We start from the raw sequence: 98,220 nt of genomic DNA on the forward strand, positions 1-98,220 counted from the left end.
CTATGGATGGCGTTGAGTTCACGGGCCAAACCGCCTATCTCGGGGGCGATACCGCACAAAGGAAGACCCCGTGGCGAACCATCTTTATCAAAACGACCTGCCGGACGGGTTGGACCTTGGCCCTGTCGTGGCCATCGACTGCGAAACCATGGGGCTTAACCCGCATCGCGACCGTCTGTGTGTGATCCAGATGTCGGGCGGCGATGGCAACAGCCATATTGTGCAGGTCGCCAAAGGTCAGACCGAGGCCCCAAACCTGTGCGCGATGCTGGAAAACCCCGACGTACTGAAGCTGTTCCATTTCGGTCGCTTCGATATCGCCGCGATGTATCACGCCTTTGGTGCGCTGGCCGCACCTGTCTATTGCACCAAGATCGCCAGCCGTTTGGTGCGCACCTATACCGACCGCCACGGGCTGAAAAACCTGTGCCAGGAACTGATCGGGGTCGATATCTCGAAACAGCAACAGATGAGCGATTGGGGTGCCGAAACCCTGACAGAGGCGCAGCTGGACTATGCGGCCTCGGACGTTTTGTATCTGCACCGTCTGCGCGAGGCGCTGGACGGTCGGCTGGCCCGCGAAGGCCGGACGGAAATGGCCCAGGCCTGTTTTGACTTCTTGCCGATGCGAGCGAAGCTTGACCTCGCCGGTTGGCCCGAAACGGATATTTTTGCGCACTCATGACCGATACAGACGCCTTCCTGAAAACCGCCCGACAGGTGATCACCGACGAAGCCCGCGCGCTGGACGTGCTGGCCGACAGCCTGAACGAAGACTTTGCCGAGGCCGTGCAGCTGATCCTGCAAGCCACAGGCCGCATTATCATCAGCGGCATCGGCAAATCAGGTCATATCGGCCACAAAATCGCGGCAACTTTGGCCAGCACCGGCACGCCCGCCTATTTCGTTCACCCTGCCGAGGCCAGCCATGGCGATCTGGGCATGGTGTCCAAGGGCGACGTTGTTCTGGCTATTTCGAATTCTGGCGAAGCGCCGGAACTGGCAAACTTGCTGGCCTTTACCCGCCGGTTTGGGATTCCGCTGATCGGCCTGTCCAGCAAGCCTGAAAGCACGCTGATGAAACAGGCGGATGTGCACTTGCTGATACCCTCGATGGGCGAGGCATGTGGATTTGGCATGGTGCCCTCGATCTCGACCACGCTGACATTGGCGATGGGCGACGCGCTGGCGATCGCGCTGATGAAACATCGCGATTTCAAGCCCGAGGATTTCCGTGCTTTCCACCCCGGAGGCAAGCTGGGCGCGCGGCTCAGCACGGTGCGTGACCTGATGCATACGGGCGAGGCCCTGCCCCTGCTGGCATCCGATGTCGCCATGAGTGATGCGCTGATAGAGATCAGCCAGAAAGGGTTCGGCGTCGCGGGCGTGACAGAAAGCGGTGGCCAGCTTTCGGGGATTATCACCGATGGGGATCTGCGCCGTCACATGGATGGTTTGCTGTCCAAAACAGCCGCGCAGGTGATGACCGAGAACCCGACGACAATCGGACCCGATGCATTGGCTGAAGAAGCCGTGGCGATCATGAATGACCGCAAGATCACCTCGTTGTTTGTGGTCGAACCGGATACGGACGGCCCCGCGCTGGGTCTGCTGCACATTCACGATTGCCTGCGCGTCGGACTGGGATAAGAGGGCGGGGCCGTGGACAGCCACTCTCGGATGGTGCAGTTCTTGAAGGTGGTCCTGCCGCTGGCGGCCATTGTGCTGTTGTCCACCGTGTTCCTGCTGTCGCGCAGCATCGAAACCGACGTGACGGTCCCCTTCACCCAACGCGATATCGAGGAACGTCTGGCCGATCAGGTGGTCACCAATCCGAGCTACCGTGGCACCACGCGCAAGGGCGAAGAGGTACTGATCGAAGCCACGCAAGCCACGCAAGGAACCGAGAACTCTGTGCCCACGGCATCCGAGTTTCAGGGCAGGCTGGGGCTTTTGAATGGCGGTATCATCACGCTGGATTCCAATTCGGGCACGATCCGCCCTGACAAGAACACGGCAACCTTCGTGGGAGATGTCGTGATTACCACGACCGACGGTATTCGGGTGACAACCGATCACCTGAACACGGCCTTGGACGAAATTCGGGGTGATACGCCGGGTCAGATTGACGGAACCGGCGCGATCGGCGATTTCTCGGCCGGTCGCATGACATTCGGGGCGGAAAAAAAGGACGGTCCGGTCCATATTCTTTTTACAGATGGCGTGAAGCTGATATACCAGCCGCAACAAGCAGAAAGATAAGCTGTGTTCGATTTTCGTACTGTCCTTCTTACCGTCTCTTTGCTGACCGGTGCCAATCTGGCTGCGGCGCAGGGAACCCAGGTCGCGTTTGGTGCCGTCAAGGCAGACCCCAGCCTGCCGGTCGAGGTGACATCGGAATCGCTGAACGTGAACCAGGAGGACGGCTCGGCCGAGTTCGTAGGCGACGTGATCGTCATCCAGGGAGAAATGCGGCTGACTGCGGGTCGGGTACTAGTGATCTACAATGAGGACCGCTCGGGTATCGAGCGGATGGAGGCCACGGAAGACGTTGTTCTGGTCAGCCCGCCCGATGCGGCGGAAGGGGATTGGGCGGAATATACTATCGACTCGGGCCAGATCGTCATGCGCGGTAACGTTCTGCTGACCCAGGGCCCCAGCACGATCAGCGGCGATCAGATGAATGCAAACCTGACCTCTGGGTCGGCAACGGTGACGGGCAACGTCAAGACGATCCTTCAGCAGGGGGCCAACTGATGGCGCGACCCAGTCTGAGCGTGACCGAGGGCACATCGGGGCTCAGGATCGAAAAGCTGCGTAAATCCTACCGGAAGAAAACGGTTATCCGCGATGTCTCGATGACATTGGGCCGGTCCGAGGTTGTGGCGCTGTTGGGGCCCAACGGGTCGGGCAAGACCACGACCTTTTATTCCGTGGCTGGGCTGGTTTTTCCCGAGGCTGGAACCGTGACCATCGACGGTCAGGTGGTGACGACCCTGCCCATGTACCGCCGCGCACGGCTTGGCATCGGGTATCTGCCGCAGGAGATGTCGATTTTCCGGGGTATGAGCGTTGAAGACAACATATTAGCCGTGCTGGATATCACCGTAAAACACGCGCATCGCCGCAAAGAACGGCTGGAAGAGCTGTTGTCCGATTTCTCGATCGAACATCTGCGTCGCGCGCCTGCGCTGGCCCTGTCTGGTGGCGAACGGCGCCGGGTCGAGATCGCGCGTTGTCTGGCGGCTGACCCCAAGTATTTGCTGCTGGACGAACCTTTTGCCGGTGTGGACCCGATCAGCGTGGGCGATATCCGTCACCTTGTGGCCGATCTGAAAAAGCGCGGGATCGGTGTTCTGATCACCGATCACAACGTGCGCGAGACGCTCGAGATCGTGGATCGCGCCTATATTCTGCATGATGGTCAGGTACTTATGTCCGGAACGCCGGACGAAGTAGTCGAAAACGAAAACGTGCGCCGCGTCTATCTGGGCGAAAACTTCCGTATTTCATAGGTTTGCGTGGTATTGCGCCGGATGCATGGCGGAAATCTCGTATATACACGCCTGTTTTGATTGACTCTTCCTCCGTCTCTTGCCTCAATTGGGGCATGGCATTTCCTCGGTTCCAGTCTGGATCACGATGCCCCTTCTTCGAAGGGATCAAGTTCCGGCTACCGCGGAACATGTCGATACCCCCCACCCGATAAAAAAAAGCGCGTTGTATTTCACAGCGTCTAAATGGGTGTGAATTGTGAAGGAGATCACATGCGTTACCAAATCAGCGGAAAACAGATCGACATCGGCGAAGCACTTCAGACCCATGTGCAGACCGAACTTGGCGAGGTGGTGGGCAAATACGCCCAGCGACCGACCGACGCCAATGTCGTCTTTTCCCGTTCTGCGCATGAATATGTGTGCGAGACCACCGTACATCTTTCCACCGGCCTGACGGCGCAGGCCAAAGCCCACGCAACCGAGATTTACGCAGCATTCGAGGGGTGCTGTGACAAGATGGAAACACAATTGCGCCGATACAAACGCCGTCTCAAGGACCATCACAAGGATCGGTCCGAGCCGGTTGAACTCTTTGGAGCTTCCTCTTATATCCTCGCCTCTGACGAATCTGAGTCGGCGGATGAGCCTGAAACTCTGCAGCCGATGATCGTGGCTGAGATGGAAACCAAGATCCCATCGCTGAGTGTTGGTGAAGCCGTTATGCAGATGGAACTGGCTGGTGCCCCGGTGCTGGTGTTCCGGAATGAGAACAAGGATGGATTGAATGTCGTGTATCGTCGGGAAGACGGAAACATCGGCTGGATTGATCCGTAACAGGCAAGATTAGAAAGACGTGCCCCTGCGCCAGTGGGGGCATCGTCATGGAGCGTTATCATGGAGCTTTCGAGCATTCTGAAGCCCGAAGCAGTGCGTGTGTTATCCGCCGCATCCAGCAAGAAGCGGTTGTTTCAGGAAATCGGCGATGTTGCGGCTGCGACACTGGGTTTGGACGCGCAGGTCGTTGTGGATGCGCTTCTGGAGCGTGAAAGCCTTGGGCCCACAGGCGTGGGCCATGGCGTTGCTCTGCCTCATGCGCGGCTGACCGAGCTACAGGATGTCTCGGGCGTGTTTGTCATGCTGGAAAAGCCGATTGATTTCGGGTCGGTAGACCGGCAGCCTGTTGATATCGCTTTTGCATTGTTCGCCCCCGAAGAGGCGGGAGTGGATCACCTGAAGGCACTGGCGCTGGTATCTCGGACGCTGCGCGATACCTCGGTTTGCGCCAAGCTGCGGGCCAATCCCGATCCAGTCAAGCTCTATGCGATTTTGACCGAAGCGCAATCCATGCAGGCGGCTTAATCGTTTGATTGAAAAAGAAAAGCCCCCGAATATCGGGGGCTTCTTATGTAAGTGGCTGTGGTCAGCCGCCGGTTCCCATTTCCAGAGTCCACCAGATTTTCCCGCCATTCTCCTGATGCCAGGCAAAGCCCATTTGTGTGGCCTTTGGGTCCAGAATAACCGAGCGTGGCCCCGGTTCCTGCATCCAGGCGGCCAGCGTTTCGGTTTCGGTTTCGAATGTCTCGGAAATTGCCTCGCCCAGAAATGTGCCGAAATATCCCACACGCGCCGCCCGGTCGATTGGCGAAGAGCCGTCGGACCCGAAATGCCATGGCCGGTTCTGACGCGCCATGTCCTTGGAGTGGGTCGCGGCAGCGGCGTTCAGCTGCGCATTCAGTTGAACCGGTTGTAGTCCCGACGCCTGACGCAGCGCGTTGACCGAATCAAGCATGCGGAATTGCAGTTTTTCGGGATTGCCTCGAATCTTGTAGACAGTCGGCAAAGGACGCCCGTCGGCACCGTAAGTCGGCGTGCTGCTGGGGGTACATGCTGCCAGAGCAACGAGGCAAGCAAACAATAAAGAAATAATACGCGTCATGGTGGGCCTGATGTTTCTGTTGTCCTAGGGCATAGCGCGCTCGACGGGGTTGGGCAAACCTGCAATAGCCGATTCTCGCGTGATTTTGCCGGTTTGGTTTGCGAAAGACGCATTCTGGCAATAAAATACGTCAGTTTTTCAGATTTGGTATAGAGAGGGACCGCTCGATATGGTCAAGAAACCTATTCCGGCGACAAGTCGCCGCGTATTTCTGACGACCGCCACGGCGGCGCTGGCGTCACCTGCGATTGCGCAATACATCCCCGGTGATCCGCTAAGGCCGGCCCCAGAGCCCGAACCTCAGGTGCGCCGCAATATTTCTGGCTTCCGCGCTTTGGATTGGAAACCCTATTTCGACAACACTCGAAACGGCGCAATTTTGGTCGATACCATCTCACGGGCGCTACATTATTGGTCAGAAGATCAAAGTGTGTACAAACTGTATCCGTCTTCAGTGCCCTTGACCGAGGAATTGACCCGCCGGGGACGCACCAGCGTGATCCGAAAAGTCGAAGGTCCAAGCTGGGCGCCGACGCCGTCGATGAAGAAACGCAACCCGGAATGGCCGGACTATATTCCACCGGGTCCGGATAACCCGTTGGGAACGCACGCTTTATATCTAAGCTGGAAATACTATCGCATTCATGGAACCCACGATACGCGCAAAATCGGGCGTAGATCATCCAATGGCTGCATCGGTCTTTTCAACGAAGATATTGCCGAGTTGTTTTCGATGGCCAATGTTGGCACGCAAGTGTTGCTAATTTGACGACAAAATCGCGCGTGAACCCGCTTGCGACGCAAGTTCCATTTGCATTCCAGTCGGATAGCTGGTTAGAAAAATATACGAGGTAAGTCTTGGGTGTGCGGTTTCGCTAGTTGGAGCCGTACTTATTCTGGAGGTTAATATGAAGAAACTCGTTCTCGCCGCTGCACTGACCGCTGCTGCATCGACCGCTTTTGCTGGCAACCTGGAAGAGCCGGTTGTTGAAGCACCTGTTGTAGTCGAAGAAACTCAGGGTTCGTCGCAGGGCATCATCCTGCCGCTGGTCCTGCTGGTTGTGGTTGCCGCAGCTGTTGCAGCAAGCTAATTCGACGAGCATAATACACAGAAAAGGCGGTGGAGCATTCCACCGCCTTTTTTTATGCGCTCATGCAGGCGCCGGATCAGGTCGGGTTTAGTCGAGCCAGCCCTTCAGATTGTCTTCGATGACCTTGCCAAGAGCTGCGATATGCGCGTCGTCGTCATTGAGGCAGGGGATGTAGGTAAAGCTCTCGCCGCCGGCTTCTTCAAAGCTTTCCTTGATCTCTTCGTTGATTTCTTCCAGCGTCTCGATGCAATCGGCGGAAAAGGCCGGAGCGATCACGGCGATGTTTTTCTTCCCCTGACGTGCCAGGTCCGCCACGTGATCGACCGTATAGGGTTTCAACCATTCCTCGGGCCCGAATCGCGACTGGAAGGTTGATACAAGCTGATCATCCGCCCAGCCCAACCGTTCTTTCAGCAGGCGAGAGGTTTTTGCACATTGGCAGTGATAGGGATCGCCCTGCTGCAAATAGCGGTCCGGCATCCCGTGATATGAGCAGACCAGAATATCAGGCTTGGTTTCCATCGCGGCGTAAGCCTGTTCCACAGATCCGGCCAGCGCGTCGATATAAGCGGGTTCGTCGAAATAGGCAGGCACGGTGCGTGACGCAGGTTGCCAGGCTTCTTCCATCAGGGCGCGGAAGAACTGGTCATTGGCGGTGGCGGTCGTGGCGCCCGCATATTGCGGATAGAGCGGGAAGAACAGGATGCGGTCACAGCCCGCTGCCACCATTTCGCGCACCTTGGATTTGGTCGAGGGATTGCCGTAGCGCATACAGAAATCGACCATCACCCGATCGCCATAGCGCGCTTGCATCGCATCGCGCATCTTGGCGGTTTGATCCTTGGTGATCGTCATCAGCGGGCTTTCGCCTTTTTCGTGATTCCAGATCGATTTGTAGGCCTCGCCCGAACTGAAGGGCCGCTTGCTGAGGATGATCCCCTGCAAGATCGGCTGCCATTTCCATTTCGGATAGTCGATGACGCGCTGGTCCGAAAGAAACTCGTTCAGATATCGGCGCATTGGCCAATAGGTGTAATCGTCCGGAGTGCCCAGATTGGCCAGCAGGATGCCGACGCGGCCCATTTTGACCTTGGGGTGGTCTTCGGGGGCATGAGCGGGTCGAGTGGCGTCAAACATGGGATTGTTTCCTGAATTCGTCGTGTTCCGGGCTGAGATAAACGGAAATGGTCCGCCGTCAATCGGACAGTTTGCCTTCTTTTGTCCCCAATGCATCGGCAAGGCGGGTTTGGGCCGATCCCGGGCGAAGGGGCTTTTGCTGACTGTCATCTGGGGACCAGCCGGTCAGGCAAATCAGTTCATAGGTGGTTTTCAACCGCCCTTGGGGGGTTGCGAAGTGTTCGGCGTATATCTGCTGGGCGCGGTCAAAGACCTGTCGCCGAGTGGGGCGTCTGATGCGGTCGGTTAGGCTGTTGGTCTCGCCCATTACGCGCAGATCCTGCATCAGATGTCGCAGGTCGCGGTATTCGGCCGTCAGTCGCGCCGTGTCGGCCACCGGCAGGGCCAGCCCGGCCCGTTGCAGCAAGCCGCCCATATCACGCAGCTCTCCCATCGGCGCGATGCGTGGGCTGAGCCCGCCCGAGACCTCGATCTCGGCCTGACCCAATGCTGCGCGCAGCTCGTGCAGGGTTTCTCCGCCCAGACAGACCACCAGCAGCAGCCCGTCAGGCTTTAGCGCCCGATGGCATTGGATCAACTGGCCTACGGGGTCGTTGGCCCAGTGCAGCGCCATTGCGTGAATCACCAGATCATGCGCACCGGGGGCCAGGGCCAGCACCTCATCATCGGCCACGATCTGTGCCTCTGGGAACACATCCCGCCAGATATGGGCAAACGGCGTCACCACAGCCGGGGCCGTAAAGGTTTTGTTAACCATGCTGAGTCGATCCTGAACCTCGTCCACGGCGGCGCGGTGCAGGAACAGGGCCTCGTCCCGGGTGCGGGCGCGACGCAGGGTCAGGGCCTCGCGGTCGAACAGAGAGGGTGCGTTGGAAGCAGGCAGTTTCATAAGGCGCAAGTATCGCATCTGGCCGCGGATTCAAACCGCCCTTCAGATGATCTATCCACCGCGTTGCATGGGCTGCGGCGAGTTGACCGAGTCTGACTTTGGCCTTTGCGGCGCGTGCTGGCGTGACACGCCGTTCATCGGCGGGGTCGTCTGCGAAAGCTGCGGGTTGCCTCTGCCGGGCGAGGCGGATGGGTACCGGATCGAATGCGATGACTGCATGAAGACGCCCCGGCCATGGCGGGATGGACGGTCGGCATTGTTGTATGACGGCAAGGCGCGAGGACTGATTTTGGCGTTCAAACACGGGGACCGGCCCGAACTGGCGCGCCCCGCTGCGCGCTGGATGACCGAGGCAGGTCGGGATTTGTTCCGCGAAGACATGCTTGTGGTGCCGGTGCCCTTGCATTGGTCCCGATTGCTGAAGCGACGCTACAATCAATCCGCTCTGTTGGCGCAGCATTTGGGCCAGCAAACCGGGCTGGAGGTCTGCCCCGATCTTCTGACCCGCCGGGTCAAAACGCCGGTTCTGGACGGGAAAACCGCCGCGCAAAGGGCCGAGACGCTGGAAAACGCCATCGCGCCCCATCCCAGGCGCATCAGCCGGATACAGGGTCGGGATGTCCTGCTTGTCGATGACGTGATGACCTCGGGTGCGACGCTGGCGGCCTGTGCGCGTGTCTGCATGGATGCAGGGGCAAATCATATTTTCGTGTTGACCCTAGCGCGCGTTGCCAAGGATGCCTAATTCGCGCAGGATTACGCGAAACCCGAAGGGATGATTTATGAAACCGGTTGAGATCTACACATCGCCTCTGTGCGGCTTCTGCCATGCCGCCAAGCGCCTGCTGAAGCAGAAAGGCGTCGAGTTCAAAGAGGTTGACGTCTTCATGCACCCCAAACGCAAGCCCGAGATGATCAAGCGCGCCGGCGGCAAACGCACCGTGCCGCAAATCTTCATCGGCACCCAGCACGTTGGCGGCTGTGATGAATTGTACGAGTTGGACCGTCAGGGCAAGTTGGATCGCCTGCTGGCGGCATGAAGACTGCGCTGCTGCAGATCACCTCGTCGGATGATCCGTCTGACAATCTGAACATGGTGCGCGCCCTGATGGCTGAGGCGGCCGCGCGGGGCGCGCAATTCATCCTGACACCCGAGGTGACGAACTGCGTCTCGACCTCGACCACGCGGCAACGCGAGGTGTTGCAGCACGAAGAAGATGACCAGACGCTGGCGGGCTTGCGTGAACAGGCTGCTGCGCTGGGCGTGTGGCTGCTGATCGGCTCGCTTGGGATCAAGACGCACGACGCCGATGGGCGCTTTGCCAACCGGTCGTTCATGATCGACCCGCAAGGGCAGATCGTGGCGCGCTATGACAAGATCCATATGTTCGACGTGCAGGTCTCGGAAACCGAAACCTTCCGCGAGTCGAAGAACTATCGCCCCGGCGACCGGGCCGTGATTGCGCAGACCGATTTCGGTAAGGTCGGCATGGCCATTTGCTATGACATCCGTTTTCCGCACCTCTTTGCTGCCTTGGCGCAGGCGGGTGCGCGAATTCTGACCGTTCCGGCGGCGTTTTCTCCGGTCACGGGCAAGGCGCATTGGGAATCGCTGCTGCGCGCGCGGGCGATTGAGACCGGCTGTTGGGTGCTGGCCCCGGCGCAAACGGGTGCGCACCCGAAAACGCGCGGAAAAACACGACATACGCATGGCCACACCATGGCCATTGCCCCGTGGGGAGAGGTCGTCATCGACGCAGGCACCGATCCGGGCATTCACATTTTCGATTTGGATGATAGTTCTGTGTCAGAGGCGCGCCGCCGCGTGCCCTCATTGACGCACCTGCGGCCCTTCGAAGGGCCCTGACCCAAGATCGGACCATGGCAGACGACACCAATGCCCTTGCGGTCACGCTGTTCAGCGAGATCCTGACCGCAGACCAACTATTGCGCAACCGGCTCAGCCGGGTGCTGCCCAAGGGCATGGAGATCTCGCATTTCTCGGTGCTGAACCATCTGGTGTTCGTGGGCGATGAGCGAACGCCCGCGCAACTGGCCAGCACATTCCACGTCACGCGCGGGGCGATGACCAATACCTTGGCTAAGCTGGAATGGGCCGGATACATCCACATCCGCCCCGACTGGGACGATGCCCGCCGCAAGATGGTCGCCATCAGCCCCGCCGGTCGTCGCGCGCGCGATCAGGCGATTTCGTCGATAGCCCCGCTGATCAACCGTGTGGTCGGAGAGCTTGGGCCGGAACGCGTCCGCAGCACGTTGCCGGTGCTGCGGGATTTACGATTGCAGTTGGAGGGGGAGTAGCCTCAGGCAGGCTTCACACTCGCCGTCACATAATTCACGCTCAGATCTCGGTCCGAGATCGACCAGCTCCACAGGATCGGATTAAACACAAATCCCTTGCGGTCCACTGGCTCCAGCCCGGCTTGGCGCAGCAGGTCGAACAGCTCATCGGGTGTGATGAACTTGTTCCACTCATGCGTGCCCCGCGGCAGCCAGCGCATAACAACCTCGGCCCCGAAGATGGCCATAGCGTAGGATTTCGGGTTGCGGTTGATGGTCGAACAAACTTGCAGTCCGCCGGGTTTCAACAATTGCTGAGTGGCGGTGAGATAGCCCAGCGGGTCGGCCACATGCTCGACCACTTCCATGTTCAGCACCACGTCGAACTGTTCGCCCGCGGCGGCCATGTCCTCGGCGGTGGTGTGGCGATAGTCGATGTCCAGCCCCGATTGTTCGGCATGGATGCGGGCGACGGGCAGGTTGCGTTCAGCAGCGTCGGCGCCCACGACCGTCGCGCCCAAACGCGCCATCGGTTCGCTCAGCAGCCCTCCGCCGCAGCCGATATCCAGCAGGCGCAGCCCCTCAAAGGGCTTCGCGGTCGTCAGGTCACGGTCAAATTCACCGGCAATCTGCTGCGTGATATAGTCCAGACGGCACGGATTGAGCATGTGCAGAGGTTTGAATTTCCCATGCGGGTCCCACCATTCTGCGGCCATTGCCTCGAATTTTGCGATCTCGGACGGGTCAACCGTGTTCGGATGCGCTTGCATTCCTGTCTCCGTGTGCTCTTTTACGTTTAAAGACTATATATAGGGCCCTAATGGATAAGTACCCGGACCAAAAGCGCGCAGTTCAATATCTGTACCCGCCGATCGACCCGTTCGATCAGCGCATGGTCGATGTGGGCGATGGGCACCGTATTTATATGGAGCAATGCGGCAATCCCGAAGGCTTGCCGGTCGTGATCCTGCATGGCGGCCCCGGTGGCGGGTGCAGCCCAGCGATGCGGCGCTATTTCGATCCGCGTGTGTTCCGGGTGATTCTGTTTGATCAACGCGGGTGCGGGCGGTCGCGGCCCCATGCGTCGGTGGTGGACAACACGACGTGGGATCTGGTGGAGGACATCGAGCGGTTGCGGACGCTGCTGGATATCGACGACTGGACGGTGTTTGGCGGCAGCTGGGGGGCGACCTTGGCGCTGATCTATGCACAGGCGCATCCAGACCGCGTCAATCGGCTGGTGCTGCGCGGCGTATTTCTGGCCACTCAGGCCGAGCTGGATTGGTTCTATGGCGGCGGCGCGGGCAAGTTCTGGCCCGAGCAATGGGCGAAATTCACCGCTTTGCTGACCGAGGATGAATTGTCGGACACAATCGGCGCTTATCACAAACGCCTGTTCTCGGGCGATCGGGCGACGGAAATCCTGTATGCGCGGGCCTGGTCGGCGTGGGAGAACGCGCTAGCTTCGATCCACTCGCACGGGTCCACGGGGGAAAGCCCCGGAGAATACGCGCGTGCCTTTGCGCGGCTTGAGAATCATTACTTCACCCATGGCGCGTTTCTTGAGAAGGACGGTCAGATTTTGGATCAGGTGGATCGGATCGCCCATATCCCCTGCCATATCGTGCAGGGGCGCTATGACATGATCTGCCCGCCGCAGGCCGCGTGGTCTTTGGCCGAACGTTGGCCCAATGCTGAGCTGAAGATGGTGCGACAAGCAGGCCATGCCCTGTCCGAACCCGGCATCAGCGCCGAGCTGGTGCGCATCATGGACCGCGTGGCGGAGGGCATCGCATGACCCGGATGGACCGTCGTGCCTTATTTGCCTCGGGTGCTGCGGCGGCTTTGCTGGCGGCCACAGGGACCTCGCTGGCGGATACGCCCAAAAAGGGCGGAACGCTGCGGCTGGCCGTGCCACGTGATGACAGTTTGGAGCAGATTGCGCGTGGGGCTGTCTTTGACACTCTGACCGAGATCGCGCCTGATGGCACTCTGCGCGGCGAATTGGCGACCGGGTGGCACACCGATGCGGATGCGCGAGTCTGGAGCTTTGACCTGCGCGGCGATGTGACCTTCCATGACGGCGGGGCGCTGGATGTGGCGGATGTGGTGTCGGTGCTGCAACAGGTCGGACGGGCCGAGGCGCTGACGGCGGCTTCGGTGCGGCTGGAACTGACCGAGGCCAATCCCGGCCTGCCGTTCCTGCTGGCCGATACGCGGTTCGTCATCACGCGCGATGGGCAGGGCGTGACGCCCTTGCACGCCGCCAATGGCACCGGGTGCTACCGGGTTGAACGGGCCCAGGATAATCGGCATTTTCTGGGCCGCCGGGTGGCGGATCACTACAAGGATGGACAGGCCGGTTGGGCCGACGCGCTTGAGGTGATCGTGATCCCTGACGCCCGCGTCCGGGCCGAGGCGTTGCGCGACGGGTACGTGGATGTCGCGGCGCTGCCAGATCGTGATGGGCTGATGGATCAGCGCGGCCTGCGCTATCACCCCAGCCAAGATGACATGGCGCTGGCCGTGGCCGGACAGGTGGGTATGCCACGCCAGATCGGGGGTCGCGCGCTGGACGACGGGCGGATCGCCGAACGGTGGTGGCTGGCCTGACCTGATCACGTTTCACGCCGGGGGTTGCAGACTCGGGAAAGCCTGCGTATATGCAGTTGCAACAGCGGCGCGTTGGACTTCTGGTTCAAGGCTCCACCGGAAAATACGACGGGCCGCGCGCCCGTTTTTTTGTGCCCGATTGAAGGGTAGAGATCTGAATGACAAACGACCTGATTGCCAAAGCTGCCATCGACCGGCGACTGGCCGAGATCATCACCCCTGTGATCGAGGATCTGGGGTATGAGCTTGTGCGCATCCGCCTGATGAGCGGCAAGACCACCACGTTGCAGATCATGGCCGACAAGCCCGATGGCGGCATCGAAGTGGATGATTGCGCGGAAATCTCGAACGCCGTCAGCGCTACGCTGGACGTCGAGGATCCGATTTTGGACGCCTATACGCTAGAGGTGTCCAGCCCCGGTATCGATCGCCCGCTGACCCGTCTCAAGGATTTTGAGAATTTCGAAGGGTATGAAGCGAAGATCGAAACCGCCGAACTGATCGACGGTCGCCGCCGCTTTAAGGGTGAGCTGGCCGGGATCGAAGGGGATGAAGTTCTGATCAACATCCCCGAGGGAGATGAGACGATCACCATCGGTCTGCAATTCGACTGGCTGAGCGACGCCAAGCTGGTTCTGACCGATGATCTGATCAAGGAAATGCTGCGCCAGCGCAAAGACGCTGGATCCTTAAACGAAAACGCTTTCGACGAGATTGAGACCGAAGGGTCCGAAGAGGAGACGAACTGATGGCAATCACCTCAGCCAACCAGCTGGAGCTGCTGCAGACCGCCGAGGCCGTGGCCCGCGAAAAGATGATCGACCCCAGTCTGGTTGTCGAAGCGATGGAAGAATCGCTCGCCCGTGCCGCCAAGAGCCGCTACGGCGCCGAGATGGACATCCGTGTCAGCATCGACCGCAAGACCGGTAAGGCGACCTTTACCCGCGTCCGCACCGTGGTTGAGGATGAGGAGCTGGAAAACTATCAGGCCGAGTTCACCGTCGAACAAGCCAAGCAGTACATGGAAAACCCTGAGGTCGGTGACGTCTTCGTCGAAGAAGTTCCTCCGGTTGAAATGGGCCGTATCGCGGCACAATCCGCTAAGCAGGTGATCCTGCAGAAGGTCCGCGAAGCGGAACGTGACCGTCAGTACGAAGAGTTCAAGGATCGCGCAGGCACCATCATCAACGGTGCGGTCAAGCGCGAGGAATTCGGCAATGTCATCGTCGATCTGGGCGGTGCCGAGGCCGTTCTGCGCCGCAATGACAAGATCGGCCGTGAAAGCTATCGCCCGAATGACCGCGTACGCGCCTATATCAAAGAGGTTCGCCGCGAGGTTCGTGGCCACCAGATCTTCCTGTCGCGCACCGCGCCGGAATTCATGGCCGAGCTGTTCAAAATGGAAGTGCCGGAAATCTATGACGGCATCATCGAGGTCAAGGCCGTGGCTCGTGACCCCGGTTCGCGCGCCAAGATCGCCGTGATCTCGTATGACGGCTCGATCGATCCTGTCGGCGCCTGCGTTGGTATGCGCGGCAGCCGCGTGCAGGCCGTTGTGAACGAGCTGCAGGGCGAAAAGATCGACATCATCCCGTGGAACGAAGATCAGCCGACCTTCCTTGTGAACGCTCTGCAACCCGCCGAAGTGTCCAAGGTGGTTCTGGATGAAGAAGCCGGCAAAATCGAAGTTGTGGTGCCTGAGGAGCAGCTCTCGCTGGCAATCGGTCGCCGCGGTCAGAACGTGCGTCTGGCCAGCCAGCTGACCAACCTGGACATCGACATCATGACCGAAGCCGAAGAATCGGCACGTCGTCAGAAGGAATTCGAAGCCCGCACGCAGCTGTTCATGGAGACGCTGGATCTGGACGAATTCTTCGCGCAATTGCTGGTTTCCGAAGGCTTCACCAACCTTGAAGAGGTCGCTTATGTCGAGATCGACGAGCTGCTGGTGATCGACGGCGTCGATGAAGGCACCGCGCAGGAATTGCAGACCCGCGCGCGTGAATTCCTGGAAGCACAGGCCAAGGCGGCTCTGGATGCAGCCCGCGCGCTTGGAGTCGAGGATAGCCTTATTGAATTCGAAGGCCTCACACCCCAGATGGTAGAGGCGCTGGCCAAGGATGACGTGAAGACTCTGGAAGACTTCGCCACCTGCGCCGACTGGGAACTGGCCGGTGGCTGGACCACGGTCGACGGCGAGCGCATCAAGGATGATGGTGTTCTGGAACCTTTCGGCGTGACGCTGGAAGAGGCACAGGACTTGGTCATGACGGCACGCATCATGCTGGGCTGGGTTGATCCGGCCGAGTTGGAGCAAGCCGACGAAGAAGGCGAGATCGAAGAGGAGGCCGAGGCCTGATCTCAGGGCCTCGGGGTGGCGTGAATGGGTCGCGGTGGCGTCCATAAGGATCGGTCGGACGGACCCGAACGCAAGTGCATCGCCACGGGTGAGGTTCAGCCCAAATACGGGCTGATCCGCTTTGTGATGGGGCCGGATGGTCAGGTCTTTCCCGATGTCGCGGCGAAATTGCCGGGGCGCGGGGTCTATGTGGCGGCGGATCGTACCGCGCTGGACAAGGCCGTTGGCAAAAAGCTGTTCTCGCGCGGGTTCAAGACGCAGGCGACTGCGCAAACGGACCTGGCGGATGAGGTCGAAAAGCAAGTCGCGCGGCGGGTGATCGAGCTGATCAGTCTGGCGCGCAAATCCGGTGACGCGGTTGCCGGGTATGAAAAGGTCAAGACGTGGCTGGACCGGGAAGAGGCCCAGGTACTGATTCAGGCCAGCGATGGATCGGGGCGCGGCAAGTCGAAACTCAGCACGCCGCACTTCGGAAAATACATCGGATGGCTGACTGCGGATGAATTAGGGGCGGCATTTGGGCGCCAAACCGTGATTCATGCGGCGCTGGCCTCTGGCGGACTCGCCAAACGTGTTGTAGAGGAAGCGCAGCGCCTGCGTGGCTTGCGCGAAACGGATGACGGCGGCAAGGGCCGCACGGAAGGGTAAGAAGCTTTATGAGCGATAGTGACGGCAAAAAGACATTGGGTCTTCGTGGCGGGGCACGCCCCGGAAATGTGAAACAGAGTTTCAGCCACGGACGCACCAAGAATGTCGTGGTGGAAACCAAACGCAAACGCGTGGTGGTCCCCAAGCCGGGTGCCGGAAAGCCGAGCGGCGGTGCAACGCCTTCGGGTGATCCGTCGCGCCGTCCTGCCGGGATTTCCGACGCCGAAATGGCCCGCCGGATGAAGGCGCTGCAGGCCGCTAAAGCGCGCGAGGTCGAAGAGGCCGCCGCCCGTGAGGCTGCTGAAAAGGCGCGTGAAGAAGAACGCGCCCGTCGCCGCGCGGAACAGGAAGCCAAGGAACGCGAACAGCGTGAGGCTGAAGAAAAGGCACGTGCCAAGGCCGAGGAAGAAGAGCGAAAGCGTCAGGAGGCAGAAGAAGCCGCCAAACGCGCCGCCGCTGCCCCCGCGCCCGAAGAGCCCAAAGCCGCGCGCAGCCCAGCCAGCAAGCCCGCACCTGCGGCTGCTCCGCGCAAGCAGGATCGCGAGCGTGAACAGCGCGGTCGTGGCAAGGGCCGTGATGACAACCGCCGCTCGGGTAAACTGACTCTGGGTCAGGCCACCGGTGGCGAAGGCAACCGCCAACGCTCGATGGCTGCGATGAAGCGCAAGCAGGAACGTGCGCGCCAGAAAGCCATGGGTGGTTCGGTTGAACGCGAAAAGGTGATCCGCGACGTTCAGCTGCCCGAGGCGATCATGGTTTCGGAACTGGCCAACCGTATGGCCGAGCGTGTCGCTGATGTTGTCAAATCGCTGATGCAGATGGGCATGATGGTCACGCAAAACCAGACCATCGACGCCGATACCGCGGAACTGATCATCGAAGAGTTTGGCCACAAGGTCACTCGTGTCTCCGATTCGGATGTGGAAGACGTCATCAAAGAGGTCGAGGACAAGGACGAGGACCTGCAGCCGCGTCCGCCGGTCATCACCATCATGGGTCACGTTGACCACGGTAAAACCTCGCTGCTGGATGCGATCCGCGACGCGCGCGTTGTGGCCGGTGAAGCCGGAGGCATCACCCAGCATATCGGCGCCTATCAGGTGAAAACCGATGGCGGCACCACGCTGACCTTCCTGGATACTCCGGGCCACGCGGCCTTTACCTCGATGCGCTCGCGCGGGGCTCAGGTCACGGATATCGTGGTTCTGGTGGTTGCCGCCGACGACGCGGTGATGCCGCAGACCATCGAGGCGATCAACCACGCTAAAGCGGCCGAAGTGCCGATGATCGTGGCGATCAACAAGGTCGACAAGCCGGATGCAAATCCGGACAAGGTGCGCACCGATCTGCTTCAGCATGAAGTGATCGTCGAGAAAATGTCAGGTGAGGTTCAGGACGTCGAAGTCTCCGCCATCACCGGTCAGGGTCTGGACGAATTGTTGGAAGCCATCGCGCTGCAGGCTGAGATTCTGGAACTGAAAGCCAACCCCGACCGCGCCGCCCAAGGTGCTGTGATCGAGGCGCAGCTAGATGTGGGTCGTGGCCCCGTGGCCACCGTTCTGGTTCAGAACGGTACGCTGCGTCAGGGCGATATCTTTGTTGTGGGTGAGCAATACGGTAAGGTCCGTGCGCTGATCAACGACAAGGGCGACCGCGTCAAAGAGGCAGGCCCCTCGGTTCCGGTTGAGGTTCTGGGTCTCAACGGCACGCCCGAAGCCGGTGACGTTCTGAACGTGACCGAGACCGAAGCGCAGGCCCGCGAGATTGCTGCCTATCGTGAGCAAGCCGCCAAGGACAAACGCGCCGCCGCCGGTGCCGCGACCACCCTTGAGCAGCTGATGCAGAAGGCCAAGGAAGACGAAAATGTCACCGAGCTGCCGATTCTGATGAAGGCGGACGTACAAGGTTCGGCCGAAGCCATCGTTCAGGCGATGGAGAAGATCGGCAACGAAGAAGTGCGCGTGCGCGTTCTGCATTCGGGTGTCGGTGCAATCACCGAGACGGATGTCGGTCTGGCCGAAGCCTCCGGCGCGCCGATCTTTGGCTTCAACGTCCGTGCGAACGCCTCGGCGCGGAACACTGCGAACCAGAAGGGTGTGGAAATCCGCTATTACTCGGTGATCTATGACCTCGTGGATGACGTGAAAGCAGCTGCTTCGGGCCTGCTGAGTGCCGAGATCCGCGAGAAGTTCATCGGTTACGCCGAGATTCGCGAAGTCTTCAAGGTCACTGGCGTCGGCAAGGTTGCTGGTTGTCTGGTTACAGAAGGTGTCGCACGTCGTTCCGCAGGTGTCCGCTTGCTGCGCGACAACGTGGTGATCCACGAAGGCACGCTGAAAACGCTGAAGCGCTTCAAGGACGAAGTGACCGAGGTTCAGTCGGGTCAGGAATGCGGTATGGCGTTCGAAAATTACGACGACATCCGCGCCGGCGACGTGATCGAGATCTTCGAGCGCGAAGAGGTCACGCGGACGCTGGACTGATCCGATTGCTACAGAAGAAATCGACAAAAGCGGTCCCATTGGGCCGCTTTTTTTGCCTTTGTTAAGCTCCAACGACTGCACTGCGGGACAAAGCGGAAATCGCAATGCGTATCGACTGGCCTTTGCGGCCACTTACTTGGCAAAGCCGCTGCCGCGGCGCGGCCGTAAAAGCAGCCGTTTGCTGTAGATGCCAGAACCTAATTCAACAAAACTCTCGGCCTGCGGGACAGGTGTTACGTCACCATTCTGTTCAAATGGCGCTGAGCGACCGGCAGAAATTTGTTCGCACTACACTCTTCGGGAAAACAAACCCTTGGGAGACTGTTTCAAGTAACCTTGTCACTTCATCCGCAGATTGGTGAAAACCTCGTTTGGTATATGGTCGGAAAAAGCTCTAGCTTTCTGATCACTAAACACAGACCAAAGTCATCGCTTTAAGCCGTTAGGCAGCTTCTCGCTCCACTTTCGCAATTCGTCGAGAAACCCAAGTGCCGTGCGGCCAAGGTCAGTGATAGAATACTGCACGGAAACCGGCGCGGTATCCATCACGTGTCGGCTCACCAGCCCCTGATCCTCTAGTTGGCGCAGCCGCTCGGCAATCATCTTTTTGCTGGCCCCGCCCAGCAACCGAGCAAGATCGTTGAAACGCACCGGACGATCCTTCAGGTGCCATAGGATGGACCCGGTCCATTTGCCCCCGATGATCCGCATGCCCTGCTCAATTGCGCATGGCTCCTGACAGGCCTCTGTCACAATTTTGCGCCCTTTTACATCTTCGTCCACCCGCGCCCGCATCGCTATCCATTTCCTTATGCATAAGGTTACAAAAAGTATACTAGTTGATTTTCTTCACCTCAATACTCAAATGCTCTCAACCCCCTCATTCGTCAAGGGGTTCATACAGTGCACATATAGGATATGGACATGAGCAAAATCCTGATCGTGAACGGCACTCAGCCGTATGAGTTCGCCCCCGGACAATTGAACGCTAGCCTGGTCGAACGCGCAGGCAACACGTTGGCCTCAATGGGCCACGAAGTACGTATGACCACCGTTGCGGATGGCTATGACGCAAATTCAGAGGTTGAGGCGCATGTTTGGGCCGATACGGTCATCATGCAGTTCCCGGTAAACTGGATGGGCGTCCCATGGATCTTCAAGAAATATATGGATGAGGTCTACACAGCCGGGATGGATGGCCGCCTATGCGATGGTGACGGTCGCACCACCAACGCACCAAAGGCCAATTACGGCATGGGTGGGTCACTGCACGGCAAGACATACATGCTTTCGGTGACATTTAATGCGCCGAAGGAAGCATTCGACAACCCCACCGAGCCGTTCTTTGCCGGGGCAAGCGTTGACGATCTGCTGCGCCCCATGCATCTGAACGCCAAGTTCTTTGGTATGCAGGCCCTGCCGACATTCGCTGCCTTCGATGTTATGAAGAACCCCGAAATCGAGGCTGATTTCGCTCGATTTGACGCGCATCTGAAAACCACTTTTTCCGAGGTCGAACATGTCCCAGCCTGATATTCACCTTTATACTGCAGGCACGATGAACGGCTACAAACCGGTCATTTTTTTGGAGGAGGCAGGTGTTCCCTACAGCCTGACTCATATCAATTTTTCCAAACAGGAACAAAAGGCGCCGGACTATCTGGCGCTGAACCCAAATGGAAAGATCCCGACAATCGAGGATCGTTCGGAAGGCCGCGCGATCTTCGAATCCGGTGCGATCCTGTGGCATCTGGCTGAGAAATACGGAAAATTCCTGCCGTCGGACCCGGTCAAGCGGTCCGAGGTTATGCAGTGGATGCTGTTTCAGGTCGGCCACGTGGGACCAATGATGGGACAGGCAATGTATTTCCAGCATATCGCCGCCCCCAATGGCCATGAAGAGCCATTCTCGATCCGTCGCTACGTGGACGAAAGCCGCCGGTTGATGGAGGTGATGAATACACGTCTGGAGGGGCGTGAATGGATCGCAGCGGACGAATACACAATTGCCGACATGATGCTGTACCCGTGGGCGCGTGCCTATGTCTGGGCCCGAGTGGATGTGTCGGACTTTCCGCATTTGAACGCCTGGTTCGACCGGATTGATGCCCGACCCGCTGTGCAGCGAGCGCTGACCATCCCCAAGGCCAACCCACAATTCTGGGATGCTGACGCAGATGCCAGCGCTTTTGCCAAGGAAAACGCAGCGCGTTTTTCCGGCGACGTGAAAGGAACCTAAGCCATGCCAGTTGCGCCCTCTATCCGTGTCGATGTCGTGTCAGACGTTGTTTGTCCATAGTGTGTGATTGGCTACCACCAGCTCGCCAAGGCCGCCCGCGACACAGGCGTCGAACTTGATATCCACTGGCACCCATTCGAGCTGAACCCTCAGATGACAGAAGGCGGAGAGAACCTGCGCGACCATCTGGTACCGAAATACGGGACCACTTTGGAAGGCTCGAACCAGGCGAGAGCCCGCCTGACCGAGATGGGCGCGGCACTGGGATTCACGTTCAATTACGCCGATGACATGCGGATGTATAACACCTTCCGCGCGCATCAATTGATTGACTGTGCAGCCGAGCAAGGCAAAGGCCACGACATGTAGCAGGCCCTCTTTTCGGCGTTCTTTACACGTTGCGAAAACGTCTCTGATGTACAGGTTCTGGCCGAAGTGGCTGCAGGCATCGGGCTGAACCGAGCGGATGCGTTGGACATGTTGCAAAGCCAAGATCGAGCCAATCTCGTGCGCCAGAAAGAGCAATTCTGGATCAGCCAAGGTGTTCGGGGCGTGCCCGCAATGGTGTTCGACCAACGTTACCTTGTGACCGGCGCACAGGGCGAGCAAAACTACGCCCGCATCTTGCGGGATCTACAAGACGACAGGGCTGCGTAAAACCCGTGAATACCAGGCGCTTCCAGCGCAAAAACCCACGATCGGACGGGTGTTGCCCGGCATGCCACCGCTGAGAAACCATAGCGGGGGGTCGCATGACGTAAGTCTCCGCGACAACCTTCCTCTTGTAGAAAAAACCTAGTCGGAGTGGCCGCATGTCGGCCACCATAGCCTTTCAATCTTGAAGAGTTCCCAATTTATGACACAGCATGACCACCCCATGTGGCGAAAGCCCCAACATCACCAGGACCTCGACCACGCACATGATCATGTCCACTGGGCCGAGCTGTTCTACGACCTGATCCATGTCGTGACGATCTTTCTGCTGGGCAACTACTTGTCGCATCATCTTGATCTGCATGGTTTTCTTGTCTTCGCTGGGGTCTTCATCACGCTCTGGTACGCGTGGGGCGAACTCAGCATATTCAACTCGATCTACGTCAGCACCGACTTCTGGCACCGGCTGATTATGGCCGTGATGGTCTGCACGGTGATGTTCATGGCAGCGGCGATCCCGGCTATTGAAGGAAAGGGTTGGGTTTTCTTCGCGCTAGGATTTGCAGCGAACCGGGCCATGATCGCAGCGCTGTACTATCGCGCTCGGCGGGCCAATTCATCAGGCGAGTCAATGTCCTCGGCGCAAATCCGCAATTTCTCGGTCTTTGCGGTGATCTTTGCGATTACAGCCTCTTTGCCCACACCTCTTGCTTACTGGGCGTTTGCCGCCGCAATGGTGGCTACACAGGCAATGTACATGATCCCCGGTGTAACAGTCCTGCGTTTCGAGAGGTTTGTCCCGCGCCTTGGTCATATGGCTGAGCGGTTTGCTCTGTTGACGTTGATCGTATTGGGGGAAGGGTTCTTCAAACTGGTCGTTACCCTGTCCGAAAAAGGAATTTACAAAGTATCGCCGGACGTATTGGTCAACTTCGTCATCGGCGGCGTCTCGATGTTCGTGATGTGTTGGGTCTATTTCGACTTTGTCGGCAATGCCAAACCAAAGGACAAAAAGGTATCGACGTTGGTCATCTGGTGGCTTGCGCACCTGATCTTGATGCTTTGCGGCGTCATGGTCGGCGTGGCTCTTGCTGCCGAGGTGAAAGTCGGATTTTGGGAACCATACCCAACAGAATATGCTGCCATTGGCTGTTTCGGACTTGCCGGTTACATCGCCATGCTGTGGGTGCTGCAAAACGTCATAGAACATCGTTTGGCAACGGATTTCGGGCGATGGGATGTGCGTGTATTCGGGATAGTGCTGGCAATCATCTGTTTCTTTATCGTCCCACATGTCCCCTCCTTGGTTGGCAATCTGATCTGGGGGACAGCTTTGCTATCGCAAATCGCGATCCCCCTCACGCGCGCCTGGACGCAGTTTCGACATGAGTGAGGCAGTCACAAGTTCGGGCTATCTAAGAAGGAAAGTATATTGGTGGCTCGAGCGCCCGGACCGGGCGGCCATCGGTCCCTGGTTGCTTGAGATAGCACTGATTGCCCTAATCACGCTGAATGTGGCCGCCGTTATCCTAGAGACGGTCGATTCCATATACACCCGCTGGGGCCTGGCGCTGAACCTCTTTGAGGGTCTTTCTCTGTTCGTATTCGTGGTCGAATACTCGGCAAGGCTGTGGGTCGCCACCGAAAATCCAAAGTACAAATCGCGCGCTGCTTGGGCCGTTTCCCCGATCGCCATCATCGATTTACTAGCGATTTTACCTGCGCTGCTCTATTTGATCTTCCCGGTTGATCTGCGTCTACTCCGGACCTTCCGCATGCTGCGACTACTCAAACTTACTCGGTACTCGCCTGCACTCGGCATGCTGCTTGCTGTGTTTGAGGAAGAGGCCGGCGCATTCTTTGCAGGTTTCTTCATCCTGATGGTGATGCTGATCTTTGCGGCCAGTGGTGCTTGGCTGGCAGAGCACGAGGCGCAACCGGAGGCATTCGGCTCGATCCCAGCGGCGATGTGGTGGGCGATGGCAACGCTGACGACCGTTGGTTATGGCGACGTGACGCCCGTGACAGTTGCCGGTAAGGTCTTCGGCGCTGCGATCACGGTGATTGGCATTGGTATGGCTGCGTTGCCTGCAGGGATCATTGCCAGCGGCCTAAACGACCAGTTGCACCGCCGACGGGCCAGTCTGGAACGTGAATTTCGAAGGGCCTTGGAAGATGGCGATATCTGCGAAGCCGATGAGAAGGAAATCGACGCAGTTCGCAAGCAATTGGGTCTCTCGCGCCGCGCTGCAGATCATATCCGAAACCGCGTGCATGCCGAAACGATGCCACAGGTTGATCACTGTCCCACCTGCGGTCAGCCAACGAAGCAAAGTGACAAGCCCTGAACGGTCACTTCCGTTCGGCACGCGTCAGCTTGACCGCCCGAACAAGCTGTCAACCGTGTCTGAGATTTGTTTTGAAAACCGAGCCGTCAATTCACTGGCCTGCGTTTTGCCGTACATCCCACCAATCGCATTCATTGAAATGGCAAAATACTGCACTGCTCCGATCAATTGAAATACCCGGGCGCGCAGTTCGGTTTCACTTGCTTCTTGCCCGACCGGGGTATGACTGGCGATCTCAATCAAACTGTCCAGATAGACCTTCATCGGCCAAACTTTGGCATTCGTCTGAACGTCTAGTAACGCTCGAACAGTCAGCCGCGCGTCATCGGGCAGCGATAAGTTGGACGCCAGAAATCGATCAAAATAGGTCTTTAGGTGCATCACTGGATCGGGCTGTTTCGCCGCTTCGATTTCAGCAAATTGCCTGTTGGCGAGACCGGATAGAACCTCGGAATACAGCTTTTGCTTCGTTCCGAAGAAATGCAACAAGGCCTGTTTTGACACACCTGCTTCGCCGGCCAAAGCGGCAAGGCTTGCGCCATGATATCCGTGGGTTGCAAACTGTTTTGAGGCGACCGTCAAATAGCCTGCCCTGGGATCGTTTTGCCTATTCATGGAACGCTCTCCTTTTGTGACGCTACGTATCAGATGAATTTTGGCTTACCAAGCGGTAAGACGCTTACCGATTGGTAAGTGAGGGCGGATTGATGGACAGACAAACAGAAATCGAACTGATAAAAGAGATCATCGGACTGGCCGATCAGAAATCGGCTTTCCTGGATGATTCGATCGCGCATTCCCCGATTTCACGCTACTCCAGCTCGGAACGATTCGAGCGTGAGCGGGCTATGATCTTCACGCGGCGCCCTGTTATCGTCGCGCAAAGCTCGGAGCTTGAAGTGCCTCGTGCTTTTCTGACCAAACGGTTTTTAGACTTGCCTGTTTTGCTGACACGCGACGAAAATGGGAATGTTCGTGCTTTCCTTAACGTTTGCCGTCACCGCGGCGCGAAATTGGAACGCGAGGCAAAGGGCTGCAAGCGAGTCTTTACTTGCCCCTACCACGCCTGGAGCTGGACCAACGAAGGTGAATTGCGTGCAGTGCCGCAAGAAGCGCAGGGTTTTCCTGACCTTCCACGTGCTGAGCGCGGCCTGCGTCGATTGCCCTGCGCCGAGAAAAATGGGTTCATTTGGATCGTTGCAGACCCAGATATCGCTGAGATGCCGGATATTGATGGCTGGCTTGCGGGGATCGGTGCGGAGCTGGATTGGATCGGGCTGGATCAGCACCGTATCGCCGCGATCGAAGAGATTGACATTAAGGCAAACTGGAAGTTGTTGATGGAAGGTGGAATGGAAGCTTATCACTTCCGGGTCGCCCACAAGAACACGATAGGTCCCTATTTCCCCGACAATCTGCTGACCTACCAGATGTTCGGTCCGCATATGCGCGCAATTCTGCCTCGGATTTCAATGCCAGATATGCGCGATACGCCCGAAGACAAGTGGGAAATACGATGGGATGCCAATATGGTGTATACCTTGATGTCAAACTCTCAGCTTTTAGTGCAACAGGACCATGTTATGTGGTTCCATTTCGAACCCATTGCCCATGACTTGACCCATGTCCGAATGGCAACGCTGGTTCCACGTGCCTTGCCAGATACGGAGGAGATGCAAGCACATTGGGACAAGAACCAAAAAATCACAGTGACAGCATTGATGGAGGATTTCGAATTGGGCGAAGAAATCCAATCCGGCTTTGCCTCGCGCGGCAACCCAAGCCATCTATTCGGACGTTTCGAAGGCGCGCTACACCGATTTAACGCGAGCGTCGAAGAAATGCTTGCAGGCTAAAAACCTTTGACCTTCTTGTTAGCGGCCTGGAAACTCACAGCTACACGGGCTTTGTGCAGTCGTTCGCTGCGGAATGGCGCAGTTTTGTCAATTGAAGGTCCGCTAAGGGCTCGAACCGGACGCTCCTGGCGTCGCAGAAAATGCCCTTGCCTATTTCGTCGCCGCCCAAAACGTCCCCGGATGCATGATGATATCGAAATGCTGCAAGCCCTTTTGCAGATCGAAATTGACTGAATGCCCACCCTTGCGCAGCAGTTCAGCATAGTCCCGGCTTTGGCGAATGAATTCGGGTGTGTCTCGTTCGCCGACGGTTACTCGATAGCGCGGGCCGGGTGCTGGGAGGTGCAGGATGGGGGACAGGTCGTGCACTTCGACAGGGGTTAGTTGCAGAGGATCGTTGACAGGCGTCAGGCTGATCGGCTCCAGATCGTACACCCCGCTGATCAGGATCACATCGCGCACGCGCAGTCCGGCGCGGGCCAGCGCGTCAGCTGAGGTGGCCATGACCATCGCTGCCAGATGCGCCCCGGCGCTGTGACCAGACAGAGTGATGCGCGCAGGGTCAAACCCCAGATTACCGGCGTTTGCGGCCAGCCATAGCAGGGCGGTGCGGCATTCTTCGATCATGTCGCCGATCCGCGCATCGGGGGCCAGAGTGTAGTTGAGGGTGGCAAAGGATTGCTCGGCCTCGATCATCGCCGGGGCCACCATGGCGGATTCACGCTGGCTGAGCGCCTGCCAATAGCCGCCGTGGATGAACACATGCAACGGTGCGCCTGTGCCTTTTGCGGGGAAGAAATCCAGCACCTGCGTGGGGCTATCACCGTACGCGAGGTTCTCATGACAGTCCAATTGCGCCCGGTGCTGCGCGCTGAGCGCGGCCCAGCTTTCGACATAGGGCGTTAGGTCGCCGCCAATCATCGAGCGGGGGGAATATTCCTGATCCAGTTCGGCCTGTGTGAAACCTCGGTACAGCATGGGCTACTCCTGATCCGCATACATCAATTCGGTGCGTACATCGTAGAGATCATGAAAGAACCGCAAGTCCAAGGCTTTGCGCAGGAATGAAACGCCGCTGGAACCTCCGGTACCCGGTTGGTTGCCGATTACGCGCTCGACCGCGGTGACGTGGTCAAAGCGCCAGCGCTGGAACAGGGATTCAACGTCCATCAGTTTTTCGGCCAGCGCATAGAGGTCCCAATACTGCGCGGTGTTGCGGAAGACCTGTACCCACAGTTTCACAACGCGCGGATCGCCTGAATAGGGCTGCGCATAGTCTCGGTCCAGCAGGTCCTGGGGCACATCAAATCCCTGCCGGGCCAGCATAAACAGAACCTCATCATAGAGGGATGGTTTGGTCAGCGCGGCGGTCAGCATCTCCATCACTTCGAGGTCATGGGCGTGAACTTTCAGGGTCGCGGCGTCCTTGTTGCCCAGAATGAACTCGATCTGACGGTAGCCATGGCTTTGGAATCCCGATGAGCTGCCAAGGGCCTGCCGGAAGGTCATGTAATCGACTGGGGTCATGGTCAGTAGGGTTTCCCACGCGGCGATCAACTGCCGCTGGATTGCCTTCACCCGGTCCAGATTCTTCATTGCCGGGCCGAATTCGTCCCGTTGCAGAAAGTGGCGCACCTCGACCAGTTGGTGGTGCATCAATTTCAGCCACAGTTCGCTGACCTGATGGATGATGATGAACAGCATCTCATCGGGTTGGGCCGGGTCCTGAAAGGTCTTTTGCAAGTTCAGAAGCGTCTTGAGCTGAAGGAAGTCGCCATAGCTCTTGCGGTGGGTCTGGGTGAAATCGGTTACAAGGGATGGTTCGATCCCACGTTCCAGATATCTGTCGGTCTTGTCGCTCATGACGCCCCCTTGATGCGGTATTTCGCACCTGTCTAAGGCGTCATTTTGCAACTATCCAGTGTGTCAGGTCCAGTCCAGCACCACCTTGCCCGATTGGCCGGACTTCATCGCGGCGAAGCCGTCGGCAAAGTCGTCGACTTTCATCTGGTGCGTGATCACTCGGCTGACATCCAGACCGTTCTGCAGCATGGCGATCATCTTGTACCAGGTTTCAAACATCTCACGGCCATAGACGCCTTTGATGGTGATCGCTTTGAACACGATGCGCGACCAGTCGACGGGCGATTTGCCGGGCGGAATCCCCAGCAGGGCGATCTTGCCGCCCATCACCAGTGCCTCGACCATCTGGTCCAGCGCGGCTTGCGAGCCCGACATTTCCAGCCCCACATCGAACCCCTGCGTCATACCAAGATCCGCGATAACATCTTGCAGGTCTTCATTCGAGACATCGACGCTGCGCACGGTTGGCACCACATGTTCGGCCAGTTTCAGGCGGTCGGGGTTGATATCGGTGATCACCACATGGCGCGCACCGGCATGGCGGGCCACGGCTGCCGCCATTATGCCGATGGGGCCAGCGCCGGTGATCAGAACATCCTCGCCCAGCAAATCAAAGCTGAGCGCGGTGTGAACGGCATTGCCCAACGGATCGAGGATAGCTCCGATCTCATCCGGGATATCATCGGGCAGCGGCACCACGTTAAAGGCGGGCAGTTTCAGGTATTGGGCAAAGGCACCCTGTTCGTTCACGCCAATTCCGCGCGTGCCTGGGTCCAGATGGAACTTGCCCGCGCGGCTTTGGCGACTGTCGTTGGTGATCAGATGCCCCTCGCCCGAGCATCTTTGACCGACTGCCAAACCGGTCACGTTGCGCCCCAATTCCACGATCTCACCGGCGAATTCATGGCCAGTAATCATCGGAACCGGCACCGTGGCCGAGGCCCATTCATCCCAGTTCCAGATATGAATGTCGGTGCCGCAGATGCCAGTCTTGTTGATGCGGATCAGAACTTCATCCGGGCCGATCTCGGGCACCGGGGCCTGCACCATCCACAGGCCCTCTTCAGGTTTGGATTTCTCAAGCGCTTTCATGGTGTTGGGTCGCATCGGATTACTCCCACAAATCGGTCGACAGGTATTTCAACCCGCTGTCACACATCACAATCGCAACGCAGCCGCCCTTTTCCGGGCCGCGCAGCAGTTCGATCGCTCCGGCAAGGTTCGCGCCCGCCGAGTAGCCCGCGAAAATGCCTTCGGTCCGGGCCAGCAACCGCGCCCCATCCCGCGCCGCGTCGCCTGACACGGACAGATGCCCGGCCAATGAGATGCCGTTCAGGTGAACCAGATCATCCATTGCGTATCCGCCGCCTTGGATTGGGTGATCGGGGTTGGTGATGGCTTCGCCAGCGATGGCCTGCGCGCCTTCGGGTTCCACGGCGTAGCAGCGCACGCTATGCGGTGCGAGAAAAGCCGCGGCCCCGGCCAGAGTACCGCCAGAGCCCGCAAAATCGCAAAAGGCCGTGACGGTGCCGCCGGATTGCTCCCAGATTTCGGGTCCAGTGCCGGTTGCGTGGGATTTGGGATTGCCGGAATGGCCGAATTGATCGGCCCGGAAGGCGTTACGCTCGGCCGTGATGCGTTGCGCGGCCTCGTCCACCAGCGCCAAATCCGCGCCCGATACCTCGCCAGGTTTGCTGCCCTCGGCTTGCGGCACGATCACAACTTCTGCCCCAAGGGCGCGCATCATCCGCGCCCGTTCGACCGAGTTTCCGGCGCTCATCACCGCTACAAAAGGATGCCTCAGAATTCCGCAGACAATCGCCAGCCCGGTGCCCATATTGCCCGAGGTCAGCTCGACCACCGTCTGCCCCGGTGACAGGGTGCCATCCGCGCGGGCCAGTTCGATGATCGACCTTGCGGCGCGATCCTTTTTCGAGAACCCCGGCAACAGGTAATCCAGCTTGGCCAGAATGCGGCCCTCCAGACCTAGGTGCTGACAGACGCGCGACAGGTCAACAAGCGGTGTATTCCCAATCGCGTCGATGACAGAGGGCAGGATCACGAAATCACTCCTAGTTCTTTGCCGACCTTGCCAAACGCGGCCAAGGCGCGGTCCAACTCGTCGCGGGTCAGCGCCGCGTTCATTTGTGTTCTGATCCGCGCCTGTCCGCGCGGGACGACCGGGAAGAAAAAGCCCGAGACATATACGCCCTCGTCAAACAGCCTGTTGGCCATGTCCTGCGCCAGCGTCGCCTCGCCCAGCATCACTGGGATGATCGGGTGTTCGCCGGGCAGCAGGTCAAAGCCCAGTTTTTCCAGACCTTCCCGCCAGTATTTGGCGTTGCCGAACAGTTGGGCGCGCAGCATGTCGCCTTGTTCGACCAGACGGATCGCTTCAAGCCCGGCGGCGACGATCGAAGGCGGCAGCGAGTTCGAGAACAGATAGGGCCGCGCCCGCTGCCGCAGCAGGTCGATCACTGGCTGCGGCCCGGCGATATAGCCGCCGATTGCCCCCCCAAGTGCCTTGCCCAAAGTTCCCGTCAGAATGTCCACATCGACGCCGAAATGATCCGGCGTGCCGGCACCGTTCGGCCCCATGAAGCCGGTGGCGTGGCAGTCATCGACCATGACGATTGCGTCATACATATCGGCCAGTTCACGGATTTTTGGCAAGTTGGCCAGATAGCCATCCATGGAAAACACGCCGTCGGTGGCGATCATGATATGCCGCGCCCCATCCGAGCGCGCCTGTTTCAGCCACGCCTCCAGATCGTTCATATCGTTGTTCATGTAGCGATAGCGCTTGGCCTTGCACAGCCGTACCCCGTCGATGATCGAAGCGTGGTTCAGACTATCCGAGATGATGGCGTCCTCAGGACCCAGTAGCGGCTCGAACAGTCCGCCATTCGCATCGAAACAAGCTGCAAACAAGATCGCATCATCCTTGTTCAGGAACTGCGCCAGCTTCTGTTCCAGCTCGCGGTGGATGTCTTGTGTACCGCAGATGAACCGGACCGAGGCCATGCCGAACCCTTTGGGGCCCATCGCACCAACGGCGGCGTCGATCAGCGCAGGGTGATCGGCAAGACCCAGATAGTTATTGGCGCACAAGTTTATGACCTGCTTGTCGCCCACCGTAATCTCACCGCCCTGAGGCGAGGTGATCATGCGTTCGCGTTTATACAGACCCTCGGATTCGATCTGCGAAAGCGTGTCCGTGATGTGTGATAGGAATGCATTTGCCATCTGGGCCTCCATAGCTCCCCGATGTCTATCATAGCGGATGCATTTCCGAAATAGAAGAATTGCAGTATTACGGAAAATTTTCTTACATTGCGGATTGAAGGAAGCTTTAAGTGATAACTTTTTGCTGAACTCAATGTGATCCACTTTTTTCCACGCCGCGTATTCATTTGCATATCAACTGGGAGGGAAACGATATGACTAAGATCTCAACAGTCGCGGCATTGGCTCTGATGTTCGGTGCAACAGCGGCTTTCGCAGGGCCTGGCAAAGGCAATACCGGTGGTGGTAACAGTGGGCTTGCTCAGTCGATGGCCGGGGCTGTTTCAGGTGGCGCGGCCACGCTCGGTCGGGACTTTGGAAGCAAAGGCAAAGGCACTGCTTCGGCGGTGAGCGGCGGCGGAAATGGCGGCTGGGGCAATATTGGAAGCAGCCTCAGCAGCATTACCGGTACAGACGGTCAGGTGTCCAACCGTGGAGGAACCCGCGGCGCAAACGACCTACCCGACGAGTAATAATTTATCAATCCGGACTGGCCGCCTGTTCAGGCGGCCGGTCGATCCTATAGACCGGTTTTCACAATTAGAAAAACGCGTGCCGGTCCATTATGTGCAATGATCGAGTGCGCAACATCCGCTGCATAACGCCCTGTGTCGCCTTGATGCAGAACCTCAGTTGCGGTGCCTGATTCAATCTCGACCGATCCGATCAAAACAGTCAAATGTTCACGAGAGCCTTTTGCATGCGGTTGGCTGATCAGTTTTCCGTCCGGCTCGAACCAGATGTCGTAAACTTCGTGCCCACCTGCATCTTCTGGCGGGGAAAGGATTCCGATCCGACAGCCATACCCCATATTGTCGATACTGGGCACATCGGACTGTTTCAGTACTTCAATTGTGTCGCCCTGAACCCCTTCATCCAGAAGCCCGGCAAAGTCTACGTTCAGCGCGCGTGTTAGGTTCCACAATGTCGCAATGGTGGGACTGCTTTCCCCGCGTTCGATCTGGCTGACCATGGAGCGGGACACGCCACTGAGGTTGGCGACGGCCTCAAGCGACAGGCCTTTGGCGCGGCGCGCTTCTTTCAGGCGGGCAGGCAGGCGTGTCAGGATATCGTCTGTGGTTTCCGTCATTACGGAAACTCATGCGCCTTTGGAGGAGCGATGTCAATTCTGCTTGTGACGGTACGTCGTATAGGACAGCTACGCTGCAGGACGTAATAGTGCCGCCAGACCCAAGAGGAGATGAGATATGAAAGACATCGTTATTCTGGATGGTGCCCGCACCGCGGTTGGTACGTTTGGCGGGGCACTGGCCTCGACCGCGCCGATTGATCTGGCGACCGTTGTGACTGAGGCCGCGATGGAGAAGTCGGGCGTCGAAGGTGGTCAGATCGGCAATGTTGTGTTCGGCCATGTGATCAACACAGAACCGCGTGATATGTATCTGTCTCGGGCCGCTGCCAAACAGGCGGGAATTCCGGTCGAAACGCCTGCGATGAACGTGAACCGACTATGCGGTTCGGGTGCGCAGGCGATTGTGTCGGCAGTGCAGTCGCTGAAGTTGGGTGATGCAGATTTTGCTGTGGCCGGTGGTGCCGAAAGCATGTCGCGCAGCCCCTATATCCTACAGCAGGCGCGCTGGGGTGCAAAGATGGGTGATATCAAATCGCTGGACATGATGCTGGGTGCGCTGAACTGCCCCTTTGGCACCGGCCATATGGGTGTCACGGCTGAGAACGTCGCGGATGAGCACCAGGTCACGCGCGAGCAGATGGATGAGTTCGCCTTGGCCAGCCAGACCCGTGCTGCTGCGGCGATTGAGGCTGGGTACTTCCAGAGCCAGATCACGCCGGTTCAGGTCAAAGTCAAGCGCGACATGGTCGATTTCATGGTCGACGAGCATCCCAAGACGACCTCAATCGAGGCGCTGGCAGGTCTGCGCCCGGCGTTCAAGAAGGATGGTCGGGTGACGGCGGGCAATGCGTCGGGCATCAACGACGGTGCGGCGGCGATGGTTCTGGCCACGGCTGATGCGGCTGAAAAGGCGGGTCTGAAGCCCAAGGCGCGTATTCTAGGCTATGGCCACGCCGGTGTGCGCCCTGAGGTGATGGGTATTGGTCCGGTGCCTGCGGTGCAGAACCTGTTGGCCCGAACGGGTCTGTCGATCGAAGATTTCGATGTGATCGAAAGCAATGAAGCCTTCGCCTCGCAGGCGCTGGCGGTGAACAAGGAACTGGGTCTGGACGCGACCAAGGTGAACCCGAACGGCGGCGCGATTGCGCTGGGCCACCCGGTGGGGGCAACCGGGGCGATCATCACGCTGAAAGCGCTGTATGAGCTGGAACGCATCGGCGGCTCGAAAGGTCTGGTGACCATGTGTATTGGCGGCGGTCAGGGTATCGCCATTGCATTCGAACTGCTCTGATCTCAGACTGTGTCGGGGGGCTGTCTGCCCCCCTTCGCGCCTTTGGGCGCGAATCCCCCCGAGGATATTTTCAGCCAGATGAAGGGCGGATCGGTTTCAGCTGAGCACCGAAAGAATCAGCACGATGGCCGCGCCTGCGGCGGCTCCGATCGTTGCAGGAAGCGCCGCGGACCAGAAGCGAGCAGACTTGGGGTCGTCTTTTTGGGTTTGGGCGATTAGCGCGTTTTCAACCAGCGCAGGCAGACGAGGGCCGAAACGGGCAAGGACCAGTGCAGTTTTGCTGAAATCGCGCAGGGCGGCACGGGGGCCGATGGATTTCTTGATGTAGTCCTCGACCACGGGGCGGGCGACTTCCCAGATGTTGACCTGCGGGTCGAGCGAACGGGCCACGCCTTCGACGACGACCATTGTACGTTGCAGCAGGATAAGTTCGGTGCGGGTTTCCATGCCGAAGCGTTCGGTGACTTCGAACAGGTAATTCAGCAGGCGGCCCATCGAGATATGGGTGGCGTCCATGCCGAAGATGGGCTCTCCGACTGCGCGCAGGGCGCGGGCGAACTCGTCGACATCTTGATTGGCGGGGACATAGCCCGCTTCGAAATGCACCTCGGCAACCCGTTTGTAGTCGCGGCGAATGAAGCCAAAGAGGATTTCGGCGTAAACCCGGCGGGTATATTCGTCGATATGCCCCATGATGCCGTAGTCATAGGCGATGATGTCGCCATTGGCCGCGACCTTGAGGTTGCCTTGATGCATGTCGGCGTGGAAATAGCCATCTCGAAGGGCATGCAACAGGAAAAGCCGCAGGACGCGTTCGCCCAGATCGCGACGGTTATGATTGGCGGCGTCCAAGGCGTCATTGTCGCCCAACGGGATACCGTCCGCCCAGCTAAGGGTCATGACCCGGCGCGCCGAGAGCGACCAAACCACCGGAGGCAGCCAGAACCCGGAATCATCTTTGGTGTTGGCCGCGTATTCCGAGGCTGCGGCGCTTTCCAGACGCAGGTCCAGTTCGCCCCGCACGACACCGTCGAAATGTTCGATCACCTCCATTGGGCGCAAGCGGCGTGCACCGGGGGCGAACAGCTGCACGATGCGGGCGGCGAAATAGAAGGCGTCCACATCCTTGCGGAAGGCGCGTTCGATGCCGGGGCGCAGGACTTTGACGGCGACATTCTCACCGTTACTAGTTAGCTTGGCCTTGTGAACCTGCGCGATGGAAGCCGCGGCGATGGGTTCGCTGAATTCCGAAAACACCTCATCCACGGGTTGGCCCAGTTCTTTGGCGACTTCGGCCATAGCTTCATCGCGGGAAAATGGGGGCAGTTTGTCTTGCAGCACGCGCAATTGGGCGGCCAGTTCATTGCCGACCACGTCGGGGCGGGTCGAAAGCACCTGACCGAATTTGATATAAGCCGGACCCAGCGCCGTCAGGGCGCGGGTGGCGGGCGGCATGTCCGGATCGCCCTTGTAGCCCAGCCATTGAAACGGTTTGCCCAAAGTGTGGGCAAGGATGCGAAGGGGTTTGGGGGCTTCGAACGCGTCCAGAACCACATTCATGGCGCCTGTGCGCTCCAGCGTGGCGCCTGTGCGGATCAGGCGGATGATGTTGTGAGGGCCGCGCATTTAGATCTTCCAACCGGAATGCAGCGCGGCGATACCCATGCTGAGATTGCGGTATTTGGCGTTTTCGAACCCGGCCGCGCGGACCATGCCCAGAAACGTTTCCTGATCGGGGAATTTGCGGATCGACTCGACCAGATATTGATAACTGTCGTAGTCATTGGCGATCAGCTTGCCCATGCGCGGGATGACGTTGAAGCTGTAGAGGTCATAGAGCATTTGCAGCCCGTCATTCGGCAACTGGCTGAACTCCAGTACCATCAGGCGGCCGCCGGGTTTCAGCACACGGTAGGCTTCGTTCAGTGCCTCTTGCGGGCGGGTCACGTTTCTGATGCCGAAGGAAATTGTGTAGACGTCGAAGGTGTTGTCCTCGAAGGGCAGGGACATGGCGTCGCCCACCACCCAGTTCAGGCTGTCGGCCATCTGATCTGCTTCGGCGCGTTGGCGGCCTTCGACCAGCATCGGCTCGGTCAGGTCCAGAACGGTGGCGTGGCCGTGCCCCGCCCGCTTGAGGAAACGAAAGGAAATGTCTCCGGTACCGCCCGCGACATCCAGAAGGCGCTGACCGGGGCGCGGAGCCAGCCAGTCCATCATCGCGTCTTTCCAGACCCGATGGATCCCCATCGACATGACATCGTTCATCACGTCATATTTCGAGGCAACCGAGTTGAACACGCCTTGCACACGCCCGGCCTTTTCAGCCTCGCGTACGGTTTCGAACCCGAAATGAGTGGTCTTGTCGCTGTTGTCGGACATAAGCCTTGCCGTTCGTCGAATTTCGCCTCTGTTATAGGGCCATAAGAGGCGGGCACAATGCGGCCCTTTGGAATAGGAGCCATCTAATGCCCGAATTGCCCGAGGTCGAGACAGTAAGACGCGGTTTGACCCCGGCGATGGAGGGGGTGGTGATCGAACGCGCCGATGTGAACCGTCCCGATCTGCGCTGGCCCTTCCCCGACCGTATGGCCGAGCGGCTGACAGGGCAGCGGATAGATCGGTTGCGGCGGCGGTCAAAATACATTCTGGCCGATCTTTCCAGCGGCGAGACCTTGCTGATTCATCTGGGCATGTCGGGGCGGATGACGGTCTCGGGCGATCCGTTGGGTCAGTTCGTGCATGATCATCCTGCGGCGCAAAAACATGACCATGTGGTCTTTCACATGGCTAATGGTGCGCGCGTCACCTTTAACGACCCGCGCCGGTTCGGGGCGATGGACCTGTTGCCCACCGCGAATGCCGAGGCGCATAAGCTGCTCTCGGTTCTGGGGCCGGAACCCTTGGGCAATGACTTTCACGAGCAGCACCTGATTGATGCGTTCATGGGCAAGAACACCCCTGTCAAATCCGCACTGCTGGATCAGGGAATCGTTGCCGGATTAGGGAATATCTATGTCTGCGAGGCGCTTTATCGCGGCAGAGTGTCGCCACGTCGCAAAGCTGGGAAAATTTCGACGCCGCGTGTTGCAGCACTGGTCCCGATTATCCGGCAGGTCCTGCAAGATGCCATTCAGGCTGGCGGGTCGTCCCTGCGTGATTTCCGCCAAGCCGATGGAGAACTTGGATATTTTCAGCACAGCTTTGATGTCTACGGGCGCGAAGGCGAACCCTGCCGCACCGAAGGCTGCGGCGCGCCGATCAAGAGAATCACCCAGTCCGGTCGCTCATCCTTCTATTGCGCGCAATGCCAAAGATAACTTGATCCAGCTTTTGCGCGTGATAATGAATCGTATCTGAACGGAACAACCGGAAGCTTACACCTCATGGCTTTTGAGACGATCATCGTCGAAATCGAAGACCACGTCGCTCTTATCAAGCTGGACAGACCCGATGCCCTGAACGCGCTGAATTCGCAGCTTATCGGCGAATTGTGCGCGGCATTGGAAGATGCCGATAGCAATGACAAGGTGCGCTGCATCGTCATCACCGGCTCGGACAAGGCATTTGCTGCAGGCGCGGACATCAAGGAAATGTCCATGATGAGCTTTGTCGACGTCTACACTACGAATCTGTTTGCGGATCTGAACGACAGCATGACGGCCATCCGCAAGCCGATCATTGCAGCCGTGGCAGGCTATGCGTTGGGCGGTGGGTGTGAACTGGCGATGCTATGCGATTTCATCATCGCCGCGGACAGCGCCAAGTTCGGCCAGCCCGAGATCAATCTGGGCGTGATCGCAGGTTTGGGCGGCAGCCAGCGACTGACCCGCTTCGTAGGCAAGTCCAAGTCGATGGACATGAACCTGACCGGTCGGTTCATGGACGCGGACGAGGCGGAACGCGCCGGTCTTGTCAGCCGCGTGGTGCCGGCCAAGAAACTTCTGGAAGAGGCGATGGCCGCCGCGCAGAAGATTGCCGAGAAATCTCAGCTGAGTGCAATGGCCGCGAAAGAGGCGGTCAACCGCAGCTACGAACTGACGCTGAGCGAGGGGATGCTGTTCGAACGCCGCGTCTTTCATTCGATGTTTGCGACAGAAGACCAGAAAGAAGGTATGGCTGCGTTCCTCGAAAAACGGGCCGCGCAATTCCGCGACAAGTAAGCTTGCGGCAGATCGAATCAGGCGGGCAGGGCCCGCCTTTTTCATGCCTGATATCCGGGTGCAAGAATCTGCTTGGCAAACCCCGGCAGTTTGGATAGTAACCGCCGCTATACATGCGCGTGCGGCCCGCTTGGCCCGACTCACACTCGTGATTTCTGATCCGGTGCGGATAATTCCGTGGCGCGCAACCCTAGATAACCGTACCGAACAAAGGTCAGAGACACATGGCTAACTCGCCTCAGGCAAAGAAACGCGCTCGTCAGAACGAAAAGCGTTTTGCAATCAACAAAGCGCGCCGTTCGCGCATCCGCACCTACCTGCGTAAAGTCGAAGAAGCGATTGCTTCCGGCGACAAAGACGCAGCAACCGCCGCCCTGCGCGCGGCCCAGCCCGAACTGATGCGCGGCGTCACCAAAGGCGTTTTCCACAAGAACACTGCATCGCGCAAAATGTCGCGTCTGTCGGCCCGCGTCAAAGCGCTGGGCTGAGTCGCACAGTGACCGCTGGTGACCTTAGGTCACGTAAGCAAGACTGATCTATTTAAAGGGCGTCGCGCAGTGCGGCGCCCTTTCTGCTGTTGCCAGAATACCGCGTCCTCACGAAACCGAGAGATTCTTTCGCCCCCAGACCCGAGTCAATATCAGAGTTTCGTTGCCCCGAGCGTCACCCTCTTGCTACCACTGTTTTAGCGATTCACTCGCTTGGGGGGACAGGCTGTTTCACCGACCGGACTGACGGGCATCAGGATGGTCAGGGAACGATTGTCGGCAACCGGTTGCACCGGATTGCCGGTCTGCTGTGGGACTTGGCGCACCAAGAACCTAGGCCCTGTCGAAAATTGAGATTGCGAGCCACGACCCGGTTTTCGGGGCGATCCGGTTATGGAACGTCTGCGAAATTGGTCTGTGCAGGCTTTCTGGGACGAAGGCGCCGAACTTTGCGGGTTCGGCGGGTGGGTATCCTTTTGCGAGTGAGCGTCAGAACCGGGCAACCGGACACATTAATAAGGCCGACAGGCCAATAAAGAATGGGATGCGTGAGGCGCTGAATGACACAAGAGAAATGGGGACTACTGCAAAACAATTTGCTCAAGGCAATCGGCAAGAACAATTACACGACCTGGATTGAACCTCTGCAATTCCAAGAAGTTCAGGATGGCGTTGCGGTGTTCTCGGTGCCGACGAACTTTATGGGCAATTACGTCAGCCAGAATTTTGCCGACCTGATTCTGTATGAGATGAATACATCCGGGGAATCCGTTCAGCGTCTGGCCTTTCGGGTCGCGGCCAACTCGCCTGCGCGCCCTTCGGTCGAAGCTACACCTGCGGTCGAAGTCCCGCAGGATGAGCCTCTGTCGCAGCAGGCCGCCGTCGGAAATGAGGCGCTTGAGTCCCTGCAGGCTGCTCCGCTGGATACCCGATTTACCTTTGATACGTTTGTTGTCGGCAAACCCAACGAATTGGCCCATGCCGCCGCGCGCCGCGTGTCCGAAGGCGGTCCGGTGACCTTCAACCCGCTGGTTCTGTATGGTGGTGTTGGTCTGGGTAAAACCCACCTGATGCACGCCATCGCGTGGGAATTGAAGACCAAGCGCCCCGATCTGAACGTGCTGTACCTGTCCGCAGAACAGTTCATGTATCGTTTCGTTCAGGCCCTGCGCGAGCGCCGTATGATGGATTTCAAACACCTGTTCCGCTCGGTCGACGTGCTGATGGTGGACGACGTGCAGTTCATCGCGGGCAAGGATTCCACGCAGGAAGAGTTCTTTCACACCTTCAACGCGCTGGTGGACCAGAACAAACAGATCATCATCTCGGCCGACCGTGCACCGGGTGAGATCAAGGATCTGGAAGACCGTGTCAAATCGCGCCTGCAATGTGGTCTGGTTGTGGATCTGCATCCCACTGACTATGAGCTGCGTCTGGGCATTTTGCAGAACAAGGTACAGCACTATAGCGCCACCTATTCCGACCTGCAGATCGCTGATGGCGTGCTGGAATTTCTGGCCCACCGCATCTCGACCAATGTGCGGGTGCTGGAAGGTGCGCTGACCCGTCTGTTTGCTTTTGCCTCGCTGGTAGGTCGCGAGATCGATATGGAACTGACGCAGGATTGTCTGGCTGACGTGCTGCGTGCCTCAGAGCGCAAGATCACCGTCGAGGAGATTCAGCGCAAAGTGTCCGAATACTACAACATCCGTCTGTCGGATATCATCGGCCCCAAGCGCTTGCGGTCTTATGCTCGCCCGCGTCAGGTGGCGATGTACCTGTGCAAGCAGTTGACCAGCCGCTCGCTGCCCGAGATCGGGCGTCGGTTTGGCGGGCGCGACCATACCACCGTTATGCATGGTGTGAAGCGCATCGAAGAGCTGAAGACCACCGACGGTCAAATCGCCGAAGACGTGGAAATGCTGCGCCGCGCTCTGGAGGCGTAGGACGTATCTTCAGAAAACAGGAAAACGCCCCGGAGCCTGACATCCGGGGCGTTTTCTTGTGCGATAAACTCCACGGTTGATTGGGAACTGTGCCCAAGCGGCCACGTGGCCCTTGACCCTTTGGGCAATCCGACTCAGAAATCCATAAAAAATCCTTGTGCCTCAGGGTGGAACCGCTAACGTGCCAGTCCCGCCCCTATCGGCACGCAAGTCAGAGGAATTGAGGGTATGAAGATCAGCATCGAACGCGGCACCCTTCTCAAGGCCGTTTCGCAGGCCCAATCCGTTGTGGAGCGTCGCAACACCATTCCGATACTGGCCAATGTGCTGATCGAGGCCGAAGGTGACCAGGCAATGTTCCGTGCCACCGATCTGGATATCGAGGTGGTCGATAAGGCCCCTGCGCAGGTAGAACGCGCGGGCGCGACCACAGTGGCCGCCACCACCTTGCATGAAATTGTGCGGAAACTGCCCGATGGCGCGCTGGTTACGCTGACAGCTGACAGCGCCGCAGGGCGTCTGACGGTCGAAGCCGGGCGGTCGAACTTCTCGCTGGCGACGCTGCCGAAAGAGGATTTCCCGGTGATGGCGTCCTCGGAATATCAATCGAACTTTACAGCCTCTGCGGCGCTGCTGCGGCGGCTGTTCGACAAGTCGAAATTTGCAATCTCGACGGAAGAGACGCGCTATTATCTGAACGGCGTCTATATGCATGTGGCCGATGGGTCAGATGGCGGCAAGGTGCTGCGCTGTGTGGCCACCGATGGGCATCGTCTGGCGCGCATCGATGCGGACTTGCCTGATGGGGCGGCAGACATGCCGGGCGTGATCGTACCACGTAAAACCGTAGGTGAGCTGCGCAAGCTGCTGGACGATGACGAGATGGACATCGCTGTCTCGGTCAGCGAGACGAAAGTGCGTTTTGCTACTCCCGATATCACGCTGACTTCCAAGGTGATCGACGGCACCTTCCCCGACTACACTCGTGTTATTCCGCAAGGCAACACGCGCCAGTTGGAAGTGGATGCCGCCGAGTTCGCTCAGGCTGTGGACCGGGTGGCGACCGTCTCGTCCGAACGCTCGCGCGCGGTGAAGTTGCAGTTGGATGCGGATAAACTGGTTTTGTCGGTCAATGCGCCCGATAGCGGTGCGGCTGAGGAAGAACTGGCCGTGGCATATGGCGATGAGCGGCTGGAGATCGGGTTCAACGCGAAATACCTGCTGGAGATTGCGTCTCAGGTGGATCGCGAGAATGCGGTGTTCCTGTTCAATTCGGCCGGTGATCCAACCCTGATGCGCGAGGGCAATGACCAAAGCGCGGTTTATGTTGTCATGCCGATGCGCGTCTAGTCGCGCTGGCGCGCGATGCCTCCGGCGGAGGTATTTTTGAACAGAAGAAGGGAGGGGTCATGGGATTGGCCCTGACCGAGCTTACGGTCTCGCATTTTAGGTCTCATAAGCTGGCGCGTTTGTCTCTGGATGGGCGGCCGGTGGCGATCCATGGGCCGAACGGGGCCGGGAAGACCAATATTCTGGAAGCGGTGTCGTTGTTTTCTCCCGGTCGCGGGATGCGGCGGGCGAGTGCCGCTGAGATGACGCGGCGGCCCGAGGCGCTGGGGTGGAAGTTATCTGGTTTGCTGAAGGCGCGGGGGCAGGCCTATGAGATCGAGACATGGTCCGAAGGCGGCGCTGCGCGGCAGGTTCGGATTGATGACAAGGCGGCCAGTCAGATTGATCTGGGCAAGCTGGCGCGGGTGGTCTGGCTGATCCCGTCGATGGATCGGCTGTGGATCGAAGGGGCTGAGGGACGACGGCGGTTTCTGGATCGTATCGCGCTGAGTTTCGATCCCACTCATGCCGAGGCTTCGCTGGCCTATGAGAAATCCATGCGCGAACGCAACCGCCTGCTGAAAGAGCAGGTGCGGGATGCCCATTGGTATGCCGCGCTGGAAGGGCAGATGGCCGAGACCGGGCATCGCATCCATGCGACGCGTTTGGCGGCCTTAGAGCATTTGCGCGGGGCGCAGGAGCAAGCTGAAACCGCGTTTCCTTCGGCTGATCTGGAATTGGTGCAGTCTGAGGGCGCGATGCCGGGTACGGTTGAGGATCTGCGTGAGGCGCTGAATGAAAGCCGGTTTCGCGATCTAGCGGCGGGGCGGACCTTGGTGGGGCCGCATCGATCGGACCTGTACGGTGTGTTCACGGCCAAGGGCGTTCCGGCCAAGGATTGCTCGACCGGAGAGCAAAAGGCCCTGCTGGTCTCGCTGATCCTGTCGAATGCGCGGGCGCTGGCGGGGATGGTGGGTGCACCGCCGATTGTGCTGCTGGATGAGGTGGCCGCCCATCTGGATGCCGGACGGCGGGCCGCGCTCTATGACGAGATTTGCGCCTTGGGTGCGCAGGCCTGGATGACGGGCACCGGGCCTGAGCTGTTTGTGGAATTGGGCGACCGGGCCCAGACGCTGGTTGTGACCGAAAGCGACGGGGCCTCGGTTGTCGCTTAGGCAGGTTCGCTGACCTTGCGTTCCCACAGGAAGCCGCGCATCACTTGATCGACCGGGGTTTGCGCCATGTGATTCATGTAGTTCGACATGGTTTTCTGAGCCAGACCCAGCACCACGTCCAGCACCGCGCGGTGCGAGTAACCTGCGTCAAAGAAGGCTTGCAGCTGTTCCTCGCTCGGGTTGCCGCGGCTTTGCATCACTTGCAGGGTGAAGGTGCGCAGTGCCTCAAGCTTGGCGGACGGCAGCGGGGTTTCGTTGCGCAGCGCTTCGGTGATTTCGTCCGAGACCTTCATCATCTTGGCGATGCCGGTATGGGCGGGCACGCAGTAGTGGCATTCGTTTTCCACGTTGATGGTCTGCCATACGACGGTTTTCTCGTCATTGTCGAAATCGGTTTGCAGAAACAGGTGGTGCAGCATCTGGTAAGCTTCGAGGTGCTGGGGGCTTTCGGCCATTACCTTGTGCAGGCCGGGCAGGCGCCCAAATGCGGCCTGCGACTTTTCCAGCAGCGGTTTGGACCCTTCGGGCGCTGTTTCGAGGTCATGAGAGGGGAAGTTTGCCATGTCAAAGCTCCTGTTTCTGGCGAAGTGAATCACATTTAGGCTTTCTTGAGTGATCACTCAAGTATATATTTGAGCAAACGTTCAAGAATTGGTGACGGCGATGCCAAGAAAACCCTCATACGACCGGGATGCGCTGATTGCGCAGGCGCGGGATATATTCTGGCGACAGGGGTGGGCCGGCACGTCGCTGAAAGATCTAGAACGCGCGCTGAACCTGAAACCTGGCAGCTTTTATGCCGCATTCGGGTCGAAGGATGCGCTTTATGCACTGACATTAGAGCGATACGCGCAGGACGGCGTAGCGCGTCTGATGGCGATGGCTGATGAGATGGGTCCGTTGCGGGCACTAAAAGCGCAACCGCATTTGGTGATCGACGCGGGTGCTGTGCCGACGCATGCCTGTATGCTGGCCAAGACCTATGCGGAATTGCAGGCCAAAGGTCATGAGTTGGCGGACAAGGCGAGTGGCCACATGGTCGAGATGAAAGAGTGTTTCGCCACGCTCTTCCGTCGTGCCCAGCAAGCCGGAGAGATCGGGCCGGATCACGACCCGGATCGGCTGGCTGCACGGTATCAGTCGGACATTCTGGGCCTGCGATTGTCCGCCGAACGCAACGATGTAAATGCTGCAGAAATCGCCGCAGATATCGCGTCGGATTTGGACCGGCTTTGATCGGCCGAAAACGGCAGAGAAAACCACAAAATCTTGGGGGAGCGCGTGACATTCCCCACCAGAAAACGTATAAGTTACCAAAATAATATAGGTACTAACGGCATGTCCGACGACGCACAGGCACCACAGGAATACGGCGCTGATTCCATTAAAGTTCTCAAAGGCTTAGAAGCTGTTCGCAAACGTCCAGGTATGTATATCGGGGATACGGATGATGGCTCGGGTCTGCACCATATGGTGTATGAGGTCGTAGACAACGGAATTGATGAGGCGCTGGCCGGTCACGCCGACCATGTAACCGTAAAAATCCACGCCGATTCCAGTGTTTCAGTCAGCGACAATGGGCGCGGGATTCCGGTGGATATTCACCCCGAAGAGGGTGTGTCCGCCGCTGAGGTCATCATGACCCAACTGCACGCGGGCGGTAAGTTTGACAGCAACTCGTACAAGGTGTCGGGCGGTCTGCACGGCGTGGGTGTCTCGGTGGTGAACGCCCTTTCCGATTGGCTAGAGCTGCGCGTCTGGCGCAACGGCAAGGAACATGTGGCGTGCTTTGAAGGTGGCGAGACAGCAGAGCATCTGAAAGTGGTTCAGGAGTGCGGTGAACGGACCGGGACCGAAGTGCGGTTTCTGGCCTCGACCGATACATTCTCGAACCTCGAATATTCGTTCGATACGCTAGAAAAGCGCTTGCGTGAGCTGGCCTTCCTGAACTCGGGCGTGCGGATCATCCTGATCGACGAGCGCCCCGCCGAACGGCTGAAAACCGAGCTGTTCTATGAGGGCGGTGTTAAAGAATTCGTCAAATACCTCGACCGGTCCAAGACGCCCGCGATGCCCGAACCGATCTATATCAAAGGTGAGCGCGACGATATCGGCGTGGAAATCGCCATGTGGTGGAATGACAGTTATCATGAGACGGTGCTGCCCTTCACCAACAACATCCCTCAGCGGGATGGCGGCACGCACGTGGCGGGCTTCCGCGGTGCTTTGACCCGGACAATCAACAACTATGCGCAGTCCAGCGGGATCGCGAAAAAGGAAAAGGTCAGCTTTACCGGCGATGACGCACGCGAAGGTCTGACCTGTGTGTTGTCGGTCAAAGTGCCCGACCCGAAATTCTCATCCCAGACCAAGGACAAGCTGGTGTCGTCCGAAGTGCGCCCGGCGGTCGAAGGCTTGATGAACGAAAAGCTGGCCGAGTGGTTTGAGGAAAACCCGAACGAGGCCAAAGGGATCGTCGGCAAGATCATTGAGGCCGCATTGGCCCGTGAAGCCGCCCGCAAAGCCCGCGAACTGACGCGCCGCAAGACGGCGATGGATGTGAACTATCTGGCCGGGAAGTTGAAAGACTGTTCCGAGAAAGACCCGTCCAAGACCGAAGTTTTTCTGGTCGAGGGGGACTCGGCCGGTGGGTCTGCGCAGACGGGTCGGGATCGTTTGACACAGGCGGTTCTACCGCTGCGCGGCAAAATCCTGAACGTCGAACGCGCGCGGTTTGACCGGATGCTGTCCTCTCAAGAGATCGGCAATCTGGTGATGGCGCTGGGCACCGGCATTGGCCGTGATGAGTTCAACATCGAAAAGCTGCGCTACCACAAGATCGTCATCATGACGGATGCGGACGTCGATGGCGCGCATATTCGAACTCTGTTGCTGACCTTCTTCTATCGGCAGATGCCGGAGCTGATCGAAGGTGGATATCTTTATATCGCGCAGCCACCGCTCTATAAAGTTTCGCGTGGGAAGTCAGAGGTTTATCTGAAAGACCAAGCGGCGTTGGACGACTACCTGATCAATCAGGGTGTCGAGGGCGCAGTGCTGAAGCTGGGCTCGGGCGAGGAAATCATCGGGCAGGACCTGACTCGCGTGGTCGATGAAGCGCGTCAGTTGAAACGTGTTTTGGACGCCTTCCCAACCCACTACCCGCGTCACATTCTGGAACAGGCTGCGGTGGCAGGTGCCTTTGTGCCCGGTGCGGTCGATGCCGACCTGCAAGGCGTCGCGGACAAGGTCGCCGCCCGCCTCGACCTGATCGCGCTGGAATATGAACGCGGCTGGCAGGGCCGGATCACACAGGATCACGGCATTCGTCTGGCCCGCATCCTGCGTGGCGTGGAAGAGGTCCGCACTCTGGACGGCCCCATGCTACGCTCGGGCGAGGCCCGCAAAACGGGCAGCTTCACCCAAAGCCTGCAAGAGGTCTACAACACCCCCGCCACGCTGGTACGTCGCGACCGGATGCAGGCGATCCACGGCCCGCTGGACCTGCTGCGCGCCATTCTGGAAGAAGGCGAAAAGGGCCTGTCTCTGCAGCGCTACAAGGGTCTGGGCGAAATGAACCCTGATCAGCTGTGGGAAACCACGCTGGACCCGGATGCACGTACACTGTTGCAGGTCCGCGTGGATGACATGGTCGAGGCGGATGACCTGTTCACCAAACTGATGGGCGATGTAGTCGAACCGCGCCGAGAATTCATCCAGCAAAATGCGCTAAGCGTGGAAAATCTGGATTTCTAGGGATGTGTAGGTTTGCGCATAGCACTTCGCACACCCCATAAGTTTGCGTAGTTCACCCATAGTTTTGCGCTGCGCGTTTGTCTGCATTAGCGACGAATTCAATCAGTATATGGCTTAGTCGTTGCGGTTATGGCCCTTTGCATTGCTCAATCCCGCAAAGGGCCCCCCAAAGGAACCTTGGGGTCCATGCGGCCTTTTTGCTTGGATTCTCGCGAAAGTCTGCGGTGCGCATAAAGCGAACTTAGCAAATACTCGCTAACTGTGCGGAACCGATCTTGAATCCGGGATTTCATGCTGCCGCGCGGTTCGTTGAACCTGTTGGTCGAAGCAGGTGTAAATTCCCATCCGACTTGATCCGGCTAATCTCGAGACTTTTGCGTGGCGTCGTATTGAGAACAGACACGCGTTTGGCGACATTCCTAGATAGTGGGATGACCTCCGCTGATTCCATGCCTCAATCTACGGATCGCACCCTTGCTGGCGTAGCGCTGATGCTTGGGTTTTGCCTGACTGCTCCCTTGCTGGATGTAGCTGCAAAACTCGCATCGGCCAGCGTGCCAGTTGGGCAGATAACAGCTGCTCGCTTTGTGGTGCAGTGCGCGCTGATGTCACCGTTTGTCTGGATGATGGGACTTTCACTACGTGTGGCGCGCGGTGAATTGCTGGTACTTGTATTCCGTTCTTTACTCTTACTGTTCGCGACCTTTTGCTTCATTGCGGCAATCCGAGTAATGCCTCTTGCCGATGCGTTGGCAATTGTGTTTGTAGCGCCGTTTATTGTCCTGTTGGTCGGTAAGTTTTATCTTGGTGAAGATGTCGGCTCTCGTCGTGTCGGGGCAGCTCTTGTGGGGTTTGTTGGTGTTTTGTTCGTCATCCAACCTAGTTTCGCGGCTTTTGGCGCCGTCGCGCTAATTCCGCTTGGTACGGCAGTCGCTTTCGCTTTCTACATTCTTGTGACGCGGGGATTGTCGCGTCGGATGCACCCCGTGGCGCTTCAATTCCACACTGGCCTAATTGCGAGCTTGTTTTGTGTTCCAACCTTAATAGTTGCGCAAGGTTCTGGCTCTGAGCTGTTCGATCCCGTTTGGCCGACAGACGTCGCGTTGTTGTGGCTTTTCGGAGCTGGTTTTTTTGCGACCGTGAGCCATATGATGATGACATATGCGCTTTCCTTTGCCCCTTCTGCCACACTGGCTCCTCTCCAGTACTTTGAGCTGCCCGTAGCGACCCTGTTCGGCTATCTTGTTTTCAATGACTTTCCGAACATGCTTAGCCTGATTGGTATTGGCATCATCATCGGTGCAGGGCTGTACATGATACATCGAGAAAGGGTGGTAGCCAGACAGTTGGTCACAGAGCGCCCAGCACCTCCAATCTAAGTCCACACGCAATCGCGGCCTTTACAAATACGCATCATACACTAGTCCAGCTGCCGATATGGTGGAGCTTAGGATTGGGGCCGATAAGTTTTCAGGAGACTAAATTCCTGTTCTTCCAAATTGAAACGCGCAGCTCATCGCGCTTTTCGTATTCGGCCAGAGCTTCGCTGATCTCCCTATCCACCAGATCCTCTCGATCTTCGCCAAGATCTGTCATGCGCATGGTGAACCAAGCTGTCATGCCTCCTGGTGGCAAAGTGGCAAAGCGAGGAAAGACGGGATCTCTTTCTCCTGCTTGCCATGAGGCGGGCAGGGACGGATCAAGAACAAGGCCGCGCGCCAGTCCTGCCGCATCCACAGCCCTCGAAAGAATGGCTGCCTCGGCCTCCTCCTTCCTTTTGAATCCGCCTGTAGCCATAAGGGGGATTGACGTCAGTTGACGCGCGGCTTGGGCAAACTCGACATAGTAAGGACCTTTGCTTGAACGGTCTGAACTGGAAGGCGCACCAGGAAAATAGGTGCCTCCGCTGATGTCCAAAAGGTCAACACCCTTCCCCTCAAGTTCAGCTACAATCTTAAGGGCCTCCTCCTCAACCAGACCTCCATCAAGCTGATCGGTTGCATTGAGTTTTACCGCAACCACAAAGTCGGACGGAACCACCGCTCTGACGGCTTCAACCGTTTCGATTAGCAATCGCATTCGCGCCTGAATTGAACCACCGTAGGCATCCGTTCGATGATTGAAGAGTGGGGATAGAAACTGGCTCAGAAGAAATCCATGTGCGGCATGAATTTGCACTCCGCCAAAGCCCAACTCGACCGAACGCAACGCAGTTTTGGCAAAACAACCCGGAACCGCTTGGATCTCGGCAAAGGACATGGCTTTGCTACGGAAATCAGGGAATTCAATTTCGCTTGGCCCCTTGGGTTCGCCGATAGGCAGATGCGTTAGTGCCCCAGCGTGTCCGAGTTGCAACCAGAGTTGCGCTCCATTTGCTGAGCCGCGTCGAGCGAGTTCGCGATACGACGCCTCATTGGCCTTTTCATCCAGAACCAGATTGCCAGGTTTCTCTGGGTAACTTGGATCACCTTGAACTTCCCCTATGATCGAAGCTGCCACGCCACCTTCGGCCCAACGTTCATAAAGCCGCATCTGTGCCAAGGTCGGGTTGCCCTGGCCATCCCCCAAGGAATCCGACATGGCCGACTTGATGATGCGATTCTTCAGAACGCGTCCGTTTGGAAGCGTCAGCGGCGTGAAGAGGGTTGGGCTCGGTGCGGTACGCAAAGCATGCCTCCTTGGGGTATCTATCAAAATTTGAGATACCCCGGATGACATCGGATGTTTATTGGGTATCCTAGATCAGATTTTGATAGTTTTAGGATCAAGTAGTGCAGAAAACAGAGCTGGAAATCCTCCTGGCCGTTGTTGATCACGGTAGTTTCTCTGCCGCAGCCAGAGCAATGGGGTATACCCCGTCTGCCGTTGGCAAGAGGGTGCATCAGCTGGAGGAGCGGTTGAAGGTGCCGCTTCTTGTCCGCTCGACCCGGCGCATGGCTTTGACCGATGCAGGCCGACGATATGTAGAAGAAGCACGGGACCTTTTTGCCCGTCTGACAGCGCTGGAAGAGGATATTTCCGATGATGCCTATACCTTGCGTGGCACGATACGCCTGACAAGTTCGGCCGCACTTGGTCGCCTACACGTCGTGCCTATGGTCATTGAATTCATGGAGCGCTACCCGGAAGTCGAGATTGAGTTACTATTGACGGATAAAGTCATCGACCTGATCGGCGATGGCTTTGATCTGGGCGTTCGCAGTGGCGTCTTACCCGACTCTTCCCTTGTCGCCCGTAAGCTGATGAGCAATCCACGAGTCCCATGCGCAGCGCCTGCGTATCTTGAACAGCACGGTTTCCCTGAAAGGCCCGAAGATCTTTCGGCGCATAGATGTCTGCGTCTGGGGCATGAAAGGCAAATTTCGGATTGGGGATTTACCCAACATCAAGGTGGCCATTCTCGGCTTGGTAGTGGATTCTCATGCAACAGCCTCGAAGCACTTCATGCGGCATGTTGCGCCGGACGTGGCATCGCCTGGCTGCCAGAGTTCCTCACGTCAAACGATCTTCTGAACGGGCGCCTGATGCCTTTGCTAGAGGATTACTTAGCGTTGGACTCCGGCGGCGGCGTTTTCGTTCTGCGCCCGGAGACGAATTTTTTGCCGCATAGGGTGCGCACTTTTATTGACTTCCTGGCAGACCGTTTCGCTAAGGTCGGATCAAATTGAGCGGCGGAATGTGCTGTACTTCAGCATCTGGCGAAGTCTGCACGACGGCGGATCCTACATACTTAGGATCGGACATCGGTGACATGCGCAGTGGAAGATTGCTCTCGGCCCGGCACTCGGATCGGGAATGTCCTCCACGGGATGCCACCAACCGCTCTTCAATAGCGCAGAGAACGGCTGGAGAGAGCCCAAAGCGGACGGCTTGGACGCAGTTGAAAAAAATCATGGGCTTCAAAACTGCGTATTAAAGCCTGCGAAAATCTGCCACTTTGCTTGCCCAGAACCTCTGCTCGCGACGGAGTACTGCGGTTCGACAAAGACGTTGTAGGTGATCTCTTTCTTGCCAAAAACTTGCCCAACACCTAAGCCGATTGGCACATTATAGCTGTCTGTTTCGAAGTCGTATGTCATTATCGGAGCCGACCTTAAGTATGTTCCTCCGCCGAGTTGATAGAACAGGAACGGTTGAAAAGCTCCGATATTCACGTCTTTTGCATCACTGTCACCTGCAAAACTTGCTTGCCACGTGAGCAGGTAACCGTATTGGAACTTCGGAGACGACGCATTGAACAACACATTTGCAATGCCAGCTGACCATTTCTTTGATCCCGACCCGTCTGTCGAGCCAGTCGGAGCTGTTAATTGTGGGCCGACACCAAAGCTTAACGCCGGATTTCCGGTATTGATCAGGTAAGCAGCAAACACATTTAGGTCACCAACACCTGTCGATTTTTCGTCCGGCCCGGGGAATGAATTGACGGGTAGAGAAGCCCTCAAAATCCAATTGGATCCCCCCAAACTCACCGGTTGCGCATATCTTAGCCAAAACTGGTTACCTGTCTGATCCGTTCCTGAAATATCGCCTATGTAGTAGTTTTGCACATTGATGGCCTTGAAGTTTGCCAGGGGATTATTCGCTTGGGCTGCGGCTGATGCCGCGTCGTTCTCTTGTGCCGCTACTCGGTTACCTGGTGCTGTTGACACGCCCAGAACGATGAAAAAACTTATGCAAAACCCGTTCAGTAAATCTCGGGTCGAAGCTAAAGTTGTGGAAGGCATCTTCGGGGTAGTGCCCAATTTGCTTCTCCTTGGCGAAGTCAACATCATCACTATGAACTGCGTAATCGGGCGACTACGCGGGTTGGCGACATACGATTGAGGCAACAAAGAGCGCCTTGCGAGTTTACTTCAGGGCTAGTCAATAGGATCATTCCGACCCGTCTGCCCGGATCTTGTTCCAATCCTTTGCCATATCCACCACCACCCAACCTTCCTGAGACGCAAGCGGCATCACTTTGTCAGTGTGTTTGTCATAGGCGAACTCCCGATCTGCGTCGGTGTGATGCACCAGTATGGACATTCCACCGCCCAAAGCTGTGTTTTGCAGCATCTGTTGATCACCGTTTGAGTTTCCCGCTGCAAATATGGGTGTGCGGCCGATAACCTTTTTGATCAGGCGAGGTTTTCCGTCCCAGTTGTTCAAGTGATCGACGTGATAGGTTCGTACAAACTGCGGCTCGCCGTTTTCGATTACGAATTCTTCTCGCACGGAGGTGCCGAACACGCGCTCTGGGGGAATGCCGTAAAGGTCCTCGGCGACAACCCTTAAGAATGCACCCTCATCAGCGGTGATAATGTAAACGAGGAACTCGTTGGCCTCTAAATAGCGTATCAATTCCAACATCGGTTGGTAGATCAGACCCTCTATGCCAACGCCGAGTTCCGGGTGCTTGAAGTTCGCTGTGAAATCTTTCGCCCAACTGGCATAGGTTTCAGCAGACATTCCGCCAAAAGGGGCAGCAAACAACTGGCTGGCCAGACTTTCATACTCAGAATTGCTATAAAGTTGTTCAAAATAGGAAGCATCTTTTTCGGCCACCGACTTCCACGGCTCGCGTTTCGTCAGCGTTTCATCGGCCTCAATTTGTCGTTTGATTTCCGAAAAGATTCCATATGCATGTATATACATTGGTTTTTCGGTCCATAGCGTTCCGTCATTGTCAAAGACGGCAAAGCGCTGTTCCGCAGGGACGAATGTGTCAGAGGTCGGTTCAGTTGTCTTTTTAATAAACGAGACTATTGCCTGTTTGGCGCCCGCGTCGTTCCACGATGCAAGTGGTTCGGCAATCGTTTTCGAACAAAAAGCAGCCGCAAGCGCTGAAACAAAAACAAATACATAGACTGGGTTACGAGAACGCGTCTTCATCCGAAACTCCGAAAAGTAGCTTCTGTTGTCTTGCGAGTACGGGACGAACGATGCGCCCCGTACTATTTTTTTAGTTTCCTGTTGGCAGACCAATCTTGAAGCCTTGCTTGTTTAGTTGGTCGCGTACGACTTCAAACCGGTGGTATTCGCTCAGAGTAATTGGACCGGAATAAGACTCGCTTTGAACCGGGCGCGGTGGATATTCGATGTAGGTTTTGACCACCCGCTCCAGCTCACCCATCAGCGTAGGAACAGTCCAAGTGTTCTCACGACCGGTTGTCATGAAGATGTCGTAGCGCTCCATCGGGTCTTCCCAAAGGTTAAAAACCTGCGGCACGGTCGCGACGTACTTCTGAGGGCCACGCCATCCCAACTCGGCAGCCGGAGCCTCAGACCCCGCCCGTGCTCCGTTATCGCCTCTGATGTTGAACACAGCCTTCCAAGGCCCGACCCGCACCGCGCCCGGGGCGAGTTCATTTTCGGTGAAATAGGCCCAGCTATTTCGCTGCGGGTCAGCCTCACCAAAGAGGATTGGTGCCATATCGATACTGTCGAAGATAGTGGGTTGGCCATCCCGGTCGTTTTCAGGCAACTGAACACCAGCCAGGTGAGCAAATGTAGCCATTAGATCAGTCCCGCCCGCGATGTCATGAGACTTGGAGCCGGGCTCGATTTTACCGGTCCATTTGGCGAAGAACGGCACACGGTAAGCGCCTTCACGATCAGTTCCTTTGGTTCCGCGGAAAGGTGTCATACCAGCATCTGGATGAACATCCTGCCAGGCCCCATTGTCCACCGTGTAGATAACAAGAGTGTTCTCTTCGATGCCAAGGTCCTTGACCTTGTTCAGAATCTGTCCGGTATGATGATCAAGTTCCACAACCTTGTCGCCGTACTTGTTTTTGACCGCGGATTTCCCTTCGAAATCAGGGGACGGAAGATTTGGTTGGTGGTTGGCGGCCCAGTTGATCGACATAAAGAAAGGCTGTTCGAGCCCGGCCAGCCGTTCCAGCTCTGCAACTGCTTTTTCAGCACCAACCGCATCCAGCTTGGCCAAATCCGCTGTTGTCATATCGTCTATTGTCAGCACCTCAGTCGCGGGGCTTCCCGCCTCACCCTCAAACACACCGGTAGTGGATTGTTTGAAGAATTCCCGTTGCTCATCCGTCATCTGAACGTGCCAGTCCGGCAGCGCATAGGTGTAGGCGTTGAGGTGATAGAGAAAGGTGTTCTCCATCTTGTCATAACCATGCGCTATTGGCAGAGCGTAATCAGACTCTCCCAGATGCCACTTTCCCATAAAGTATGTGTTGTAGTCGGCTTGCTTCAGAACCGAGGCGAGTGTCCACTCTGCGGCAGGCAGCCCTCCACCCTGACCCTGAAATGCAACCGTAGTCATGCCTGAACGATTTGGGTAGCGGCCGGTCTGCATTGCCGCACGACCCGGTGTGCATGAAGACTGCGCGTAGAAATCCGTGAACATCATTCCGTCCTTGGCCAATTGGTCAAGGTTTGGGGTATCCATTCCACGGGCGGCGCCTCCATGATAGGCGCCCAGATCCCAGTAACCGGTATCATCAGAGACAATAAGAATTATGTTAGGCTTCGATCCAAAAGTCGAAAGCGATGACGGATCAAAGTCTTGTGCTTTGGTGGGGGTAGAGATCGTAACAGTAATTGCGGCAGCAAGTGCTGCCGGCAGCATTAACCTCGGCATAAGTATTCCTCCCTAGGCATCGAATCATATTTTAATATTTGGATGTCTGGAAGCGTATCATAGCTGCACACGCAGTCCGAACAGCCGGATTTCTGACGCTCGAATTTCAATGTCCGTTTTGGGCCGCTGTTTGATAAACGAACAAGCCGTAAAGAACGTATTTAGCGATCAGTGTCGGTATTGACCCTGCGTGCCGGTTTGTAGGCCACAGATTAAAATCACTGGACATAGTAAGAGCTGCTGGTGACTGTTGAAGCCAATTTCAGCGGTGGAGTTGTTTTGTGAAACAAATTGCACAAATGAATATGGGGTACTTGCTGCACCCGCCAGGAGATCCCCGTATTGCTGGTTTCGAGGACAACTCGGATCGTCTGAACGCTGTCGCAGATCGATCCGAAGGTTTTATCTGGCGCCTTCAAGGAGTGGGTTACGATCTCCCAGAGAACGACACAGGTCCATTGTTTGGTCGGCCACACGTCGCACTGGCGACACTATCGACCTGGCAGAGCTTTGCAGACTTGGAGCATTTTGTTCACAGGACTATCCATGGTCAGTTTCTAGATCGCCGAATGGAGTGGTTTGAGCATGTTGGTGAGCCAAGCTATGTCATCTGGCCGATCCAGGCTGGCCATATTCCGAGCCTGACGGAAGGAAAAAAGACTTCTTCGGTTGAGAACAGATGGGCCAAGTCCGGAGGCTTATGACTTTGCAACAGGTAGAGATATGGTTGCTAGGTAAGCAGCTCAGCGACTACAAGCTAGCTCAACTACCCTTTGATACTTGTACTTACTCCTGAACCACTAAGTCTTCAAAACTGTTGGCTCCAGCTTCCGGTAATGTCGCAAAACGAATTCCATCAAGACCGATTTCATCTCTGAGCTTTGCCAACTGTTTCAGGTCGTAGCCGGAGTCTTGAGGAACGACCAACAGAGCCTCGGGTACAAGCCTCCTAAGGAGCCAAAGATAGCCAAGCGTATTTAAGGTGAACTGTCTTTCTACTCTTGTCCTGTGCGCTTTTATTTCGACTGCTACTTTGCGCTTTCCGTCAACTTCAATGACGTAGTCTGGATAAAGCGAACCCAGGCTTCTTCCGTCTTTGAGTAAGGCGTTCTCGGATCCAAACATCTTGGGTCCATATTGCTTGAGGAACGAGAAAACAGTTTGGTCAAAAATTTGCGCGCGTTGAGGAGATGATAATCTTGAAAGATTTGCTTCCGAGTGTTTTTCTGCTCGCTCCTGTCGGAGCCGGTCGAACTCGGCCTTTAACTCGACTTGTCTCATTTGTCCGCCGAAGACCTGAGGCGCGAGCCTTTCAGCAGTAGTCGGATCTAGTTCTTCTATTTTCATCAAAAACATGACCAGGGTCATACCTAGCCAAGCTGGTCTCTCTTTTTCTACGTCAGGAAATCTCTTTTTTAACCACTTGTATGCTTCGAGTGGGTTTCTCAGGGTATGAGCCCGCTTCCCTCTTAGTTCCGCTACCGAATTTAGAACCTCCGAAGACGAGCGAAGGTCATATTTTATTGGGTCTTCGACCGCTTCTGCTAGGGCCTCACCAAAGTCTATCCAATTTTCTCTTTTTGCCACGTCTTCGAGGCCGTTGCTTTTTCGCATCGGTTATTTCACCATTATTGTTATACGCCAATAATAAATTGCAGTGTGCGGCGCTGATATTGTAGGGAGAACCCTATGAAAATCGACAGTAGAGCAGAAATTCCCGCGCGCCAAGCTTGGCGAAGAGGGCAAAAAAAGAAGTCCCATTTCTTGTCCGCAAGAAAAGCACAGGGCGTGATCCAGACTGAAAGTGGATTGGAGGCAAGTTTTGCATTTGGTTGCGACCTGCATCCGAAGGTTAAAGCTATCAGGCCGCAACCCTGCACTTTCGATCTGAAATCAGGTCGTGTTTATCCAACAAAAGCGGAGCTCATCACCAAGTTCAAGGGAACGGGATACAAACCAAAACCTTACACCCCTGATTTTGAAGTCATCTGTTTTGATGGCCGGAAGCTCTTTGTGGAAGTGCGACACTCTAGATTGTTGAAGCACAATGAGAGCACGTTGCTACTGCCAAACATCTTTAGAAGCCTCGGTTTAGAGCTTCTGATCCTCACCGATCAATTTCTTGCCAGAGATTTGGTGCACAATATCCGATCTCTGCATCCCTACATTCAGAGGTCTCCGACTGATGAGTTCCTTCGCAAACTGTCTTCAATTGAAGCACAAACGTTCCGGTTGGAATTTCTCCTGCAAGAACTGGGTTGTAGCCAGATCGATGTACTAAGTTCAATCGTATTGGGCCACATCTCAGTTGATCTTAGAGCAGGCATGCTCCGACCCAAATCTGTTGGACAGTTAGCCTACGGCCAAAAGTCTCATCTGGAGATCTTTCCACTGTGACGCAGCAAGGCCCCAACTATGTCGGATGGAATGTTCTCATCGGAACGGAAGCTTTCGTGGTCAAGGAGTTTGGTCATCAAAGAGACCACGTTTTGCTTCAGGATGAACAAGGGACATACAAAGAAATTACCAATGAAGAATTCAGGACGCTTTATTCTCTCGGTGTGGTAAGCAGCCCGCATCTTCATGGTACGACTTCCAAAAGACTGGGTACACCAGAGGAAAACAACGAAACGTGCTTTCGAGAACTGATCCTTGTCAGAGTAATTGAACTACAAAGACAAGGATACTCGTGGGCTAAGATTAGAGACAAATTGGCAGATGAGTTCGCTGCGCATCCGCTTCATGTACATCGGAAGAAACCTTTTCCGACTGTAAGGACCATTCAGAATTGGCGCACGCAGTACCTACTTTCAGGAAAAGCAGGTCTACGATCCAAGACACGTAATTCCGGCAATCGTACTCCGAGGTATAACGCGGAGTTCCGGGAGGTCGTTTTGGATCTTTTGGAAGAACATTTTCTTAACAACGACCTAAAAACTATCACTTGGATTGCCCGGCAAGCCAAGCGGCTGTACCGAAGGCAATGCGAATCCGAAGGCAAGGTGCCCGGTCCCTGCGGAAGAAAGTGTGTTGAAGCAATTGTTTACAGCCTGCCACATGCCGGACTTTTAAAACGGCGACTGGGGGACGAAGAGGCAAACAGGCGCTATCTAATGGCGCTGGAGTACCAAAGAGTATCCACCCCGCTCGAAAGGGTAGAATTGGATTGCACCACGCTCGATGTTTGGTGCGTCGATGATGACGGAACCCCAATTGGCCGCCCCCACATTTGCGTAGCAATCGACTGCGCAACCGGTGTTATTCTTGGGATGCAACTCAGTTGGAGCCGTCCCGACACTGCATTGGTTTCTCGAACTGTAAAGGAAATCTTGGAGCCCAAAACACCAGCATTTTTCATGATGCACGGTGTCGAGAACGATTTTCAGACATTCGGGACGCCTCAGCTGTTGATTACAGACCAGGGCACCGAAAACAGCGGTGACGTCTTCCATACGATCATCGATTGTTCGAGCCTGGAATGGCGCAAGATGATCCCAGGTCGACCGGATAAAAAACCGTTCATCGAACGTTTCTTCTTGGAGCTGAGCCGGTTTGTCACTCAATTCCCTGGTGCTTCGCAAACGTCCCTCATCGGCCCGAGAGATCGGACGGACAAGGCACAAAAAGAGGCCCGCCTAACTTTGCAAGAGATTGAAACGCGACTGCAAAAATGGCGCTACGATGTGTACTTACGCATGCCCAGGCGACGCGTACAACACGTGCTCCGAAGACTGGAATCTCCGATGCAATCTTGGCGTAGGACTTCCAAAGACTGTTTTGTACCAATGCCCCCAGATCCCCACGAACTCAGAGAGATGTTTATGGTTCAGGCTGCGACGAGAACTGTGCAACGGTACGGTATCTCCTACGGAGGAGTGACATACCATAGCGCTGAACTCGCCAACTACTTGAAAATGGTCGGTGTACCCACGACAGTCGATATCCGCGTTGACCCGAATGACATTCGAGAAATTGCGGTTTTGGATCGCCTGAATAATGAGCATTTCTTCGTACCCGCAAAGTATGAAGAGTGCCCGGCTCTATCCTTCGATGAGTTGGCGAGGCTGCGAAAGCAAACCTTCACCCCGGAAGACGAAGAGCTTCAAGAAAAGGCGCTGATCGCTGCGATGGCTCTGCACCTCTACGAAGAAGAACCAAAGGCAAGGACAAAGACCGCAAAGTCTCGGGAGAAGGCCGCCAAAGAGGAGCGAAGACAGGAAATCTTCGCCCAATCCAAGAAAGTCATGGATAAGCACGGTCATTCAGAGCCCGCGTACAGGGTGGAAAAACCTGAGTTTGATCTGCCCAACAAACTGCCAAGTTTTGTCTCTAAAGGAGGGTGCCCGCAATGACAGAGCGAGTGTTTGAAGTTCTGAACCAGACAATTGAACATCCGAGCTATTTGGTTGCCAAAGACAAATTGGTTGAAGCCGTCTCCATCTCTCGCAAGTTAAACGGCGCCGCAGTTTTCTTGTCCGGACCTACACGCTGCGGAAAGACGCAACTCTTGAATGACGTTCAAGTTGAACTCGGCAAGCGACCAGATCTCAGTAGCGACCTGCTTGAGTATTCTGGTTTGAGCGGAGCAAGTGATTTTGTCATCGGAAGTATTCCGACCAAACCAAACAGCAAGACACTGCTTACAGCGATGCTGGAAGCCGTTGGGGTCAAAGCCGGACCAACCCAAAGCGCGCATGATTTACAGGCCCGTCTGTGCTTCGCTGTGCGTGAAAAAGGTATTCGCACAATCGCGTTGGATGAATGTAGCCATTGCGCCGAACGAGGTGCTCATCTGTCAAAACGTGGCGCAACCGACCATTTCAAATGGCTAATCGATCAAACAGGGGTCACGTTGATCCTCGCCGGTTTGCCTAAGTTTCAGGGGCTCATTGATGAAAACGAGCAATTGAGGGACAGAACGCTGTCGACTATCGAGCTGTTTCCGTATGCTTGGTCGAGTGGCGCCGATGCTACAAGCTTTGCCGCAGCGTTCTCTGAAGCTCTATGCAACATGCAAGCCGCCGGTGGCCAGTTTGACTTTGATTTCGAAGAACTGGTGGTCAGATTGTACGGCGTAACTGGAGGTCGCGTTGGAATGCTTGTGCGCATCCTCCAAGTGGCCGCGCTCAAGATGAAGTCGACGACGCTGACATCCAAGATTATCTCGGACAGCGCAATTCAGTTGACGCAAAAGAGCCTAAACGCTGGTTACTTTTTTGGGGAGGAAGCACCTCAGAAAATCGACCTTGTTCGATCCTACATCCATGTCATGCAGGACGCTGGCTTGGATGTGACCCCAGAGTCACTCATTGACCTTGAAGCGTTAGAGGCCGCATGACATCGAGACGCTCTGACTTTCTGAGACCAAAAAATTCAGAAAGCCTGTTGGGCTATATTAGGCGTTTAGGGCGAGCAAAAGCACACTACTTCACGTCGGATTTTTTGGCAGAACTTGGCAATCGATACGGGCGTCAATTGGTTGATGATATCGCCGCAATTGAAGAGGAGTTGAGGGTCCCGCCCGGGACACTTGAACGTCTCGCACCTAGCTCGCCACCGAAAGATCCTAGTAGAGACTGGCAATACGAACGTCTTCACTCTGACCCAGTTTGCCCACAATGCCTCGCGGAAAAGAAACCATATCAAGCGCTATGGCGGCACTCCCTGGTAACTGCATGTCATGAACATCGATTGAGGCTGGTTGACGTTTGTCCAAATTGTTCGGAGAGATTGACACCACAGGTGGGTGGCTATCGATTGTGCAGTTGTGGATTTCCTCTTGATAACCTGCCACGCTATCAAGCTTCAGAGCACGAGTGCGATGTAGCATCCGCAATCTCAGGCACCGGTCCATTGATCCCACATGCCGAAACCAGAACCAGACCCCCGAGCAACATCGGTAAATTCGTTCATTTCCTAGCCTCTGGGTTTCAAGCTAGCCGTACGGGTAAGTTCGGAAAAACGAAAATTCCGAAGACCGTTGAAGACGCGGTTCGACTAATGGCGCCGGTCGAATCCCTTTTGGCAAACTGGCCGCATGGTTTCGAAAATTATGTGAAAAAGCTGCTGCATGAAGGTGATCCCGATGCAACTTCTGCTCCTGAGCGGCTGGGCAACTGGTATCAGCGCCTAATGCGGTTTCGAGAACCGGAATACGATGTGTTTAAGGACGCAGTGGCACGTGTGATCGAGAGAGAATTCAGTGGCTTCCATCCGGGTCATTTGGCGACTACTTCATCGAGAGAGTGGTTGCCCGCAACGGAAGCGGCGCGACAACTCGGAATTTCTGCACAGCGTCTCGTTGCGGCAGTCCAGAAAAAAGAGATCGCTGGTAAGATCAGTCAACGCGGATTTGGACATAATCAAACAGTCGTTCCCAGGTTCGAAGTTCTCAACATTGCAGTAGATCGTCGGCGCTTCTGGAGCGCGGCAGAAACATGTGACTATCTGGGAGTTGGACGTACACAATTCCAATTTCTCAAAGAACTTGGTGTGGTCGGCGAAGTCCCAGTTTCAGATCGGCCACCGCTCGTGGATGGCCGGTTCCACTCGAATTCGGTAGAGGAACTTGTCTTTAAGATTAGAGCATCGGCCACTGAATTGACGGGAGAGGCAGTTTTGTTCAAAGAGCTTACGCTTAATCGAACAACTGACAAGACGGCGCTGAAGAAGCTCATTCGTCTCATTTGTGAAGGTTCTATCGCTGCTGAATTGGAAGATCAGGATGTCCTACTCGGTGATTTCAGGTTCCAGAAATCGGACGTCGAAAAGGTTCTGCGATCTGAGCGGCACTCGTTGGACTGGACTGCAAATGATGTCGCGAAGTTAACGGGTTGGAAGGCTCAGGCGGTGACACATTGGTGCAAGCTGGGCCTGCTCGGATCTCGCAAAGTTCCGCACGGCCCAAGCGAGTCTTTCTTGGTCAGACCACAGCAGCTTGTGATCTTTCAAAGCGAGTACATGCCCGTCGCGACACTGGCGAGGTCAAGAGGTACAACATCCCGAAAGCTACTGTCCGATTTTGAGAGCAAAGGGATTGAGACACATGGCGCGCAAATTGAAGGCAAGACGACGCGAGGGCACCTAGTAAAACTAAGTGACCTGGCTTCGCTGCTGTCTGAGGCCGCCTAGTGCTCGCCTGCACCATCCGAAAAGAACACCACTGAAATGCGCTGTCCAATTGCAGGTTCAACCATGCTCATAGTAGAGACTGGTGGTACATAGTTCCGCAGAGCAGTGCTGGGGAAATGCTTATCCGTGGCGCTTTGGTTCCTAGCAGGAGAGGCGCTTAGAAGAAGCACGCACTACTACGACGACAGTCGCCATAGACTTCTTATGTCAAATATTGGTTAAGGGCGGCAGGTACGCTGTACTAGCGGTCTGGGTCTGTATCGAGTTTGCCCCAGAGATCATCAACCATATCTGAGAAGCCATCATTCGAGGCCTCCTTGGGCAGTAGACCAGCTCTTCGCCGGCGTTCGACCTCGGCCATTAGTTCTTCCTCTGTGGCTGTCTCAACCACATCACATCGAAGAGCTTCAATCTCGTCCGCTGTCCACGACTCAAATTTGTCAGCGTAGAAGCCTAGGGAATACGGCTCGTCATCAGAAATCTGCTTGATCACAGCATTCCAATCTTCGCTTTGGTTCGTTTCCTTTTCGACCCTCTCATCTAGTTCGCGGATTGACTTGCGGATCATCGGCAGCAGTTCTGCCTCAACGCTTTCTTCGCCCGCGCCGGTCCCCGCAAGCCAAAGGTCTGCGATCTTGCGGACGAGCCTCCAGACCGTCTGATTTCGAGGGTGGCCTTTAATCCGGCCGCCAAGGCCTTTTTCCTGAATGCCCAGCTGTTCAGCGGCCCGTTCGCTCATTCGAATATTGTAATCAGACACGTCCGAGAGCTCTGAATCGTTCTCAGATACAGCTCGAGCGACTTCTTGATCACCGACGTAAACAACCACCTTCAACATCCCGCTAGCCCTTCCTTCGCAGGTTCATCACCCGGTCCAGGTGGCTGTAGTCCAGATCTCGCATGATCTTCTTCACTCGCTCTGGATCGACTTCGCGATCTTTTCCAGCAGTGTGGACGATGTGTCTGACGTAGATCGTCAAAGCGACAATGATCACGGCGGATAAGATCAAGCTGAAATGCTCGGCCCCCATCACCAAGTCTTCTTCCTTGGGTCTTCGATCCCGAGGTCGTCGAACACGTTGCCGCTACCATCAGTGATCTCGACATCATGGTCTTCAATCACTAGATCCCAGGTGTTCTCTTTGACCCATTCATCCCGCCATTTGGGCGCATCGGCCGGACGCTGTGCAAAATCGGCGATTTGCTCGAGAATCATTTTGCGCAATGCAAGCCAGACCTCCGGACCCTCTCTGCGACGAGCTTGCAACTCTGGGATCAAGGCATCCAGAGGAACATCCTGTAACGGGCGCCCGAAGATCTCTTCTTCTGAAAAATCATCTGTCATCACTCAACATCCTCGACACTGATCGTCAAGACTAAGATCTTGTTTGGTTTTACAGTGACTTCTTTTACTTCAATCGCTCGAAGTTGGCCGTTCACCAAAGTCTCGTAGATTACGAAAATTGGGATTTCCTCTTTTGAAGTCTCGTCACTCATCTGGCTTACCCTTCGGATCAGGCACCTTTCGCGACCGGATCTCATCCGAGGTAATCGGCTTGGTAAGTTTTGCTCGACCGGCCGCAATTTCAGCCTCCCGAAGCCTAAGCAAACGCAAGGTTTGTTCATCCAGCTCAACGTCGTCGTCATCACCCATCAGACTTCTCCCGAGTACAGTAACAGTGAGAACAGAGCACTTGAGACCTGTCGGCTGTCCGAACGATGTCACCAACGTGGCCACACTCTTCACACGTCACACCGCATCGAAATTCCATCCAGTCAGCGTACTCCTGAATGAGATCGTTGTATCGACTGAAACCGATGGAAATCTGGCCATCCTGGCCTTTCTTAATATCCGAGATCTGAATAGTTCCAGGGTCCAGTGCCCTGAAATCCTGACTGAAGGAAAGCTTGTGGAGTGCTTGCGAAATCATGACGAGCCAGCCCTTTCCGACAGCAGGAACAAGAGATGCGCAATCCGGAGAAACGAGGTCTGGACAGTTTTCCACAATGTCCAGCCTCAGGCTGTCGGGCCAGGATTCTTCGGCGCCCTCAAATCGCCGCCGCAGAGCATCATTGTAGCACCAGCTGCAAAGCGTCGTCACAAACCCAAGGATGCTCTGGCGTTGTGCAGAATTAGAACAACCTTCACAGGTTTGCTCAATCTGATCGACACGCCATTGAATCTCTTCACTCGTAGCCTGGTTGCAGCCCTGGCCCTCATAGACGCGCAAGCCTCCCCATTTCTGTTTGATCTGAACGATGGGCGGGTATTCACCACCAAACAGGTCGGGCTGCTCGTCGATCAACCTTTTCACTTTCTCAAGTGCAAGCGTAAGCTGCTCCGCCCACCCGGCACGATACTCACCAAGCTGCTTGAAGACGCTTCCATGAATATCATTCCAGTCGACAACACTGCTCATCACTGACCTCCAGGCCCGCGCCTCTTTGAGATCGTGTGAAACCTCCGCCATAGCAGTCATCATACGGTCGACCACTTCGAGGTCATTACACTCGACATGCAAACCCTCGGTCGACCATGTGACGTCAGAGACGTGCGGAGCTGGGTAGTTGTGCGCCATCACCAAACGCATCTCTTCGGCGTACCAGGCGTCAAATGAGCGGAGATCATCTGGCGCTCCATGGTCCTCGATCACACCTCGGACCTTTCCCCGGAATTCCTTCCAGCTCTTTTCGACATCATCCATCAGTCACATTCTCCAGAACTTGGTCTTGTTGAGATGGAAGACCCCTCTCGAGATCTGGCAAAGGGCAATCAGCGGGACATGACCGGTGGCCAGTGAGCCCGTATTCATGAGCTTCCGGGCGTAGTTCTCATCATCGTAGTCTTCCATAATCTTATTGAAGGTCACTTGTTGTTCGGCGGTCATCACCATTCCTTCTTCACGCACGCAGGGCACCGATTACGGTCATCCGTTCGGTCGATCTGACCGAAATAGCCACAAACTGAGCAGGTCATTCGATCTCGAGTAGGCTTTTTTCGAACGCCAAAAAGCCTCTTCCTTTTCGGGTGGCGCTTGCTCGCGACATCATGCGCGCACCAGCAACAAAGTGTCTTGTACCAGCCGTCCAGAAGTTGGGTCTCGGCACTATTCCCGCATCGTTCACAGCTGTGATTTGCACGCGCAATCGTCGCAGCGATCATCGACTGAATTTGTCGATCATCACACCGGTGGTAGATGCGGAGCTCGCCGATTTTCTCTTTGATCTGAAGGACAAAGGGGTAGGTGGCACCCTTCAGATCGCAGTATTCCTTAACCTCTGTGAAGAGCACCGTGACCAAGCCGGACCAGCCTTCGGGTGTGCTTCCGAGGTTCTCCTCGACCGATTGCTTGATGTCGTTGAAATCAATTGCGTTCGTGACGTCGCCCGCCATGTCGGACACCTCCTGAGGATGGTAGGAGGCGTCGGAATCGAACCGACTCGTGCACTCTAATCTGGAGCAATTACAAGGATATAAGCCTCGCCCGCATACCAATGCTGCCTCCCACGGATTTCGCGTGGGTTATCGACCTCAGGCCGATATTCGATGGCAGTGGATGCGTGTGTACGTCATGACCGCAAGCTGAACCAGTTCGCATAGCCATGTCAAGACGGCGCTTGCTGCACTTCGAAATTCACCGCGTAGTTCTGGGAACCTTCTAGCTTAGCGTGTGCCAAAAAGAATGAAGCATCCTATTTTGCGGGTCAGTACAGCGTCGAGTAGCTCTCAGACAGCGAAACGATTCGATGCCCTGTGACCTGGACTCGAACTCAGATACTCCGTCGATAGGTCGCTCTGAGCCGACGTGCGTCTTTTGATCTGCGTCTTATGCGCTCCGTTCTGGCGAAATACAAAAGTCTTGATCTGACCAAACCTCAGCGGCAGCATTGACCTGCATCTTTCGAAAAATGGAGATACCGGTTGCAAAACCTTGCAAGTTTCAATCCATTTAGCGTCTCGAGTCATTTGTGATGATACGTTCCTCACCTGAACTGCTGGCAGTTTCGAGGCGTTGGTATGAAATACTCAGAACCAAAAAGAATACTGACGAGTTGCAGGATTTTCTGTCGAAGGTAGATGAACTACGGTTTGTTGGGACAGGCGAAGGAGAGTTTTGGAGTGGGCAAGCAGTTCGCGATGGGGTTAGCGGCTTTTTCGCGGAGATCCCTGCTCCCGTCGTTTTCGAAGAAGTTGAAGCTGAGGCCTTCGAAAACGGAGACACGGGATGGTCATCCTTCGTCCATAAGATTCAGTTTGTCGGCTTTGATGAAGCCGTATTTTACCGCACCGTCCTGATTTTTGTCCTGGAGGGAGCGGCTTGGAAGATCATCAATCGCCACGCTTCAGTGCCCACTCCAAATATTGAACTCGTGGGTAAGGAACAGCTAGCCATCCAAAAATTGGTTGATGCTGCGCGTGAAGATGGACCCGAGCTGGTCCAAACCGAAGGTTTGGCTTCGGTACTTTTCACTGATGTAGAAGGCAGTACAACGTTGGCGGAGGCGTTGGGCGATCAGCGTTGGTCGGTGCTGATCGAAAACCACTTCCAAGTCTTGGCGGCGATCATTGAAAAGCATCATGGCCAGTTCGTGAAATCCCTCGGAGACGGAACGTTGTCCGTCTTTCCGTCCGCGAAAGAAGCACTGACGGCCGCTATCAAGATTCAGAAGGCCATTGCATCGGTATCCGCGGAGCCATCTTTCGATGTTCGGATTGGAATTCACACTGGTGATGTCGTGCAATCTCGTGGAGATTTTTTCGGTACGGTGGTCAACAAAGCATCACGCATAACGACCGTTGGTGCGGCAGGCGAGATACTCGTTTCAGATGCGACTCGCGCTATGGTCGGAGGACGAACCGATTTCTCTTTTTCTGAAATAGAACCCAGACTCCTGAAAGGTCTACGCGGTCACCACGTTTTGTATCGGCTGGATTGGCAAGACTAAGTCTTGGGGGCGCCGTAACTCCGGCAAATCGCCTAGTCTCGTAGGGGAGCAGCACCGCCAGTTGTTTTGAGGTTCGCGCCACAGCTCACATCGCCAGCAATTCCTGATGAATTGCGACCATTGCCCAAGTGTCGCGCGTGCAATACGCCACAAGATCCGAATAGACCTTCTCGCGCGCTGGATCATCCGGTTCGGTCAGTGTTACGTCCTTCCAAAGGCGAGACGCGCTCGCCCCCTCTTTGATGTCCAGATCATCGTATGAAAGTTCTGGCAAAAACGCTGGAAGAACGGCCTTGATAGAGGCGCTTCCTTTGAACGCAGGATCGTTGATCACTTCATCCGCAAACGGCTTCATCAGATCTACAACGCGTGCATTTAGGCCTTCCAGGAACTCTGCATGCTCTGGATAAGTTTCCGCCATTTCCGTATTGCGCGATTTCTCGAACGGCGCATACCAAACCACTAAAGAGCCAACGTCTCCTATGTCCTCACGAAGCCTTTTCAGCAAGGCTGGCATCGGGTTACTGGCGTCTCGGTGGAGATACTCCCTGTGCTCAATTTCTCCGCCAGGCTCATGCTGGACATGCAAGGAATACTGGAAAGCCACTTGCTGATAGGGACGCGTTCCGTCCCAGGGTGGCAGCAAACTCTGAGACGTCTCGTAGTCAAAATAATAAACCGGATAGACAATCTCGCTCAGAAACCTGCTCAACTCCTGATGATCGATTGTGCGCCCACCATTCGCCGTGGCTCTCAAGTAGCGTTGCGTCGACTTGCCCAACACAAATGGATCGCTGATCTCGTCAATCTTTGTGATCCCATTTGCGATGAGTTCGGAGGCTTTTTCCGAATTCATGAACGGAAGGCGGTGGATACTGTCCTGCGCGAGAGGTGGGTCGAGTTTTTCGCGAATTTCCAGCCATTCACCGTAGGATTTAAGGCGCGCACGTTCGGGGGACGGGTCAGGCATCGTACCGCTGGCAACGACGCTCAATGCCTGATCGATACGCGTGCGTGTTTTTTCGAGCTGCTCAGTCACCGCATCCGTGATGTCAGTGATGCTGACAAGCTCTTGCGGATTGATTTCGCCGTTTCTGACGTAATCACGGTTCACATGTGCCACTTCGCAGCGCGCAATGGGGAACCCCGCTGCCTCAAGCACGACACGCTGGAATGCGAGATCAAAAGTGTGTTCGGGCTTTGCAGAAGTCCCGCTCTTGATCTCTGTCAGAACGTACCCATCGCCGCTGCGGCTCACGATGTCGGAGATGCAAGTTATGGTTCCATCTTCATAGCGTCCCTGAGCCACGGCGTTCGCACCATCTCTCCAAGCATCCAGAGTGCGTGCAGGCAGAGCTTGGTATTCAGAAAAATCTGAAAAACCGAGGCGAACGAGATCACCAAAAAGCTCCTCTGCATAAGGCTCAAACGCGTGCCCCTCGTCAAAGCGTGCTTGCAATGAGGGGTCAATTGGCGGCAACAGATGCCTGGCGTGTTTTTTGATCCATAGCCAGGCAGGGTGCCTGAGAAACATCATGTAATCTGATTTGGATAGCATCGTGTAATTTGCTTCCCAGAATTGATGGAACCAGTGGAAGACCATCATGGTCAGCTATTGAGAGCAACTTTTCTTTGGTGCAGTCGGCGTCACCAATCTATCAAAGCCTCATGTAAATCGTACCGATAGCTCGGTGTCCATCACGCCACTAAAACCAGCTGACCATTCTTCACCCGGAGACACTGGCCATGCGTCTGTCAAAGTACCGGTTGTAACCAGCTCGCCTCCCTGAAGCTGGTCGGCTTCGGAGAGCAGAGATACAAGATGAGCCAGGACTTCAATTGGGCCTCCAAGCGCGTTTTCACCTTTGCCGGACTCGATGGCCTCGGTGCCCTTGAACAATGCTAGTGGCACTTCGGCCAAGCCGATCAAAACATCATGCGTCGCCGCGATTTTGTCGCCAAGAACAAGGCAGCCGTGCAATCCTTGTGCTGCGATTGAATCTTCGACTGAGAATTTCCAGTCGGGATAAATCGATTGCACGATTTCAAACCCTGGAGCGACCCACTCCACGCAACCTGCCAACTGTTCATTGTTCATTTCAGCCGTCGGCGCATCGCCGAGGCCAAGTACGATTTCTGGCTCGATTCTCGGTTCTGAATACCTTGCCAAGTTTACCGGCTGATCAGTCGAAAACAGCCCATCTGAGTGAACCTCTCCCCAAATGGGTTGATCCACACCATAAACAGGCCAAATCGTGCGGTTCGTGAAGCCGACTTTTCTGCCAACTCTTTCTTTGCCCAAAATCTCGCGGACACGACTAGCAATCGAATATGCGTCATCCAGCGATAACTGTCCTGCCTCTGAAGACAGTTTAGGTATCTGCCGGGCAGAGGTCAGGGCATCAGCGATTGTCTTAGCGTTAGCTTCAATATCTCTTGTCATATTCGCATTATACGCGCCTACGGCTGGATTGCGATGCAATCAAGGTATTGAAGAACTAGGCTCCTCAATTCACAGGTATGAAAAACGATGCTAACTATTGGCCCATTCCGTTGGAGACCTGACATGACCAAACTTCGCCTTTTTGGTATCGTCATCCTTTTCCTTGCAGCACTAAGTGGGCTTTCAGAGCACCTGTTTTATGGCGGTGTCGACCCAAACGGCGTTCTGCAAGAAAGCTTCTTTTTGCCGCTGACTTTCATTCTCGCAGCAATTGGCGTCGTTGTGCTCGTAGTTTCGTTGTTCCAATCACCGCGTGACTGAGACGCGTCCGTCAGTTAGAACGCTGTTCCAAAACGCAAATCGGGTAATCTCCAGGATGGCGACCTCCGCCCAAGTCTAGGCAGGCCTCCTCATATTGGTAACGTTCGACCGCACGTCCCGCTAGGAACATGCATAACCCGACCGTCAATACGGTGAGCGCCAACAGTATCTTCGTACTCCGTGTCATTGCTCAGTTTATTGTTTCATTCTCTTGGTGTCAGTCAACCAGCTTTCAGATCTTGTCGAAAATTGGCAAATTCTGAAACTCAAACTTCAAATTGGTTTCGTCGAGTTTCTGAATAAGGGACGCTCCCTCGATCAGATCAATCTCGGTCCAGAAGTTTTGGCCTACTAGCTTGAGAAGGTGCGTATCGGCGGAGCGGTGAGCATCTGCATTGATCTTAGCTATCGACTCCTAAATCCAATGATCCATGCCTATACTCAATGGCGCTGTTCAGCGCCCATCAAGCTAGGGAAAATCGTTTCAAGGCTTGACCTTTTGCGATTGCTTTTACGCAAAGGTGGGTATGGTCGGAATGTAAAACCCGGCTTGTCTTGCCTCGCAGTAAATGCACGAGCAGGTCTGCATTGCGCAGACCTTCCCGTGTTGTGAGCTTGCTCATATGCCACAACAAAAAATCCAAAAAGATAAACTTTGTTTTTCAAGTCCTAAGTTGAGGTAGCTTCGCTTGTACCGCGAGAGGAGAAAGTTAGTGACAAACAATAGGCCGTTCCCACTAAGTCGAATTGCTCAGCGCATCACTCTGGCGAGTTCCACATTCGTAGCTTTCGCTTTTGTAATGTCACCAACCAGTGCACAGGCCCAAAGTTCGCAATCTTGCGTTGAAGTTGGTGCTCCCCGTCAAGAATATACTGCTGGAACAGAGACCATTCTTAGCGGGCAGACGATATCTTCTACTGTGAAAACCTGCCTGCCAATTCCAAACGGGCCCATCACGGCGCTTCTGATTGGTAATTCCACCATAACGCCTTCTGGGGAAATTGAGCTGTATGTCCCGGGGCAGAGTCAAAATCCAGACAGAGCATCGGTACTGACTTTGTTGAACGTCGATGTCGCGGCTGGGAGCGGCGACTTTGTTTCACGGGAGGCCCTGACGACGCAAATCAATGGCAAACTACGAGTCAATATTGTGGGGACTTCGATAGGATCAGGACGGTCCATGACATTTGCGCCCGCAAATGGGAGTGATGTTGACCCAACCGAGGTATTTTTCCAATCAGACACGCCGTTAACTTACGATAACTTGACAGTAACAAACGCGACGGAAATCGCGTTTGGTGTGATCAACATTCAGACAAGAAGCGCTCAAGCGTCTGATTTTACACTGACCAACAGTTCAATGTCGGCCACCAGCGATATTGTGATCGGTGCTGGCACAACGCTTCGGCTTGACGCATCCAGCAGCTTGACGACGCCCGGTTTTAACAACTTTGGCACGTTGGCCGGTAATGGCACCGTGAACGCATTCAATTTCAACGTGAGAAATGGCGCTGTTCTTTCACCGGGCTCCTCGATTGGGACGTTGAATATTAATAGTGCAATTTCCTTCGATGCAGGGTCGACGATTTTGTCGGAAGTCGACCCCGCAGCGGTACAAAATGCGGATCTGGTTTCCTCAACAGACGCAGTCACTGGTATCAACAACGCCACCATACAAGTCGAAGCTGCTCGGCCCGGCCTGACAGCGCAGGACTATGCAGCCGGCAACAACTACACGGTATTTCAAGCCTCAAGTTTTGATGGGAACTCACCCACGCTCGTTGCAGGAGGATCTCTTCCAGCGTTGTCCAATCTGACGATAGCCAACACGCCGACCACTGATGGTCAGATTGATATCGCATTCACTGCTCAACCGGTCACAAGCTTGCCCCAGAACCCAGCAGTTACCAATTCGCCAAATGCCAGCAATCTCGCTGGCGCGGTGGCCAACACCACAAACATGTCACCTGGAACCGGTCTGACCAATGGCTCAACCTTGGGCAATGCCGTAAACACGCTTACCAATTCAGGCCTGGCTGGGTTTAACCGTGTGCACGCCGAACCCTATTCCTCGAACCTGACCGTTGGGCTGGAGCAATTAGACCTGATAACCAACACAGTGCTGAGTCACGCTGACTGCCGCAAGTATCAAGCGGTCGGCTTCAGCAATGACGATCAACCCGTTGCATCTGGCGACATCGACTCGGCCCAAAGACCGAGCGGCGCAATCGACTGCTCTGACCGGCGCTGGTGGATCGACACAGCCTATGTGAGCGGGGACGTTGATGGAAGTAACGGCCTTGGGACATTCGACTATTCGCTGGGCACCATTTTGGTCGGAGCGGATGTCGCAAGTACCAATAGAGGTGTGGTCGGCGTTTACGCAGGCTTCGGGACATCCTCCATGGATGAACACGATCAAGTCGATCAGGACTTTTCGACCGACAGCTATCACGTGGGCGTCTATGGGCGCACAACAACCGGAACATGGGAGTTCTCTGGGCTGATCGGTTACATGTTCGGTGAAACCGACGCCAAGCGGCGAAACCCTTCTGTTGATGGCTTTACAGGAGGCGAAGCAAAGTCAGATTTGGACCAAGAGGGAATCCACGCCGGGATCCAGGCACGGAAGCTGTTTAGCCTGGACAGCGGTGCTAGGGTTTCTACGGTTTTTGGATTGAACTACGGGCGCATCCAACAAGGCTCAGGCACAGAAACCGGCGGCGGCGATTTCAACTACTCTATTGAAAAAGCGAACGCAGAGTCTCTGGTCGCTTCCATTGGAGTTGACTACCAACGGGACGTCTTGACAGCGAATGGTTTGCTAACCCCAATCGCCTTTGCCCGGTATGAATATGACTTCTTTGCCAACAAGGACAATGAGCACGAAATCACTGTAACAAGCCCGATATTTGGCACGTTCACGCAAGTCGGTCAAAACCGAGGAGCAAACGGCTTCGTTCTTGGTCTGGGGCTAGGGTATCAGATCTCTGATCTGGCCAGACTAACGGCAGGATATGGCTATTCAGTTCGCTCCAACGGCCAAGAACATGGCCTCGGTGCAAACTTAAGCGTTCGGTTCTGATTAGGGCGGACCAACGAAGAGGAGTGGTAAGCTAGCTGCAACAACTTGCGGAAGCTATCGTGGCGGTGTGAACTTCATTCTCTAGCGATCAAAATTTGGGGATATTAAAAACATAAAGCCGCGATTTCTTGGCATCGTCTGTCAGGATATAGAGAAGCCCTTTGGTCTCATCGAGAGCGATTCCTTCGGGATGTTTAACTTCCTTTTGTTCGCCATCTTCTGTGAACGTCAAACTGATAGACTTTACTGACTTGGATTTTGGATTGTAGACGAAGATCTGACGGCTTTTGTCACTCACAATCCAAAGAGAACGCGAGGACCGAGACCATGCCAGGCCACTCAAATCCAGTTCATCATCATCTACACGCTCGGAGATAAAACCTGCATCGCGGGCTAAAGGAATGATCTCAATAATTTCGTCTAGCTCTGGCGATAACACCATTAACAACCTTGGTTGTCCCTCAATGCCAACGAACACCCGCCCGGATTTCGGGTCAACGGCGATGCCTTCGGGTCCTTTGTTCAAAGGGTTGCCGACGAGTAATGCAGCGGCGGTCGGGTAACCTTTAAGAGATGCGAGAGGTATTGTCGTCAGTTGAATGGGGTCAGTTGGGTGAACGACTAGGATTGATCGGTCAGTTTCTTGAAGCACCAAAACAGACCCATCCTTTCGAGGCGCAACACCCTCCAAATCTGATCCTGCCAATCCTGGCAACTTGAAAGAGTTTCCTAATACCCCGTCGACTCCGAGTAGGTGCAGTTTAGGTTCGGCATCACTTACAGACCACAAAAAGCCTTCAGCGTTAGACATTGCCAAGCCGGAAGGCTCTGAAAATCCCTCTGATTTGTCTGCCACCTTGAATTTATCGACCAGAACCAAACCAGCACTTTCGGCGTAGGCAAAATCGGTCCAAGGCAAGAAGGCTGCCGCAACCAAGCTGGCCGTAAAAGCGAGTCGTCTAAGTTTGCAGAAACACCGTGAAATTTCAGCTTTTGACGAAAACACTCTGTTTTCTGTCATTGGATTCTCTCGCGCTTGGACCACATCCCTGTATCAGCGTTCGTATCACAGTCCGGATACGATGTCCGAAGAATGCACTGTAATCTCTTTACCTGATCCCGCCTGTTGCGATTGAATTGAATAGGGCACGATGTGCTTTTGTTAAGCGTAAGCCTTTGGCTTGAGCAGGAAGGAAGACAAGTTGAATACGACCCTCACACTTGTGACCGTGTTGTTGATGCTGCTGTTGCCAGGTGCTGCGGTGTCACAAGTCGACCCTGCGACGATGCTGGCCGGGGCTTCGGGGTCAGAAATCGTTATCGAACGCCGGTGGACGCAGTTTCGTGGCAAACAGGAACTGTATTTCTTTACTCTCGATGTGATCGTCACGATCATTCTGGCTGGCTTGATCGTCTATCATCCGGTGAGACGTAAAGCCCGTAGAAGCGTCCGCGACATAGTTATGCCAAGGCTTTTCTTCCTGTATGCGCTTATCGGCATGGCGGTTGGTTTTCTGGTGGTTCAGCACGGGTCAATGATCGGGTTCGTGATCTTTGGAATAGGAGCCCTGTTGAGGTTCCGATCAAATATGGATGACCCGGTCGACACGGTGGAAATGATTATAGTGACCGTGCTTGGGCTGGCGGTAGGGCTGGGCTTGCCCTTGATGGCCACATTGGTGGCGGTTGTATGTTGGTGTTTCATTTGGCTCGGTGGGCGAAACAAGGGCGTGGAAATTTCGCTCAAGGCTTCAGACGAAGAGCACTCATTGAAAGTCAGCGGAGCCATTGAAGCCATGGCCGCAGACGCTGGCTGGAAGCTGGTCAGAAAACACCACGTCCCCGGAAAGTCTCGCGTCTCATTGCTTTTCATCACCTCGGGAGGGCTTTCAGAAGCCCGGATAGAAGAGATGATAAACGATCTGGTCCCTGAAAAAGTTGAGCTGAAACTCAACCTCTAGTCATTTCACAAGGTCTAAGCGTTTCAGCACCGCATTCGGGGATCTGATCTCTTTCGGAAGCGACTTGAAGTTTACCGACCTTTCGAAATCGGGTCCTCGATATACTGCTATCCCAAACTCTCTGTTCGGCTGGAACGTAACATGAGTGAAGCTGTGAGGTGATCTGGCGCTATCGCCAATAAGCCGCCGCGGACCACCTCCCAAACAAGCTTGAGAGACATAAGCCACACCGTCTTTCCAACCGGGATAGAAGGCATGATGGTGGCCTGACAGATGCAGAACGACACCGCTTTCCAAATAGATTTTTTCAAGTGTCGGATCACCGATGATTTCGCGCTCGCGCTGGATCGCGAAGGGCCAAAGTGGGAGGTGACTGAAAGTGACAATCGGGTCCCCGTCTGCACCCAGTTCCTGTAGCCGGTCCTGCTGATCACCGGATAGCGGGCCCAGGGTCGTTGCATCCAGAGACGCAAACGTAATGCCCTGCATCTCAAATGCGTAGAAGAACGGGTAGTCATCCGAAACCAGGAAGTCGACGCTTGGTTTTCTCGGAGTCCATTCCTCTGCGTATATTTTTCTTTCACGCTCGAACCCTCGGTAGGCGGAGGCATCATGGTTTCCTGGTGTGACCGCAAATGGAATGCCGGCAGCCTCTAAAGGATCTGATACGGCCTCGTGAAACGCCTTCCACATCTCTCTGACCTGTTTGTCTGACAAGTTGGGAATGCGCTGTCCCGCGACCATATCGCCCGTCGAAATCACCAGATCTGGATCAATCTCGACTATCCGCTTAATCGCCTTGTCGACGCGGGCATCGTATTTCACCGAACCATAGCTGCCGTTCAGATCCGATATGACGATAACATCCAATGCCGCCGCTTTGCAGGCGATCAGAGTGGTCCAAATGAACGCCGCGAAAAGCGTAGAAAGCCTACGGGTCATTGCAATCCACTGTCTCTACCTCGGTGTTGTTTCTCAAAAAGAATGCGACAGGATCCAAGTCGAACATCAAATCGCCATTTGAGCAATTGTCCTGGAGAATGGACGTTGCCAGCTCGGTGTTTTTTACAACTTGTGCAATCTGCCTGTCTGACAACCCAAGGCTTTGCGATAGCCAGCCGTAGACGGGACCTTGAGATTGAAGATCACTATTCAAAGCGACCAAGCGCCGATACACGCTTGGAGAGAAGTGCCGCATTTTCTCCAGCATTTGAGTGGATTTCGCGAAGTTGGCATACTCGACCCGCCCACCAGCATCGTTGTCGTTTAGATTGCTGCGACGGATCAATAATGCGTCGGCGGGAATATCTCCATCGTTTGGCTCATGGTGTTTGGCTTTCTTGTGCTTCAGCTTTCCGTCTTCGACCCAATACCAATAGGGTGTGAAGTCTATGTTTCCTACGCGGTCCTGCTGGCTAAAGATAAAGTCGAGGAGAACAATCTCGGTCAGTTCTTGCATCCAAAATGCCATCTGTTGGTCACTGACATCGGGACCGAGATCCTTGTTGATCATCCGGTCTTTTCGGCCTTCTTTCACGCCCTCTGCAATGGCCTCTAGCAAGGGTTTTGAAGATCGCAAAGCCAAGAAAGCGGGGGTTTCCTGAAAATCGCGGTTCTGACCTTTCCCCCAACCAGATTTGCGGGTGCCGTTGATTTCCGAGCCGTATCGATGCCCGGGACTGTCAAGCAGTACACCGTAAATTTGCGTTCGATCCGAGGTGAACAGATCATCTGTCGGTTGGTATGAGTTCGGGTCGGAATCCGCAGCTGCGAAGACCCGCCAGCCTTCATGGTTCATGCGCCCGCCATGAGAGCCACCGGAAATCGCAAGGCCAGGTTCGGCAACCTCGGAAAAATGCGCCTGGGCGTCCATGCTGCGCCAAACAGCGACTGGAACTTTTACAGTCGCGTCGAAATATCTGGAGAAATGATAGTAAAGCAGTGAAGACGTGGAAAAGGTTCCACTGGTGCCTTTTTGGTTCATGGTGGACTTGAATTTAGCCACCCTGTCCTTAGCCAGATCTTTTGCCGCCTTCCCCTCTTTGCAAGCGTTTCTCTCGAATTCAGAACGGTTCCCCACGTAAGGTCCTTCCGAAATATCGTAGACTGCCATTCCTGGGCTGGTGCTCCAGGTTTTTGGGCAAATAGCAATTTCGGAGGCATAGAAATCGATCTCGCAATAGGCCGTTTCTTCCTCAAGATCGCTTTTCTTATACTCGCCCGTTGGAACTTTTTCGATCCGAATACAGCGTTCAGTAACGCCGTTGGGACTATCAAATGTCGTGGCTTCACCGAGAACATCGTCGTTCGCCCACAAGACAGTGGGTGCAATTAAAGCAAGTGACCCCAGAAGATTGAACTTCATTTGGATAGTCCTCCCAATATCATTTGGGGCAAATCGCTGCCTGTTGCTCGTTGGAGATCTTCAATTTTGGGTCGACACTGAAGTTGGAAAATTTTGAGTCAATCCACTGGTCGCACCCGCCTGAACAAGGGGCTCCGTTTCGGGCATCATTCCAATATTCCTTGGCCCTTTCTTCTGTCCAACCGCAAAACTGAACGAGCGCCATCGCCGACAATGCACCTGAGGAATGAACGCCCCACATGCAGTGCACCAGAACAGGGCCCTTTCCAGGGTTTTTAATCACCTCGTGTATGGACGCCATGACAGCATCGGGTCGAGAGGATCTGGCGCTCTGATAGTCAAAGGATCCGTTTCCGCAGCTGGTGCGACCGTATTCAGTGTTTTTGCCGAAGTCGGCATAAAACCCGGTTGAAAACCCTTCGCCGCACAGAGTTTCGCGTTGACCTTCACTTAGGCCAGTTCGATCCTTGTCGCCGCCCTTGAAACCGGATCGATACAACACTCCGCTTAAGACTGGGCGAAAGAAAGCGACACCATCAATGCCTCCGTCACCACCCTTTGAAAGCATTTGACTTTTGCTTGGACCGCCATTTCGACTGGTCACGTCAGAATTCGCAGCGGTTGCGAGAACACCAATGAATATGAGGGACGCCAAAAACCGCATGCCAAATCCTTTCTATTCTTGAACCTTTAATGCTCAAACTCTTGCGACCTGATAGTCTCTCGGAAAGGCTAGTTCATGACAACCATATCAAGTGGGCAAATAGCTTTCCGCTGTGAAACTTTAGATGGGCCACACGAGATTGATGATAACGACGACTACGAAGTAGGCTAGAACAACTTTCCAGTTCCATTGGTGCTTGTTTTCTTCGTTGATCACGCCAGCCGATTTCAATGCCAGGTTAGTGATGATTAAGGCGACAACGATGACCGCCGCGTGTGCCAGGTCGAATTGCAAGTTTGGGCTCCTTCTCTTGGATTTGGGATTGATGGAAATTTGTCAGCAGTCACCTGATGGCAGCATAGCTACATCTGAGTACCTTCCCTCAGACGTCGTGATCTGAGCACATGCACCTGTATCCTTGTTAAACCAGTACGAGGTCAGCCCTTCGCTTCGGATGAGTTCAAATCCGAGACTTTGGATGCCCATTTCAGCTTGGCCCGCTCTTGCCCCTTCAAATGGCGAAAGATCGCTAGAGCTGCCCACAGTTGGTGCACTTGCATCCACCGATCCGCCACTCTCTTCGCATGCTGCAAGTGCAGAAATACATACCGCGCCGATCACCATTAGGACATTGGTTCTCATGTGTTTTTCCTGGCTGTTTTGGGAACGTGTTCAAGGGCTTCTGGTCGATCACCTATTCAATTCCGAAAATTACGTTGTAGCCGACGGAAGAGTTGCTGCGATTGATAACCTCCACAACATGATCACCAGATTGCCAAAGCTGCCCTCGATACTCCTTGTCCGCCGACATTAATCCCAACAGTTCAGAACCATCGGGGTTACGAATAACGTAGTCTAAGGAGCCATTTCGCGGAGCAACGCGGACGTAAAGAAACTGTTCGTTTTTTGCCCCGAGAACATATTGCTGTGACGCTCCGGGCGCGAGTTCACCAACGAGTTCGGCGCCGGTGGAACCAGCATCGAATTTGACACGTTGGCTACCAGTAGACCCGGCGGCGCCTGCCATGGCTCCACCGCCATCATCCATCGCTTCGACAACCGACATCTCGCCGATGCTACCATCCTTGTACGCGATGCAGCGCCAAAGTGTTCCGCCTGCGTCTCGTAGCATGACGAGCGTGCCCGCTTCTGAGAACTCTGAGCTTTCAATCGTACCTGATTGACCGTCTGGTCCTCCAACCTGTCGCAAATGATCGATACACGCGTCGTCTGCTTCAGACATTGCAAAAGAAGCCGTGCCTGCGATTGCGAACATCGGTGCGAGGAATTTGAGTACAGCGAATTTCATCAGATGGTCCCTTGCTGGCTGATCCTTAGAGTTTTGTTCCGTACAAAGCGGAACCTCACTTCGCGTCTCGTAACTTTGACAGAAATTCATCGCATGCCTGCGCGCTGCCGACGATCTCGTCCGTCGTTTCAATTCCTTGCAGTGACGCCATTTCCGAATTTACGCGGTTGAGGATCTGATCCGCTTGCTCGGCGGTGATAAGGTTCTCAGCTTGTGCTCCTTTCAATGTGGTGCAGACACCGGCGGACAAGCCTGTCGCAACGCCGACACCCACCGCGGCCCCGCCACCCAAGGTCATCGCCCCAACCACGCCGAGGACGAGCCCGATCACAATTCCCAAGATTACTTTTCCCATGTTTTCCTCCCTTTTGGTGAGAAAGAGTTCAGCCACCACTACTGGCGCAATCTGCGTGCCCATCTGCAAATCAAAACCAGCGCTAACAGGTTGAGCGCCGGAGCAATCGCCGCGAACCACGGCTTGGCGGAATCCGAAAATAAGTCCGCCACAAGTATCCAAGGTAGTCCCAACGGCAGCAGGAACACTCCGGACAAAGGGTCTCGTTCCTGTCCCAACCAGCCAAATGTGCCCGTCAAGAATGCAACCAACGCCAATAGGTACATGACCGCGAATACGATGATGGTGGTTCTACAAACCAAGTCGAGCCTCAGCTGATCAAGCCAGTGCTGCGCAGCCGTTTTCAGCTACGCAGCAGACAGGTCACAATGCGCCTTCGTCGCCCAGGAACTCGATACCAGCTGTCGCGCCATCACTGTAAGCAATGCAATTCCAAGGAGCACGATCCTCGCCAACGCCGACTGTGACCTGTGTTCCCGCCTCGCTAAACGCGGATGAGAGCACCACGACTTGCGAATTGTTCGTCGTGTTAGCTACATCTCGCAAACACGCCTGCTGAGCCGGCGTGAGCTCGGCGGACGCGCTTGATGTACTCGTATCGTCGCAGGCCGCAAGCAGTGCGAAACATGTGGCGCCTGCAATCATCACCATCTTGTTAGACATTTTCTTCTCCCTCTGGTTCCCTTGAAATTAGTGAAATTGGATGCGCTTGTTTGATGCTCCCGCGTCTGTGCAGCCAATTGAACATACCTTGATCCTGTGACTACCATTCCCAAAACTTGCCGCGGGGGGCTTGGTCGGCGGGAAGATATTTCGTTGACTATCGGGGCCGACAATAACGTGTGAAGGCCGAATGACGTCACTGGCAAATGCTAGAGCAAACTCTGGACAGAGGGCGAGTACGTTTAGTCTGAGCATCGCGTCCTCCCAGCGCTCAATCATTGTAAAGTGCCTTCCGACCGCCAGCACTCACTCCAGCAGTCGGAAGGGCTCGGCACAGCGAGCAGCAACGACAATAACGGAGGTAAAATAAAGTTGTGTCGAATTCGCATGTTTGAATCTAATTTCTAATAAATCAATATTTTTTCCGCGCGTAAGTTTCTCTACGCTCTCGTACGATAGGCCTCTGCGTTCAAACAAAAAAGTAAGTGGGAGCTACGAGTGTGTTCCCCTGAGCGGCGAAGCGATTTGAGGCCGCACAAAAACAATGAAGGGATTGAAAGATGGGATTTGGTGAAGCCGTTAAGACGTGTTTCTCGAAATACTTCCAGTTCTCCGGTCGGGCTATACGCTCAGAATACTGGTGGTTCTTCTTGTTTGTGGTTGTCGTGAGTGCTGCCTTAGCTGTGCTGGATACGATTATATTCGGGACCAACCCCGAAACAGGCCAGGGATCTCGGGTCCTGTCCTCTGTTTTCCAGCTGGCTGTTCTCATACCTATGCTGGCCGCCGGTTGGCGAAGGCTGCATGATACAGGACGACCTGGCTGGTATTTGCTGCTGCCGATGGCGCTCAGCATTACAACGCTATTTGTTATGCTGGGTGGGGTAGCGTTCTTTTCGGTATTGGAGCAAGGGACCGAAAACCCCGATGCATTGCGAGGACCTGCGGCCGTCCTGGGCGTGACCGGTATTGTTGTTGTCTCAATCCTTCAATTGGTTCTGTCCATTCTGATGATCTGGTGGCTGACACGACCTTCCCAAGAAGGCGCAAACGAATACGGCGAACCTGTTTCCTGATCTGGCTGTCCGGGCAATTGGCTGGAACTTCTGCTGAACGACAGTGCGAACCGTAACTCAATGGAGAGAAAAAATGAGCTGCAAAACCATTTCCATTGGAATGCTACTGATGGCAGTGGCGACCACAGCATCAGCGGAGTGGTCGTTCAGCTCCGGGCCCAACCCCAATGCATTTATTCAGACAGGAAACATGACGCTGGAACTTCAGTGTGACCGTATTCGCTTTGCTCCGGCTGGATTCGAGGACAGCCAGGACATTGCGGACAAGCAGGGGCTTTCCATTCGTTTCTTGAAGAACGGCACCACCGAAGTTGGAGCATTTCAGGTTGGCGCAGAAAACGCTGCCGTGCAGATCGTCGACAACTATCCCGTCGAGGTCAGTTTCAATAGTCAGCCGGACTATGGTTTTGTTCTGGACCAGCTTGCGGCCAATGCATCGGTTAATCTGTCGATGATTGATCAAGATGTCAGCTACGGAATCTTTGACTTAAAAGGTTCCAGCGCGGCAATTCGGTCCCTTCGTTCCGCCTGCGATTCAGGTGCTAGCCAAGGGGCCTCCTACGAAGCACCCGAAGGCATTGTCTATTGTGGTGGCGGAGCGATAAAACGCCAAATCGAATATGTAATTCTGGACAATCCAGAGGGGGAGTGGGACGCGCGAGTAGCGGTTAACGGCGATTCGATCAGAGCCATGACGGTCTACAGTTACTTCGGAAACTCTGAGCCGCCGGCGGGATTTGTTGTCGCCCTGCTTGGGGAAGACAGGTCCGAATTTCTGATTTTTAACGAAGGCTCGGCAAACTGGCTGGAATACGGGGACTACAGGTATGAACAATGCAACTGAAGCCACCTTCCAACCGGCTTCCCAATTGGCAAGCTACTTGAAACGTTTGGTATCTGCGATCCTGCTTGGTTCGAACCTGGTTTGGACCTCACCAGTTGTCGCGGCTGACGTTTCGCAACTTCCAACCGGTTTGCGAGCAAAGGTTGATCTGGCGATGCGGGCATGCGCGGAGTTCAACAACGGTCAGTTTGACTTAGATTGGGGCGCGGTTGAAAGGGTCGATCTCGACGGAGATCTACAACGCGACTGGGTTTTGAATGAGTCTGATTTTGCGTGTTCGAGCACCGCATCTCTTTACTGCGGAACTGGCGGATGCATGTCGCACTTCTTGATTGAAGAGGAGGTTCAATCCTTGCTCAACCAGGGCTGGACGGTTGTTGATTTTGGGCGTCAACGCGTTGTTGTTGCGGATATTCATGGATCCAATTGCGACGGAATAAACCCAACGCCTTGCGTCACCGCTAGTATTTGGGATGCGGACGCTAAGACGTGGCGCTCATCTGCTGGCGATTGGGAATAAGTTGCATTTGAAAATTGCAGATAAGCCACAGCAGCTGGTTTGTTCGATAGGTTCTCCGTGGCACGCAAACTTATGGGCAAATCGTTCAATCTTATGCGCAAATACCGCGCAGAGTTATGGGCAAGATTCCCAGATTTTCTTCAATGAAAACAATGTTGGGAATGCAGCGTTATGAGCGCACCTACAGGATGTTGTAGGTTTGCGCATAACACTTCGCGCACCCCATAAGTTTGCGTAGTTCGCCCATAGTTTTGCGCTACGCGTTTGTCTGCATTAGCGACGAATTCAATCAGTATATGGCTTAGTCGTCGCGGTTATGGCCCTTTGCATTGCTCAATCCCACAAAGGGCCTCCCTAAGGAACCTTGGATTCTCGCGAAGGTCTGCGATGCGCAGAAAGCAGACTTTGCATACCCAACCATGCGACGCGTTTCATCAGTATCTGATCAGAGTATCAAGTATCGCTTGCCGCGTTGCGTCATTATTGTGGAAGATCCTGCCGGCGAGAAACTCAGATGGAAACTCCGGCCACGTTTTGCGCATTTCGGTGATAAGTCGCTGAGCTTCTTCGGTATGTCCCAACTGATCCTGCGCAACGGCTTGGAACAGGAGAGAAGGAGCACTTACAGGCGCACCGGCTGCGGGCGCTCCTTTAAAAGCCTCGACAACCTTCTCGTAGTTCCCGAGCATCAGTTGCGATACACCCCAAATATTTCGTGCGCCAAAGCGGCCCGATCCTGACCTTAGTCTTTCTGGATTGCTAACCTCAGCCGCAAGATCCGGAGCGTTCGCCATGATAGCGGTGATGCCAACAAGATCCAGAATATGACCATCATTCGGCGCAAGCTCGACCGACAGTCTTGCATATTTCACAGCCTCGACCGGTTTGTTTTGGGTGGCCAGTACCCAACCATTTGCACCGTTTGCCCACGCATCGGTGGGAGATAGATCAAGCGCTCTTTCCGACATCTCGGAAGCTTGGCTAAAAAGGTCATCTCTTTGCGCCTTGTCAGGGGACAGCATGGCCAAAGTCGCAAGGACCTGTGCCGATCCGGCATAACCGTCGGAGAGTGCGGGGTCGAGCTCTGCGGTATGCTGAAACATTCCCAGTGCTATTTGCTGGCGCTTGATATCAAAAACAGGAAAAAACATCCCTCGGGCTTGATCCGCAAGATTAGCCGCCTGAAGCCTTGTCAAAGATTGCTCACCAAGAGCAGTTCGCTCAGCCTGTTCGATAGATTGAGCTGTGGGCAAAACCACCTTGTTATCCCGAGTGAACCAAAAGCCAGCCACCGCAATCAACACTAGGCAACCCAGCCCAATTGGCAGCAGTTGCCGTAGACGTCGATGCCCGCCAAGCAGATCGCTGTCCTGAACCCTTGAGTTGTCGCCTCTTGTCGTCCTTGCTTGCGAAAACCGTGGCTTGTATCCGCCGGAATCAACAAAAATTCGAACTCCCTCACCATCCCATTGATCTTCGTAAAACTCATGTAGCAGTCGACGCAGCCGTCTGGCTTCGACGCGGACAAGATTCCGACCACCGGTGCCATCAATGCTCCGGCCGTAGACTTCGACCGCGATTGCTTTGCCGCGAATCTGGGCGCCACGACCCGCGAGAGTCTCTTCGACCACGTAAGTAAGAAATTGCTGGAGTCGAGGCGAAGCCCGGAACACGACGCTGGAAACAACGCTCTGAAGTGCCTGTCGGACAAGCTCCGGCGATGGCGGTGCAACATCTTGATCTATCGGCAATTCATTAGCTTGGTTCAAAGCAAACTCACCCCCAACTCACGGTGACTCACTTGGCGTATATCGTCAACCGCACTCATCTTGATGTGAGAATAGATAGTGGGAACCGGGGATTATCCAGTGACTTGGGAACTGAGTGACGAGCTTCCAGATCTTTCCGATGCGCTTTCAGGGCGTACCGAAACGGATGCGTTGCTCAGCGAGGCAATCGAGGACCTAAGGAAAGTTACTGCGCTGTTGGATGACACATCGATCACAGCCACAGAACGCGCGGAATGGGCCCACATCAGATCGGAACTCGTGAACGAGCTTCGCCGGATGGTGAAGCGCAACCTTCGTAGCATTTCCAACTAAGGGCACAGCCATGACAAAAGAAGACAACGGCAAAGAACTTAAGAACGAAAAAACCCAGAAATCTGACGACATCGAAAACCCTTCCCGGCGACACGTTATGCAGGGACTGGCAGCAGGTGCGGTCGCAACCGGCGCAGTTAGCTACGGTTCAGGAGCTGCACAGGCACACCCCAGCGATGGACCACTAGGCGAAAGCCTAAAAAACCCGTACGGCGGCCGGCCTGCCGGGGGTATCACTTTGCCCGAGTACTTCCGTCCCACGAAATACATGACAGGCTCGAACGCGAATTATTTCCCGCTATCCGAGGACCTCGGGCCCGACGAAATGCGGATATCGTTCTGTGGTTCCACCCCATTTCCGCCCCGCGAAGATCAGGCTGGCACCTGTATCATGGTCGAACTGGGTAACGGAAAGCGTTTCTTCTTCGACTTCGGCTCGGGCTGCGTCCGCAACATTATCGGGATGCAGGTTCCGGGTCAGTTGATCAACGACATCTTCATTACGCACCTGCATGTCGATCACTATGCCGACATTCCTTACATCTACCCGTTTCGGGCTTGGTCCGGCGGGTACACACCGCTGCGCATTCACGGTCCATCTGGTCGGACACCCGAGCTTGGTACAGCCGGAATGGTGAAAGGTATGCAGCAGATGCTCAAATGGCATCTCGAAGCTTTCGATGTTTTCCCAATCGGCGATGGCTACGAGATCGAAGTCAATGAATTCGATTTCCGCCAAGAAGGTGGCATCGTCTATGATGAAGATGGCGTGACTATACGTTCCTGGCCGCGCAGCCATGCCAAGGACGGCGCTGTCGGATATCGGTTGGATTGGAACGGGCTTAGCTTTGTTTGGACCGGCGATGGACGTCCCGATGAACTGAGCCTTGAATACGGAAAAGGCGTCGATGTGTTTGTGACCGAAATGTCGGGACAGGACATCGGGCAATTGATGACCTACAAATACGGTCTGCCTCAAGAGCTGTTTAACTACACAATCGATACGCACCATACTTCTCACTACGCTGTTGGTAAGATGATGGCTGAGGCGCGCCCACGGCTTGCAATGGTGACCCACTATACGCAAGACGAGGATATCGATGCCGAAATGCTCGCGGGAATCCGAGCCCATTATGATGGGTTGTTCGCCTGGGGGTTGGATGTCGCCGTCGTCAACGTAACCAAGGATGCAATCTGGTATCGGAAGGCGACGCTTCCCGGAAAATCTGGCTCGGTCGCGCCATTCCGCGAATTGGGCAAGATGGAAGCAGAAGGCAAGATCACGTTGCCGGATGAAATCAAACCGCCAGCACCGCGATCATCACGTGCCGAACAGCAGGACCAGAAATACCGCGATATGGAGATTGATCCCAAGGAATACTATCCAGCTGACGTATTCCGAGCCCCCGATCCAGAGTGGCCCAGTGATTTCGTAATCAAGGTCGATGACGTCATCCCAAACCGCAAGAAGAAGGCGGAGTAACGACATGATCGAGTTTGGGTCGTCATCTGCAATCCCCGTAACGATTCTTACCGGCTTTCTCGGAGCCGGTAAGACAACACTTTTGAACCGCATCCTGACAGGCAATCACGGGTTGCGGGTTGCGGTTCTGGTGAATGACTTTGGATCAATAAATGTTGACGCCGACTTGGTGGTCGGTCTCGAGGATGATGTGATGAGTTTGGCAAATGGCTGCGTTTGCTGCTCGATCCGAGATGACCTGATCGAAACGGTAGAAGCCGTTCTCGCCCGGCCCGAGAAACCGGAATACATCGTCCTTGAAGCAAGCGGAGTGTCGGACCCGTCATCAATTGCAATGACATTCACCGATCAGAAGTTTCGGGACATGATCCGCTTGGACAGCCTTATGTGCCTGGTCGATGCTGAACAGCTCTTTTCTGCGCCGGAACAAATGGAACTGAAGCTCCGTCAAATCGCGTTCTCGGACATGGTTATTTTGAACAAGGTCGACCTCGTCGACAGGGCGGCTGTTCAAAGGGTGCACGATTGGCTCGGGTCTCGCTTCCGTCGGTATCGTCTTGTCGAAGCTGTCAATGCGGATGTCCCACTGGATATTCTTCTTTCTGTTGGCCGCTTTGCCGCCGAACAGCTCGAAACAGAAATACCCGATCATCACAAGCATGGACCGGATTGTGGTTGCCACCATTCTGATCACTCGGAAAGCTTCTCAACAACTATGATGAAAGCTGAAAGCCCGATAAGCTTGTCTTCCCTTCGGAGCGCAATTCGAAAGCTTCCTGGCGACGTTTATCGCCTGAAGGGCTTTGTTTTTAGCGAGGAGGATCCAGATCATCGCATTCTTGTACAGGTTGTCGGAAAACGCATGGACATCGCAAGGGATGGCGCATGGGGCCACCGAAAACCCGAAACAAGGCTTGTTGCAATAGGTGCACCCGGAGCTCTTTCGGAATACGAGCTTTCCGATACGTTGTTAGCAAGCGCATAGAGGCAAGTTCGACAAAATTTGTTTGCGTGTGTTTCTTGAATTCCAACACGTAACAGCTCGAAAGCCCGCAACGCCGAGGACCAAATGTGGAGAAATACCCTATTGCTTAAGCAGTTTAGGAAATGGAGCCAAGCGATCAGATTGCTTGCACTTGCCACTGCGATTGCCTTGTCGGGAACGGCTGTGCGCGCGCAGGACGTCTCAAGTCGAGAACTTGAAGATACAACCTCAAACCTCGGACTACCGAGCTCAGCTGGAGGACAAGATGCCGAGTTGCTTTCCGCGTTCCACGGGCTTGAGGCGTTGCCCCGCGTAGCAAATCTCATTTGCAGAGGTTCCAGGGGCAAAGACGGGATGCCTGTCATCTTTTCAACCGAGGTAGATCTGGAAACTTTGCAGGCTGGTGACTTCAGAGTCGCAACAAAGTCAGGCCAGATCGGAACAATGCATTGCGCGTCAGTGTTGCCTGCTACTGATCCCGGTGAATTGCGCACGGTGCTTCTCATCGGGGATTTTGGGAACGCCTCCGAGGATGCACCGGTTGCAGTCGAAGTTATTGGACATCTTCATTCCATCGATGGAACACTTGATTTTCGCGGTGCCACTGTCGCCGTGACTCCGCTGGAAGACGGCCCCTCAATGATCTTTGCCGAGGTTGTCGAGGATTGGACTTTGGTCGGAAATTTGGGGCCACATCGAACCAGAGGAAGCCTTTGTCCAAGTGACAACATCGTACAGGCCATTAGGGTAACCTGGGCGGGTGGCGTTACGCTGGCGAACGGCAAGGAACCTGGCGATGTGGAACGTGATCTGTACAGTATCATCGTAGAGGCCGAAGAAGGATCTCAACGCACAGTTACGCCCGCCGCGCTTGCCGATCTGGGTGACGGGGACAATAACCACATGCTCTGCCTTGATACAAAGGATCGACCTATCTCGGTGTCTTTCCCGGCTGGTATTCTGACAGACCCGAATGATGATCTGAACCCTGAAACCAGCGTATTTGTCTCAAAACCCAATTAACAAACTGCTTTAAGGTTTGTTCGAATGGACTTTTAGCCGAAAATGCCCGGCCGGGCCGGTTGCGGGTATTGCAGCGGTAAATGCGAATGAACGGACTTGTTCGCCTCTCGGACATTGCAAACTCGGTTTTGAAGGTCCGCTTTGGGCTGATAGTTCTACTCTCGGGGTTCGCGCAAAAAAGGCCGCTCGAAAGCGGCCTGATGGATCACACCTCGGTGGCTTCCGCGATGGCGAGTGCGTCTTCGATGTCTACACCCAGGTAACGCACTGTACTGTCCATCTTGGTGTGACCAAGCAATAGCTGCACTGCTCGCAAGTTACCTGTTCTACGATAAATCTGCGCCACTTTTGTGCGTCGCATTGAATGGGTCCCATATTGGCTGGGATCAAGCCCAATCGAAGCGACCCATGACTGAACCAACCTCGCGTACTGACGAGTAGAAATATGCAGCCGATGCTGAAAACGCCCTGGCCACAAGTACTCGGATCTTTTCATCGCAGGTTGTTTCAGCCAATTCAAAAGCGAGTTTCGCGTACCACTACTAGTTTCAAAACGAACGGGTATCTTTGTCTTGCTTTGGTTGACAGACGCGCGTTCCTTTACTTGTCCAGCGGCAAATACATCTACAACTTTAAGGCGACCAAGATCGCAACCACGGAGCTTACTATCTATTGCTAAATTGAAGAGTGCTAAGTTCCTATGATCTTCTGAAATTTCTAAGCGAACGCGTATTGCCCAGACATGCCTTGGCAAAAGCGGGCGCTTCTGGCCAATAACCCGACCTTTGTTCCACGCAGATCGGCCAACTCGAATGACGGGTAGATTTAAAGCTTGCATGACGAATACTCCACACCGCCACGCACCACCTCATCGCCCACACAGTGTCAGCGTCTATTGGTTACCATGCTTGGTCTCCGTCATGAAAAATCTGACTTTGTCGAAGCCTGACCGGCGCCTCAAATATGCGATTTGGTATAGGGCGAATAGCAGAACTATGGATTCAATAGATCAGGATGGATAATCTTGGGTCTAGGGGAGAACGGGAGTGGAACGCCGCCTTACCACTATCTTGAGTATTGACGTCGTGGGCTACTCGCGACTGATGGAACGCGATGAGGCAGCGACGCTGGCAGCACTAAAGTCGCATCGGTCTGAACTCATTGACCCCTTTGCGGCGAGTTATGGTGGCAAGACGATCAAATTGATAGGTGATGGTGCTCTACTGGAGTTCGAAAGCACCGTACAGGCAATGAAATTTGCCGTTTCTGTTCAAAACGAAATGCTCTCTCGAAATTCGGACGTTCCAGAAAGCGAACGAATTGTGTTTCGGATCGGCATCAATATCGGAGATGTGATTGCCGAGGATGGAGACATTTATGGTGATGGCGTCAATGTCGCCGCTCGACTTGAAGGCTTGGCTGAGCCTGGAGGTATTTGCATTCACCGCAGCGTAAGGGACCAGGTACAGGACAAGCTGGATCTGAATTTCGAGGATCTGGGTGAGACCGAAGTCAAAAACATAGGGAGACCAGTCCGAGCCTTCGAAATCGTTCTGGATGACAAGGCCAAGGCTTTGGCTTTATCAAAACCAATTGCGCATACGAAACCAACGATATCCAAGTGGGTGCCAACTCTAATCGGTGCAGCATGCATCTGTTTGGTGCTGGTTTCGGTCGTATGGTGGCGATCCAGAGATGCGGCACCCCTGACCGAACAAGAGGAGTTTGCGCTTGCCATCCCAGACGAACCGTCCATCGTCGTTTTGCCCTTTGAGAACCGCTCAAAAATTGAAGAGGTCGGCTATCTGGCAGAAGGTTTTGGAGCAGCAATCACGACGCAGCTTTCGAAGTTTCCACAGCTATTTGTGATTGCTGGTTCTACTTCGATTACCTTTGCGGACAGCTTGGCCAAACCGCGAGAAATAGGTCGAGAGCTCGGTGTGCGATATGTTCTGTCAGGTAGCGTTCAGAGCGTTGGCGAGAATATTTCGATTAACTCAACACTGATAGAGACAGAGTCGGGGCACGCTCTATGGTCGGAACAATATGACGTTGGCGTCGAAGAATTGTTTTCCGCTCAGGCCGACCTTATTCGGGAAATCGCATCCACCCTAAAAATTGTAGTTGAGGAAGAAGAAATCGCTTCGCTTAGGAAACGGCCAACCGATGATCTAGAAGCGTATGAACTTTTTCTGAGGGCTGTCGCCAAAAGCAAGCTGCTGAATACTGCGAGTCGGCAAGAGGCAATTGAACTACTGGAACGAGCCATAGTGCTCGATCCAGACTACCTTTCTGCACATATTGAATTGAGCGGTCGCTACCTTAGTCTTTGGCGCTTTGGTGGGTCGGACGATCCAGAAACCGCGCTGAACAAAGCCCGCAGGCACGCACAGCGTGCGTTGGAACTGGATCAATCGGACTATCGCGTTCAACACCGCTTGGGCCAGCTACATTTGTTTGCTGACCACGATCATCAACTCGCATACCAGGCATTTCAGCGGGCAATACGGGAGAACCCCAATGATCCTGAGGTTCTATATGGTATGGGCTTTCTACGGTCGCTTATGGGTGAGCCAGCCGAAGCGATTGAGTGGAACAACAAGGCAAAAAAGGTCAACCCGCGTTATCCCGGCTGGTACAATTTTAACGCGGCACTTTCTCATTTCTTAATCAGAGATTACAAACAGGCAATTCTGCTGGCAAAAACCGGTATCTCAACTTATCCAAAGTCGCTTCCTCCGCGCCGTATCTTGGTCGCAACTCTTGCTGAAATGGGACGTCTGGAAGATGCACAGGTTGAAGCAAAGAAATTACTCGAAATCCGGCCGGACTTCCGTGTTTCTACACACAGAAACACACCCTTTATGCATACTGAGGACCAGGACCGGTATTTTGGTGCGATGGTTGCTGGTGGATTGCCCGAATAGAAAGGTTTTCATATCCCGGATACTGGCTGTATGCGCGGTTTCCACTTTTGGTAGCATCGTTGCATGAACGGACCAATCCGCTCCTCGGGATCAACAAACATCGCTGTTGAATGTCTGGTTTGGGCTGCGAGCGGTCAATCATGCTCATCGCAGAAAATGGCAGCGCTGAGCCGAAAGCCGAAAGATTCCTACTTTTGTCGAGCTAGTACCTCGGCGGCCCGACGAACTGCGAGTACCGCTGTGGCGTAATCTCCCAAAGAAATCCCTCTGAAAGCGAATGCAGCCGGTTTCTCGCTAAAAGTGGTATCGACTGCTCCCGAGACAATTTCCGTCAAATCTCCAGTTACTTGATGATATGGCAGCATTGGTTTGTCGCTTTCAGATTCCTGTTTTCGGTCGTCAACAATAACAGTTTTGAAGGCGGTCATACCCTCTGGAAGCCACGGAATACAGGCATCTGTAATGGCGGCGAAGGCAGTCGGCTTTAGCCATCGGGCATCCAGAAAAGGTTCGGTGGAATAGTCCAAAGTTATTGATGTCACTACCAGATCGGCATCACACAAGGCGTCCTTGGCATTGGCGGCTGTTTGGGCCTCGAGGCCCATGTCCCGAGCCCGGCGACAAAGCTTGTCGACATTCGCTTTGCCACGTCCGAACACACGAATGCTCTTCAAGGGGAAAACCTCGGAAAACGCAACCAAATGGGAGTGAGCTTGCACGCCGGCCCCAACAAAAGCCATTGTCTCAGCAGTAGGATCAGCAAGTCGACGCGCCGCAACAACTGACATCGCCGCTGTTCTGACAGCCGTTACCCAATTTGCCCCTAAAACGGCTCGGAGAACTCCGGTTTGCCCGTCCATAACCATGATTGCACCGTTAATCGAAGGGAGCCCCTTGTCCGGATTATTTGGACACACCGTTACCTGTTTGGTCACGATGAACCCATCATTTCCCACCGCCAAGGTCGACATTGCGTACCGCCCGTCTCCGGGTAATATGGCTGTCTTAGGGGACGTATGAAGCTGCTTTCCCGCCTTGGCTATCAGCGCAGATTCAATCGCGTCGGCAACTTCCGAAGGTTTGATACCTAAACCTTCCAAGTCCTCGTCTGAAAGATAAGTTATTTTGCTTTCAGAAGTCATCTTAGCGCCGCTCCGCTTTACATTCAGGCTTCCCGATTAGGCTATCAAATGGCGTGTTAGCAAAATCTTTAGGTGTCCAGATTGGGACTTCACTCGAGTACATTATTCGTTGCATTGGGATTTCTGTTTTGACGCTTTCGGTCTCAAGTTGTCTCAAGCCACTTGAGTTTGAAAATTGTATGCTCTCCTTCGAGACCTTTAAGCGGGACAGTCATTTGCTCGGCAAACTGAAAATCCTGTGATCCGCCCACCATGATCCGTGTGGCATCCGAGACGCGGATATCACTTGGCGCAGCGAGAGCGGCTATTCGTGCGGCCTTGTTGACAACGGTCCCGAAGTGATCAGCATCAGAAGTAATCACTTCGCCGGTATGCAAGCCGATGCGAACCCGCAACTTTGGCTCGTTTGTTTCCGCCGCGTTCGCCTGCTGGATATTCTGGGCTGCCAGCAATGCTGCCCTTGCGGAAGCAAAAGACGACATCACCCCGTCTCCCAGTGATTTCACCGTACGTCCACCACTCCCGACGATCTGCGTTTCGACAAGTCGCAGATGTCTTCCGAGGGCGTCGCTCCAAAGAGTATCTCCTATAGCCTCAGCGATTTTTGTGCTGTCTGCGATATCGGTGAACATGATGGTCGCTATACCACTTTGCCCGACTTCGTGGGGTGTAGAGAGGGCGGCATCGAGCAGTTCCTCAAAGCCTCTGGCCTCGTACCCAAACCCCTCTACGTTATTGACCGGTATGGAATTGTGAACATGCACAATCTTCCAGGATCCTTTGTCGAGTTTCAGAATAACTGTGGAGCGCAGATGCGCGGACTGTCCTGTCTCAATACCCTCAATAGTTGCTTCCCATTCGACCCAACCGAGCGAACCGCATTCAAATCCTCTCAGTTCCTCTACGTGCCACTTGAACCGTGGAACCTCCCCGATGTATTGCTCCATACCGCGACGTAGCGCATCGCCTTTCCAAGCCTCGCCCTCTGCTGAGCCAAAGTATGACAGGGCAGCGTCATCAGAAAAAAGATGTGCCACCGTCTCACCATCGCCTCGACCGTAGGCGTTGATCCATCGTGCCACTATAGCGGCCAGTTCTGGTGAGGGGCTTATAGTATCTCTCATGTCAGAACGTCGCGTCGACGGCCAGATAACTGCTTCGAAAAATATGACCTTCGCACGTCCAGTTCCTTTTGAAGCGTGTCATGGCATAACCTTTCCCGAGATCTCCATTTCTGAGGTCCTGTCAGTGTAGGCCAAGCCGGGGCGGCCATAAAGACATAGTCAGATTTGTCCGCATCTGAGACATCGGACGAAACCGCGGCGAACGGCCGTTGTTGGTAAGCGCAAACCCTGGCCGCGGTCGCTGGCCATGAATGACCGCTCATCGAGGTTACGGGTCATCCGGAAAAAATCCCAGATGGCCGAGACGACCCCAGAGCGGCTATCTTAATTTATTCAGCGAGCAACGTCCTAAGCAGTAAGCTCTCCGCCAGACTGAAGCCATCGCGCATCGTCTTCCGGAAGCAACTCTGCAAGACGTTTGTGAAAGGCACGAAGGTCTTCGTCTGAAAGCTTGCCCTCCCACTTGCGACTGCTTGCGCTATCGAAGAAGGCTGACGGGTCTTTGAAGGTTGTGGACCGTTGTGTTTTTTCTTTGGCACTCGCGCGCGCATTAGCTTGCATGTTCTCGAATTGCATACTTTCCGCAATTGCGGCCAACATTTCATCGTCAATTTTGAGGCCGAGTACGGAAGCTAGCTTTCTGGTATGAGAGAGTAAATCGCGCCGCATATCGGCGTAGTGGAAAATGTGTATGTTGGGATGTTGGATGTTTGACTTGAAGGACTTGAAGTGATGAACGATGGCCTCAAGGGTGATCCCATCGGCCATCTCCTCTCGAACGGTCTCACCAACAAAAAGTGCGAATGAAGCTGTCGGCTTATCCGGGAACCTGTCTTGGATCAGGTCTTCCTTCAGGTTTGCCACATGTCGGCGCATCGAAAAATGTGCGTCGATTGGGTGTCTGTACACCGCGATGTAGGTGCAATCTGGATCGAAAGGAATGCCGTCAAAAGGCGTATGGGTCTTGATGCATCTTCTGTGGTTTTGAGCTTCGAACATTCGAACTATAGGGAGTTGATCTCGAAACGCAGGGTCGAGCCAAACCGACAGATCATCCATGACCTTGTCCATACCAGGCTTTTCAAACAAGAGCGACAGCACAAGGGCCTGTGTCCATGTTGTTCCGCACTTAGGCGGTGTTGCAACAATCACATCTCCTTGGCGCAGCGCGAACATGTCCCAAATCCGATTGTCGGTGAGACGTGTTCTGTACTCGAATGCCTTTCTTGAAGACGCCCGTATTGTCATTCTGATTTCCGCCAATGGACCCTTACTGAAACGATAGCAAGCATGCGGCACCGAACCTAGAATTTTGATGGCACCCGAGTATGAAGGCTTTTCAAAGTGCCAAGCCAAAACCTTGCATTCGCGGCTAGAAGCTCGTTTTGCCCTCAAGGCAGTCATACGCGGCACCTTGCTCCAGTGTCTGTGCTGCGGTGCAAAGTCGAAATTACAAAGTTCGGTTTTCGAGGTCCGCTTCTGCCTAATTTACCCAAAAGCAAAAAGCTTGCGTGTCGTTATTCGGTCACTGATGTTCATTGAATAATGATCGCGATTTATGCGCGAAACCCCTAATATCCCTTTGACACTCCTTCACAATGGATACGCGGGAGGATTTTGTTTGGAGCGGTACTTGGCTGCCATACTCGTGGCTGATGTTGTTGGCTATAGCGCGCTTGTCAGTGCTAACGAGGAAGCCGCATTGCACACATATAGGGGCCACTTTAGGGCGCTGGAGCCGCATGTCGGCCTGAATGGCGGACGCCTATTCAAAAGAACCGGTGACGGTTTTCTTGCAGAGTTTTCCTCGGTTGTAGATGCGCTGGCATGTGCGGAAACGATGCAACGTCAGATGGCTGAGCGGAACGGGGCGCGCGGGCAAAGTCCGGAAATGCAATTCCGTATGGGAATTCACGCAGGAGATGTTTTTGATGACGACGGTGATGTTCTTGGTGACGGCGTCAACATCGCGGCCCGGCTGGAAGGTCTTGCTCCTCCCGGAGGGATCATCGTTTCAGGTCGGGTTTACGAAGACCTTGTGGGTAAGGTGGATGTATCGTTCACCGAATTGGGGCCGCAATATCTGAAGAATATCACACGCCCTGTATCTGCTTACTCGGTACAAACAGCATTTGCTACTGAATCCCCGATAATTCAATCTCGCCCAGACAAGCCTTCGGTGGCCGTATTGGCGTTTGACAATCTGTCGCCTGACGCTGAACAGGACTACTTTGCAGAAGGTATAGCCGAAGATATAATCACCAGCTTGTCCAGAGTGCCCTGGATATTCGTGGTCGCCCGAAACTCTTCTTTTTCTTACAAAGGGCTTTCGGTTGATGTGCGTCGTATCGGCCGAGAGCTTGGTGTCCGCTATATATTGGAAGGGTCCGTTCGCGGCGCTGGTGGCCGGTTGCGTGTCACGGGTCAGCTGATTGATGCGGAAACCGGGTCTCATGTTTGGGCGGATCGATACGATGGCAAGCTCGATGAGGTTTTTGAGCTTCAGGACCAGATTACCGAGGCTGTCGTGGCTTCGATTGCGCCAGGTATCCGACAAGCTGAAATAGACCGTGCTGCTCACAAGCGCCCTGACACCCTTGGAGCCTATGATCACTTCCTACGTGCGCAATCCTTGATCTACAGGTTCAATTTCACTGAAGCAGACGACCATTTGTCAAAAGCTCTTTCACTCTCAAGTGAGTACCCATTGGCAAGCGCTCTTCGGGGTTGGATCCGCACTTTGCTATGGAACCCGGATACGCGTCCAAACGAGGCCCGATTTGATTGCGCAATTCAGCTGGCACATGAGGCTCTGGCGACATTACATCTTGACCTAGAGGCGCAAGCATATGCCGGTTACGTACTCGCGTTTCTGTCGGAGGATACAGAGTACGGTTTGTCACTTGTGGATCAAGTCGTCGAGAGAAGCCCAAATTGCGTTTCAGCCTGGGGATCCAGTTGCGTACTGCATGGCCTGATGGGCCAAGCACAAACGGCACAGGCACATGCCAGGGAGGCGCTCCGACTTAACCCGAATGACCCACTAAACTACCGGGTCCACATGGGTATCAGCCTGTCGCAAATCGCGGAAGGGAACTGGCGCGATCTAAGAGAAACTGCCCAAAAAATGCGTGCATTTCATAATACTGTGACTGTCTTTCGCCTGAACGAACTTGTGGCGGAAATGGCTCTCGGCAATGGGAGCCGAGCTAGAGAACTCGCACGTATTCACATGTCACGGGAACCCGATTTTAGCGTTTCAATGTTCCGGCATATGCGCGCTCGTATCTCTATCGCAAAACCAGAAATCTATGACGCCTACTATAAAATGCTGGCAGCCGCAGGCATTCCTGATTGACGACACCAGTTGTAGACCAGCGGCAAGTCATAGCAAGCATGCAACATGTGGAAACATATTTTTTGCCGCTGGAAGAATGCCCAATTTGGTCTGCGAACAGTCGTTGAAGTGAATAGCGGCGAACGGCAATCGAACCTTCGCGGCGCTCGGCGTGAACGATTGCTCTGCGGACAAAGCTAACATTGCCACGTTAGATCAGATTAATAGGTTTGCAGTTTCATGCTCTAATCAGAACAGATGCCCATACGTGCGAATTGCATGCTGTCTGTTTTGCAGTTCAAGTTTGGCGTAGATTTTACTTGTGTGGTTTCGAACGGTTTTTTCACTCATTTGAAGACTTCTAGCAATTTCTTTACCACTCATTGCTTGGCAGATGAGTCTCAGCACGTCCTGCTCGCGCTTTGTCAAATCGTTAAAGTCCGTCGTTTGACCGGAAAATGTAAATTCAAGCAAGCTCTTGGAAAAAGCGCGCCAGGCAGGTTCATCGCGTTGGATAATGTGATTTTTTCCCTCTAAAGCAGACATTGTCGCTCCGGGAATATTCTGAGCGAGACGTTGTCCTTCTTCAAACGGAATAACCTGATCGTTCCTTGAATGGATCACCAGTGTTGGAACTGAAACCTTTGGCAATAGACTTTCAACATTAACGTCAGCGCGCGCCATAAGCAGGTCGGCCCCTGTCTCAGGCAAAACGGTCTTTTGGCAAAGTTCTGTAAACCAAGAGCGTTGTTCGGACGGCGCACCAGGAAGAAATCTTGATGTAAATACATCTTGAAACGCTGGGTTGTCATTCTCCCAACCCAGGCGAAATACATCGATAACAGTCTTGTAGTTTTTGGCGGCAACCGATCCGCGGTGGTTGCTGCCCCTTGCATAGCCTCCAACGAGTACCATCCCGGCGACTCTGCCGGGATACCTCAGCGAATACGCGATAGAAGTCGCAGCGCCCTGAGAAATACCCAGAAGATAAATTGGTTCGTCTATTTCAGCGGCGTCGATTACAGCTTCGAGATCATCAACCCAGTAATCAATACCCAGATTCTCAACTCGTTTGTCAGATAATCCGCAGCCTCGCTCATCATATCGAACAAGGGTGAATTGACTTTCTAGCAATTCGATCCAGTGAGACCAAATTGGACTGTCTAGATCATAACTGAGATGCGTGAGCCAGTTAGCCGCCTTTACCATTGGTAGGCCGGATCCGGATTTGCTCCACGCCAGCGACGTACCATCGCTTGAAGAAGTGTATCTAACGGTTCGCATGTCTTTTTTTTAGTCAATTTGGGGCAAATGTCCCATCAATTTCCCGTCGGTTTGAGTCTAGCCGGGACATGTGTCCGATAGGTTGAAGGCCAGATGAGTGACACCGTTGTGAAACTCAGAATGGAGGTCATCACATGAATAAGCAATTTGACGCATCACTACACGCTTGGCCGTGCTGGTCCCAAATATCGCCTGCTCCCTGCGTGGGGCTACATTGTTCTGGCGCTGACGGAAGCCAGTGGCGCAATCTGTTTGCCCGGATGAGCGAAGAAACCAAAACAATAGCACCCGACCTAATAGGAACCCTGTCTAGGGGTCATAAAATCCCGGACGGGCCGTTCACATTGGAAAACGAAGCTGCTTCGATTATCACCGAGATAGAGAAGCTTGGCAGGCCCGCTCACTTGATTGGACACTCCTATGGAGGAGCACTGGCTTTGCATATCGCCAGAGCTCGACCCGACCTTGTTCGATCACTTTGTCTCTATGAACCAACTTTGTTCAGCCTACTGAAAGCCGGAGAGGTGACTGACGGTTTATTGTATTCCGAGATTGTTAGCCTCACAAACGCAATACGAACTGGCATAGAAGAGGGATGCGAAGAGTTTAGCGCACAGGTTTTCACTGATTTTTGGGGAGGACTTGGCTCTTGGCAAGCCCTGAGTCGCGAACGCAGGTGCGCTATGATTGATTGGGTTCACAAAGCCCCAAGCGATTTCGATGCGCTTCTGAAAGAACCTGACCCAGAATACATTCTTTCTGAGGGAGTTCCCTCTACGATCATTCGCGGATCGCAGACGCATGTGCACACAAAGCGCATCGCGGAACTTCTGGCATCCCAAGGCAAGCTTGTTGAACTAAAGGTTCTGAAAGGTGCTGGCCATTTGGGTCCCTTTACCTTCAAGGAAAGTTTCGAGATGGAGGTGCTGTCGCATATTAGAACTGTTGACCGCCGCGACATGGCCTCAATGGAAATCAAGCCGATCAGTAGATCGTGAGCCGGGGACACTGGAAATCTAGAAAAAACGACCGACCGATCTGGGCTGATGTCGTTGAAAAACTCTTCCTTGATTGAGAGGCAAGCTGCTGATTCAATTCTC

100 protein-coding genes, 1 tRNA gene and 2 pseudogenes are annotated in these 98,220 nt (G+C 54.9%); 57 read left to right on the forward strand and 46 right to left on the reverse strand.

Annotated features, from left to right (window positions below; translation table 11 throughout):
- Positions 1-70 precede the first annotated feature (70 nt).
- The 7 genes from GOV80_RS16630 to GOV80_RS16660 all read left to right on the forward strand — a co-directional run bounded on the left by GOV80_RS16630 (position 71) and on the right by GOV80_RS16660 (position 4,856).
- A complete protein-coding gene (locus GOV80_RS16630) occupies positions 71-685 on the forward strand; it encodes a ribonuclease H-like domain-containing protein (RefSeq protein ID WP_170786424.1) in 615 nt (204 codons plus the stop codon).
- On the forward strand, positions 682-1,650 hold the full coding sequence (locus GOV80_RS16635; RefSeq protein WP_170770991.1) for a KpsF/GutQ family sugar-phosphate isomerase: 969 nt from the start codon (positions 682-684) through the stop codon (positions 1,648-1,650). Before GOV80_RS16630 ends, GOV80_RS16635 begins: the two co-directional genes overlap by 4 nt.
- 12 nt (positions 1,651-1,662) lie before the next feature.
- Positions 1,663-2,262, forward strand: coding sequence for an LPS export ABC transporter periplasmic protein LptC (lptC, locus tag GOV80_RS16640; protein ID WP_170770989.1), 600 nt, complete (start codon positions 1,663-1,665; stop codon positions 2,260-2,262).
- A gap of 3 nt (positions 2,263-2,265) precedes the next feature.
- Positions 2,266-2,757, forward strand: coding sequence for an LptA/OstA family protein (locus GOV80_RS16645; RefSeq protein ID WP_170786426.1), 492 nt, complete (start codon positions 2,266-2,268; stop codon positions 2,755-2,757).
- Positions 2,757-3,515, forward strand: coding sequence for an LPS export ABC transporter ATP-binding protein (lptB, locus tag GOV80_RS16650; protein WP_170786428.1), 759 nt, complete (start codon positions 2,757-2,759; stop codon positions 3,513-3,515). The genes GOV80_RS16645 and lptB overlap by 1 nt, the downstream gene beginning before the upstream one ends.
- A 252-nt stretch (positions 3,516-3,767) precedes the next feature.
- Entirely contained in the window at positions 3,768-4,331 is a 564-nt protein-coding gene (gene hpf, locus GOV80_RS16655; RefSeq protein ID WP_170770983.1) for a ribosome hibernation-promoting factor, HPF/YfiA family, read from the forward strand.
- 60 nt (positions 4,332-4,391) lie between these two features.
- Positions 4,392-4,856: a PTS sugar transporter subunit IIA gene (locus GOV80_RS16660; RefSeq protein ID WP_170770981.1), complete on the forward strand. Its 465-nt coding sequence runs from the start codon at positions 4,392-4,394 to the stop codon at positions 4,854-4,856.
- A 61-nt stretch (positions 4,857-4,917) separates the two neighbouring features.
- On the opposite strand, the gene dalA is transcribed toward GOV80_RS16660, so the two are convergent.
- Complete coding sequence (gene dalA / locus GOV80_RS16665) at positions 4,918-5,433, reverse strand: divisome-associated lipoprotein DalA (RefSeq protein ID WP_170770978.1); 516 nt, start codon at positions 5,431-5,433, stop codon at positions 4,918-4,920.
- Between the two features lie 169 nt (positions 5,434-5,602).
- Between dalA and GOV80_RS16670 the strand changes: the two genes are divergently transcribed.
- Together GOV80_RS16670 and GOV80_RS16675 are read left to right on the forward strand one after the other, a co-directional pair.
- Positions 5,603-6,202: a L,D-transpeptidase gene (locus GOV80_RS16670; protein WP_170770976.1), complete on the forward strand. Its 600-nt coding sequence runs from the start codon at positions 5,603-5,605 to the stop codon at positions 6,200-6,202.
- Positions 6,203-6,341: 139 nt separating this feature from the next.
- Positions 6,342-6,524, forward strand: coding sequence for a hypothetical protein (locus tag GOV80_RS16675; RefSeq protein ID WP_170770974.1), 183 nt, complete (start codon positions 6,342-6,344; stop codon positions 6,522-6,524).
- Between the two features lie 87 nt (positions 6,525-6,611).
- Here the strand turns inward: GOV80_RS16675 and hemH are convergent, their stop codons facing one another.
- Both hemH and GOV80_RS16685 read right to left on the reverse strand, forming a co-directional pair.
- Entirely contained in the window at positions 6,612-7,661 is a 1,050-nt protein-coding gene (gene hemH / locus GOV80_RS16680; RefSeq protein WP_170786430.1) for a ferrochelatase, read from the reverse strand.
- 58 nt (positions 7,662-7,719) lie between these two features.
- Positions 7,720-8,550: a methyltransferase domain-containing protein gene (locus tag GOV80_RS16685; protein ID WP_170786432.1), complete on the reverse strand. Its 831-nt coding sequence runs from the start codon at positions 8,548-8,550 to the stop codon at positions 7,720-7,722.
- Between the two features lie 46 nt (positions 8,551-8,596).
- Between GOV80_RS16685 and GOV80_RS16690 the strand changes: the two genes are divergently transcribed.
- Genes GOV80_RS16690 through GOV80_RS16705 form a run of 4 tightly spaced genes read left to right on the forward strand, consistent with a single transcriptional unit; the run spans position 8,597 to position 10,872 of the window.
- The gene (locus GOV80_RS16690) at positions 8,597-9,295 is read left to right on the forward strand and encodes a ComF family protein (RefSeq protein ID WP_170770971.1); all 699 of its coding nucleotides are present in this window, start codon (positions 8,597-8,599) and stop codon (positions 9,293-9,295) included.
- A gap of 37 nt (positions 9,296-9,332) precedes the next feature.
- Positions 9,333-9,590 carry a glutaredoxin 3 gene (grxC, locus tag GOV80_RS16695; protein WP_170770969.1) on the forward strand — a complete coding sequence of 86 codons (258 nt, stop codon included), beginning with the start codon at positions 9,333-9,335 and terminating at the stop codon, positions 9,588-9,590.
- On the forward strand, positions 9,587-10,417 hold the full coding sequence (locus tag GOV80_RS16700; RefSeq protein ID WP_170770967.1) for a carbon-nitrogen hydrolase family protein: 831 nt from the start codon (positions 9,587-9,589) through the stop codon (positions 10,415-10,417). The genes grxC and GOV80_RS16700 overlap by 4 nt, the downstream gene beginning before the upstream one ends.
- Before the next feature lie 14 nt (positions 10,418-10,431).
- On the forward strand, positions 10,432-10,872 hold the full coding sequence (locus tag GOV80_RS16705; protein ID WP_170770965.1) for a MarR family winged helix-turn-helix transcriptional regulator: 441 nt from the start codon (positions 10,432-10,434) through the stop codon (positions 10,870-10,872).
- Between the two features lie 2 nt (positions 10,873-10,874).
- Here the strand turns inward: GOV80_RS16705 and ubiG are convergent, their stop codons facing one another.
- Complete coding sequence (gene ubiG, locus GOV80_RS16710; protein ID WP_170770963.1) at positions 10,875-11,621, reverse strand: bifunctional 2-polyprenyl-6-hydroxyphenol methylase/3-demethylubiquinol 3-O-methyltransferase UbiG; 747 nt, start codon at positions 11,619-11,621, stop codon at positions 10,875-10,877.
- 50 nt (positions 11,622-11,671) lie between these two features.
- Here ubiG and pip point away from each other — a divergent pair, with 50 nt between their 5' ends.
- The 6 genes from pip to infB all read left to right on the forward strand — a co-directional run bounded on the left by pip (position 11,672) and on the right by infB (position 18,954).
- Positions 11,672-12,649 (forward strand): prolyl aminopeptidase, encoded by a 978-nt coding sequence (pip, locus tag GOV80_RS16715; RefSeq protein ID WP_170770961.1) that lies wholly within the window; start codon positions 11,672-11,674, stop codon positions 12,647-12,649.
- On the forward strand, positions 12,646-13,464 hold the full coding sequence (locus GOV80_RS16720; RefSeq protein ID WP_170786434.1) for an ABC transporter substrate-binding protein: 819 nt from the start codon (positions 12,646-12,648) through the stop codon (positions 13,462-13,464). Before pip ends, GOV80_RS16720 begins: the two co-directional genes overlap by 4 nt.
- Before the next feature lie 158 nt (positions 13,465-13,622).
- Entirely contained in the window at positions 13,623-14,213 is a 591-nt protein-coding gene (gene rimP, locus GOV80_RS16725) for a ribosome maturation factor RimP (protein WP_170770957.1), read from the forward strand.
- A complete protein-coding gene (gene nusA / locus GOV80_RS16730; protein WP_170786436.1) occupies positions 14,213-15,823 on the forward strand; it encodes a transcription termination factor NusA in 1,611 nt (536 codons plus the stop codon). Before rimP ends, nusA begins: the two co-directional genes overlap by 1 nt.
- A gap of 24 nt (positions 15,824-15,847) precedes the next feature.
- Positions 15,848-16,471, forward strand: a complete 624-nt coding sequence (locus tag GOV80_RS16735; protein ID WP_170786438.1) for an RNA-binding protein — start codon at positions 15,848-15,850, stop codon at positions 16,469-16,471.
- Positions 16,472-16,479: 8 nt separating this feature from the next.
- Positions 16,480-18,954, forward strand: coding sequence for a translation initiation factor IF-2 (gene infB / locus GOV80_RS16740; RefSeq protein ID WP_170770950.1), 2,475 nt, complete (start codon positions 16,480-16,482; stop codon positions 18,952-18,954).
- 426 nt (positions 18,955-19,380) lie between these two features.
- Here infB and GOV80_RS16745 read toward each other — a convergent pair whose 3' ends face one another.
- Positions 19,381-19,665, reverse strand: coding sequence for a winged helix-turn-helix transcriptional regulator (locus GOV80_RS16745; RefSeq protein ID WP_237215888.1), 285 nt, complete (start codon positions 19,663-19,665; stop codon positions 19,381-19,383).
- Positions 19,666-19,878: 213 nt separating this feature from the next.
- Here GOV80_RS16745 and GOV80_RS16750 point away from each other — a divergent pair, with 213 nt between their 5' ends.
- The 5 genes and pseudogenes from GOV80_RS16750 to GOV80_RS16770 all read left to right on the forward strand — a co-directional run bounded on the left by GOV80_RS16750 (position 19,879) and on the right by GOV80_RS16770 (position 24,195).
- Positions 19,879-20,487, forward strand: a complete 609-nt coding sequence (locus GOV80_RS16750) for an NAD(P)H-dependent oxidoreductase (protein WP_170786440.1) — start codon at positions 19,879-19,881, stop codon at positions 20,485-20,487.
- Entirely contained in the window at positions 20,474-21,193 is a 720-nt protein-coding gene (locus GOV80_RS16755; RefSeq protein WP_170786441.1) for a glutathione S-transferase family protein, read from the forward strand. Before GOV80_RS16750 ends, GOV80_RS16755 begins: the two co-directional genes overlap by 14 nt.
- Before the next feature lie 63 nt (positions 21,194-21,256).
- A pseudogene (locus GOV80_RS16760) lies at positions 21,257-21,850 on the forward strand (DsbA family oxidoreductase).
- A gap of 199 nt (positions 21,851-22,049) precedes the next feature.
- Entirely contained in the window at positions 22,050-23,240 is a 1,191-nt protein-coding gene (locus tag GOV80_RS16765; RefSeq protein ID WP_170786444.1) for a low temperature requirement protein A, read from the forward strand.
- Complete coding sequence (locus GOV80_RS16770; RefSeq protein WP_170786446.1) at positions 23,233-24,195, forward strand: ion transporter; 963 nt, start codon at positions 23,233-23,235, stop codon at positions 24,193-24,195. Before GOV80_RS16765 ends, GOV80_RS16770 begins: the two co-directional genes overlap by 8 nt.
- Before the next feature lie 24 nt (positions 24,196-24,219).
- Here GOV80_RS16770 and GOV80_RS16775 read toward each other — a convergent pair whose 3' ends face one another.
- Entirely contained in the window at positions 24,220-24,810 is a 591-nt protein-coding gene (locus GOV80_RS16775; protein WP_170770938.1) for a TetR/AcrR family transcriptional regulator, read from the reverse strand.
- 92 nt (positions 24,811-24,902) lie between these two features.
- On the opposite strand from GOV80_RS16775, the gene GOV80_RS16780 reads away from it, so the two are divergent.
- Entirely contained in the window at positions 24,903-26,051 is a 1,149-nt protein-coding gene (locus GOV80_RS16780; protein ID WP_170786447.1) for an aromatic ring-hydroxylating oxygenase subunit alpha, read from the forward strand.
- 150 nt (positions 26,052-26,201) lie between these two features.
- Here GOV80_RS16780 and GOV80_RS16785 read toward each other — a convergent pair whose 3' ends face one another.
- The 5 genes from GOV80_RS16785 to GOV80_RS16805 form a co-directional block, all read right to left on the reverse strand.
- Positions 26,202-27,029 carry an alpha/beta hydrolase gene (locus tag GOV80_RS16785; RefSeq protein ID WP_170770934.1) on the reverse strand — a complete coding sequence of 276 codons (828 nt, stop codon included), beginning with the start codon at positions 27,027-27,029 and terminating at the stop codon, positions 26,202-26,204.
- Positions 27,030-27,032: 3 nt separating this feature from the next.
- Entirely contained in the window at positions 27,033-27,914 is an 882-nt protein-coding gene (locus GOV80_RS16790) for a tryptophan 2,3-dioxygenase (protein WP_170786449.1), read from the reverse strand.
- 63 nt (positions 27,915-27,977) lie between these two features.
- Positions 27,978-29,006, reverse strand: coding sequence for an L-threonine 3-dehydrogenase (gene tdh / locus GOV80_RS16795; RefSeq protein ID WP_170786557.1), 1,029 nt, complete (start codon positions 29,004-29,006; stop codon positions 27,978-27,980).
- Between the two features lie 19 nt (positions 29,007-29,025).
- Positions 29,026-29,976: a pyridoxal-phosphate dependent enzyme gene (locus GOV80_RS16800; protein ID WP_170786453.1), complete on the reverse strand. Its 951-nt coding sequence runs from the start codon at positions 29,974-29,976 to the stop codon at positions 29,026-29,028.
- Positions 29,973-31,160, reverse strand: coding sequence for a glycine C-acetyltransferase (locus GOV80_RS16805; RefSeq protein ID WP_170786455.1), 1,188 nt, complete (start codon positions 31,158-31,160; stop codon positions 29,973-29,975). Before GOV80_RS16805 ends, GOV80_RS16800 begins: the two co-directional genes overlap by 4 nt.
- 194 nt (positions 31,161-31,354) lie before the next feature.
- On the opposite strand from GOV80_RS16805, the gene GOV80_RS16810 reads away from it, so the two are divergent.
- Positions 31,355-31,672 carry a hypothetical protein gene (locus tag GOV80_RS16810; protein WP_170786457.1) on the forward strand — a complete coding sequence of 106 codons (318 nt, stop codon included), beginning with the start codon at positions 31,355-31,357 and terminating at the stop codon, positions 31,670-31,672.
- Positions 31,673-31,719: 47 nt separating this feature from the next.
- Here the strand turns inward: GOV80_RS16810 and GOV80_RS16815 are convergent, their stop codons facing one another.
- Entirely contained in the window at positions 31,720-32,289 is a 570-nt protein-coding gene (locus GOV80_RS16815) for an XRE family transcriptional regulator (RefSeq protein ID WP_170786459.1), read from the reverse strand.
- Between the two features lie 118 nt (positions 32,290-32,407).
- On the opposite strand from GOV80_RS16815, the gene GOV80_RS16820 reads away from it, so the two are divergent.
- Positions 32,408-33,583 carry an acetyl-CoA C-acyltransferase family protein gene (locus GOV80_RS16820; protein WP_170786461.1) on the forward strand — a complete coding sequence of 392 codons (1,176 nt, stop codon included), beginning with the start codon at positions 32,408-32,410 and terminating at the stop codon, positions 33,581-33,583.
- Positions 33,584-33,679: 96 nt separating this feature from the next.
- Here GOV80_RS16820 and ubiB read toward each other — a convergent pair whose 3' ends face one another.
- Together ubiB and ubiE are read right to left on the reverse strand one after the other, a co-directional pair.
- Positions 33,680-35,209 carry a 2-polyprenylphenol 6-hydroxylase gene (gene ubiB, locus GOV80_RS16825; RefSeq protein WP_170786463.1) on the reverse strand — a complete coding sequence of 510 codons (1,530 nt, stop codon included), beginning with the start codon at positions 35,207-35,209 and terminating at the stop codon, positions 33,680-33,682.
- Positions 35,210-35,962 carry a bifunctional demethylmenaquinone methyltransferase/2-methoxy-6-polyprenyl-1,4-benzoquinol methylase UbiE gene (gene ubiE / locus GOV80_RS16830; protein ID WP_170770918.1) on the reverse strand — a complete coding sequence of 251 codons (753 nt, stop codon included), beginning with the start codon at positions 35,960-35,962 and terminating at the stop codon, positions 35,210-35,212.
- Between the two features lie 86 nt (positions 35,963-36,048).
- Between ubiE and mutM the strand changes: the two genes are divergently transcribed.
- The 6 genes from mutM (at position 36,049) to recF (ending at position 42,681) form a co-directional block, all read left to right on the forward strand.
- Positions 36,049-36,900, forward strand: a complete 852-nt coding sequence (gene mutM / locus GOV80_RS16835) for a bifunctional DNA-formamidopyrimidine glycosylase/DNA-(apurinic or apyrimidinic site) lyase (protein WP_170786465.1) — start codon at positions 36,049-36,051, stop codon at positions 36,898-36,900.
- A 66-nt stretch (positions 36,901-36,966) separates the two neighbouring features.
- On the forward strand, positions 36,967-37,743 hold the full coding sequence (locus GOV80_RS16840; protein ID WP_170786467.1) for an enoyl-CoA hydratase: 777 nt from the start codon (positions 36,967-36,969) through the stop codon (positions 37,741-37,743).
- A gap of 224 nt (positions 37,744-37,967) precedes the next feature.
- Entirely contained in the window at positions 37,968-38,231 is a 264-nt protein-coding gene (gene rpsT, locus GOV80_RS16845; RefSeq protein ID WP_170351928.1) for a 30S ribosomal protein S20, read from the forward strand.
- Positions 38,232-38,791: 560 nt separating this feature from the next.
- Complete coding sequence (gene dnaA, locus GOV80_RS16850; RefSeq protein ID WP_170786469.1) at positions 38,792-40,177, forward strand: chromosomal replication initiator protein DnaA; 1,386 nt, start codon at positions 38,792-38,794, stop codon at positions 40,175-40,177.
- A 228-nt stretch (positions 40,178-40,405) separates the two neighbouring features.
- Positions 40,406-41,527: a DNA polymerase III subunit beta gene (gene dnaN / locus GOV80_RS16855; protein ID WP_170770910.1), complete on the forward strand. Its 1,122-nt coding sequence runs from the start codon at positions 40,406-40,408 to the stop codon at positions 41,525-41,527.
- Positions 41,528-41,586: 59 nt separating this feature from the next.
- Complete coding sequence (recF, locus tag GOV80_RS16860; protein WP_170786472.1) at positions 41,587-42,681, forward strand: DNA replication/repair protein RecF; 1,095 nt, start codon at positions 41,587-41,589, stop codon at positions 42,679-42,681.
- Here recF and GOV80_RS16865 read toward each other — a convergent pair.
- A complete protein-coding gene (locus tag GOV80_RS16865) occupies positions 42,678-43,244 on the reverse strand; it encodes a carboxymuconolactone decarboxylase family protein (protein WP_170786474.1) in 567 nt (188 codons plus the stop codon). The genes recF and GOV80_RS16865 overlap by 4 nt on opposite strands.
- A 100-nt stretch (positions 43,245-43,344) precedes the next feature.
- On the opposite strand from GOV80_RS16865, the gene GOV80_RS16870 reads away from it, so the two are divergent.
- The 3 genes from GOV80_RS16870 (at position 43,345) to GOV80_RS16880 (ending at position 47,816) form a co-directional block, all read left to right on the forward strand.
- Complete coding sequence (locus tag GOV80_RS16870; protein ID WP_170786476.1) at positions 43,345-43,917, forward strand: TetR/AcrR family transcriptional regulator; 573 nt, start codon at positions 43,345-43,347, stop codon at positions 43,915-43,917.
- Positions 43,918-44,019: 102 nt separating this feature from the next.
- Entirely contained in the window at positions 44,020-46,437 is a 2,418-nt protein-coding gene (gene gyrB / locus GOV80_RS16875; protein ID WP_170786477.1) for a DNA topoisomerase (ATP-hydrolyzing) subunit B, read from the forward strand.
- Positions 46,438-46,886: 449 nt separating this feature from the next.
- Entirely contained in the window at positions 46,887-47,816 is a 930-nt protein-coding gene (locus tag GOV80_RS16880; RefSeq protein WP_170786559.1) for a DMT family transporter, read from the forward strand.
- 91 nt (positions 47,817-47,907) lie between these two features.
- Here GOV80_RS16880 and GOV80_RS16885 read toward each other — a convergent pair whose 3' ends face one another.
- Positions 47,908-49,104: an oxidoreductase gene (locus tag GOV80_RS16885; RefSeq protein WP_237215889.1), complete on the reverse strand. Its 1,197-nt coding sequence runs from the start codon at positions 49,102-49,104 to the stop codon at positions 47,908-47,910.
- A gap of 104 nt (positions 49,105-49,208) precedes the next feature.
- Between GOV80_RS16885 and GOV80_RS16890 the strand changes: the two genes are divergently transcribed.
- Entirely contained in the window at positions 49,209-50,105 is an 897-nt protein-coding gene (locus GOV80_RS16890; protein ID WP_170786480.1) for a LysR substrate-binding domain-containing protein, read from the forward strand.
- 231 nt (positions 50,106-50,336) lie between these two features.
- Here GOV80_RS16890 and GOV80_RS16895 read toward each other — a convergent pair whose 3' ends face one another.
- The 3 genes from GOV80_RS16895 to GOV80_RS16905 form a co-directional block, all read right to left on the reverse strand.
- Positions 50,337-51,182 (reverse strand): hypothetical protein, encoded by an 846-nt coding sequence (locus GOV80_RS16895; protein WP_214648042.1) that lies wholly within the window; start codon positions 51,180-51,182, stop codon positions 50,337-50,339.
- Positions 51,183-51,312: 130 nt separating this feature from the next.
- On the reverse strand, positions 51,313-52,311 hold the full coding sequence (locus GOV80_RS16900; RefSeq protein ID WP_170786482.1) for an HAD family hydrolase: 999 nt from the start codon (positions 52,309-52,311) through the stop codon (positions 51,313-51,315).
- Positions 52,312-52,381: 70 nt separating this feature from the next.
- On the reverse strand, positions 52,382-54,028 hold the full coding sequence (locus tag GOV80_RS16905; RefSeq protein WP_170786483.1) for an arylsulfatase: 1,647 nt from the start codon (positions 54,026-54,028) through the stop codon (positions 52,382-52,384).
- Positions 54,029-54,309: 281 nt separating this feature from the next.
- Between GOV80_RS16905 and GOV80_RS16910 the strand changes: the two genes are divergently transcribed.
- The gene (locus tag GOV80_RS16910) at positions 54,310-54,732 is read left to right on the forward strand and encodes a DUF3291 domain-containing protein (RefSeq protein ID WP_170786485.1); all 423 of its coding nucleotides are present in this window, start codon (positions 54,310-54,312) and stop codon (positions 54,730-54,732) included.
- 82 nt (positions 54,733-54,814) lie between these two features.
- Here the strand turns inward: GOV80_RS16910 and GOV80_RS16915 are convergent, their stop codons facing one another.
- Positions 54,815-55,642: a hypothetical protein gene (locus tag GOV80_RS16915; protein WP_170786486.1), complete on the reverse strand. Its 828-nt coding sequence runs from the start codon at positions 55,640-55,642 to the stop codon at positions 54,815-54,817.
- A gap of 75 nt (positions 55,643-55,717) precedes the next feature.
- Between GOV80_RS16915 and GOV80_RS16920 the strand changes: the two genes are divergently transcribed.
- The 5 genes and pseudogenes from GOV80_RS16920 to GOV80_RS22415 all read left to right on the forward strand — a co-directional run bounded on the left by GOV80_RS16920 (position 55,718) and on the right by GOV80_RS22415 (position 61,159).
- The gene (locus GOV80_RS16920) at positions 55,718-56,425 is read left to right on the forward strand and encodes a hypothetical protein (protein WP_170786488.1); all 708 of its coding nucleotides are present in this window, start codon (positions 55,718-55,720) and stop codon (positions 56,423-56,425) included.
- Between the two features lie 56 nt (positions 56,426-56,481).
- Positions 56,482-58,380, forward strand: a complete 1,899-nt coding sequence (locus tag GOV80_RS22675; RefSeq protein WP_170786490.1) for a Mu transposase C-terminal domain-containing protein — start codon at positions 56,482-56,484, stop codon at positions 58,378-58,380.
- On the forward strand, positions 58,377-59,366 hold the full coding sequence (locus GOV80_RS16930) for a TniB family NTP-binding protein (RefSeq protein WP_170515825.1): 990 nt from the start codon (positions 58,377-58,379) through the stop codon (positions 59,364-59,366). The genes GOV80_RS22675 and GOV80_RS16930 overlap by 4 nt, the downstream gene beginning before the upstream one ends.
- Positions 59,363-59,716 (forward strand): annotated as a pseudogene (locus tag GOV80_RS22750) (TniQ family protein); the annotation flags it as partial. The gene GOV80_RS16930 and the pseudogene GOV80_RS22750, both read left to right, overlap by 4 nt.
- 312 nt (positions 59,717-60,028) lie before the next feature.
- A complete protein-coding gene (locus GOV80_RS22415) occupies positions 60,029-61,159 on the forward strand; it encodes a hypothetical protein (RefSeq protein ID WP_237215890.1) in 1,131 nt (376 codons plus the stop codon).
- Between the two features lie 241 nt (positions 61,160-61,400).
- Here the strand turns inward: GOV80_RS22415 and GOV80_RS16940 are convergent, their stop codons facing one another.
- From GOV80_RS16940 to GOV80_RS16975, 9 genes are all read right to left on the reverse strand, one after another.
- Entirely contained in the window at positions 61,401-61,997 is a 597-nt protein-coding gene (locus GOV80_RS16940; RefSeq protein ID WP_170786494.1) for a hypothetical protein, read from the reverse strand.
- 4 nt (positions 61,998-62,001) lie between these two features.
- Entirely contained in the window at positions 62,002-62,169 is a 168-nt protein-coding gene (locus tag GOV80_RS16945; RefSeq protein ID WP_170782370.1) for a hypothetical protein, read from the reverse strand.
- A 20-nt stretch (positions 62,170-62,189) separates the two neighbouring features.
- Entirely contained in the window at positions 62,190-62,504 is a 315-nt protein-coding gene (locus GOV80_RS16950; RefSeq protein WP_170786497.1) for a hypothetical protein, read from the reverse strand.
- Complete coding sequence (locus tag GOV80_RS22260; protein ID WP_214648043.1) at positions 62,504-62,656, reverse strand: hypothetical protein; 153 nt, start codon at positions 62,654-62,656, stop codon at positions 62,504-62,506. The genes GOV80_RS16950 and GOV80_RS22260 overlap by 1 nt, the downstream gene beginning before the upstream one ends.
- Complete coding sequence (locus GOV80_RS16955; protein WP_170334772.1) at positions 62,649-62,813, reverse strand: hypothetical protein; 165 nt, start codon at positions 62,811-62,813, stop codon at positions 62,649-62,651. The genes GOV80_RS22260 and GOV80_RS16955 overlap by 8 nt, the downstream gene beginning before the upstream one ends.
- Positions 62,806-63,864 (reverse strand): hypothetical protein, encoded by a 1,059-nt coding sequence (locus GOV80_RS16960; protein WP_170786499.1) that lies wholly within the window; start codon positions 63,862-63,864, stop codon positions 62,806-62,808. The genes GOV80_RS16955 and GOV80_RS16960 overlap by 8 nt, the downstream gene beginning before the upstream one ends.
- Before the next feature lie 3 nt (positions 63,865-63,867).
- Positions 63,868-64,047 carry a hypothetical protein gene (locus GOV80_RS16965; RefSeq protein ID WP_170408637.1) on the reverse strand — a complete coding sequence of 60 codons (180 nt, stop codon included), beginning with the start codon at positions 64,045-64,047 and terminating at the stop codon, positions 63,868-63,870.
- Positions 64,047-64,553 carry a eukaryotic translation initiation factor 4 gamma gene (locus GOV80_RS16970; RefSeq protein ID WP_170585306.1) on the reverse strand — a complete coding sequence of 169 codons (507 nt, stop codon included), beginning with the start codon at positions 64,551-64,553 and terminating at the stop codon, positions 64,047-64,049. The genes GOV80_RS16965 and GOV80_RS16970 overlap by 1 nt, the downstream gene beginning before the upstream one ends.
- 19 nt (positions 64,554-64,572) lie before the next feature.
- Positions 64,573-64,666, reverse strand: a tRNA-OTHER gene (locus tag GOV80_RS16975).
- 465 nt (positions 64,667-65,131) lie between these two features.
- Here GOV80_RS16975 and GOV80_RS16980 point away from each other — a divergent pair.
- Complete coding sequence (locus GOV80_RS16980; protein ID WP_170619611.1) at positions 65,132-66,106, forward strand: adenylate/guanylate cyclase domain-containing protein; 975 nt, start codon at positions 65,132-65,134, stop codon at positions 66,104-66,106.
- Between the two features lie 85 nt (positions 66,107-66,191).
- Here GOV80_RS16980 and GOV80_RS16985 read toward each other — a convergent pair whose 3' ends face one another.
- Both GOV80_RS16985 and GOV80_RS16990 read right to left on the reverse strand, forming a co-directional pair.
- A complete protein-coding gene (locus GOV80_RS16985; RefSeq protein ID WP_170619612.1) occupies positions 66,192-67,712 on the reverse strand; it encodes a DUF2779 domain-containing protein in 1,521 nt (506 codons plus the stop codon).
- Positions 67,713-67,772: 60 nt separating this feature from the next.
- Positions 67,773-68,549 (reverse strand): 2-keto-4-pentenoate hydratase, encoded by a 777-nt coding sequence (locus tag GOV80_RS16990; protein ID WP_170408633.1) that lies wholly within the window; start codon positions 68,547-68,549, stop codon positions 67,773-67,775.
- 123 nt (positions 68,550-68,672) lie between these two features.
- Between GOV80_RS16990 and GOV80_RS16995 the strand changes: the two genes are divergently transcribed.
- The gene (locus tag GOV80_RS16995) at positions 68,673-68,870 is read left to right on the forward strand and encodes a DUF3955 domain-containing protein (protein WP_170408632.1); all 198 of its coding nucleotides are present in this window, start codon (positions 68,673-68,675) and stop codon (positions 68,868-68,870) included.
- A gap of 1,181 nt (positions 68,871-70,051) precedes the next feature.
- Positions 70,052-71,956 carry an autotransporter family protein gene (locus GOV80_RS17000; RefSeq protein ID WP_170786502.1) on the forward strand — a complete coding sequence of 635 codons (1,905 nt, stop codon included), beginning with the start codon at positions 70,052-70,054 and terminating at the stop codon, positions 71,954-71,956.
- A gap of 88 nt (positions 71,957-72,044) precedes the next feature.
- Here the strand turns inward: GOV80_RS17000 and GOV80_RS17005 are convergent, their stop codons facing one another.
- Entirely contained in the window at positions 72,045-72,977 is a 933-nt protein-coding gene (locus tag GOV80_RS17005; protein WP_170682776.1) for an SdiA-regulated domain-containing protein, read from the reverse strand.
- Positions 72,978-73,137: 160 nt separating this feature from the next.
- Between GOV80_RS17005 and GOV80_RS17010 the strand changes: the two genes are divergently transcribed.
- Positions 73,138-73,917, forward strand: a complete 780-nt coding sequence (locus tag GOV80_RS17010; protein WP_170786503.1) for a DUF4956 domain-containing protein — start codon at positions 73,138-73,140, stop codon at positions 73,915-73,917.
- On the opposite strand, the gene GOV80_RS17015 is transcribed toward GOV80_RS17010, so the two are convergent.
- The 8 genes from GOV80_RS17015 to GOV80_RS17050 all read right to left on the reverse strand — a co-directional run bounded on the left by GOV80_RS17015 (position 73,918) and on the right by GOV80_RS17050 (position 79,273).
- On the reverse strand, positions 73,918-74,859 hold the full coding sequence (locus GOV80_RS17015) for a metallophosphoesterase family protein (protein WP_170786505.1): 942 nt from the start codon (positions 74,857-74,859) through the stop codon (positions 73,918-73,920).
- Positions 74,849-76,282 carry a hypothetical protein gene (locus GOV80_RS17020; RefSeq protein ID WP_170786507.1) on the reverse strand — a complete coding sequence of 478 codons (1,434 nt, stop codon included), beginning with the start codon at positions 76,280-76,282 and terminating at the stop codon, positions 74,849-74,851. Before GOV80_RS17020 ends, GOV80_RS17015 begins: the two co-directional genes overlap by 11 nt.
- Before the next feature lie 19 nt (positions 76,283-76,301).
- Positions 76,302-76,946 (reverse strand): protein-tyrosine phosphatase family protein, encoded by a 645-nt coding sequence (locus GOV80_RS17025; RefSeq protein ID WP_170786509.1) that lies wholly within the window; start codon positions 76,944-76,946, stop codon positions 76,302-76,304.
- Positions 76,947-77,066: 120 nt separating this feature from the next.
- Positions 77,067-77,240, reverse strand: a complete 174-nt coding sequence (locus GOV80_RS17030; RefSeq protein WP_157054209.1) for a hypothetical protein — start codon at positions 77,238-77,240, stop codon at positions 77,067-77,069.
- A 42-nt stretch (positions 77,241-77,282) separates the two neighbouring features.
- Entirely contained in the window at positions 77,283-77,588 is a 306-nt protein-coding gene (locus GOV80_RS17035; RefSeq protein WP_170418736.1) for a hypothetical protein, read from the reverse strand.
- 52 nt (positions 77,589-77,640) lie between these two features.
- On the reverse strand, positions 77,641-78,255 hold the full coding sequence (locus tag GOV80_RS17040; RefSeq protein ID WP_170408626.1) for a hypothetical protein: 615 nt from the start codon (positions 78,253-78,255) through the stop codon (positions 77,641-77,643).
- Positions 78,256-78,310: 55 nt separating this feature from the next.
- Positions 78,311-78,673 (reverse strand): hypothetical protein, encoded by a 363-nt coding sequence (locus GOV80_RS17045; RefSeq protein WP_170470484.1) that lies wholly within the window; start codon positions 78,671-78,673, stop codon positions 78,311-78,313.
- A gap of 300 nt (positions 78,674-78,973) precedes the next feature.
- Positions 78,974-79,273 carry a hypothetical protein gene (locus tag GOV80_RS17050; protein WP_170337109.1) on the reverse strand — a complete coding sequence of 100 codons (300 nt, stop codon included), beginning with the start codon at positions 79,271-79,273 and terminating at the stop codon, positions 78,974-78,976.
- Positions 79,274-79,833: 560 nt separating this feature from the next.
- Between GOV80_RS17050 and GOV80_RS17055 the strand changes: the two genes are divergently transcribed.
- The 3 genes from GOV80_RS17055 (at position 79,834) to GOV80_RS17065 (ending at position 81,713) form a co-directional block, all read left to right on the forward strand.
- On the forward strand, positions 79,834-80,349 hold the full coding sequence (locus GOV80_RS17055) for a DUF805 domain-containing protein (RefSeq protein WP_170575351.1): 516 nt from the start codon (positions 79,834-79,836) through the stop codon (positions 80,347-80,349).
- A gap of 73 nt (positions 80,350-80,422) precedes the next feature.
- Positions 80,423-81,193 (forward strand): hypothetical protein, encoded by a 771-nt coding sequence (locus GOV80_RS17060; RefSeq protein ID WP_170786511.1) that lies wholly within the window; start codon positions 80,423-80,425, stop codon positions 81,191-81,193.
- Positions 81,177-81,713, forward strand: a complete 537-nt coding sequence (locus GOV80_RS17065; RefSeq protein ID WP_170786514.1) for a hypothetical protein — start codon at positions 81,177-81,179, stop codon at positions 81,711-81,713. Before GOV80_RS17060 ends, GOV80_RS17065 begins: the two co-directional genes overlap by 17 nt.
- Positions 81,714-82,147: 434 nt before the next feature.
- Here the strand turns inward: GOV80_RS17065 and GOV80_RS17070 are convergent, their stop codons facing one another.
- Positions 82,148-83,482, reverse strand: a complete 1,335-nt coding sequence (locus GOV80_RS17070; RefSeq protein ID WP_170786516.1) for a tetratricopeptide repeat protein — start codon at positions 83,480-83,482, stop codon at positions 82,148-82,150.
- A gap of 99 nt (positions 83,483-83,581) precedes the next feature.
- Between GOV80_RS17070 and GOV80_RS17075 the strand changes: the two genes are divergently transcribed.
- From GOV80_RS17075 to GOV80_RS17090, 4 genes are all read left to right on the forward strand, one after another.
- Positions 83,582-83,815 (forward strand): hypothetical protein, encoded by a 234-nt coding sequence (locus GOV80_RS17075; protein ID WP_170786518.1) that lies wholly within the window; start codon positions 83,582-83,584, stop codon positions 83,813-83,815.
- 10 nt (positions 83,816-83,825) lie between these two features.
- A complete protein-coding gene (gntH, locus tag GOV80_RS17080; RefSeq protein ID WP_170786520.1) occupies positions 83,826-85,298 on the forward strand; it encodes a guanitoxin biosynthesis MBL fold metallo-hydrolase GntH in 1,473 nt (490 codons plus the stop codon).
- Positions 85,299-85,302: 4 nt separating this feature from the next.
- Entirely contained in the window at positions 85,303-86,283 is a 981-nt protein-coding gene (locus tag GOV80_RS17085) for a CobW family GTP-binding protein (protein WP_170786522.1), read from the forward strand.
- Positions 86,284-86,637: 354 nt separating this feature from the next.
- Positions 86,638-87,306 carry a hypothetical protein gene (locus tag GOV80_RS17090; protein ID WP_214648044.1) on the forward strand — a complete coding sequence of 223 codons (669 nt, stop codon included), beginning with the start codon at positions 86,638-86,640 and terminating at the stop codon, positions 87,304-87,306.
- Between the two features lie 205 nt (positions 87,307-87,511).
- Here GOV80_RS17090 and GOV80_RS17095 read toward each other — a convergent pair whose 3' ends face one another.
- Entirely contained in the window at positions 87,512-88,144 is a 633-nt protein-coding gene (locus GOV80_RS17095; protein WP_170786525.1) for a tyrosine-type recombinase/integrase, read from the reverse strand.
- 208 nt (positions 88,145-88,352) lie between these two features.
- Here GOV80_RS17095 and GOV80_RS17100 point away from each other — a divergent pair, with 208 nt between their 5' ends.
- Positions 88,353-90,233 (forward strand): tetratricopeptide repeat protein, encoded by a 1,881-nt coding sequence (locus GOV80_RS17100; RefSeq protein ID WP_170786528.1) that lies wholly within the window; start codon positions 88,353-88,355, stop codon positions 90,231-90,233.
- A 188-nt stretch (positions 90,234-90,421) separates the two neighbouring features.
- Here the strand turns inward: GOV80_RS17100 and GOV80_RS17105 are convergent, their stop codons facing one another.
- The 3 genes from GOV80_RS17105 to GOV80_RS17115 all read right to left on the reverse strand — a co-directional run bounded on the left by GOV80_RS17105 (position 90,422) and on the right by GOV80_RS17115 (position 93,903).
- Complete coding sequence (locus GOV80_RS17105) at positions 90,422-91,375, reverse strand: ornithine cyclodeaminase family protein (RefSeq protein WP_170786530.1); 954 nt, start codon at positions 91,373-91,375, stop codon at positions 90,422-90,424.
- Positions 91,376-91,518: 143 nt separating this feature from the next.
- Entirely contained in the window at positions 91,519-92,499 is a 981-nt protein-coding gene (locus GOV80_RS17110) for a nuclear transport factor 2 family protein (RefSeq protein ID WP_237215891.1), read from the reverse strand.
- A gap of 348 nt (positions 92,500-92,847) precedes the next feature.
- On the reverse strand, positions 92,848-93,903 hold the full coding sequence (locus GOV80_RS17115; protein WP_170770834.1) for a sulfotransferase domain-containing protein: 1,056 nt from the start codon (positions 93,901-93,903) through the stop codon (positions 92,848-92,850).
- Between the two features lie 229 nt (positions 93,904-94,132).
- Between GOV80_RS17115 and GOV80_RS17120 the strand changes: the two genes are divergently transcribed.
- Positions 94,133-95,857 (forward strand): adenylate/guanylate cyclase domain-containing protein, encoded by a 1,725-nt coding sequence (locus GOV80_RS17120; RefSeq protein WP_170786534.1) that lies wholly within the window; start codon positions 94,133-94,135, stop codon positions 95,855-95,857.
- Between the two features lie 228 nt (positions 95,858-96,085).
- Here GOV80_RS17120 and GOV80_RS17125 read toward each other — a convergent pair whose 3' ends face one another.
- Entirely contained in the window at positions 96,086-97,045 is a 960-nt protein-coding gene (locus GOV80_RS17125; RefSeq protein WP_170700179.1) for an alpha/beta fold hydrolase, read from the reverse strand.
- A 209-nt stretch (positions 97,046-97,254) separates the two neighbouring features.
- Here GOV80_RS17125 and GOV80_RS17130 point away from each other — a divergent pair, with 209 nt between their 5' ends.
- Complete coding sequence (locus GOV80_RS17130; RefSeq protein WP_170568092.1) at positions 97,255-98,118, forward strand: alpha/beta fold hydrolase; 864 nt, start codon at positions 97,255-97,257, stop codon at positions 98,116-98,118.
- Positions 98,119-98,220: the final 102 nt, after the last annotated feature.

It is taken from the genome of Ruegeria lacuscaerulensis (assembly GCF_013034685.1).
GTDB lineage: Bacteria > Pseudomonadota > Alphaproteobacteria > Rhodobacterales > Rhodobacteraceae > Ruegeria > Ruegeria lacuscaerulensis_B.

Bases quoted from the DNA above. Each gene is read 5' to 3' on its own strand.
- GOV80_RS16635 (WP_170770991.1), top strand. From the start codon at position 682: ATGACCGATACAGACGCCTTCCTGAAAACCGCCCGACAGGTGATCACC.
- lptB (WP_170786428.1), top strand. From the start codon at position 2,757: ATGGCGCGACCCAGTCTGAGCGTGACCGAGGGCACATCGGGGCTCAGG.
- hpf (WP_170770983.1), top strand. From the start codon at position 3,768: ATGCGTTACCAAATCAGCGGAAAACAGATCGACATCGGCGAAGCACTT.
- GOV80_RS16660 (WP_170770981.1), top strand. From the start codon at position 4,392: ATGGAGCTTTCGAGCATTCTGAAGCCCGAAGCAGTGCGTGTGTTATCC.
- dalA (WP_170770978.1), bottom strand. From the start codon at position 5,433: ATGACGCGTATTATTTCTTTATTGTTTGCTTGCCTCGTTGCTCTGGCA.
- GOV80_RS16670 (WP_170770976.1), top strand. From the start codon at position 5,603: ATGGTCAAGAAACCTATTCCGGCGACAAGTCGCCGCGTATTTCTGACG.
- GOV80_RS16675 (WP_170770974.1), top strand. From the start codon at position 6,342: ATGAAGAAACTCGTTCTCGCCGCTGCACTGACCGCTGCTGCATCGACC.
- hemH (WP_170786430.1), bottom strand. From the start codon at position 7,661: ATGTTTGACGCCACTCGACCCGCTCATGCCCCCGAAGACCACCCCAAG.
- GOV80_RS16685 (WP_170786432.1), bottom strand. From the start codon at position 8,550: ATGAAACTGCCTGCTTCCAACGCACCCTCTCTGTTCGACCGCGAGGCC.
- GOV80_RS16690 (WP_170770971.1), top strand. From the start codon at position 8,597: ATGATCTATCCACCGCGTTGCATGGGCTGCGGCGAGTTGACCGAGTCT.
- grxC (WP_170770969.1), top strand. From the start codon at position 9,333: ATGAAACCGGTTGAGATCTACACATCGCCTCTGTGCGGCTTCTGCCAT.
- GOV80_RS16700 (WP_170770967.1), top strand. From the start codon at position 9,587: ATGAAGACTGCGCTGCTGCAGATCACCTCGTCGGATGATCCGTCTGAC.
- GOV80_RS16705 (WP_170770965.1), top strand. From the start codon at position 10,432: ATGGCAGACGACACCAATGCCCTTGCGGTCACGCTGTTCAGCGAGATC.
- ubiG (WP_170770963.1), bottom strand. From the start codon at position 11,621: ATGCAAGCGCATCCGAACACGGTTGACCCGTCCGAGATCGCAAAATTC.
- pip (WP_170770961.1), top strand. From the start codon at position 11,672: ATGGATAAGTACCCGGACCAAAAGCGCGCAGTTCAATATCTGTACCCG.
- GOV80_RS16720 (WP_170786434.1), top strand. From the start codon at position 12,646: ATGACCCGGATGGACCGTCGTGCCTTATTTGCCTCGGGTGCTGCGGCG.
- rimP (WP_170770957.1), top strand. From the start codon at position 13,623: ATGACAAACGACCTGATTGCCAAAGCTGCCATCGACCGGCGACTGGCC.
- nusA (WP_170786436.1), top strand. From the start codon at position 14,213: ATGGCAATCACCTCAGCCAACCAGCTGGAGCTGCTGCAGACCGCCGAG.
- GOV80_RS16735 (WP_170786438.1), top strand. From the start codon at position 15,848: ATGGGTCGCGGTGGCGTCCATAAGGATCGGTCGGACGGACCCGAACGC.
- infB (WP_170770950.1), top strand. From the start codon at position 16,480: ATGAGCGATAGTGACGGCAAAAAGACATTGGGTCTTCGTGGCGGGGCA.
- GOV80_RS16745 (WP_237215888.1), bottom strand. From the start codon at position 19,665: ATGCGGATCATCGGGGGCAAATGGACCGGGTCCATCCTATGGCACCTG.
- GOV80_RS16750 (WP_170786440.1), top strand. From the start codon at position 19,879: ATGAGCAAAATCCTGATCGTGAACGGCACTCAGCCGTATGAGTTCGCC.
- GOV80_RS16755 (WP_170786441.1), top strand. From the start codon at position 20,474: ATGTCCCAGCCTGATATTCACCTTTATACTGCAGGCACGATGAACGGC.
- GOV80_RS16765 (WP_170786444.1), top strand. From the start codon at position 22,050: ATGACACAGCATGACCACCCCATGTGGCGAAAGCCCCAACATCACCAG.
- GOV80_RS16770 (WP_170786446.1), top strand. From the start codon at position 23,233: ATGAGTGAGGCAGTCACAAGTTCGGGCTATCTAAGAAGGAAAGTATAT.
- GOV80_RS16775 (WP_170770938.1), bottom strand. From the start codon at position 24,810: ATGAATAGGCAAAACGATCCCAGGGCAGGCTATTTGACGGTCGCCTCA.
- GOV80_RS16780 (WP_170786447.1), top strand. From the start codon at position 24,903: ATGGACAGACAAACAGAAATCGAACTGATAAAAGAGATCATCGGACTG.
- GOV80_RS16785 (WP_170770934.1), bottom strand. From the start codon at position 27,029: ATGCTGTACCGAGGTTTCACACAGGCCGAACTGGATCAGGAATATTCC.
- GOV80_RS16790 (WP_170786449.1), bottom strand. From the start codon at position 27,914: ATGAGCGACAAGACCGACAGATATCTGGAACGTGGGATCGAACCATCC.
- tdh (WP_170786557.1), bottom strand. From the start codon at position 29,006: ATGAAAGCGCTTGAGAAATCCAAACCTGAAGAGGGCCTGTGGATGGTG.
- GOV80_RS16805 (WP_170786455.1), bottom strand. From the start codon at position 31,160: ATGGCAAATGCATTCCTATCACACATCACGGACACGCTTTCGCAGATC.
- GOV80_RS16810 (WP_170786457.1), top strand. From the start codon at position 31,355: ATGACTAAGATCTCAACAGTCGCGGCATTGGCTCTGATGTTCGGTGCA.
- GOV80_RS16815 (WP_170786459.1), bottom strand. From the start codon at position 32,289: ATGACGGAAACCACAGACGATATCCTGACACGCCTGCCTGCCCGCCTG.
- GOV80_RS16820 (WP_170786461.1), top strand. From the start codon at position 32,408: ATGAAAGACATCGTTATTCTGGATGGTGCCCGCACCGCGGTTGGTACG.
- ubiB (WP_170786463.1), bottom strand. From the start codon at position 35,209: ATGCGCGGCCCTCACAACATCATCCGCCTGATCCGCACAGGCGCCACG.
- ubiE (WP_170770918.1), bottom strand. From the start codon at position 35,962: ATGTCCGACAACAGCGACAAGACCACTCATTTCGGGTTCGAAACCGTA.
- mutM (WP_170786465.1), top strand. From the start codon at position 36,049: ATGCCCGAATTGCCCGAGGTCGAGACAGTAAGACGCGGTTTGACCCCG.
- GOV80_RS16840 (WP_170786467.1), top strand. From the start codon at position 36,967: ATGGCTTTTGAGACGATCATCGTCGAAATCGAAGACCACGTCGCTCTT.
- rpsT (WP_170351928.1), top strand. From the start codon at position 37,968: ATGGCTAACTCGCCTCAGGCAAAGAAACGCGCTCGTCAGAACGAAAAG.
- dnaA (WP_170786469.1), top strand. From the start codon at position 38,792: ATGACACAAGAGAAATGGGGACTACTGCAAAACAATTTGCTCAAGGCA.
- dnaN (WP_170770910.1), top strand. From the start codon at position 40,406: ATGAAGATCAGCATCGAACGCGGCACCCTTCTCAAGGCCGTTTCGCAG.
- recF (WP_170786472.1), top strand. From the start codon at position 41,587: ATGGGATTGGCCCTGACCGAGCTTACGGTCTCGCATTTTAGGTCTCAT.
- GOV80_RS16865 (WP_170786474.1), bottom strand. From the start codon at position 43,244: ATGGCAAACTTCCCCTCTCATGACCTCGAAACAGCGCCCGAAGGGTCC.
- GOV80_RS16870 (WP_170786476.1), top strand. From the start codon at position 43,345: ATGCCAAGAAAACCCTCATACGACCGGGATGCGCTGATTGCGCAGGCG.
- gyrB (WP_170786477.1), top strand. From the start codon at position 44,020: ATGTCCGACGACGCACAGGCACCACAGGAATACGGCGCTGATTCCATT.
- GOV80_RS16880 (WP_170786559.1), top strand. From the start codon at position 46,887: ATGCCTCAATCTACGGATCGCACCCTTGCTGGCGTAGCGCTGATGCTT.
- GOV80_RS16900 (WP_170786482.1), bottom strand. From the start codon at position 52,311: ATGAAGACGCGTTCTCGTAACCCAGTCTATGTATTTGTTTTTGTTTCA.
- GOV80_RS16905 (WP_170786483.1), bottom strand. From the start codon at position 54,028: ATGCCGAGGTTAATGCTGCCGGCAGCACTTGCTGCCGCAATTACTGTT.
- GOV80_RS16915 (WP_170786486.1), bottom strand. From the start codon at position 55,642: ATGCGAAAAAGCAACGGCCTCGAAGACGTGGCAAAAAGAGAAAATTGG.
- GOV80_RS16920 (WP_170786488.1), top strand. From the start codon at position 55,718: ATGAAAATCGACAGTAGAGCAGAAATTCCCGCGCGCCAAGCTTGGCGA.
- GOV80_RS16930 (WP_170515825.1), top strand. From the start codon at position 58,377: ATGACAGAGCGAGTGTTTGAAGTTCTGAACCAGACAATTGAACATCCG.
- GOV80_RS22415 (WP_237215890.1), top strand. From the start codon at position 60,029: ATGGCGCCGGTCGAATCCCTTTTGGCAAACTGGCCGCATGGTTTCGAA.
- GOV80_RS16940 (WP_170786494.1), bottom strand. From the start codon at position 61,997: ATGTTGAAGGTGGTTGTTTACGTCGGTGATCAAGAAGTCGCTCGAGCT.
- GOV80_RS16950 (WP_170786497.1), bottom strand. From the start codon at position 62,504: ATGACAGATGATTTTTCAGAAGAAGAGATCTTCGGGCGCCCGTTACAG.
- GOV80_RS22260 (WP_214648043.1), bottom strand. From the start codon at position 62,656: ATGAGTGACGAGACTTCAAAAGAGGAAATCCCAATTTTCGTAATCTAC.
- GOV80_RS16955 (WP_170334772.1), bottom strand. From the start codon at position 62,813: ATGGGTGATGACGACGACGTTGAGCTGGATGAACAAACCTTGCGTTTG.
- GOV80_RS16960 (WP_170786499.1), bottom strand. From the start codon at position 63,864: ATGGATGATGTCGAAAAGAGCTGGAAGGAATTCCGGGGAAAGGTCCGA.
- GOV80_RS16965 (WP_170408637.1), bottom strand. From the start codon at position 64,047: ATGACCGCCGAACAACAAGTGACCTTCAATAAGATTATGGAAGACTAC.
- GOV80_RS16970 (WP_170585306.1), bottom strand. From the start codon at position 64,553: ATGGCGGGCGACGTCACGAACGCAATTGATTTCAACGACATCAAGCAA.
- GOV80_RS16980 (WP_170619611.1), top strand. From the start codon at position 65,132: ATGATACGTTCCTCACCTGAACTGCTGGCAGTTTCGAGGCGTTGGTAT.
- GOV80_RS16985 (WP_170619612.1), bottom strand. From the start codon at position 67,712: ATGATGGTCTTCCACTGGTTCCATCAATTCTGGGAAGCAAATTACACG.
- GOV80_RS16990 (WP_170408633.1), bottom strand. From the start codon at position 68,549: ATGACAAGAGATATTGAAGCTAACGCTAAGACAATCGCTGATGCCCTG.
- GOV80_RS16995 (WP_170408632.1), top strand. From the start codon at position 68,673: ATGACCAAACTTCGCCTTTTTGGTATCGTCATCCTTTTCCTTGCAGCA.
- GOV80_RS17000 (WP_170786502.1), top strand. From the start codon at position 70,052: ATGACATTTGCGCCCGCAAATGGGAGTGATGTTGACCCAACCGAGGTA.
- GOV80_RS17005 (WP_170682776.1), bottom strand. From the start codon at position 72,977: ATGACAGAAAACAGAGTGTTTTCGTCAAAAGCTGAAATTTCACGGTGT.
- GOV80_RS17015 (WP_170786505.1), bottom strand. From the start codon at position 74,859: ATGACCCGTAGGCTTTCTACGCTTTTCGCGGCGTTCATTTGGACCACT.
- GOV80_RS17020 (WP_170786507.1), bottom strand. From the start codon at position 76,282: ATGAAGTTCAATCTTCTGGGGTCACTTGCTTTAATTGCACCCACTGTC.
- GOV80_RS17025 (WP_170786509.1), bottom strand. From the start codon at position 76,946: ATGCGGTTTTTGGCGTCCCTCATATTCATTGGTGTTCTCGCAACCGCT.
- GOV80_RS17035 (WP_170418736.1), bottom strand. From the start codon at position 77,588: ATGAGAACCAATGTCCTAATGGTGATCGGCGCGGTATGTATTTCTGCA.
- GOV80_RS17040 (WP_170408626.1), bottom strand. From the start codon at position 78,255: ATGAAATTCGCTGTACTCAAATTCCTCGCACCGATGTTCGCAATCGCA.
- GOV80_RS17045 (WP_170470484.1), bottom strand. From the start codon at position 78,673: ATGGGCACGCAGATTGCGCCAGTAGTGGTGGCTGAACTCTTTCTCACC.
- GOV80_RS17050 (WP_170337109.1), bottom strand. From the start codon at position 79,273: ATGTCTAACAAGATGGTGATGATTGCAGGCGCCACATGTTTCGCACTG.
- GOV80_RS17055 (WP_170575351.1), top strand. From the start codon at position 79,834: ATGGGATTTGGTGAAGCCGTTAAGACGTGTTTCTCGAAATACTTCCAG.
- GOV80_RS17060 (WP_170786511.1), top strand. From the start codon at position 80,423: ATGAGCTGCAAAACCATTTCCATTGGAATGCTACTGATGGCAGTGGCG.
- GOV80_RS17065 (WP_170786514.1), top strand. From the start codon at position 81,177: ATGAACAATGCAACTGAAGCCACCTTCCAACCGGCTTCCCAATTGGCA.
- gntH (WP_170786520.1), top strand. From the start codon at position 83,826: ATGACAAAAGAAGACAACGGCAAAGAACTTAAGAACGAAAAAACCCAG.
- GOV80_RS17085 (WP_170786522.1), top strand. From the start codon at position 85,303: ATGATCGAGTTTGGGTCGTCATCTGCAATCCCCGTAACGATTCTTACC.
- GOV80_RS17090 (WP_214648044.1), top strand. From the start codon at position 86,638: ATGCCTGTCATCTTTTCAACCGAGGTAGATCTGGAAACTTTGCAGGCT.
- GOV80_RS17095 (WP_170786525.1), bottom strand. From the start codon at position 88,144: ATGCAAGCTTTAAATCTACCCGTCATTCGAGTTGGCCGATCTGCGTGG.
- GOV80_RS17105 (WP_170786530.1), bottom strand. From the start codon at position 91,375: ATGACTTCTGAAAGCAAAATAACTTATCTTTCAGACGAGGACTTGGAA.
- GOV80_RS17110 (WP_237215891.1), bottom strand. From the start codon at position 92,499: ATGAGAGATACTATAAGCCCCTCACCAGAACTGGCCGCTATAGTGGCA.
- GOV80_RS17115 (WP_170770834.1), bottom strand. From the start codon at position 93,903: ATGACTGCCTTGAGGGCAAAACGAGCTTCTAGCCGCGAATGCAAGGTT.
- GOV80_RS17125 (WP_170700179.1), bottom strand. From the start codon at position 97,045: ATGGTAAAGGCGGCTAACTGGCTCACGCATCTCAGTTATGATCTAGAC.
- GOV80_RS17130 (WP_170568092.1), top strand. From the start codon at position 97,255: ATGAATAAGCAATTTGACGCATCACTACACGCTTGGCCGTGCTGGTCC.